This is a genomic window from Cytobacillus sp. NJ13 (genome assembly GCA_030348385.1).
In the GTDB taxonomy this organism is placed as follows: domain Bacteria; phylum Bacillota; class Bacilli; order Bacillales; family Cytobacillaceae; genus Cytobacillus.
In genome coordinates this window covers 3841200-3956542 of record JAUCFP010000006.1, presented here as the reverse complement: position 1 = coordinate 3956542, position 115343 = coordinate 3841200, and the positions used below count along the sequence as shown (strand labels likewise).

The following is a 115343-nucleotide window of genomic DNA, read 5'->3' as shown; positions in this document are numbered from 1 at the left end:
CTAAACCTGGAACACAGCAATAAACCAAGTCATATTCATCTTTTCTATTCCTCAAAAATTTCCTTAGACTATTTTTGAAGGTCCACATACTATAAATTCGCTTAAAACTAATATTTTTGTAATAACCTACTTCATCTAAAATTTCTATCTTATATGGGGCTTGTTTAAATTCATCCGTCTCTTCTTTTCTAAAGGTGCGATCTAATTCTCTAAATCTACTAGTTACAACAGTTACATCATGTCCCTTTTCCGCAAGCATCTCACTAATTAATTTGAACCTGCCTCTATTGTTCCCATTTTCTCCTGGCAATTGTGTGAATTGCGCTACAATTAAAATTTTCTTCATAATCACATCATCACTTTTTATTTTATTATTTTCATTTATAAATTCCATAGATGATAAACCTGATGGCACCCAATTTGTTTACAACCAACTTTTTGATAAAAGTTAATTGCTCCCATATTTCGCATTTGGGTTCCAACCTTAATTTCGTTATAACCATGTTGATGCGTAGCATATTCTACTGCTTTAAACAAGCTAGTTCCAATACCACCTTTAGTTACTAACGGCGACACGGCAATCAACTCGATTACATTCACATTATCAGAAAAAGAGTAAAGAACAAATCCATTTATACCTTCATTTTCATCTCTGGATAATGCAAAAAATTTATCCGGCTTATCAAAGGCATTGAAAAGCCACTGGCGATAAACTTGATCTCCTTTACGTTTAGCTAATTCCGGATCCTCAGTAAACTTTGAGAACTTAAAATCAGCTATTTCAATAATTTGGTTATCTCTTCCTAATGATTGATGCATTGTAACATTTGCCGGAATCTCTTGTGGGCCCCCTAATTTCTTCACAAATTGAATATTTACATCCGTCAAAAAGGCGGAAGTATTCTTCCCAATCAACTGCGAATTAATAGGTTCAGAGTTTTTATTAATGATTGAAACAAACTGATAATCTTTAAATCTTGTTTTTAATTCTTCCCATTCATCCAATGTAAGAGGACAATGCAGAGTAGCTTTTGCACTAGTGACACCAAAAAAGTCTGTATCCCATTTTAATTCATTAAAAGTCACAGCATTTTCGAGACTTTCCATAAAGAATTCACCCCTTACATTCCTACACCTGTATTTTTATTTGAACTTGTACTCTTTTCGGTTACAAATACATCTTCACGCTTTAAAACAGATACAGCAGTCTTAATAAATATCTTAATATCAAGCCACCAAGAAAGGTGGTCGATATAGTAAATGTCATTTTTGATTCTTTCTTTCCATGGGACAGTGTTTCTAAAGTATGCTTGATTATATCCTGTAACACCTGGTCTTATCTCAAGCTTCCTTTCTTCGTTACCTTCATATAATTCATGGTGCTCTGGTAAGTCAGGTCTAGGACCAATAATACTCATATCCCCCTTGATAATGTTTAACAGTTGAGGTGTTTCATCAAGGCTTGTTTTCCGAATAAACTTTCCGATCTTTGTTAATCTAGGATCATCTTCCGCATTAAATGTTGACCCATCTTCATTTCTAAGATCAGGAGCATTCACCCTCATAGAACGAAACTTATACATTTTAAATACTTTTCCGTCCTTACCAAGCCGGGGTGCATTATAAAAAATTGACCCTTTATCTTGAAAGTATATAATTGGTCCTATTATTACTAGAATAATAATCCAAAATGGTAGGGCTACTAAAGTTAGGATTAAATCGAATATCCTTTTAAAAAAATTCTTATACATCTTGTAACCCACCTTAAACTTCATTTAATACTTTTTTTAGATTCTCAACAACATATTCCACATCCCCATCACTCAATAAAGTATGAAGTGGAAGTGTAATTTCATTAACATACTGCTTATAAGCATTTGGATAATCCTTAATATCAAATCCTAAATTCTTATAAGCCGTAAACATAGGCAATGGCTTATAGTGAACGTTACATGCAACACCTGCTTCAGCCATTTTAATGATAATTTCATTTCTCTTCTCTTTATTAATTTCAGGTATTCTCAATAAGTACAGGTGACCTGAAGAAGAAGACTCTTCGCAGTAATGCTGCAAGCTTTTAATACCTAAAGGTAAAAGCGCTCTATCATACATTTCAATAATCTCTCTACGTCTTTCCAACAATCCTTCATATCTATCTAATTGTATTAAACCAATACTAGCCATAATATCTGTCATATTACATTTATAGGCAGGATAAACAATATCATATTCCCATGCACCTTTTTGAGCTTTTGCAAGTGCATCTTTTGATTGACCATGAAGACTATACAGCATGAACTGCTTATAAAGCCAATCATCGTCTAAACCTTGACCATTGCGCCATACGACAGCTCCACCTTCAGCAGTTGTAAAATTCTTTACAGCATGGAAAGAGAAGCAAGTAAAATCTGCAACTTGCCCACATTTCATCCCTTTTCTCCCTGCTCCAAAAGCATGTGCAGCATCCGTCATAACAACTACTCTATTAATTAACCACTGCAGTTCATTGTTTGGTCTGAATAGGGCTTTCTTATTTCCTACTATTTCAAAGATAGTATCGTAGTCACACATCTTCCCTGCTATATCTACTGGAATTATCACTTTAGTCTTCTCTGTTATTGCATCTGCTAGTTTAGAGTAATCCATTTCAAAAGAGTCTGGTGCAGTATCAACTAATACTATTTTAGCCCCAACATGCTCTATAACTGATGCAGATGCAGTATATGTGTATGCTGAAGTGATAACTTCATCACCAGGTCCGACACCTAAAATACGAAGTGTAAGTTCCATAGCAGCAGTTGCAGAATTTAGACAAACACACTTGTTTGTACCGACGAATTCAGCTATTCTTTTTTCTAGCTCTTTAGTTCTTGGTCCAGTTGTAATCCAACCTGACTTCATTGCTTTTATTACTTCTTCAATCTCCGCATCAGTAATATCTGGTGGAGAAAAGGGTATATTTCTTAATTCGGTATCAATCATTTTAATTAGCCTCGCTTTATTCAAATTTTTATCAAAGTTTATTATTTAGTTTGCTAGGACTTAATTGGAATCAATAAATCTCTCTGTCCAACCAACTACTAGCCTACTAAATATCAATTTACTTCTCATAGCTACCTCGCATTTTATATTCAATATACGAAATAGATAAAAATCAATATGCTGTATGTCAAATTGTTAAAAATAACATTTTCAATACTATATATTGTGATTTATTTTGCTATTTTGATAGTCACCTCGTAATATCTATTCAATCTCCGCGCAAATACGAAACAGGTATTCACCATAACATCACTCTAAACCGAGTTTCTTCATAATATAAAACATTCAATCAATCTATAATTCTCACTAAAAATGCCTCAAACCCTTATCCTGCAAGGTTTCTGGCACTTAATCTAACTACTATTACTTTGTTCCCTCCAACCATTCAATAAAAATTAGCCCAACCCCACGCTCCTGGTCACCCAGCTGAAATTGATCATATTTCCTCACAAACAACCCGCCTAGAATTTTCAATAATTCTTCCAATTGATAAGACAGCAATAGTCGCAAGAATACCTAAAAAAGCAGCAACCACCAGTAGCTCTATTAAAGTAACCCTTTCGAAGTAATCAATATCCCTCCTGAAAAATATAGTAAGACCAAAACGAATGCATGTTTATACCCCTAAATCACTCTCTAACTATCTTCTTCACCCAACCGAACAAAGAGCTCGAAGAACATTCCAAAGTTTATAGATAGAATCCAATAAAATCATACTCAGGACATCCAACCCAACCCCACCTCACGCCACACTCCCGACAACCCATCGTGTCTAAGGTATTCCACCCACAGCATAACCGAGTGCCTTCTTTGATAAAGGCAAGAAGACATCACCTCTATGCAAAAATATAAAAACTCTAGATACACCGATGAAAAAGGCATATCTAGAATTTCGCATAATCATCTTGAATTTATTTCTGCTTAACTCTCAATGATTTTTAACTCACTAAGCCTTTCATCCATAAAACGTACCAATTCGTCCCTTAAAGTCTCATCTTTCAAAGCCATCTCAATCGTCGTCTTTATAAACCCAAACTTCTCTCCAACATCATAACGAACACCTTCAAAGTCATAAGCAAACACACGCTGGATCTGGTTTAGCTTCTGAATTGCATCCGTCAACTGCACTTCCCCTCCAGCACCTAACTCTTGCTGTTCAAGAAACATGAATATTTCCGGAGTCAAAATATAACGCCCCATGATTGCGAGGTTGGAAGGAGCAGTACCCTGCTTTGGCTTCTCAACAAAGTGATTCACCTGGTACCTCCGTCCACTTTGATCGGAAGGATCAATAATCCCATATCTATGAGTCTCCTCAGGTGATACAGTCTGTACCCCAATAACAGAGGAGAGCGTCCTATCATACTCATCCATCAGTTGCCGCAAACAAGGAGTATCACTCTGAACAATATCATCCCCAAGCAACACTGCAAACGGCTCGTCCCCAATAAACTTCCTTGCACACCACACCGCATGCCCAAGTCCCTTAGGCTCTTTTTGCCTGATATAATGAATATCAACTTTAGAAGGCTCTTTTACCTTTTCTAGTAAATCAAACTTTTGCTTTTGAATTAGGTTTTCTTCAAGCTCAAATGAGTAATCAAAATGATCCTCAATTGCTCGCTTCCCTTTACCCGTAACAATAATAATATCCTCAATCCCTGATGCCACAGCCTCTTCCACAATGTATTGAATAGTCGGCTTATCAACAATCGGCAGCATTTCCTTTGGCATCGCCTTTGTGGCCGGCAGGAATCTTGTTCCTAACCCGGCAGCAGGAATAATCGCTTTACGTACTTTTTTCACTTTAATTTCCTCCTCTATTTAGCCAATGAAAGTATTTTATTCTCTTTCCTATTAGCCAAATTCAACACAAACTCACTAACCTCATTGGTAGACATACTACCAAACCGCTCGATCAAATATTGTACTTCTTCTTCCTGCTCCAACACAGCCTTCCCAATAAAGATCTTTGGAAACACCGCTTCCTTATGAACTTCATTTTCTCCAAGCAGTTCCTCATACATTTTTTCTCCCGGACGTATTCCTGAGTAATTAATACCAACTTCATCTACATTATATCCAGACAACTGGATCAAATTTTTGGCAAGGTCTACAATCTTAACCGGCTCACCCATATCTAGAACAAAAATTTCTCCACCGCGTGCCAACGCACCCGCTTGCATAACTAGTCGTGATGCCTCTGGAATCGTCATAAAATAACGAGTCATATCCGGATGTGTAACAGTGACTGGTCCACCAGCCTGAATCTGCTTTTTAAAAAGAGGAATCACACTCCCTCGGCTTCCAAGAACATTCCCAAACCTTACTGCAACAAACTTCGTAGTACTATGCTTGTCCAACTCCTGAATAACCATCTCCGCAATACGCTTTGTTGAGCCCATCACATTTGTTGGGTTTACTGCTTTATCAGAAGAAACAAGAACGAAAGTTCCAACTCCAAATGTGTCTGATGCCTCCGCTACATTCTTTGTCCCCAGCACATTATTTTTCACGGCCTCTTTCGGGTTATATTCCATTAAGGGCACATGTTTATGAGCAGCTGCATGGTATACAACATCCGGCTTATGAGTTTCCAATACATCAAAGATCCGGTGCCTGTCCTGTATATCTGCGATAACCGGCACAATTTTAATATCTTCTTTATACTTATTCTTTAATTCCATATCAATCTGGTAAATAGAGTTCTCACCATGCCCCAACAGCAAAAGTTTTTTCGGTTGGAACTTGCATACCTGACGGCAGATTTCCGATCCAATCGATCCTCCTGCTCCCGTAACCAGAATTGTTTTCCCTGTAAGTTTTTTCGAGATGCTCTCAATATCCAACTCAACAGGCTCACGTCCTAAAAGATCCTCTACCTGCACATCACGGAACTGATTAACCGAAACGTTGCCGAGCATAACATCCTCGATTTTAGGCATAATCACTGTCTTGGCTTTTGTTCCAGAACATTCTTCAAAAATGCGTTTCATATCTTCCTTATTTAAAGAAGGGATGGCAATGACGATTCTATCTATATTTAATGTCTCAACTGTCTTTGCGATACTTTTAGATTCTCCCGCTACGGGTAGACCAAGTATATGTAATTTATACTTTTTCGGGTCATCATCGACAAACGCAACCGGTATAATTTCAGTGTCTCTGTTTTTCAGAAGCTGTCTCGCAAGCATTGTTCCTGCCGCACCTGCTCCTACAATTAAAGCACGTTTGTGGCTTGTATTCGATTTAATATACCGATCCCGGTAAACTCGCCAGGAAAAACGGGAACCACCGATTAACAAAATATGCATCATCCATGCAAGCATTAAAGCCCTAAAATATATATCTCCAACTAAAAGCTGCTGCATAATCCCTGTTGTCATAATCGACAAGCTAACTGCCTTGGCAATCGCCACGAGCTCTCCAACACTTGCATACTCCCATGCTTTATTATACAGCTTGTAGACAGATGCAAAAAAATGATGGCTTAGTAGCAGTGCAACCGAGCAAACCAGCAACGTTTCAGACTTTAGTATCTGAAGCGTTGGGTGAAGAGTAAGTACACTTACATAAATGGCCGACAAAACAATTAATGAATCCAATAAAACCAAAAATGTCAATCGCTTTTTATATGTCAATCCCAATTCCTCCAATACTTGGATTTAAATAAAAGCATAATCTAAAAAAAACGTCCAAACATGAATAAATATCTAATGGTAAAGCAGGAATATTCCTGTTCTAGCATTAGATATCTAGTATTTTTTTTAAAGTACCCTTTTAATTTTAATAATGAAAGCGAATACTTTAGTGTTTTATTAATTTAACTTGAATTTCGGGCATCTAACCCGACCTCACACCATGCTATCGACGACTATTGCGTCTAAGGTATAACCTCTACCCACAGCACGGCCGAGTGTCTCCAATGGTATCGGATTAGGAGACATTACCGGTCATTAATTTGACATTGCTTATTTCTTAGTTTAAATAATTAAAAGATTCCAAAAAATTTCTTGCGTTTGATTTTCTCAGGTATTTCTTTATAAATATTTTGATTTTGAACTAGAAGCTCCGCATTCTCCGTAAACATGTAAACCATGTCTACTCCATACTGAGTTTCTATTTCATCCAAAGCTTCTGACATTTTAAATGTCCTGTTCTTTATGTTATGTGCATCAGAAGCAATAAAGTGAGTTAAGTTCGCTTCTATTAATTGATGTGAGAATTTCTTTATGTTTTTCCCAAAATAGCCACATAAGCTGGATGCTGTTACTTGAGTCAGTGCCCCTTTTTCCACGAATTGATATAGGAGGTCTGACTGCTCCAGTAATTGTTTGTTTCGTTCCGGGTGTACAATAACCGGAATTAAACCTTGCAGCTGAATATCAAATAGAAGTCTTTCAGCATATCTTGGTACGTGGTTGGATGGAAATTCAATAAATAGATATTGAGATTCACATAATGGAAGAATCGTTCCCTTTTCCAAATCTTCTAAAAGCTCACCATAAATTCTTACTTCTTGTCCTGAAAGTATTGTTAAAGGGATTGCTTCCTCTTTAAGTCTTATGTTTAATTCGTTTACTTTCGAAAGAATCTCTAGTTTTTCGTTCTGATAAGAAGAGTTATGGTGAGGGGTAGCGATGATAGAGGTAATGCCCTCTTTGACTGCTTCCTTTGCCATTTCCAGGCTTTCTTCCATGGTTTGTGCCCCGTCATCCACACCAGGCAAAATATGACAATGGATATCTATCATACCTCTATCCCTCCCGTTTTTTTGTCAGTTTTTTAGTTCTTTTGTAATGGTAACATGTTGCTTTAATACCGTAAAGAGTAAAAAAAGTCGAAATTTGTCAGTTAGCTCCGTAATAATAATAATGCTGATTTTCTTTCATTTTCTTATTATTTAAAACGACACCTAACAGTTTTCCTTGAGCACCCGTTAACAACTCTTTCGTTTTGATTAACTGATCTTTTTCTGCTTTTCCGCTGCCTGCAACAATAATTGTTCCCTGGCATTTGTTTGATAGTATTTGTGCATCAGTTACTGCCAAAACAGGCGGTGTATCGAATAGGATAATATCAAATTCTTCCAAAGCAGCCTTCATAAAATAATCCATCGCTCTTGATCCCAACAATTCTGATGGGTTAGGCGGAATTGGACCGCTTGGAAGTATGAATAAATTCTTCACATCAATCGCTTTAACAGATTCCATAAGCGGAAGCTGGCTTGTTAGTACACTGGTTAATCCTGATGTATTCAATACATTAAAGGTATAGTGAACTGTTGGCTTTCTTAAATCCGCATCAACCAGCAGTACCTTTTTACCTTGCTGTGCAAATACAACTGCCAGGTTTGCCGTTGTTGTTGATTTTCCTTCACCAGGACCTGAAGAAGTCACCATAATAGTTCTAATTTCTTCATCTATAGAAGAAAATTGTATATTTGTTCTGATTGTGCGGTATTGCTCAGACACAGGTGATTTTGGATCGTTCTTTGTGATGAGCTTACGCTTATGCTCCATCGCCATCTTTTTCACTGCTTTTTTAAGAGCCAATCGTCTCACCCCTTAATCTTGAGCTTCTTTCTGAACGGCTTGGGCTTTCATTTGTTTCTTCAATCGTTGCAATGACCCCAAGAACCGGAAGACCTACTGCTTTTTCGATATCCTGCTCATCTTTGATAGTGTTATCTAAGTATTCTAATAGAAAGGCAATTCCGACACCTGCCATCAAACCTACAACCATTGCGATTGCAATATTAAGAAGCGGCTGAGGCTTAACAGGTGAAGGGTTTTCCCCTAATTCAGCTTTAGCAAGGATCGTTACATTGTTTACGTTCATAATATTTACAATTTCTTTTTGGAAAACTTCTGCTGTTTTATTGGCAATATCCGCGGCCATTTGTGGGTCTTCATCCTGCACTGAGATTGTAACAACCTGTGAATTTTGCTCACTTTGAACGGTTATTTTTTCATTCAATGCACCTGTAGTGATATCAAGGTCTAATTCCTTTTTGACTAATTCAAGAATGGCTGCACTTTTAATAATGACGTTATATGTGTTAATTAACTGCAGGTTGGTTTGGACTTCACCGGCAGTATATACTCCTTGTTCATCTTTCGACTGGTTAACAAGAATCTGTGTTGAAGATTGATATATCGGTGTTAATAAGAAATAACTGACTATCCCGCTGATCATGACTGCGACAATGGTTATGGCTATAATAAGAGAAAATCTCTTTTTCAATGTCTGGAATAGTTCTTTAAGACTAATTGTTTCCTCCATGATATCCTCCTAGTAAAATGTTTAAAACAAAAGGTATTATATCATAAAATATTGCTAAATTTGTGTTTTTTTGTCATAATTTTAATTAAAATGTAATAAATCCGTAATCCTCTTCCTATTTAACTATAAAATGTAAGATTTTGATAGATATTATTCTTATTTGGTAATTATTACATACTTTATTTTTTGGAGGCTATTATGAAGCATTTATTGATTATTATCCTTGCGATAAGCTGTGGATTGGTTCTTTTTTTAGGTAATACCCATTGGAATGAAAGAACCGGGCTTTCCAAACAGGAGCCCGTACAGGAAAGTAAAGATTCAGACCCTGATACAAAGACATCTAAAGCTGAAGCTCCGTCGAGTACTTCAAAGATCACTTTAGAAGAGTTCGAAATTCTATCCAAAAAGTGGCCTGAGTCTGCCAAAAAGCAATTTGGGTTATCCCTGCAAGAAGAAGAGCCTTTCAAAATTGTCCTTGCTGGTTCTGAAGCACTTGGCAATGGAACCAATGGCTGGGCCCAATTAACAAAGACAGAGCTTGAGAAAGCATATGGTACTGATTCATTAGAAGTAGTCATCCAAACTTTTAATGGAACCTCTATAGATTTCTCTGCTGAAAATAAAGCCAAGGAATTGGCAGCTCTAAAGCCTGATCTTATTCTATTAGAGCCCTTAACTCTAAATGATAACGGCGAGGTCCGTATTGAGGATTCTCATACCCATATATCTAATTGGATCGAAACAGTAAAAAACGAAAATCCGGAAGCCGTATTTATCATTCAGCCTCCACATCCCATCTATCAGGCAAGTTATTATCCCGTTCAGGTGGAAGAGTTAAAGAAATATGCAGAAACGAACGATATTCCTTATCTTGATCACTGGACAGCATGGCCAGATCCGCAAGGTGAAGAAATCCTTGATTACTTATCCGAAGAAGGGGATGTGCCTAACGAACAGGGACACCTACTTTGGAGCAAATTTGTAAACGAATATTTTATCAGTAAGTAAATTTAAACCACCATTGTAATCTTCAATGGTGGTTTATCATTTTAAGGAAAACAGGAAGCAGGCGTTGATGAATTCGGCAGCAGTTTAATCGGATCAACCGCATTTGACTTCGATCCATTCCATAATCCCAAATGTGTTTCAAAATGAAGATGCTGGCCGGTTACCTGGCCGGTACTGCCCATCCAGCCAATCTGCTGGCCGGTTTTGACAATCTGGCCCTTCTTGACTGATATGCTTCTTAGGTGGGCATATAACGTCTCCTGTGTGTCTCCTCTATGTCTGATCATGATTGTATTTCCGTATCCATTCATTGTGCCGGCATAGCTCACGGTACCATCGTAGGCTGCCTTGACAGGCACATCTCCTTTTTTGGCAATATCAATTCCATAATGGAAGCTTCCCCATCGGGATCCGAAACCTGATGTTAGAGTCCCATCTGCGGGCCAATTAAAAGGAGGGCAGGAATTCCCGGCTAAAAGACCATAGCCCGTTAACACCTTATCCGTTACAGCACCTGTTCCTCCTAGAACGTATACCTTTGGGTCGATTTGATTTACATAATCATAGACCGGGTCCTGGACACTCGTTGGATGGACGAGTACAATGTTTGTATTTAACTTCTTTGCTAATCCCGAGGAAGCAACCGCATCTGGATATTCAGGGTATGTTTGATTGGTGGACGTACCTCTGACAAAGATGACGTTGTCAGTATTATTATTTAAGTTTGCTGCCTCTACGCTTGTGCTGTAGCGGTTTTCGCCTGACACTCTTTGTACCTTAATGCCCTTTGCAGCAAGTGATTTTTTTAAATTCTCGCTGACTACTCCTGTTCCGCCAAAAATAATTACCTCTTTGACCGCAGGAGGAAGGGCTTTTGGCAGCGAATCCCTTTTCGCTAGATAGATAGGGATTTTATTAATAGCTGAATAGCTGGACGCAGGCAATGCATCGACAATGGTATCTCCGTTTACAAGAATGGCTTTAGTTGATGATGCCCCTGTTATGGAATTGATGGCAGCAGCCGTATCATAGCGGGTGCTTCCTTTAACCCTTTGTGTGGCAATTCCTTTGTTTCTGATTGCATTTTCCACCCCTGCGCTAATCGCACCTGTTCCGCCCAGTATGTATACTTTTGCTGCTTTCAAGCGTGACAGTTCATTTAAAGTAGCCGCGTCTATTCTATTGGGGTAGGCTAATAGAATTGGAGCATCCTTTACTCCAACCAGGCTTGCGGCCGCCAGGGCATCAGCCGGATTATCAGCCCTTGCCAGGATAACGGCTCTTTCCTGAGAAACCAGTCCCTTTGGCCAGCCCCTTTGTGATATTTTAATAGCTGTATGTATCCGGTTATCTCCCGAAATTCTTTCAAGGTTTGAATTTGCCTTTGCCTCTGGCATATCTATATTCCATAAAATTGCAAACACCGACAACAACAGGATTAAACATTGACTGATCCTTTTCATTCTTTCCCCCTATATGACATTTATCTGTATTTTTAGACTTATTCATCATAGCATTTCTTCTTATATCTAAAAATAGTAAATTATTGAAAAAGGGAAACAAAGGATCCAATCCATTAATTTTTGCTGTCGGATTTCTCCTTTATGATGGTTTTTAGTTTCTTCTCCATTTTCGTATTTTCCATTTTCAGTTTTGTATTTTCAATTCTTAGATCACTCACTTCTTTTTGCAGTTTGGCTAGTTCCTTTTCATTCATTTCAGCCTCATCCCGGCTGCTGCATCCGCTTGCAATTAGGATCAATAATATGAATGATAGTTTCATAACTTTTTTCATGATAAGTTATTTCCTTTCTATTATATTGACATAACAAAATCCCCCCAAATAAGGAGGGATCCTGCTTACTTTTATACAAGCTTCTTTCTTCTGCTGCGCCATAGCATGAGCATGGACCCTGCTAATAACAGAGTCAACCCCAGCGCCAGCATGTTATACATATTCGTCGCTGTGTTTGGAAGCTTCTTGCCTGATTTAGTGTTTTTTACAGTCTGTTTGGCTGGTTTGTTATCTTTCACGTTCTGATTTTTTGTCGGTGAGCCTGTTTTACCTTTATCTTTTTCCGGTGTTCCGCCTTTGCCGGGATCTTTACCAGGAACAGTGCCTCCATCCTCTTCCTCAGCTTCTTCCGTGCTAATCAGCAGCGAATCAAACGCAACAACTTCTCCATCCAGAATAGCCTCAATGCTAATTTCGTATTCAGTACCTTCTATTAAGCCGGTGAATTCATAGAATGATTCTTCAGGATCCAGAGTTGCCGCTAATTCTCCATCCAGATACAGGGAATACTCATCAATCCCTGAGCCTGCATATTCCCAATAAGCCTCAATCGTGTTTTCAGTTGCTGTAACATCCACGAACTTTATAGCACTGTCACTGTCTGTCTGAACGTCAGTGGAAGTATAAGAAACAACTGATTCTTCTGTATTGACCGCTTCAAGGGCTAATGTATAGGATGTTCTCGGCATTAATTCTTCAAAGGTATAACTGTTTGTTTCGACATCAACAAACTCCAGGAACTCGCCATCCAAATAGACATTATAGCCGCTCAGTTCTTCATTCCCTGTATATTCCCATGAGGCTTCAATTGCGCTATCTGATGTACTGACATCCGTGAAATTCAAATCTTCGCTCAAGGTCCACACAAAAGCAAAGCCGTAATCTATAATTTCTTCTCCAGACAATGCTTCTACCATGATTTCATATTCTTTTCCGGACTCCAATCCTTCAAACGTATAGAAAGGTTCAGAAGGATCTGTACTTCCTATTTGCTCGCCATTCAGATACAGCTTATACTCCTCAATCCCCTCTTCCCCTTCATATGTCCAGGAGACATCAATGGTATTGCTTGTTGAAGCTATGGAGTCAATATAAAGCATTCCTTCAGTAATGCTTTCGTATTCGACAAAAACCCCCTTTGCCAGCAGCTGTTCAATGATTTTCATTGCTTCGGAGCCTTCCGATAGATCGAGTCCCTCATTGTTGAATAAAGTTACATATTCTAATCTTTCAAGCTCAAGAAGTACACGAATATCACTAATCTGATTATCGTTTGCCATAAGCATGGATAAGTTTTTCAAATTCTTCAGTGGTGAGATATCGTTGAGATTGTTTCCAGCAACTGCAAGGCCCTCTAATTGGGTTAAATCTGCAGCCCACTTAAGGTTTTGCATATCTGTATAAGAAGCATCCAAATAAAGCAGCTTCATTTTAGACAGTGCTGAAAAGTCGGAAACCGGATTGCTTTCAATGGTCAGCATCATCAGGTTTGAAAGTCCTTCAAGCCCCTTAAGAGAGGTTATGTTATTGCTGCTAAGCTCCAATATTTCGAGGCTTTTCAGCCCGGATAAATCCGGAATACTTTCAATGCCGTTATTTGAGAGTGTCAAATACATTAAGCCGGATAGGTTATTTAAGCTGGAAAAATCTTTAATTCCTGTATTGGAAAGAAACAGTGCATGCAGATTAGATAATCCTGTTAACGGTTTAAGGTCTGTAATCGGATTTCCATCTAAATCCAGACTCATTAAGTGTGTTAGGCCGCCTAATGGGGATAAGTCTTTGATGTTATTATCCCAAAGAGACAGTTCCTCCAGATTGACCGCTTTCTCCAGGCCGGATAGGTCCTTAATTCCAGCGGATGATAAGTCTATCGAAATCAGCGAGAGCATGTCACTTTCCTGGATATCACGATCCAGCCCAAGCCGCTCCTTCAATGCCTTTTCCAGCTTCTTATCCGTGAAATGAATAACCTCTCCACTTGGCAGCTGTGCTGTTTTTACAGTCAACGCTGCCTTTCCGATTAATTTCCCTTCCTGATAAGCTTTTACTTTAAAGCTATACTCTGTCTCCGGCTTCAGGCCAGTCAAAATTTCTGAGTTTGTTTCGCCTGATATTTCTTTTTCCACACCGTCCACAGAAAGCACATATTGATCAGGATAGGAGTAATCATCCTCTTCCTCTGTCCAATAGTCCCAGGAGATTCCGATTTTCGATTCATTCACAAAATCAGTATAGATTTCCATATTCACATTCTCGTCAAAATCGTAATTCACTTCCACACCTTTTGAACGCAGATACTCAAGTGCCTCTATTGATGGAGCATGGTCCTCAATCTGAAGGTTTCCATAAAGATAAACCGTTTGAAGACTTGGAAGTTCTTTTAAGAAAGTAAAGTCTTCAAATCCTGTGTAAGATACATCCAGGTTGGCTAACTTCATCAGATTCTTAATAATGGAAGAATCTGAAACAGGGTTATCGCCAATATCCAGGATGACAAGCTTTGTTAGATTCTTAAGAGGAGTTAAATCCTCTACTCTGTTATCAAAAATAACCAGATGGTCCAAATTCACGGCATGCTCCAAACCATCAAGTGTTTCAATTTCCATTCCCGGAGCAAAGAGAGCCGTTAATCTTTCCATGTCACTCGTGTAAAGTTCTCGATCAAGGCCAAGCTCTTCCTTGATGGCTGCTTCAAGATTAGAGTCCGGTATTTTCACCTTTTCTCCCAGCGGAGAAGGCAGCGTTTTAAAGGAATATTCATTTTCTGCCACAACACTTCCGGCACTTAAAGCGCTTACTTTAATATTGTAGGAGGTTGATGGCTTCAGCCCCGTTAATTGGTGTTCATATACATCACCATCTACTGTGGCAATGATTTCCCCGTTAACAGTTAAAGTGTATTTGTCTACTTTTCCTGACCCGTACATCCCCCATGAAACTTGGGCAGAGGATTCGGTAATCCGATAGACATTTAAAAGAAACGATTTACTGTCATCCAAAACCTCAATCTGAGTACCTCTAAGGGATAAATCCCTTAGAACTTCTGATAGACCTAGGTCCATCTTCAGATTCCCTATTTGAACTCTTTCCAGAAGCGGAAGCATTAGCAGACTATCAATATTCTCCAAAGGCAATGAATTTAGTTTTAATTCAGTGAGGTTTGTTAAGTTCTCAAGGACGCTTATAACTGATATAGATACATCTTCAATTATTAAATGCTGCAGATTAACTGCAAGCTCTAATCCTTTTAAACTATCAACATCTCCAAATCGGTCATTTACATTCAGAAAAGTTAACTTTTCCAGATCTTCTTTTAAAAGGGCGCCTTCTGGTTTAGGAAGCTGCTCGCGGATGATTTTCTCAAGATTAGGGTTATCCAGGATAACCTCTTCAGCATTAATAGCAGCTGGTTCTTCGGCTGGAACGGAACCCTGTTCAGACGCCGGCTGCTCCTGGCTGCCTTCTGAAGGCTTGGCAGCTTCAGCTCTTTCTTCTGTTGCCTGTTCCGCAGGCTCTTTACTTTCTTCTTGTGAGGATTGGTTGTCCTCTATGTATACCGATACTGTTTTTGCAGCACTTGTTAACTCCACATCACCCTGTTGGCACTTAATAGAGTAAACATATACCTGCTCTTCTGCTGCAGCCTGGTCCATATACTCATATGTTTTAATGACATTTTCCCCCAGGGTTTCATTGGATATCAAAGTTGGCTCGACATCCAGGATTTCATCGTTTTTAATAATCTTATAGGTTTCCGGGCTTTGATCCTGGACAGATAATATTGTTTTCCAGGTTAACGATACCTTTCCATCCTCCACCACAGGGTCCGCCAAATCAATCATGGCAGCTGCAGTTGTCAGTCCATGTGTCTGTGAAATTGGACTAAAAAGGGAGAAAATAATCCCCATAACCACTGCAATGTTAAACCAGCTTTTTCTTTTCTTCATTCGCTTGCTCCTTCTTGGAAATTAATAGTTAATATTTACTAGAATTTGCTAGAATTATACAATTAAGATAATTATAATGGTAACTAAATAAAAGTAAATCTTTATTTTTAGCCGTTTTTCGACAATAAGGGGGAAGGCATGAAAACGCTTATTTATTTGCTTCTATTGCTTGGAGCAGCCATTACGGTTTATTCATTGTTTGAGATAAGAGATTCCAAAATTCAGGTTGAGGAAAGAAAAGAGGCAGCGGTTAAAATGCTGAATGAAGATACAGAAAAGAAGCTAATATTTGAACAAAACGAAACGATCGGACTTCTTTCGGTTCCTAAAATTAATAAGGATATCCCCATCATCGAAGGTACAGATAATGATCAGCTTGAGGCTGGGGTAGGGCATTATACCGGGACGGCATTTCCTGGCCAAAAAGACCAAATTGTGCTTTCAGGTCACAGGGACACGGTCTTTCGGAAATTTGACCAGCTTAAGGTCGGGGACATCTTTACAGTGAAATTGTCGTATGGGGACTTTTCTTATGAAATATATGATACGAAGATCCTTGATGCGGACGATCTTAGTATTATTAAAAGCACGTCTCCCGAAGAGGTACTGACTGTCACTACCTGCTACCCTTTTAACTTTATCGGGGACGCTCCAGAGCGGTTTATCTTTTATGCCCGGCCAATAAATTAGAAACGGAAATTTTATTACTAACATATATAAGAAAGGCTGAAACTGGATTTGCTAAGTGCTAATAATATAATTCCAAGCCTCACTGTAATCTTTGTCTTATTCATCATATATGTTTCTATTATTCCTGGAATAATAAAATTGATACTCGCCATATTTTCAATATCTTTTCTAATCCCAGCAGCCAGAGAGATCATGTTTGAAAACAAACTCAGAAAAATTAGAGTAGCTTTGTACACTTCACTTGTTTTTTCATTTGGACTTAGTGTTGAACCCATTTTTGAAACATTCTCACTTGAGTTTACAATGTTCTTTGACTTTCTATTTATTTTTTTCATGTGCTCACTAGGCATTTTTTGTTATGGAATACCCGCCTCCATTATTGCAGAACTTATTTCTGGAAGTTTCAGTGTATACCGAGCATGGATATCTGCTTTCATTCATATTGGCTTGGGATTTTTCACCTGCTTTATTGAACCTTTCTTTTGCATTTTTGCTGTAATATGTTCAATCATCTTCTTTTTAATAGATGAAGTGACAAGGAGAAAATGGAGGGAAACATAATGGAGTATCATCCATTACCATTTACATGACAAAATGAAGAGCTGAGGCTGCGGAAGAGAAATAATCAGCTGCTTGTAATGTTCATTTAAGGGGATTAGGAGTGACAGATATACTGCTAAACTTATTCATTATTTTTGGTTCTATAACCTTAATAGAGGTATTGAAACACACTTTAAGAATCAAAAATACTAAAACTGTAAACTTTTTATCCTATTTATTAATGGGAGTTTTATCATTCGCGGCAGGAAAGGCTTTATTACCTGATTCCTCTGCCTTTTCTTCCTCATTGGCTATTGCATTTTTTATAGTTGCTTTAATATCTCTGTTTTTAAAGGACAGCAGTTCCGAAAATCAAGATTTTCAGTGAACAGGTGTAAGAGTCTAATTCAAATAAACAAGACATTTATATAAAAATACTTCTACGCAAAAAGAGACAGGAGCTTCCCTGTCTCTTTTCAAAGTTATTGTTGAATGAGTGACCAAATTTCATCTTCAACATCAAGGCTCACTGCACCTTTGCCGCCAATAATGGTGTACCACAGGACTTGTTCATCAACAAAGTGTTCTTTTGCAGCTGGGTGAAGTGTATTTGGTGTTGTTAACACTATAGGCTCAACATAATATCCTGCCAATACAGAGCCCGTTAGTGCGTCTGCAAAATTACTTCCTGTTGTCACAAATGCAGAGTCAATTCCAGCTGAGTAGAAATATTTTGATACATTCACTGATGTCTCATAGCGGTTTTTTCCGCTGACTCGAACAGGGCTAGGTAACTGTTTACGAACATTTTCTGAAACGGCACCTGTTCCGCCTATAACAAATGTATTGTTATATTTTTTTACTTGAGCTGCAGTTGCAGACGGAAGTGTATTAGACTGAGATAATAAGATTGGCATGCCAGTAATAGCAGCATATGGCCCAATCGATAATGCATCCGGATAATTTTGTCCGGAAACCACAATAGCTGACTCTTGTATAGGTAATTTATTTGCAATTTTAACTGCCGTATCATATCTTGTGCTTCCAGAAATGCGTTCAACCGTTAATCCAAGCGTATTCTTGAGATAGGTCTCAATCCCCTGGGATACGACGCCGGTACCTCCAATAATCGTTACTTTCGATACACCCAGTTCACGAATGGCCTGAATAACCGATTCTGGCAGCGAATTATTTTTAGTCAGTAAAATAGGGGCATCTAAATAGTGGCCAAGTGGCGCAGCTGCTAATGCATCCGGAAAGTCTGTACCAGTTGCCAGTAATATTTCATTAGCACCAGTATACTGCCACCCTTCGTATGCCACATTTACAGCTGTTTCATAGCGATCTTTACCGGAAATCCTGTATACTTCCGGTTCGAATAGCATGGTGGTGAACGTATATTTTTCGCCTCTAGTAATTTCATAGTTGTCGGTTAACTGTAAATAATATGTGCCGGGTTCTAGAATAGCCTCAGCATAAAAACCGCCTTCTTCATCAAAGGAGCTTCTCACTTCCGTTATATCCTCCCTGGTTCCATCAGCATTTTCCTTATAGATGACAACACTAATTTGACCAGTCATACTTGTGAAAGCTTCTAACACTTCCCCAGCAAGGAGAAACCCGCCTTTTTTAGGGATGGTAATCTTGTACATGTCCCAATCTTCCGGACTCATCGTACCCGTAACGTTATCTTCCAAAGCGATTGAATTTGCTTCGGTAAAATAATCATTGGGTTCTTGCTCCGTAATATCTGGATACTCATCTTCAACTTGAAGCTTGGATTTCATCTCTTCAAAACCATTGTTTGCTGATGCTGGAATTGAGAAGAGAGTAGAGGATAGCAGAACGAGAGCAGCTAAAAACACAATACCTTTTTTCACAAGTTTGCCTCCATTTTGCTGAAACTGCTATATAACTTATTCTTTAAAAACACTAGTTTCAGCAGTTCATTTAAAATTTTCAAAACAGATTCTTCTCACAAAGTTTTGAAGTGTCGTCAGCAAACGAAAAAGAAGCATACCTGCACGTTTGTACCGGTATGCTTTTTCGTTACACATGCTGGAAGAACATTTAATAAAAACTGGAGTTCCTTACTTCTGCAACAAAGTATTTACCGCTTGGTCAGTCACAACTTTATTACCGCCCAGTACATAATAAAGCTCGGCATAATCAGAATATGCCTGGACCGTATCAATTGTTGTTTGGTGCGGTTTAGTTGGGTGGGTTAAGATTACTGGATTCCAGGTAGCGGCAGCAAAGGCTGATCCAGCCAGTGCATCCGGATAATTTTCACCTGTTGCAATCACTGGTAAATCCATATCAATCGCATCTTCAAAATACTGAATGACTTTGCTGTTTGTTGCATAACGGTTTACCCCGCTGATACGTTCCGGCATTGGAAATGCACTAGCCACTTGTGCACTAATGACTCCCGTACCGCCTATAACAAAAGACTCCACCGGCTGTTCTGAATTAACAAACTGACTTACTGAAGACGGAACCGAATTTTTTTTGGTTAAGAGAATTGGCATTTCTAATTGTGCCGCTATTGGAGCAATTGATAGTGCATCCGGAAAACCTTCCCCGGTCGCGACCACAACACTTTCTGGGTTCCCTAGCTGTTTGGCAACTTTTACAGATGTTTCATAGCGATCTGCACCACTTAGTCTAGTTATTGATGAGATCCCTAAGCTGTTAAGCTCTTTCTCTATATTTTCAGAAATAACGGACTTCCCTCCAATTAAATATACCGTTGTAACCTTAAGGCGCTTTAATTCATTCTTTACACTATCCGGCAATGAGCTGGCTGGTGTTAAAAGGAGTGGTGCACCATATTTATAAGCAAGAGGTGTCGCACTTAATGCATCTGGAAAATCTTTTCCTGTAGCCAACACAGCAACTGCGGACGTGTCCCAGCCTTCAGCAGAGATATTTACTGCCGTTTCGTAACGGTCTTTGCCTGAGATGCGATGGGTTGGTGCATCTTCTGCCTTCGCTTGTCCAAAAGGTAATGCCAGTGTTAATAACGCAGATAGAATGATAGCCTTTTTCATGATTTCCTCCTAATGGTTCAATATCAAGAGTTATTATAGAGCGGAATAATGTAAATTGATAGATAGATTTCTAGTGATGACAGAATATATTTTTCGACAAAATTCTTCCTTGACAATTAAAATATACCAACTTGAATCAAGATGACACTTTAGCGTTAAATCACCTCACAAAATGCAATAAAGACAGACTCAACTATTGAGCCTGCCTTTACTTTAATTACTTATTAACTTTTATAATACGCCCTTCTGTAACAGGGTTCACTTCGCCTTGGTCTTTAATGTAGGTAACTAATGCCTCTAAATCTACTACATCGACTACGCGGTTTTTGCCTTCTTTCAGAACGTGCAATTCATCTCCACCATCAGCCATGAAGTTGTTAACCGTTACTGAATATGTTTCAGTATCTGCGATTGGAGTTCCATCCGCTTTTGTAACAGATACGATGCGCTTGCCAGCTTCTTTCGATGTATCATAAGAGAATTTCAAACCGGAAACCTTAAGAATTCTTTGCTTAGAACCCCATTGCTGTTCTAATAAAGTTTTAATTTGTGCACCAGTCAGATCCATTGTTACAAGGTCGTTACCGAATGGCTGTACAGTGAATGCTTCCTTCCAAGTGATTTCCCCTGCATCAATTTCTGCACGGATACCGCCTGGGTTCATGAATGCAAAGTCAGATCCTGTTGCAGCAATCATAGAGTCAGCAATCAGGTTACCCATCGGAGACTCGCCGTCAGCATTTTCATCTCTGCTGATACCGGTTGTTGTTGTACCAATTTTTTCGTTTAAGATCGGAGCAACGTCTTCAATGTATACATCAAGCATCGCTTTAATTTCTGTATCTGGCTCAATGCCATCGCGATAAGTCGTTACGATTTCAGCTTCCTTCTTAATGATGTCCTTTGTTACAGGGTCAATCGTAAGATCTACATCAGAGAATGCAGTTCCATAGGAGAAGGATTGTACAAGCAGCTTGCCGTCAACAACAGTGTTTGCATACTGATGGTTATGGCCGCCGAACATGACATCAACTTCATCGTCTACAGCTTTTGCGATATCTACAAGCTCTTCCGTTGGGTTAGATCCATCATTATCAGATTTAATTGGGTTGTGAGATACCACGACGATAGATTCTACGCCTTGGTCTTTCAATTCTTTAGCATACTTGTTGATGGCTTCGACTTCGTCGGTAAACTTCACGCCAGCAACACCGCTTGGAGTTACAATAGTAGGCGTATCAGAGTAAGCCACACCAATAAACCCTATCTTAACTCCATTTACTTCATTAATGACATACGGATCTAGAATTGGCTCACCAGTCTTTTCATCAACAACGTTAGAAACTACGTAAGGAAAGCTTGCCCCTTCGAATTCACCGTACTCATCAACTGTCTTGGGATGGCTTCCGCCGTTGATCAGGCGAAGCATCTCATCAACGCCCTCGTCAAATTCATGGTTTCCGAGTGTTCCTAGATCAAAGCCAATTTCATTTAATAGCTTAATCGTTGGCTCATCCTGCAGCAATGCAGATACTGGTGAGCTTGCTCCTGCCACATCCCCTGCATGAAGCATGAATGTGTTAGGATTTGCTGCTTCACGCTCTTTTAAGTAGGCTGCTAAATATTCAATTCCGCCGGCACCTTCAGCACCAAGCTTTGCATTAAAGGTATCAAGCTGTCCGTGAAGGTCATTGATTCCCAATAATTGAACTTCAAACGGTTTTGACATGTTAACTGCATACTTGTGGAAGCCGTTTGTTCCTTCACCAACATATTCAATATTCTCAGTACTTGCTGCTATTTCTTTTGCTGCTGGGGACGATTCGAATGTAACATTCACATCACCATAGATAGGAGAAAGCTTCCAGTTCTGGTCAGCAGATGGATTGATTGTCTTGTTCTTGATAATGTAATTCATGACAACCTGGCGATTTTCGTCAGCAGATTGATAAATGATACGATTGCCATCAGGATTTACAACTGACATAGCTGCGCGGTAGTTATTTGTTGCAATGACAAATTCCTGGTCTTCATTGACAGGCTTGCCATTGAATTCCAAATTCTTGATACGGCTGACGCCTTCGTTCACAACTTTTCCAGCTGAATCATATTTAGCCGGCTGAGTTACATCAATTTCATATGTTACTCCATCTAAAGTATCAAAGTTGTAAGCTGCGAAATCACTGTTAATCAGATTTTGTTCTTCTGTTTTTGAAGGGTCAATCTTATTAAAGTTTCCAGCGGTCCACTCCAAATACTCCTTGACTTCTGCACCGTTTAATTTAACTGCTTGTACAGTATTAGGGTATTTGTAAAGGTCAGCCACGTTTTTAATGGTGATTGTACCTTTAGGGATATTTGTATATTCGCTTGCACCGTTTCTGCCTGCTTTAAATGGAGCAGCAGATGATAGCACAGGAAGGTTCTCATATTCTGTTCCTTTAAGCACATTTTCTACAAACTCTTTTTGTGCATTGCTTACAATTTGTACAGATGGGTCATCCTGTACACGTGCAAAATAGCTGTGGATAGGTGCAGTTGTTTCGCCAACAGGGCTGTTAATGTATTTAACCGTTTCTTCATGCGAAGATTTTAATACATTTACAAGCGCCTGATCGTTAGCCACGTCTTTAGAAGTAACACGAACCTCTGATTGGGAATCCTTTACAGTCCATTTTCCATCCACTTTTGCTAAAGTCAGGTCAATGACACCAAGATTGCTTCCATCAACATTCGCTTGTACAGCCGCAACTCCGTTAATGGTTCCTTTAGCTGCATCTACTCCATCCACTTTAAAAGACGCATCATTGCTTGGGAATGATTTATGGGTATGGCCCATTAAGATCGCATCAATACCCTCTACTTCGCTTAGTGCAAATGCCGTATTTTCTTTGTTTGTTTTATCTCCGTCAAACCCGCTGTGAGATAATGCAACAACCACCTCAGCACCATCTTTTTTCATTTCAGGTATCCACTTCTTGGCAGAAGCTACAACATCCTCCGTCACCACTTTGCCTTGAAGGTTGGCCTTGTCCCACTGCATGATTTGAGGGGCAACAAAGCCAATGACTCCCACTTTAACTGTCTGCTCTTTACCGCTTTCATCCTTTACTTTCTTTTCGATGATTTGGTATGGTTTGATGTAGTTTACATCATTAGTTGGGTCATTATCATGATCATCTTTATAAACATTGGCATTTACATAAGGGAATTCAGCACCTTTTAAGCTTCCTTCCAAGAAATCAAGTCCATAGTTGAATTCATGATTTCCTAAAGTTGCACCATCATAATCCAATTGATTCATTGCTTCATAGATTGGATGCGTTTCGTTTTCGATTAAACCTTCAGAAACAACACCTTTTCCACCAAGAAGAACGACAGATTTCCCGTCTACAAGTGCATCAGTCCCCGCCGGCAATGAGCCTTGCTTAACCAGCAGCAATGGAGCATCTTCTTTAGCAGCCAATACAGAGCCTGTTAAAGCATCCGCAAACCCATAGCCGTTTGAAACAAATACTTTGCTCTTGATTTCGTCAAGCTCAGTCGCTACTTTTACAGCTGTTTGGAAACGGTCTTTGCCAGAATAGCGTGTTGGATTCTTTACAGCCTTTTCAACAGCTGTACTAATTACGCCGGTACCACCTACAAGAATCGTATTTTCCTTGTTTGCAAGCGCATCAGCCGTTGCTTTTGGAAGAGAGTTCTTGCCTGTTAGCAGGATTGGAATGCCATTTTTAGCTGCATATGGGGCAATGGAAAGGGCATCCGGATAGTCACCGCCGTAAGCCAGTATTGCCGTATCTGCACTTCCGCCTAATTCACCTGCGATCTCAGCAGCTGTTTCGAAGCGATCAGCGCCTGAAATCCTTTTAACCCAAACTTTCAAATCTTTAGAAATTTCTTGCTGTATTGATGTAGAGACAGCTCCTGTACCGCCCACAATCAGGACTTTCTTAGCTCCTAATCGCTTAATTTCATTTTTTGTATCAGCATTTAGTTCTTTCGTCTTTGTTAATAGTATCGGGGCATCATATTTATACGCCAAAGGTGTAGCAGCAAGCGCATCTGCAAAGTCATCTGCTCTGGCAATTACCACAACGTCGGATGAGTCCCAGCCCTTTTTCGAAACTTCCACAGCCGTTTTAAAACGGTCTTTGCCTGATAAACGGTCCGCAAACGTCAGCGGATCTTCTTTCGCTATGTAATCTGTGTAAGGATTTCCCTGTAAGAGGTCGCCATTATCGAACAGCAAGTTATTTTCATTCTCAGCCCGTTCTTCTTTTATCAAAGTCGACACTTTTACAAGACCCTTATCGACAGGTGTATCTGAATAATAGTCATGGTTCATAATGCTTCCATGGACATCAGTCGTTTCCATGATCTTAAGTTTTACATATGCCTCATTGGATAAGACATTTTTCGGTAAAGATTCCGCTGATGCGCCGGATCCTAATGGAGAAAGCATACCTACAGCAAGTGTAGAGACTAGCAATCCGCTAAACTTCTTTTTAATACCCTTTTTCACCTTTTTTCCACCTCTCGTCTAATGTCTGACATGTCGATTATATACTAAAAATAGTAAAATACTATCATTTTTTGTTAAAAAAGTATTAAAATTCCGGCGAATTTTGTAACTTTATTGTAAACGCTACCAACATGGTTAAATCAATATATAACAAAAAAGACTGTTTCAAGCACTTGGTGTACTGGAAACAGTCTTTCGTTTTATTTCTTAACAGAGAATGAGTACTCCTGGAAGGAAGAATTATAATAGTTATCTATCTTTATATAATATCTTCCGGCCGGTAAAGATACCGTTTCTGTTACTTCTTCTGCTGTAACATTATCATAAGGTGTATACATATACTGCAGCGTTCTGCCTGATCCATCCACGATTTCATAATACCAGCTGCTGTCTTCTTTCGTTTTTGCTGTTAAAGAAATCGTCCCTGATTTATCCAATTGGAAAGAGTAGAAGTCATCGTCATTTCCGCCTTGTATGGAGCCTGATATTTGTGCACCAATGCTGATTGGATTGGCGGATTGAACACTATTATTGAACTCTTTCTCATAATTGCTTACTTCGCTGAAGTTAACTTTAAATTCATAATCAGCATCTTTACTATCTGAGTAATTTTCAACGACAAGGTAATAATCCCCGGCCGGCAAACCGATTGGAACATTAGAGTAGCCACTTGCATAATCATCGTATTTTGTGGTGAAGTATGCATATTGCTCACCATTACGGTTCATAACCTGCACTTCCCAGCTTTTACCCGGGGTATTTTTCACGTTTACATTAATTTTGCCTGCAGAATCTAAAGTGAATTTATAAAAATCTACTGTTTCGGATTTACTTAATAAGCCTTTATAGCTTTTATTTAGTTCTAGAATATTTGCAGTTTCGATGGTGTTATTGAATTCCTTTTCAAAGTAATTGCCCTGAATATACTGTACTTTAAACTTGTACTCTTCGTCCTGTGCATCACTATAATTATCAATCAGGAAGTAATAGGTTCCGGCTGGCAAACCAGTCCGATAGCTGGTAGCTCCATTTGCATACGTTCCATACTCAGTAGAGAAGTATGTAAATGTTTCACCTTTCTCATTCAGTAATGTGCCTTCCCACGCGACTCCAGGCTTCTGGTCCATTTTCAATTCCACTTGCCCTGGTGCTGCCAAAGTGAATTTGTAATAATCTAGGTCCCCGCTGTCTTGTAAAGCCCCTTTGTAGTCTGCATTCACATTTATTTGATTTGCTGCTGCAATAGTGTTGTTCATCTCTTTTTCATAATTGTTGCTCTTTGTATATTTAACTGTAAATGAATATGGAACTTTATATCCATCTGAATAATCTTCAATTTTAATATAGTACGTACCCTTTGGCAGTCCTACTGAATTATTCGTTACCCCGGAAGCACCAGAGTTATAATTAGTGGAAAACTCCTCAAGAGAATCTCCATTTGCAGTCATTAAAGTAGCATACCAGCCTGAACCACTGGTTTGCTTAAGCTGCAAACTAATATTTCCAGGTTCAGTAATGGTAAATTGATAATAATCTTCATCCCCGTAATCTGCCAGCTTGGCACTATAAGTTTTGTTTACATCAATTTTTGCTGACTTCTCAAAGGTATTATTCGCCTGTAAACCATTCATTTGAGTTAATACATTATTAGAAACAGCTCCATTGCCGCCTAATGCAGTCAAACTTGAGTAAACATTCGAGTTTAGATGGCTCTTTATAGCGTCTGGAAGCTTTGTTGTCTGAACCAAAAGCATAGCTCCATTATTCTTTGCTGCTAAAACAGATCCTGTTAATGCATCCGCAAAGCTGGTACCAGTGGCAACATACGCTGCTGGAGCCTTGGACTGGAATTGGTTAATAATTGCAACTGCTGTCTGATAGCGGTCTTTCCCTGAAACGCGTTTCGCATTGGGCGCTTGAGTCAGCAGGCTATCAGCTAAGATTCCCTTTCCTCCAACAAAGATTGTTTCAGACTTCCCTTTAAGTTTTTCCTTTGTTATCTCCGGCAATGATTTCGTTTCACTTAACAGAATTGGGTATCCCATTCTGGCTGCATATGGTGCAATGGATAGAGCATCGGGGAAATTTCTTCCATATGCAATAATGGCCTTATTGCTGGTTCCAAGCTTGTCCGCAATTAATGCGGCTGTTATGTATCTGTCTTTTCCGCCTATACGTTCAATGGAAAGTCCCAAAGAGCGCAATTCCGCTTCGACATTTTCCGTAATAATTCCTTTGCCACCCAGGATTACTGCTTTTTTTGCCTTTAGACTTGAAATCTGTTTTCTGGTTACTTCCCCAAGAGTATTTTTTTTAGTCAGCAGGATTGGTGCATTTAATTTGTAAGCTAACGGACCACCGGCTAAAGCGTCAGGAAAATTATCCCCAATTGCCAGCACAACCGTATCTGCTGTTGTCCAGCCTTTTTTGGAAATGTTAACTGCTGTCTCATAACGGTCCTTTCCGGATAATCTGGTACTTTCTGCGTGGGTTACTTCCTGAGTAAAGAAAAAGAACACTGCCAGACTCAGGAAAACAATTAAAGATTTTTTCATTTCTTCCTCCTATTGTAAAATTTTCCTATTCATTATATTACTATCAAGGACTATTAGTCTAGGTTTAAATAACTGTTTTTTATCTTATATTTTTAAACTAAGATTAAAATTAAAGAGAGCCCCCTTAAGAGACTCTCTAGTATTAATATTCAACTTTTGTTTGAAAGAGGAAACTCTCATTATTACAGCTTGAAGTTTTAAGGAATAGACAGAATAGTATTTTCTTCAAGTCTTTCCTCCTTTAGATATCAAACCAAAAGGGACAGGAAGATTTCAAGAAAATACTATTTTTATTTTCACCCAGGATCAATTTAGTTATTTTTCTGTAAGAACACGATCGCAGACTTCAAATAAATTTTCCAGGCATTCATTCCTGACTCTTTCATGGCAAATGAATTCATACCTGATTTCATACTCCAGCTGGGCAGCAATTATTGACAGTTTATTTTCGTCTCCATCTTTTGAAAGGTAATTTGAAACCTTTTGCTCAAAATACTCTTCTGTTCCATAGAATCCTTCCATTTTGAACTCCTCCTTTATTTATCCCCCTACATAATCAATTTCCCCAAAACTTAATTAACAAACCAATATGATATACCTATCCTGCTCCTTTGATAACCCATCTTATCCAATTTCAGGATGCATTATTAACGGTACGCTAAGTTTATATTAAAGTTATTTTACAATAAGGATTCGGAAGCATCTTTCATATACTATATAGAAGGTATTTAATCCTTCTCAAGGATGTGAAATTAATGAGTAATACTCGCGGACATATTTCTGAAATTCATATATTGAGGGCAATAGGCTGCCTATTTGTCGTTGCAGTTCATGTTTCTGGTTCTTTCTATTATGAGCACGGTGAAACATATAACGAGTTTACATTATTTATCAATCAAATCAGCCGCTTCGGAACACCAATGTTTGCACTTATTAGCGGTTTTCTCCTATTTTATCAGGCAAGATTTAAGGGCTTTGATCTTTATAGATTTGCTACTAGCCGATTTACAAAGATTGGCTTGCCATTTCTCTTTTGGAGTGTTTTCTATTTACTGTTTACGTATTTAGTACTTGGCGTAAACCCATTAGAATCCGGAGAAAAGCAATTCCTGGTGAACTTCATATTTGGCAATGCATATTATCATTTATATTTTATGTCCATTGTCTTTCAGTTTTACTTGCTATTTCCGCTGCTGCAGGCAGTTAAGTCAAAAATGATTTGGCCAGTGCTGCTGATCGGAGCAGTATGTATAAACTATTACTTTGTAAAGTCATTCAATCCTGGAGAATTCGAAGGAATCCTTGGAAGTATCCTAAGTCAGCGGGCATTTTTGCCAAGCTGGATTTTCTATTTTATTTTTGGCGGGTTCCTCGCTTATTTCTGGGAACCATTACGTGCATTTTCAAAGAAATATAAAGTTTTATTGGGGATTGCGGTTCTAATTGTCACAGCTGCCGCTGTATGGGAATACAAAACAATGGGATCCACACCGTCTAATAGAGTGACGAATATGGTCAACATTCCAATCATTACTCTTTTTGTGATTGGGATCGGAGAACAAATCCAAAAAATCAGGTGGCTGAACAGCATTATTACCAAGATTGGAACATTATCTATGGCCATCTACCTGGTACATCCTTTTGTTCTATACAGCTTTATCCAAGTTGCACCGGATTTTGTCTGGAAAACAGCATTCTTTCCTTTTGTTTATGCCTTAATTTTATTAGGTTCAATTGCAATGGTAAAAGCGATACAATTAATACCGCTTAATCAATATATATTAACAGTGCCGGGCACTAAGAAGCAGAAGAGAAATACCAGTGTTAAAACATCCGCTCTGCGGGTGAAATCAAATTTCCAATAATAGTGAAAACCCGAGTTTCTCTTCTATAGAGCTCGGGTTTTTTGTGATTATTCTCCATTATTATTTACATTCACTTTTAATTCTAAGCCCTCAACCTTTTTAATATTCCTCTTCCATGTACTGACAACCAGCTCTTCTAATGGCTGGGAAGTCTTAAATTTCGCTATATAGCCATCCGGAGTGATTTGATATCTGTCATATCGCATTAATTCCGTATCTGTTCCTTTTTCCTTTAATTCTAAAACTCGCCTTCTGTTTTCCGTAACACCTTCTGCTTGATAATGTATCCATAACTCCCCTTTCTTTTGTTCAATTTCAGTAATAGCAATACCGCCATATGAATCTTGTTCAAGATATAGAGGCAAATTCTGATTTAGCGGGGTATCAAAAAATTCCAAATCTCCGTTTGATTCTATATACGGAATAATGGTGATTGACTTTGGCAGCTTAGTGACGGGTTCAAAATATTCATTGAACTCGTCAACAAACTTCCCTTCTCTTTCACCGCCTCCCGTAGCACCCGAAGTCATATGAGCTATAGGCTGACCCTTATCATCCAATACTTCAAAGAGGTAAGATGTACTGCCGTTTCCTTTTTTATAACTTTCAAGCGGCTGGCTCATGCTGATTTCTAAATTGGTAGAGCTCGCGGCGAAAGACATCTTATCAAGAGTTATACTAAGTTCACCGTTCGTTGCCGTTTTGTTTGGCTTTGCAAAGTAAGTATTTTCACCTATTTTATTTACAGGTAATTGGAATACCCATGGACCTTCATATTTTCCAACATTGTTTACTATAATCTCAAGCTGAAATTGATCAGGCAATTCTTCATATAGATGAAGTTCATGCAGTATTTTCCCGTCCTCACTTGCAATGGATTCAACCATCGAGTAATCTGCGAAAAGCTCACCATCTACGTTCATTTTAAAGTCAGGTATATTAGGATTACTCCTGTCTTCCGGGATATCTTTTTTATCCATCGAGTAAATAAAAGACAAACGGGTTCCATCATACATCATTTCATGAAGAGTAATAGCAATACCATTCTTTTCAACAGTTTGTTCAATGCTGGTAAACATACCTTCTCTTTTCACTTTTTGAATCCCTATATCTCCGAATGGGATTACTTCTAATTCATTCGGTGTCTCTGATATTTCTGTTTCCTTGGATGCATCCTGTTTAATATTGCTAATCAGCTGGGTCGAGCTTAAAATAAGTACAATGGCAACTATAGGAGTGAAAACCAGCATAAAGACAGGAACAAGCCTAAAATTTCTATTAGAAACAGTTTTTTGGTTACGTATCTTATGCATAACTTCTTGTATTTCCTTGTCTGTAAAGATTAAATCCTCCCCATACTTTTTTATAAAAGCTTTTTTTAAGGAACGTCTTTTAGTCATACAGAAATTCCCCTTTCAGCATAGGCATTAGCTTGTTCTTCCCTCGGCGGATCCGTGTTTTTACAGTTTCATTAGACATAGATAATATTTCAGCAATTTCTCTTACTTCCAGCTCTTGAATATATCTAAGAATAAGGACCTCCCGATACTTTTTGCCTAAATTCATTATTTGAGCTACAACCTGTTCTTCATCCCACTTTTGCAGCGTAATCGATTCTGGTGAATGCACTGTTATTTCTTCTTTTACTTGGCCAATTAGAAAAACTTTTTTTATGTAATAAGACCTTAGATAATCTTTACATTGGTTTATCGTAATTCTGTAAAGCCATGTTCTAATCGATGATCGCCCTTCAAACTCATCCAAATGCGTAAAACATTTTATAAAAACATTTTGGACAATGTCTTTAGACGCTTCTATATCTTTAACATAGGAGAAAGCGAGAGTGGATAGTTCTGTCCCATAGGCATTCATAATTTCAGTAACCAATACTTCTAAGCTTTCGCTTCCTTTTTCTTGAAAATTATTCAAATTAATCCTCCTTTCTTATAATTAGACGTTTGAGTAGTTATAGGAGGTTCAATTATATAAAACCCAATCATTGACTTTTGAAATTAATGCTTAAGCAAAGTCAACTCTTTTCAAATTGAAAAAATTTGAATACCTAGCCGTTATTTCTTAATTCATACTAACTATTAATATCAATATATATTTTAAAACAAAAAAAAGCGGTAAGCACCGCTTTTAATAAATGAGTGTATATTAATGTTCTGACGGAATTCCTAAGCTGTGTTCTGATGGAATACCAGCTAACTCTATTGGCTTGCCAATACTGTGTTCTGATGGAATGCCAGCTAACTCTGCAGGTTTGCCAATACTATGCTCTGATGGAATGCCAGCCTCCAGGTTCCCCGTGAAAGATGCTCCAGCGCCAATTAATCCTAAAGCCAACGCCCCAGCTAAGATTAACTTTTTCATGACATTAACTCCTCTCATTCATAATTTATTGAATTATTTATATATTAACATTTATTGAGCAATTTTTCCATTTCGGTTTCAATAATTTGGATGAATTTATCATTTCTTTGCAGCTGCAAGATATAAATGGCTTTCTGAAGGAACTCTATACCCTTTTCTTTATTGCCAAGTTTTATATAATTTTCTCCACTTTGATAGTGCAAATTAGCAAACAAATATTGTATTTCTTCATGTATACAAATCTCAATTCCCTTTTGGCAATATACCAGGGATTCCTGGAATTCCCCGATCTCTGTTAAGGCTTGGGATAAACCAAACAAAATCCTGACTTTCCCTCTGCTCTCAAGGATATGCGGAAGTTTTTCCAAATCATTAAGCCCTTTTTTGAACATGGAAATAGCTTCGGTATAATGGTTCATATCTTTATATAAAATAGCGATGCTTGTTAATATTTCGACTTCTCTTTCCGATAAGTTTACCCTTTTTTCATTTGTAAGGTCTAAGGCGCCGTGCAGCAGCTGGATCGCTTTATCAAAATCATTCTCAAGATAAAACACACAGATTCCCTGATGCCAGACTAAAAATTGCTTCAGCATGACAGGCTGGAAAATCGGATTCTCCAATTCCTTTTGGACAATTTCGTAAATCGCCTTATAATTCCAATTCCGCTTGTGCTTATTAATAATCTGCATAACAGCTGTAGAATAATTTATGGTAGACTTCGAAGCAATATTAAAGAAGTACGTAAGATCAATATTCATTTTATTTGCTAATTGATTCAGCGTTTCAAGACTTGGATACGCTTTCTCTCTTTCAAATGAAATAAGTTCTTCCTCAGAACATACACCCTCTGCCAGCTCCTTAACACTTAACCCTTTATACTGACGAAAAGATTGTAAGCTGTCGCCAATTAAATACTCACTTAAATTCATCAGCTTTCCCTCACTTAGTAAAATTAATAGTATTATCCTACCACAAAAATTATAGTATCATTGAAGATTCAGGAGTGTACAGGAACTGCATCAGTCTATATGCGGTACGTTTGAAGTTCTAAGATTGAAGAGTCTACTGTAAACGAAAATTAACGGGGAAAAACATCTTCGCAGTTAAATTAAATTTAACCCCACTATATATTATTCGATAGTACCAGCAAATATCCTTTCATTTATTAGAAATTTTATAAATCTCTTTTGCTTTGAATGCAGGCAACTTTATTAATTACTTCAATCCGGGGGTGTTTCAAAGCAAAATAAAAACCCTTCTATATAGAGGGTTAATGTTACATTCATATTTTATATACTATTTGGTTTCGTTAATTTCCAACTATTTTTCTCAAGTCATTTTCAATCTCTGATAGAAGCTGGTTAACGCTCATTTCTTTTTCCCCAACACCCTTTTCATATGCTTTGGTAAGCATGTCCAAAAAAAGCTGATTTAATGTATCGAGACCTTCTTTACCCAGCAATTTTTTAACTCCTCCTATTTTCCTATCATCCTTAGACAATATTCTATTTTATTTTCTATCATTTGACAATACTTTTCCAGTTATCAATCAAAAAAGAACCGCTTCCGATAGGGAAGCGGCTGAAACTGGAGATTTAAAAGTAAACATCAGTTGCAGTTAGGTTTCTTTCCTAAATGCATTTCACATTATTCATTAAAACATTAATATCCAATTCATGTATCATTGATTATTACTCATTATTAATGGTTTTCAGTTCTAAATCTCTTGTTAATGCAGATTTTTAATAGTAAATATAACTATAAGAATATTTTTCAGGGGGTAATCGTTTGGATTTTTCTGTAATCGGAAAAAAAATCAAAGAGTTAAGAAAATCAGCAGGATTTTCCCAAAAAGACCTGGCAAAAGATATATGTACTCAAGCGCAAATCAGCAAAATTGAAAATGGGGATGTCCTTCCTTTGGCTTCCACTTTATATTTCATTTCACAGAGGCTGGGGGTTGATATCAATTACTTCTTTGAACACGGAACAACCCCAAGGCTTGATTATGTTCAGGAAGTTAAACACCAGCTGAAAATGGCCAGGCGCAAGCTTGATTATCCCCTTATAAAAGAGATTGTGGAGATTGAAGAAAAAAATCCGCTTTTTTCAGCAAATATGAAGAATTATCAAACACTGCTCTGGCATAAAGCCATATATGAATACCATGTCAATCATCAGGCAGAAAAAGCACTATCACTAGTCGATAAAGCGATTTCTTTAACATTTGAGAAAGTATGGACAGAGCGCGAAATTGAAATTTTGATGAGCAAAGGGATATTTCTGTATGAAGAAGGCAAGTATTGGGATTCTCTTGAAATCTACCTGCCCGCAAGGATACAGTTAGATAAAATCATTTACTTAAACGATGAAACTATTCGGAGCAGGCTCCTTTATAATATGGCAAAAGCCTATACTAGACTAGAAAACTATGAACGGTCTATAGAACACTGCAAGGTGGCCATCCAAACCTGCATTGAGAAAGACCTTTTGTTTTTATTAGGCGAGCTTCACTACCATATAGGATATAATTATGAACTCAGAAAACAGTTTGTTTTGGCGAAAAAGTATATGGAACAAGCTCTTGATATTTTCCGTCTTCAAAGAGATGAAAGGTATAATGACTTTATAAGTGGAAAAGTGGCAATTTTCGACAAAAACATCCAATAGTCACCACGACATAAGTCGACAGTCCTTTATTATTGTAAAATAATAGTTACTTTTTTGTATAATCATGTAAAAATATGATCTTTTTGGACGATATATGTGATAAAATGGTACCAAAAATACGTCCAAGGAGTGATTTGGAAAAGTGAAAAAACAGATGGTTTCAATTGCTGCTGCAGCAATGCTTTCTTCTGCCTTTGCCTCTCAGGCTTCCGCTGATACATACATAGTTAAAAAAGGGGATACCCTATATCATTTGGCTATTAAATACCAAACTACTGTAACAGATATTAAAAAAGCCAATAAGTTAAATTCCGATTTTCTATCAATCAATCAACAACTTCAAATACCAGGTGCAGCAGAAAAACCTGAATCCAATCAGCCATCAGGCGGCTCTGCAGCGCAAGCACCAAGTAATACTGCCAAAACTTATACAGTTAAAAGCGGGGATACTCTTTCTAAAATTGCATTAAATCATAATATTAGTTTAAAAGACTTAATGAGCTGGAATGGACTTAGCACACATTTAATTTACCCTGGACAAGTCTTTAAGGTTTCAAAATCTGCCGGAAACACTTCGGGAGATACTCAAGGGCAGACAGGCTCCACCCCATCACCGTCAGCACCTTCAAATGGCGGCAGTTCAGAGGTATATGTTGTTAAAAAAGGGGATACTCTAGGCGGCATTGCTGCTAAGTATAAGACTACTGTTCAACAGATTAAAACATGGAATAAACTGAGTTCTGATTTAATCCTGATTGGTCAAAAGCTAAATTTAAGTGCAAGCCAGGATTCAGGTGAATCTGTCTCTAATGGGAAGCCCAACAATAATGAGCCCACAGACAATGGGACAGCGTCATCGGTTCTTGCTGAAGCACAAAAACATATTGGTGTTCCATATCAATGGGGTGGCCAAACTCCTTCAGGCTTTGACTGCAGCGGGTTTATCTATTATGTCTTAAAGCAGACAGGCTCCAAAATGGGACGCTACTCCTCAGAAGGGTACTTTAGCCGTTCTTTTTATGTGAACACACCACAGCCTGGCGATTTAGTATTTTTTGAGAATACATATAAAAAAGGCATTTCTCACTTAGGTTTCTATGTAGGAAATAATAAATTTATCCACGCCGGCTCCTCAGGCGTTGAAGTTTCCAGTCTGGATAATTCATATTGGAAGAGCCATTTTGATGGATTTAAACGATTTTACTAGGACACCTTTTACAGGTGTCTTTTTTCATATTTTGGAAGGAAAATACATATATTTTGAAGAATGATATAGGTAGCGGGGTCTAAAGGAGGAGATCAAATGAACATCGTAGGCATCATTACATTTTTGTCCTTATCTTTATTATTAATGAGTCTTCTTTTAATTTACTCCAAGCTCCAGCATCAGACGCCGGGCAAGCTTGCTGCGATTATTGTTTTTTTCCTTTTGAATGCAGTACCCCTAGTGTATATAGTGTATACCGAGCTAAGCAGGGACTACGCAAGCAACTCCATTACACTTGGCTCAGCCTTTATGATTGTATGGCTGATAACTGCCGTGATCCTGTTTTTCGGCATCCTGTTAAGGGTCCGATCCGGTAAAGAAGGTCCTTTTTATTAGCCATAAAGAAACCAGCAGCTCAGGAGCTGCTGGTTTTACTATCTTGAAAGGAATCCTCTAGCTGTATACTTAAGCATTTCTTTCTTCCTCAATTCTTTTAAATCTTTCTTTTTCAATTTGTTCGGTTCGATTGAAGTGATAAAAGGAAAACCTGATTTTAAAAATGGCGATCTTTCCAGAAGAACAACCTCTCCATTCGCAATCCCTTCTTTCACTTCCTGGGTCTGATTAATCTTGATGCCTGTCTTGATTTTTTTTCTTTCCACCCGGCCATTTGACTGAATTACATATGTATATTTGCCTTTTTTGGTGTTCTTAACCGCCTGGTATGGTAATGTCAGCGTATCTATCACTTCATTCGTCACAATTTGAACAGCTACATGCTCTCCATGTAAGCTTTCAAGCTCGTTTGATTCATCTATTGCTATAGAAAATTCATAACGGCTCTCTGTTTCTGCGTGTGGTTCTGAAGTAGGATGGTTTAGTATCTTTTCAATTGTTCCATTAATCTTTTTGTTGCTGCCTGCCGGTGTGATGAATACCTTCATCCCTTCCGCAGCTTTTTTTACTTCCTGCTCTGAAAGAGTCCCTTCGACCTTCTGCTCATTGGAAATGACAGTTACCACAGGATTAGTGAGATCCTGCTTAATGCTTTTTACTGTCCCATCAATTTCGCTTTCTACTGTAAGATTTAAAAGACTTTCATCCGCAGATTCGATCAGGTCCTCGTACTTTTCGATTTCACTATCAATTCTGCTAATCTGCAGCTCTTTTTCATAAATATCCCGTTCAAGTGTTTGTATCATATATACATTCGGATTAGGCTGGTCCTCTTCAACGGGTGCACTGGAAAGGGTTCTTTGCATGCTTTCCAGATCGCTTATATGGCTTTCAAGATTTTCTTGTTCGTTTTCCAGCTTATCCTTTTCAATTTGGAATTCTTCCTTTGTGAGTGTAATGTCATCCGGAGAATACTCAAATAACCCTGTCCCCTGCTGAACTTCATCACCTTTTTCGACGAGAAATCCTTTGAATGTGCCAGTTGAATTTTCATAGTAAAAATGCTGTTCTTCTTTTGGGGCCAATACACCTCTTGCCGGCATGGTTTCAAGAAGATCCTGTTTTTTTACAGATGTCCATTCATCAACATGGTAAGTCCTGTTTATTTTATCATTTTTAAGAAATAGCAGGGTGATGTTACAAGCCAAAAAGAGAACCACAGCACATGCTAACAATCTTGCCTTCCAAGTCATTAAAGAATCCCCTCACTTATATAAGCTTTTCCAGGTGGATGGATGAGAGTAAAGCTGAAACAATCACAAAAAACAGATGCGTTCCGAGTAACACCAAAATAAGAAAGCGGGGGCTTCTTTCGGAAACGACTTTTAAGTATTTATATTGCAGGACAAGTGTCCAGATTTTAAATAATGTTATTGCAGAAAGCGTATAGATTATTAACTCAGGGAATGCTGAGGCTTGAGCAATAATGCCAAATGAGAATATAGAGGAATTGGTATTTATCCCCAAAAACAAAAAGATTGGAATATTGATTATCTTTTCAGTTAGAAGAATCAGCAAAACCATTAATTGAATGCTTATCAGTTTTTTGTACTCGACCTCGACGAGGGTCCAAAAGAACAGAGAAGGCACAAAAATGACCAAAATGGCATAGACGATCCCCCAGATAACTTGCCCTGCTCCAAAGAAAAGCTTATACAATTCATACTCGCTTCTCGGAAGGTCTAAAAAGCTTCTCGATGCTTGCTCACTTCCAATGCCAAAGAAGGCACTAACCCCAAAAACAAACGCACTTAAAAGGATTAATAACAACACCTGTTTCCATAAACCAGACAGACTTTCCTCTTTCCTCAACTGATGCGAAATTGTATATGGCTCCTTCAATCCTCTCAGAAGCGGTACCCGATAGCCCATAAAGAATCCTCCAACACTGTAATCTACTATTCTTTTATCTTACCTCAAAATCAAAATTTTGGGAAATAGGTAGAAATGTGCAGAACTGAGGCCTGGTTATCCTAAACTATTGTCGAAAGGGCTTAGAGAGACGTATTTTCTTTATTTTTCTCCTTTTTTCATAATAATCGTGTCAGAATTTGCAAAAACTTTTGTTGTTTCAAGCTACTAAAAAGGCGGTATAGATAAGTAAGAATTTTACAACTATGTCCTTGTCACGAGAGTATTAAAAATCGAGGAGGGCTTACTAATGAAAATAAAAGCTGGAAACTGGAGAATGCTGAGTGAGCAGGAGAAGCTGTTTATTTTGGAGGCTGTTAGCTTTTTTCAGTCGAGAACGAAGAAGCGGCAATAATGCCAAATGATGGTCTATATGTACTTCCATTTATCAGTTCAACATAGAAGGCACCTTGCCTAGTTACATAAGGTGACGGTGCCTTAATAATTCTTAAAATATCATTTTTTGAAAGCTAGGGGATTTTAGAAAACTCTCTTAAAAAAGTGTCTGCACCTTATAGATGCAAACACTTGATTAGTTACGGCATTAAAACCGCCCTTTATGCTCCTCAAATACTTTCTTCACTTTCTCCACTACCACTTTCGACCCTCCACTTTTTTCAACGCCCTCTATCATCATCGCGATAAGCAGCTTCGGAGACTGCGGATTGTATGCAACAAACAGCCCATTTTCCTGGCCCTTTTCATTTGCACTTTTCTTCAGCTCGGCTGTTCCTGTTTTCCCAGCCAGCGTATAATCTTTCATGTAAGCAGCACGGCCGGTTCCGCTTGGGTCCTGGATTACTTTAGCCATTGCGGCTGCCACTGTGTTCGCTGTTTCTTCGCTCATGACAGCTTCTTTCAGCACCTGGCCCTTTTCTTCTTCTTCCAGGAGAACAGGCTTGATCATGGAACCCTTATTGATGAAAGGTGTATAAGACGCTGCAAGATGGACAATGCTCATTTCCACCTGACCCTGGCCGTAGCCAGAATCAGCCAGAAGAATTTCAGTATCCAGACCGCCAATTTTGGATTGCTCCAGCGGGAATGCGTATGGAATTTCCTCTTCAAACGCGAACTTCTTAAGTCCAGCTGAAAACTTTTCATTTCCCAGTTCAAGGGCCTGCTGGGCAAAATAGATATTATCCGAATACATCATGGCTTTTTCAAAGTTGACCGGTCCCCCGGGGTCTTTAACACGAGTGACTTTATAGCCGCCCCATGAACTGTCCTTCTGCCATTGAAGGCCCTTAACATTAATCGTTTCATCAAGCGTTAATGTTCCTTCTGTCAGTCCGACTGCGCCTGTCAGCGGCTTCATCACTGAACCTGGCGCATAGGTTTGCTTAAATCGTGTCAGAAGCGGCATGTCCTTATTGCCTTCCATTGCCTTCCACTCATCCGCGGTAAACCCGAGTGAAGCCTGGTTCGGATCAAAGCTCGGGCTGCTGACGAGCGCCAGCGTATTTCCGGTAACCGGATCGATCGCTGCTGCGGTTCCCGGCTTTCCACCCAGCTCTGTGTAAAGAGACTTCTGCAGGTTCATATCAATGGTAAGCTGAACATTTTCACCGTTCTCTACCGGTTTTTCAGAGAGGACCACTTCAGAACCGTCTTTCTTCTTGATTCCAATTTTAATTCCATTTGAACCTTTCAAACGTTCCTCAAGGACCTGTTCAAGTCCTCTTTTTCCGATTATATCAGTGCTTGAATAGCCTTCACGCTCTTTCATTTCATCTGCTGTAATCTGTCCAACATAGCCAATTAGGTGAGCAGCCGACTCACCCATCGGGTAGACTCTGCCTTTGACATCCTGCTTCAGGACACCTTTTAGTGCGAACACTTTATCTAATGTTGTCCTATCATCTGGGGAAACCTTCTTAATTGGCACGAAGTAACCTGGCTGTACCCAGCTTGCATTCAAGCTTTTATTAATCTGCTCTTCTGACATTCCCAATGCTGAAGACAAACCTTTGATCGTCTGCTCCTTCTGATCACCCATCTGTTCAGGAACAACACCAATTTCATAAAGGGTGCCATTTAAGGCAAGCGGGTCACCTGTGCGGTCTACAATATCTCCGCGCTGTGCAGGAACAGTTGAATAACTGATTTTATCCTCTGGCCCCAGCTCCGGAAAAATATAAGTCGTATCCCAGGCAACAAACCAATTGTCTTCCTCTTCCTTTTCCTCCTTCACAAGCTTGGCATCATAGGTAAACTCAATCTTGCCGGCTGCACTATCCATGCTTGCTGAAAAAGGAAAGCTCGCATTTTCTTCTTTTTTGTATTCTTTTTCCATATCCGGCTTGTATGTTACCTTCAGATTATCTATCTCTAAATCCTTGTAAACCTTTTCATAACGGGCTGCAAAATCCTTTTTGCTGATCGACTGCTTCGCATCCTTCGACAGGAATTCATACATCTTCTCAAACTCCTGCTTATTCCAATGCTCCACATACTGTGAAAAGCGATCCTGCGGCTTAATTTCCTTATTGCACCCGCTCAAAGCGGCCAAAATCAGGACAGCAAAAACAAAATATAGAACCTTTCTCATAAATCACCCTCCCAATCCTATATTACCATTTAATTGAAGAATTTACCTAGTGACAGGCACCACCCGAATTTTGCCGAATGTGAACTTTGCAAATTTGCATTGTACACTTTAGAATTATAAATCGCCTATCAAAATAAAAATGGATGCAAACGATATAGGTTCGCATCCTTCTAACAATTTAATTTAACCGAATTTTTTCTAAACTTAAAGCCATCGGCAATACTTTTTTATAAATTTGACGAATATCTTCTTTATCTGCTTTCCGGGGATTATTAGGAATCGTGCCTAAATCATTCATGGCATCTATAGTTAAGCGATCCACCATTTCATCCGTAAAATCTAGCTTTAGATAACTAAAATTATCTGGAATATCCAGAGCTTTATTAAACTCTTTAAGCAATGGAGCTAGTTTCCCTGCAGCATTTCTATCATTTTCGAATGTCAGCGACGGTTCAAAAACCCTTGCAATATTGGCATACTTTTCATAGTTAGCTATTAAGTTATGTTCTATAATGTGCGGCAGCAATATGGCATTCGCAAGTCCATGAGGCACCTGATATAAAGCCGACATCGGATGCGAGCAAGAATGGACTAGTGCTACGCCCGCCATTCCAAAGGATATACCTGCCATTGTGCTGGCCAGGTGTATTTGTGCCCTGGCTTCAAGGTTATCCGGGTGCGCATAGCTTGCCGGCAAATTTTCCTTAATCATTTTGATTGCTTTAAAGGCTAATCCATCTGTTATTGGGTTTGATTTAAGTGATGTATAAGACTCAATGGCATGTACTAAAGCATCCACTCCAGTAGCTGAAACGACATGCCGCGGAAGTGAAGTGGTTAAACTTGGATCGATAAAGGCCGCCTTTGGTGCAAGCATTGGGGAAGCGATTACATATTTTCTGCCCGCCTCATGATCGGTAATCACCGAGACGGGAGTCACCTCCGAACCGGTTCCAGCCGTCGTAGGAATAGCAATGAGTAAAGGAATATCTTCATGGAGGGGCTTTTGACCGCGACGATAATCCAGGATGTGTCCTTCATGGGCAACAATCGCACTTACCGCTTTTCCGAAGTCCATGGGGCTTCCTCCCCCTATGGCAAGGATCATTTCGCAGGATTCCTGTTTATACATCTGTGCACCCTTCATAACAGTCTGTGCATGGGGATTCGGCTCAACATCAGCAAACACGACTGTATCAATGCCGTTCTTATTTAATAATGAGGTAACCGCATCTATTATTCCTGTATTAAGAAGTCCTGGGTCAGTGGCAACAAAGACCTTTGCTTTTTGAAGGCTTCTTATTGTTGCTGGAAGCTTATGTTTAACACTATTCATGCCATAGATAATTTCTGTTGGCATGGAAAATTTAAAATGTTGCTGACTCAAATACATCTTATTCTCCTCTCTTTCTCCAAATCCAGTTTAGTCCGAAAAAGAAAAGCTGCTTCATTACATAATCTCATTGGTGAGTTTACCCAAACCGGTAATTTCAAGTTCCACTACGTCCCCCGGCTGAAGCCAACTGTGAATATCCGTTCCTAATTCCAGGATACAGCCCGTACTAACTGTACCTGACCCAATGATATCTCCAGGATATAGGGTCGCATCCGAGGATGCCCGCTCAATCATTTGTTCAAATGAATGATGAATATGTTTGAAGTTTCCCTTAGATAGCTGCTTTCCATTAACTTTAGCTGTCATTTCCAGGTTTAATCTGTCTCCATCTCGGAATTCTTCCAGTTCATCCTTTGTCACAATATACGGTCCAATCGATGTAGCAAAGTCCTTGCCTTTGGCTGGTCCTAATCCCGCCTTCATTTCCTTCATTTGCAGATCCCGTGCAGACCAGTCATTCAAAATGGTGTACCCTGCTATATAATCTTCAGCTTGTTCAGCACTTATATTTCTGCCTTCTCTGCCTATGATACAAGCAATTTCCAATTCATAATCCAGTTCACTGCATTGGGCTGGGCGCTTGATTTTCTGATTCGGCCCTGTAATGGCATGGTGATTCGTAAAGTAAAACACCGGAATCTCATACCACTCTGGCACAACATTTTGCTTATTTTTGGCTGCTATAGTCGCGACATGACCTTCAAATGCCATAAAATCCCGCACACTTCTAGGGTTCGGCAAAGGCGCTAAAAGTTCAATTTCGTTTAGCTTGTACGTGCCCAATTGATCATGGCCAGCAATTTGGCTGGCGAGATTATAGTTTTCTTCAAACTGTTCCAGAAAACCAAGTATTGAGCCAGGCAGTTTACCCCCGCTTGCCTTTTCCATATCAAAAACTTGTTCTTTCTCTATCCACCCTGCTTTAATAGTCCCGTCCTTGTCTTTAAAGGTTATTAGTTTCAAGATAATCATCCTTTCATTTAATAATATGATTCATATAATATTGGGAGGCATTTAGCTGATGAAGGAGCTTTCTATTAAACTGTTTCTTAATTTCCTCTGCTTCATCTTTTCGATATTTAAAAAAACCTTCGCCGGATTTTAACCCCAGCTTTCCTTCAGATGTTTTCTCTCTTAGCAGAGGGCTGGAGAATTGCCTATTTTCCATATCTTTCAGCAGGTTATCACCTACCGTGCACCATATATCCAATCCGCCCATATCAGCAATCATTAATTGCCCTGTTGTGGCGTATCGGAATGCAGGGCCAAACATTAACGCTTTTTCAATATCCTCGGGAGATGCAGCTTGCTGCTCCATCAGGGAGAATACCTCTCTTGCCACACTCTGCTGAATTCGATTTGCCACCAGACCAGGAATATTTTTTAGTACTTCTATACATTGTTTGCCAATGAGCATATGCAAGCTTTTCACATCTTCATACACATCTTGATGGTTGTTTCCAAAATTCGAAATTTCCACAAGCGGCATGATATGCGCAGGGTTATACCAATGAGTTATCAGGATTCTTTTTTTTCTCATTTCGCTTACCTTTGCCATCATGCTCTCCAAATCCAAACTTGAAGTATTACTTGCTAAAATAGTCTTTGGAGGACAATAATCATCTAATTTCTTAAAAAGATCTTGTTTTAATTCCAGATTCTCAGGGACGGCTTCCACCACAAATTCTCTATCTGCTACTGTTTCTTTTAAGCTGGTATAGAAATGGATACTTTTGAGCGTATTGATTTTATTTTGGATATCTATATTTCCTACTTCCTGTAATAAGTCCAGCTGCCTAAGAATCTCATCTTTAGCCTTTTCAACACTTTTCCAATCTGGGTCATATACATTTACATTAAGGCCATATAGGGCAAAATTAAGGGCAATACTATGTCCCATTGTTCCAGCCCCAATAACTGCTATTTTTTGAATCATCGGCAAGTCTCCTTTGCTCAGCTATAATAACCGACTTCAATCCGCACCTTTTTGCCGGCGTATGTTCAATAGGAAAAACAGCGCTATCCGAAATAGCGCTGCCTTCTCTATTGTTCCACAGTGAATGTTATACCGAAGATTGTGCTATTGCCATTTCAGTTAAAATTTCACTAACACGCGCACCAACTTCTGAAGTGGAAGCGGATCCGCCGAGATCTAGAGTAAGAACCCTTTTCTCTTCCAGTGTTTTTTCGATGCAGCTGAGCAGATTCTCTCCTATATCGTTAAAGCCGAGAAAATCAAAAAGCTGGCTGGCTGACCAAATTGCAGCCAGCGGGTTGGCTATCCCTTTCCCTGCGATATCCGGTGCTGAACCATGAATTGGCTCAAACATTGACGGGAATATTCTTTCAGGATTAATATTGGCTCCGGCCGCCAGCCCCATGCCGCCTCCTAGCGCTGCACCCAAATCTGTTAAAATATCTCCAAATAAATTGGAGGTTACAACAACCTCGAACCTTGCAGGATCTTTAATCATGTACATAGCTGCTGCATCAACAAGATAGGAATAGGTCTGAACTTGGGGGTATTCCTTGCTCACCTGTTCAAACACTTGATCCCAAAATACCATGGAATAATTAAGTGCATTTCCTTTACTTATGCTGGTCAGTGTTTTCCCTGCTTTGGACGCTGTTTCAAAAGCATACCGGATGATGCGCTCCGTACCTTTCCGGGAAAAGACCCCTGTCTGTAAAACGACTTCTTCGGGATTGCCTTTAAAAAGCCAATCCCCGGCCCCTGCATACTCACCTTCACTATTCTCACGAATGAATAGCATATCGATGTTTTCTTTATTTCCGCCAGTAAGCGGACAGGGTGCACCATTTAATAGTGTAATAGGACGAATATTTACATACTGGTCAAATTCCTTCCTGATTTTCAGGAGCAGATCCCAAAGAGAGATATGATCTGGCACCCCCGGATAGCCGACGGCTCCCAAGTAGATTGCATCAAAAGACTTTAACTGTTCAATCCCGTCTTCATCCATCATCTTTCCATTCTTTAAATAAAATTCACAGCCCCAAGGAAAATACGTAAATTCGAACTGCAAACGACCATCCAGCTCTGCTGCCTTTTTCATAATCTTGACGCCTTCATCAATTACTTCCGGTCCAATGCCGTCACCTGGAATAACGGCTATCTTAAATGTGTCCAATCTTATCAGCTCTTTCTCTTTTTATATGAACCTATTTATCATTCTTCTAGATTTACAACGACCGTCACAGTTTCCACGAGCTCTTGTATCGCATAAGCCGGACCTTCCTTGCCATTTCCGCTTTCTTTCACGCCTCCATAAGGCATTTGATCAGTCCTGAAGCAGCAAGTATCATTAATAACAACACCGCCTACTTCAAGCATGTAAGGAATTTTATAAGATAAACTCAGATCGGAAGTATATATTCCAGCCTGCAGACCATACTTCGAGTCATTCACAAGCTCAATTGCTTCTTCAATTGTTTCGTAATCTGCGACGGTAACGACAGGAGCGAACACCTCTTCATCGGAAACTTTCATCCCTTTTCTCACATTTGTAACTACGGTTGGGTAAAAAATACTGCCTTCTCGTTTTCCCCCGGTTAAAATGACTGCTCCATCCTCTTCAGCTTCCTTTACCCATTGCTCAATGCGTTCAGCTTCCTTCACATTGATCATAGGGCCGACATTCGTATTCGGATCCAAAGGATCCCCCACCTTAAGATAGGAAACTTCCTGCAAAAACTTTTCAAGGAACTTCTCTTTAACAGATTTCTGAACAAAAATCCTCTGAACTGAAATGCATATTTGCCCGGCATGTGCAAATGACATTTTTGCAAGCTTGGCAGCAGCCTTATTAATATCCGAATCACTATGAACGATAGTGGCAGAGTTGGAGCCCAGCTCTAAGGTTGCTTTTCTTAACCCGATTGTCTTTTGAATATGTTTGCCTACTCCAGGTGAACCTGTAAATGTATAATGCGCAATCCTTTCATCATTCAGGAGCTGTTCACCGACTGTGCCCCCGCTTCCTACTACACATTGCAGGTATCCTCTCGGAACTCCTGCTTTCTCGAGCAGTTCACATAGTTTTATAGCAATTGTCGCTGTATCAGATGCCGGCTTAAGAATAACTGGATTACCCGCTGCCAAGGCCGGAGCAACTTTATGTGCAACAAGATTTAGCGGGAAGTTGAACGGGGTAATTGCTGCAACAACTCCCACAGGCTTTTTTATTGTATAAAGGAATCTTCCCTGCACGTTATAATTTGGGATAATTTCCCCTACGAGCTTTTTTGTTTCATCAGCAGCAATTTGGAATGTCGATGCTGAACGATTCACTTCTGCTCTTGCATCAGTGATAGGCTTCCCGCCTTCCTTGGCAATAATTTGAGCAAATTCTTCGGCATGACTTAGCAGCAGCTCTGCTGCACGCATTAAAACCTTATAGCGGTAATCCGGGGTAAATGCGGTGTTTTTATGTGCGTATACAGCAGCTGCAATCGCTTGATCCACCAGCTTTTCATCAGCTATGCCAATCTCTGAAAAGAGCTCCCCGGTATATTTGTTATATACTTTGTGTGTATTTTCCGAGTGAATCCATTGTCCATCAATGAATAGCTTTTCATTTAAAATACTTGTCTGCATATTTTCCCTCTCCCATCCTATGGTTAAATTAAAGAATTTTTCTTCGTCAATGCCTCTTTGACTCTTTTGACAATATGGCCGGATGAAATTTCGTACTTCTCCAGCAGATCATCATTTTTAGCTGACTCTGAATTTAGATCTTTCACACCTACACGAAGCATAGGAACTGGTTTCTCTTCTACTAAAACCTCTGCCACTGCACTTCCAAGACCGCCATAAATGCTATGCTCCTCTGCTGTAACAATAACTCCTGTATTTTCTGCAGCTTTAACAATTGCTTCTTTATCAAGCGGCTTAATGGTCGGCAGATGAATCACTGCCGCAGAGATTCCATCAGCTTCTAATTGTTCTGCCGCAGCTAAAGACCTGCTGGTTTGTGTTCCTGTAGATATGATGGTAATATCCGTTCCTTCTTTTAAATGCACCGCTTTACCGAATTCAAAGTGGTAATCTTCATTAAAAATGATTGGATACGGGTCACGGGCAAGTCGCATATATAACGGCCCTTCGTATTTATGTGCAAACTCCATCATTTTTTCCACTTCTATACTGTCTGCAGGTGCGAGAACAACCATATTGGCAAGCGATCTGAAAATTGCGATATCTTCAAGCGATTGATGCGTTTTTCCCGTTACCCCTGTCAGCAAACCGCTATAGGCTCCAATCATTTTCACATCTAATTTTGGCTGAGCAATTTGCACTTGAATTTGATCAATGGCACGTTTAGACAGAAATGCAGCAAAGGTAGCAGCCCAGGGCTGCAAGCCAGTTGCAGCCAGTCCAGCAGCTACACTCATCATATTTTGTTCAGCGATGCCCATTTGCAGAAATCTAGAAGGATTCCCTTTTGCAACAGCATCTATTTTGGTTGAGTTAGCCAGATCTCCATCAATCGCATAAACCTTATCGGACTCCAGAGATAATTTAAGCAGTGTTTCTCCAAAAACGTCCCTCATTGAAACTTGATCTTTAGAAAGTAAGCTTTTCATTTTTGAACCCCCATTTCCAGTTCTTTTGATGCGCTGCTTAACTCTTCATCTGTCGGAATTCTTGAATGCCATAAATAATCTCCTTCCATAAACGAAACACCCTTGCCTTTCACCGTGTTGGCGATAATCATAACAGGCTGGCCTGTTACCTCTCTGGCTAGGCGAAAAGCTTCACTAATTTCCTGGTGGTTATGGCCATCTATCTCAATGACATGCCAGCCGAATGCTTCCCAGCGCTTTTTGGGCTCATTGATTGGGGTTTCTCTCGATTCTCCATCACCTTGCCAGCCAAACTGCTGAAGCTTATTAAAGTCGAGAATAACGACCAGATTATCCAATTTATATTTAGAGGCAATATCTGCAGCTTCCCAAACCTGGCCTTCCTGTGATTCACCATCACCAATCATGCAGTATGTGCGGAATTCTTTATTCTGAAGTTTTGCACCCAGGGCCATTCCGACGGCTGCAGAAATCCCCTGGCCAAGCGAGCCTGTTGACATGTCCAGACCTGGAAGGGTATTCATATCCGGATGAGCCTGCAAGCGTGAATTTAATGAATCAAAGGTTTGCAATTCCTCTGTCGGAAAATATCCTCTAAGTGCTAAAACTGTATAGAGCCCAATCGCAGAATGCCCCTTTGATAGTACAAATCGATCTCTCTGTTCATCTGTAGGGTTATCTGGATTTACATTCATTTCATTAAAATACAAATTTACAAGGACATCTGAAGCAGACATTGGCCCTCCTATATGCCCTGCTCCTGCATGATGCACTGTCTGAATAATTAATTGTCTTGCTTTAGATGACTTCTCAATTAAATACCTTAATTTTTCTTCGTTTAATGGGGTACTCATTTATATCCTCCTTCAGGTTTTGTTCTATCAATTTAGTTAAGCGCTTTACCAAATGGTGAAAAATGAACAAGATAAGATGACTTATCTTGCTATTAAAACCTAACGTCCGAGCTTTATGTCAGGACTATTAAGCGGACTCCTTACAGCCTATTTTCTATTTCAAAAGTGAAGGAAGCCAGGTAGATAGCGGCGGGAAAAATGAAATTACCAGCACATCAATGATTAATATAATAATTAATGGTATTACCGCTTTTGCGATTCTCACAATTGAGAGTTTTGTAAGCTGGGACACAACAAACAGATCAATTCCAACAGGCGGCGTTACTAATCCAATTGCTAAATTACAAACCATGATCACACCAAAGTGAACAGGATCTATCCCCAAATTAACTGCAGTTCCCAATAATAGAGGGACAAAAATAAGGATTGCAGCTCCTCCTTCTAAGAACATGCCTGCTATAAACAAAATGATGTTAACAATAATAAGGAAAATATATTTATTTGTAACAACACCTGATATTGAGCTGTATATCATTCCTGGAACACCATTCATCTCGATAAAAAACCCAAAAAGGCCTGCTGTTCCAATTACAATCATGATGATCGAGCTGCTGATTGCTGATTTTTTCAAAGTATCGGCCAGCTGCAGCAAAGTAATGTCCCGATAAATTAGGAATCCTACTATAAAGGAATAAACAACTGCAACCACTGATGCTTCCGTTGGAGTAAATACTCCTGAATAAATTCCGCCCAGGACGATAATAGGCATTAAGAGTGCAAGGAAAGATTTTTTAAACGCCACAATTACATCGGGAAAACTTTTTTTCTCTTCGCCAACATATCCATGGCGGTTAGCAATTATATAGGCACTGATCAGAAGCGAAAAAGTGATTAATAAACCCGGCAGTATTCCTGCAATAAAAAGATCTCCTATAGAAACTTCTGCCGCAACTCCGTATAAAATCATGGCAATACTTGGCGGAATGATAATTCCCAGGGCTCCTGCTACTGCCTGGTTAGCAGCTGCATATTCAATTTTGTAGCCTTTTGCGACCATAGCCGGGATGAGAATAGAACCAATGGCTGCTGTTGTTGCGGCACCTGATCCTGAAATAGCTGCAAAAAACATGGATGTAACAATTGCCACCATGGCTAATCCGCCAGTAAAATGGCCAACCAGTGAGCTTGCAAAATTAACCAGTCTCTTGGACATGCTTCCAGCACCCATCAAATTCCCAGCAAGAATAAAAAAAGGAATGGCCATTAACGGGAACGAGTTCATAGAGACAAATATTCTCTGCGGAACAATCTCCAATGGCAGGGTATCATGCATCCAAACCCCTAATACGGTAGATAGTCCCAATGAAAAAGCAATCGGTACACTCAGAAAGATAAATATGAATAGAGAAATAAAAAAAACAGGCAGCATCGTTTCACTCCTTTCTTTCTATGAACTGTTCCAAAATACACGTTATAGAGTTCAATAGAAGCAGTACGCCTCCCAGGGGTAAAGAAAGGTAGATAAAGAACATAGATATCCCTGTTCCAGGAGCAATCTGATTGCCAAAGCTTTGTGCTACCTTCCATCCAAACGCGATGATTACTATATAAAAAACAATTGAAATGAGATGGACTAAGACTGTTAGCCATTTCTTGGCTCTTCCCCGCATGACTTCCGGCACAATTTCAACCGAAATTAATTGGTTTTCCCGAAGGGCAAGGGAGGAACCAATCATGATCATTAGTATCATTAAGAATCGAGATAGCTCCTCTGACCAGGCTAAAGAAGAGCCCACTACATAACGCGCGACAACTTGCCAAAAGATAATGATGGTCATAAACGCCATAATAAAAGCCAATGCATATCCAAAAAACTTGTTCATTCTATCTATGGTTCGAATATAGATTCCGGTTATGCTCTTCATCTAATCAACTCCTTAAATGAAGAGGGCAACAAATAATTCAATTCATCATTGCCCTCTCAGCAGCCTAATAATCCAGATTTTTTACTTTTTCAATGATCTCTTCCCCGATTTTTGGTGCCCACTTTTCATAGACTGCATCGGTTTTCGCTTTAAAGGATTCTTTATCCGGCTCTGTCAGTTCCAATCCCTGATCTTTAAGGAATTTGGCTGCTTCGTTTATTTTATCTTCATTTGCCTGTCTTCCAATTGGCTCTGCATGTTCAGCAGCTTTTAAAACTGCATCCTGCTGATCCGGAGTAAGACTTTCAAAAGTCACTTTGCTTATAGAAATTGGGCCAGGTGCATATCTGTCTTCCAAAAGCGCAACATGACTTTGCACCTCAAAAATCTTGGATGTTTGGATGGTTGCCAATGAGTTGGAATGACCATCAATAACTCCTTGCTGTAATCCAGTAAACACTTCCGTCCATGCCATTGGTGTTGCATCTGCACCATAAGCCTTCCATGCATCAATTTGCAGCTCATTTTCCTGAACACGCACCTTCAGCCCTTTTACATCTTCCACACTGTTAATGGCTTTATTTGAAGATGTTGCCACAAAACCATTTTCCACCCAGCCAAGAACCTTAACATTTGTCTGCTCTTCAAATTTTTGACCCAGCTCATCTCCAATTTCCCCATCTAATACTGCATGTGCATGCTCTCGATTATCAAATAGAAATGGAAGATCGAACATATTAAATTCCGGAACCCAATTTCCCATGGGACCTGCAGATTGAATAGCCATATCAAGAGAACCCATTCCCATTAATTCAAATACTTCTCTTTCTCCGCCAAGTGAATTATTATAATGAATTTTTACTGTCATTTGATCATCCGTTAAATTTTCCAGCTCCTCTTTAAAGGCTTTTGCTGCTACATCAAATTTTGCTCCCTCAGGCTCAGGAATACTTAATTCCAGTACAGTTTGCTTTCCTTCTGCTGCATCTGCACTAGCAGTTTTCTTTTCTGATGATCCCCCTCCGCACCCTGCTAAAGCCAAAGATAAGATCGTTGCCAGTGAAGCCGCTTTCAATGCTTTTTTCATTTTAAATCCCCCTTTTTATTTTTAGAGCCTTTTGAAGATAAACTCCTCAAAAATAACTCCAAATTCTAAAATCCTATTTTTCTATTAATCTTGTAAATGATTGGGATATACCATGACTTTTAAACTGCCGCTTCGATTTATATGAGCTTGGTTCATTGCTTCCTGGATATCTTCCAGCGGATATCTATCTGTGATGATGGGTTCTATCTTGCTGCCGATTGTATCTAGCAGGCTGATGGCTAAAGGGTAGGTATTCGTATAACGATAGACAGAAAAAAGATCTATTTCTTTTTGAAGCATTAATGTGATGTTGAGAGGCACTTCTTCAATTGCCGGAAATCCGATAACAACAACGGAGCCGCCTCTTTTCACGGATTCAATTGATGATTGCAATACTTTAGCGTTTCCAGAGGTTTCTATTATCATATCAACGCCTAAGCCTGAGGTTATCTCTTCAATGGCAGCATTCAGATCTTCATTTGCTGCGTTAACTATCTTTGTAGCGCCAAATTTTCTGGCTGTTTCCAGTCTTAATGGCTCGATATCACTGACAATGATCTCCTTTGCACCAAATGCTTTTGCCGCTATCACGGTCATCAAACCAACAGGTCCCATGCCTGTAATGGCTACGGTGGAACCCGGAGTTAAGCCTCCGCGTTTTACGGCATGGATCGATACAGATAATGGCTCTGCAAGAGTTGCATTTTCGTAAGATAAAGAATCGGGAATTGGAAATAGAAAATCCTCCCGGTGTCTTAAATATTGAACGAAAGCTCCTTTTACCGGCGGTGTAGATAAAAATTGCACGTCGGGACATAGGTTATACCTTCCCTCTTTACACCATTCACAGTTCATGCAAGCAACACCCGGTTCCACAGCTACACGATCTCCAACCTTAAATTTTGTTACTTTTTCACCTATAGACACAACGATTCCTGCACACTCGTGTCCCTGTACATGCGGATACTGAACATATCTTTTGCCAATGCGCCCATGAGCAAAATAATGAATATCTGAACCGCATACCCCAACGGCCATTACCTTGACCAGTACTTCTTTACCAGTAACATTAGGGACTCTTTCTTCTTCAACCCTAACTTCCAAAGGTCTTTGCAAATAGGCAGACTTCATTGTCTCCGGAATAAGAACACTTTCTTTCTTACTAGCTGCCAATTTTGTCTTTGACATCTGGCTTCCTCCTTTCGGAATATATAAGTTGCATTTAAATGAAGTTTATGAGGAATGGCTTAAAAGCACCTTTCCGCATTGCTTTTGTTCACATAGATCAAACGCTTCCTTCCATTGTGTCAGCGGAAGCTTATGGGTAATGATTGGCTGAAGGTTTACTTTCTTTTGTTCTAATATCTGCATGACTCGATTCCACGTTTTCATGGAATGTGCAAGAGAACCAAATAGCTGTATTTGTTTGTACAAAATGATATCAAAATCCATTGTGATTTCTTTGCCTGCTATGCCAACTTGAATATGCTTGCCCCGTTTTTTTAAAGCTTGAAGGCAGCTATTGATTGATGGGGCAGCACCTGCACATTCTACCGTTACATCCGCACCCATACCATTCGTTTCACTCATCACAATGGTTTGCAAGTTATCAACTGTTACATCAACGACAACATCTGCTCCGAGTTTTTTGGCGATTTCCAGCCTCATTTTATCTGCAGATGTTCCTGCCACAATGACTTTACAGCCTTTTACAGCCAGCAAGGACAAACAGATGAGACCAATAGGACCTGGCCCGGATAATAAAACGGTATCGCCAACTTGAATATTTGTCAGCTCTTCAATGGCCTGAACCGCACAAGCGAGAGGTTCGGATAAGGCAGCCTCTTCAAGGCTGACACTTTCAGGAATCTTATAAACCATATCTTCACGAACCACAGCATATTGTGTAAAACTGCCATTTACTCCATGCCCCATTCCCCTGCGTTCTGAACAAAACATGTAATATCCTGTTTCGCAGTAATGACACGTGCCGCATGTAATGGCAGTTGACCCAAGCACTGCTACCCGATCTCCCGCTTTCACCTTTGAAATATTTTCTCCTGTATCAGCTACCATCCCGGAGAACTCATGGCCTATAATGACAGGCGGATAACTTTTAAATGTCTCATGGTAAATATGTAAATCCGTGCCGCAAATTCCTGTATACTTCACTTCGATTTTCACTTCATTTGGACCCACAGCAGGTTCATCAATGTCTAAAAGGTCAATATTCCCAACCCCAGGCTCTGTTTTTAGAAGTGCTTTCATTGCATTATCCTCCTTCAGTACAGTAAGCGCTTACCTTTTTCTATAAAAATAAAATCAAGTGGAAAAGCTTCCATTTATTCATTAGTTAGAAGCCATTTGTTAAAGCGCTTACTTTTTTGTAATAAGTTTTACAAAATGGAAGGCCTTTTAAAATTCAATACTTGTTTTAAAGGCCTTTTAAATCCCTCTGGAAATCTGGACCAATTGCTTTTAATTCCCCCTCCCTAAACATAAGAGGGTTTTCACACATTTAGTTAAGCGCTTTATCAAATCGGTGTTGATATTATTTTATTCATAATATTATAAAAAATCAATAACTTTTATAAATTTTCTAATTCTTCTTTCAAATCTTTATTCCTATTTTTTGCTGTGGAATTTCGGGTCACCAGAGAAGGCAGTAATGTCAAACGCATTTTTTCTTTTTTTTCTCCTTTAATCATCGAAATGATCAAATCCAGCACTTCTCTTCCCATATGCTGAATTGGCTGGGCAACCGTAGTTAATGGAGGCTCTACAATTGTAGCAATAAGAGTATTATCGAAACCCACAACTGAAATATCCTCGGGCACACCCATCCCCTCTTCTTTAACAGCCTGGATTGCTCCGATTGCCAATAAATCGTTGCATGCAAAAATAGCTGTTGGCGGGTTCTTGCCTTTAAGATATTTAGTTGTCATGATTTTTCCAGGTTCAACATGACTAATCCCATTGATATATTCAAATTCCCGGGTAAACTCTAAGCTGCTCTCTTCTAATGCCTGCTTGAATCCCCGCAGCCTCTCCCTGTTGCTCCAGACATCCCTGGCAATAACACCTATGTTTTGATGGCCAAGTTCTATTAAATGGGAAGCAGCCAAGTAACCGCCCATGAAATCATCTAATGCAACGGTATTTATTGAGAACATTGGAAGATCACGTGCTACTATCGCTACAGGAACATCTTCTTTTACCAATTCTTCCACTTTATTTAAATCTTCAAATCCAGATGCTAAAATGAAGCCATCCACACTTTTTCTTTTTAAAAGAGCAAGATATTTGTTTTCCTTTTCTGTTTGGTAATCAGTACTGCAAATAACAAGGTTGTAGCCAAATTCGTGTGCACGATCCTCTATGCTGCGTGCAAGTTCTGAGAAAAATGGATTAGCAAGATCCGGAATCAGGAGGCCGATTGTCTTTGTCTGCTTTCCCATTAATGCAGAAGCCATCATATTGGGCTGATAATCTAGCTGTTTCATGACCTCCAGTACTTTTCTTTTTGTTTTTTCTCCAATTCTTCCGGTATTATTAATTACTTTAGAAACGGTAGCAATTGAGACATTCGCTTCTTTTGCAACATCATATATGGTTACTTTCATATTCTCTCTCCTTGTTCAATCTTAGCTGATATCATCTGTGTCTCAGATAATAGTTTTTAGCCCACTTATAATAATCAAAATACAGTTTAGTTAAGCGCTTTCTTTGTCTTTTATTATTATTAATCAATTTTCCAAATATATCAATAGGTTATGGAATTATTTTTGAATTTTCGCAAAATAATGCATCTTGCCAAATGATTTCGACCGGCAAATTAAAAAAGGATTCCACCCGAAAGTGAAATCCCTTTTGATAAAGCATATTAAGAAAACAGTTTAATCAAAAAGCTCAATAAAATCCCCACTACCCCAAAGTCCGAGTCTCCAAAAGTAGTTCCTTCAAATCCAAGTGACCCCAGAACCGGCAGCAATAAGGCCGGAAGGAATGAGATTAATAGACCATTGGCAAATGCTCCGATCATCGCTCCGCGTCTGCCGCCAGTCGCATTTCCAAACACCCCTGCCGCCGCACCTGTGAAGAAGTGCGGAATCAGGCCTGGCACAATTATTTTCAGGCCGAATAATGGAAGAAGGAACATTGAAAGCAAACCAGCTACGAAGCTGAATAGGAATCCAATAATAACTGCATTTGGAGCAAACGGGAACACTGCCGGACAATCAAGGGCAGGCTTCGCATCTTTTACCACTTTATCAGCGATTCCTTTAAAAGCTGGCACGATTTCCGCAATCAGCATCCGCACACCGGCAAGGACGACATATACACCAGCTGCAAACGTAATGGCCTGCATGAGCGAGAATACAAGGAAGTTAACTCCGCCGCTCAACTCAGATTCTACATAGCCTTTTCCGGCGATCGGCGCCACAACCAGGAAGAGAATCGTCATTGTCAGAGACATTGCAACAGATGTATCGCGCAGGAATCCAAGTGATTTTGGAACTTTGATATCTTCAGTTGATTTAGATTTATCGCCAACACGCTTTCCAATAAAGCCGGAAACAAAGTAGCCGAAAGATCCAAAGTGGCCGACAGCGATGCTGTCATTGCCAGTGATTTCGCGTACATACGGCTGGACAAGCGCAGGCATGAATACCATTAATAATCCTAGAATAATAGACCCGATAATGATCAGCGGAAGCCCTGTCACTCCCCCAGTTGCAAATACAGCTGAGATCAGGCAAGCCATGAATAAAGTATGATGGCCGGTAAGGAAAATATATTTAAACGGTGTAAAACGGGCAATTAAAATGTTCATGACCATCCCGAAAAGCATGATCATCGCTGTTTCTTTCCCAAATGTCTGCTGCGCAATCGCTACGATGGCTTCGTTGTTCGGAATAACACCCTGAATATGAAATGCCTTTTCAAACATTTTTCCGAAAATATCAAGTGAGCCTATTAAGATGCTTGCTCCTCCATTAAGGATGAGAAAGCCCATGATCGTTTTAAGCGTGCCAGATATGACATCGGCAATTCCTTTCTTCTGCAGAAGCAAGCCAAACAAGGCGAATAAACCAACCAGGATGGCAGGCGTGCCCAATATATCATTCATGATGAAATCAAACATGTTTACCCCTCCTTTTTAAATCCTCTGTATCTATCTTTCAATCTAACTGGTTTTCAGGTTATACTGTATTTGTTCTTTTTATTTTTCAGCGGGCGAGTCTATCGCCTGCTCTTTTTTTCTCTCTATTATGATAAATGTGATTCCAAAGCAGCTTTTAGCTCGTTCTGATCAAGGATGTTTGTCAGACCAATGATGGTTCTTGTTCCGTCATCCAAAGTGGAAATCAGGTCTTTAGATCCCAGGTAGATATCCGCTTTTTCGGATTTAGCCGTTGTTAAATCTGTATGTGAGACATCTGCTTCCACTCCCAGCTGGCTTAACACTGTTTTCACATTCATTTCTACGATAAAGCTGCTTCCAAGTCCGTTTCCGCATACAACTAGAATTTTTTTCATTTTTATTTCCTCCTTAGTCTTGTGAATATTGATTAATAATTTCTAATACGTCAGCTTGAGTATCAGCATTCTGCAGCTTTTCAAGGTTATCGCTGTCAGACAGCATTTTGGACAGCTGGGATAATGCTTTTAAATGGGTTTCATTATCGATGGCTGCCAGCACAAAGAATAATCTTACCTGATGCTCCGGCTTTTCCGAAAAAGCACAGCTTTCCTTTAATTGCAGAAAGCTCATTCCCAGCTTGTTCACGCCAGCTTCAGGGCGGGCATGAGGAAGGGCAATTCCAGGTGCGATGACGATATATGGCCCCATTTCATTCACGTTTTCAATCATGGCATCAATGTAATTTTGGCTGATGGATTGATCCGCCAATAGCGGCTGTGACGCCATTTGCAGTGCTTCCTGCCAGCTTGCAGCCGAATCTGCAAATTGAATTTTATCGGCGGTGAGAACTTCATTTAACATTGGCTTTTGGTCCACCTCACTTTTTGCTTCTTTATTTGATTGATAGTAGACTTTCAATTCCTGGATCAGCATGCTTTCGTCTTTTATATCTGCATGCTTCCGGATAATGTCCATCAATGCGTCTATGTTTTCTGATTTAGGCTTTTTTTCTGATGCCTGAACCTGCTTAAGCAGAGATTCCTTCTCTGACGGGTTTAGAATCGGATTTACAATAAACACCGGTACCTTTTTCCGGGATACTGGCGTGGTCGAAATGACAAAATCCAAATCAGCCAGGGACGCTTTCTCATATTCACGGACGGTGTATACATTTGCCACATCTACAAACGGCATGAGATCTTCAATTTGTTTCTGAAGGATTCTGGACGTACCGATTCCGCTGGCACACACCACAGCTGCTTTTTTGCGGGCTTCCACCCTGACGCCTTCTTTATCAATCCAGCCGCCAAAGTGCATCGCAATATAGGCCACTTCATCATCAGATACTTTTTTGCCAAGTACGTACTCAAAATGATGAACCACTTTTTTGGTTAGAATAAACAGATCCTGATAAGAATCCTGTACAGATTTGGATAATGGATTCTCCAGTTCAATCCCATATTTGATTCGGAAATAAGCCGGTTTTAAATGAATCAATAAATTCCGCTCAAGTTCCTTCCGGTTTTGAAAAAATACGCAGGCATACTTTTGAAAATCATCGACCATTCTTACTGCCATTGATTTGAGGATATCAAGGTCCTGGTTTTCCAGCTCATGTGTATCATAGTCGCTTATTTTCGCCCCTAACAGGTAAGTTGCAAGATAGCAGGCTTCATCGTCAGGAACCTCAAGATGGAAACCGCTTTCAATTTTCCGGCAAATAAACCGAGCAGCGCTGTACTCTTTTGTTTCTTTAATGACCTGCTTTTCAACAGAATCCATCTTGATGTATTTTCCCTGGTTAAATCTTTTGATTAGCATAAATAAATGGGCGCTTAGCGTCTCCATCACTTCATCTGTGTAATGAACGCCGGAATAGGATTCACTTTCATCCAAAATCTCATAGATCGTTTCTAGATCAGCACGCTGAAACATTTCAGGTGACAGTCCAGGCATGTCCTGGATGGTTAACTGAACTTCGGATAATAGATCATTCCAGCCGCGATTGGTTAAAACCTGTGTTAGGCAGTAAATCAGCATTTTCCGCTTATCCTGCTCTTCGCCGGCAATATAGTAGCCCGAAGGTTTATGAAAATTCAACTGAACCTGGAACTGGTTAAGCTGCTTTTTTAATTCCTTGATATCTGCCAGAAGCGTACTCCTGCTGACACCCAGCTTATCCATCAGATCCTGCAGATAAATGGTTTTCTCGCGGGTCAGGATGAGGATGGCAGTCCAGGCCATTCTTTCTTTTCGTGAAAACTCATAACTGGCAGCTTTATCAAACGAATGCAGCCGCTGTTTAATCTGCTTCTTTTCTTCTTCATCGAGAAAAAATCCAGCAGCACGGACATACTTCAGCTCATCTAAACCCTGGTCTTTCAGCCAGCTATTAATTTTTTCAACATCATAATAAACGGTCCGCTTGGAAACCTGTAATTCCTCCATAAGCTCCTGCGGAGAAACATGTGTAGGCGCATGGACCATTTTCGTCAAAATCGTCATGCAGCGCTGGTCAAGAATCATCGGGAGCGCTCCCTCCTTTACCTGATTCTAAAATAGTAAGTTTGCAAAAGTCAGACTCTAAATTCATCGAATTGTCTGCTTACTACGTATTATACTCCTGTATTACACAAATTGAAGTCCGAATTCTGTAAGGGGGTTTTTGCAAGAGTCGGACTCATATTAGTAGAGAAATAAAAAAAGCGAACTCGCAATTGGCGAATTTCGCTTTTTAAATACAACAATAGTCAGAACCTAAAGTTAATCAAATTCTCCCGCTTCTCCTTAAGGCCTCTCACAGTCCCTTCATAGCTGAGCAGATCCCCTGTGAGGATTTCATTCCGATCCTTGATCATTCTCGAGACCTCATCCGGATTCGGTCCTCCCTGAAGGCTGCGGATCTGTACAAAGTATTCAGGAGAAATGATTTTCTTCCACTCTTCCTCTGTCAGGGAAACGGGAACATATCCCCGAATGACTTCATTCACGTCCGCCACTTTCCAGTCGCACAATTCTTTCTGATCTTTCACGGTTTGCTTCGAAATATAGCTGGCAATGGAGTGAGCCTTCCGGAAAGGAATGCTGTAGTCTCTCGCCAGGGTGTCAGCCAGTTCGGTGATCGTGATGCACGATTTCTTTGCCATTTCTTTTGCATGGTCTTTATTGACTTTTAATGTGGCAATCACGGCGTACATCAGTTTTAATACCCGATTGGCATTCGTAAAAGCGCGGTACAGATGTGGCTGCAGATCATCTTCTGTATCGACGATATCGCCAAATGGCGTGTTATGAACCATGTTCATGGCTGCATACGCTTCACCGTAAGCACTGCTCGCAATGGATCTGGAATGCTCAATGGAAACCGGGTTCCGTTTTTGCGGCATAATGCTGCTCACCTGTACGTAAGGATCCGCTACCTGGAAGGTGCCGAACTCTCTTGTTACATGCTGAAGGAAATCCTGAATCCACCGGCCAGTATTCACCATGCAGGTCATCAGGGCGGATGAGGTCTCCAGCAGGTAATCTGCTCCTGCAATCGAGTCGTATGAGTTTTCAATAATTCCTTCAAACCCCAATAAGTCGCGGGTGCGGTCCCGGCAAATCGGAAAGCCGGTCGTCGTAAGGGCCGCTGCGCCGAGCGAGGATTTGTTAACCGTTTTATAGGCAGCCCACAGCCGCTTAATATCCCTCTGGAGGACATCATAAACAGCCAGGAGATAATGCCCCAAAGTGGTCGGCTGGGCAGGCTGTGTATGGGTATACCCGGTCATATAAGTCTCTTTATGCTCTTCCGCCTGCTCCAGCAACGCCTCACTAAGCTGATAGGCACTACCCAGAAGCTGCAGCAGATGTTCTCTTAGGACCAGCCTGTACATCGCAATCCCCATATCATTCCGGCTTCGGGCAATATGGATTTTCCCGGCCAGCTCATCGCCGATCTCTTCTCCTATTTTCGCTTCCATCATAAAGAAGAGATCTTCAAATTGAGGCTGATAGAATATGGAACCGGTGTCTGACATGGCCACTTTATTAATGCCATCGAGCATGGTTTTTGCTTCCGCTTCAGGAATGATCTCCTGCTCTGCCAGCATGATCACATGTGCCCGATGAATATCGAACATGACATGGAACAGATAGTCCCGCTGGTCATTAAAAACGGGCATCAGCAGTTCTTCTGCATATGTTTTGCCAGGAAAGGCATGGCCTTCATTTTTAATAAACTCTTCTAATTTGCTCATTTTTTCAACTCCGTTTTAAGACAATGATTTTTCAGCCTTTACTCCAAAAAACTTGTTTGATATGAACAGAACCAGTGCAATTAAAGTAATCTGGATCATTCCGTAAGCTGCCGCCTGGCCCATATTGAACATTCTCAGCTGATTCATAATCTCGATGGAAATAGGGCGGTTCGAAAGGGTATACAGCAATACAGAAGTCGGAAATTCACCGACCGACTCCACAAAAGCCAGTAATGTTCCTGATAAAACCCCTGGCATAATAATCGGAAGGATTACTTTTCTGAACGTATAGAACCACTTTGCGCCAAGGCTTCTTGAGGCCTCTTCTATTGAATCATCCAATTGCTCCAATACAGCATTGGTGGACCTGACGACTAATGGAATATGGCGGATAAAATAGGCCAGAGGCAAAATCCAGAATGTGCCGACGAGAATATTGCCAAACGAGAAGATGTTTGGCTCATTAAAAGCAAAAATCAAATTCATCCCGATAACGGTAGCCGGCAATGCCCATGGAATCATAACTAAAATATCCACAAAGCTTTTTCCGACAAATTTCCGTTTAACGAGCACATAGGATGCCAATACCCCAAAGACCAGATTCCCTGCTGTAGCAATAACCGACAGGAGCAAGCTATTTTTCAATGGCTTGAATATGTTCGGATCCTGGAACAATAAACGATAATTTTCAAAATTAAATACCGATGGATAGGTCTGCCACGTCCATGTTCCGTCCGGTACGAGCGATAGAAGGAGAATCGTGAAATGCGGAAGCAGCAGAATGATGACTCCCACAATCCCTGTAAAGACCAGTATCCACTTCAAAACAGGATTATTCACTTCACTGCGATGGGCGCCAATTCCTTTAGATGCCATCCGGTAATCCTTGCGGTTTTGGTACCAGCGCATAAACAGCAGGAAGCTGATCGATACAACCGATAAAATAACCGATTGCGTGGCGGCTACTTCCATATCGCCGTTAATTTTCGAAAAATAAATCTGCAGGCTCAGCACCCTGAATCCGCCTGCCAGAAGAAACGGCGCACTGAAGGAAGCCATCGAAATCATAAACACCAATAAGGATGCTGCGACAATAGCCGGTGTCAATAATGGAAAGGTTACTTTCCAGAACACTTTAATACGGTTGGCCCCCAGGTTGTATGCAGCTTCTTCAAGGGATGGATCAATTTTATTAATGGCTGATGAAACAGTCATATAGAAATACACATACATAGTATATGCATGGACAATCAAAATGCCTGAGATACCGCCTATTTTGAACGGGACTTCATCCAGTCCGAACAAGTCTTTAATGGCATTCGGTATCAATCCGGTTTCCCCATACAGGAACATGAACGCCATTACCCCTACCAGTGACGGGAGGACAATCGGCATGATGGCAGCCGATGCAAAGAAGCCTCGACCCGGAAAATCATACCGGTTGAAAATGAATGCCAGCGGAATGCCGATCAGCGCACTGACCAGGACACTCAATACCGAAATATATACAGAATTCCACAGGGCTTCCAGATTGGTCTTGGATTCCTGGGTAAAAAAATCACTGTAATTCCCGAAGGTCATGCTTCCGTCTTTTTGAAGACTCTCTATTATGGTCCGTAAAGAGGGATAAAGAACATAAGCTATGAGAATCAGCAGGACCGGAATAAGGAGGAGCAGGGTCAGCCTTGTATCCCGATTTTTAATCATGATGCATCACCAGTCACCACAGGAATGATCCGCATCTGCTCTTCAGGCAGTTCCACCCAAATCTCTGCACCCGCCTGCAGGTTTCTGGATAATCCGCTATTCAGGGCATTCACCTGAAGCTTAAGGCCAGCAGCCCTGACCACAACATTGATGAGGGAGCCGAAGAAATGGACTTCTTCCACCATTCCTTTGAAGATATTTTTCCCTTCCGTCTCTTTTTCCAGTATTTTAATAGATTCAGGACGAATGGATAATGCCAGGTTCCCCTTGTTTTCCTGATTATAATTAAATGGGGCATTTCGGACGGAAAGCTCACAGGCACTTTCACCGTTCTGCACTTGTACAAGAATGTTTTCATCTTCTATCCTGCTGATTTTCACAGGCAGCAGGTTGATTTCTCCGATAAACCCCGCTACGAAATCATTGGCTGGTTCATTATAGATTTCCGAGGGTGTTCCCACCTGGTGGCAGACCCCAAAGTTAAATACCGCAATCCGATCGCTCATGGATAGAGCTTCTGCCTGGTCATGGGTAACATAGATGGTCGTGATATTATAATCTTTCTGCAATCTCAGTATTTCGCTTCTCATTTCATCGCGCAGCTTGGCATCCAGGTTGCTGAGTGGTTCATCCAGAAGCAAAATCTCCGGTTCAATCACCAATGCCCTTGCCAGCGCGACACGCTGCTGCTGACCTCCGCTTAACTGACTCACCTGACGATCGGCGTATTGCTCAAGCCTCACCTTTTGCAATACATCCTTGACTTTTATATTGAGCTCCTTGGAGCCAAGTTTTCTAACCCTTAATCCAAAAGCGACATTCTCAAACACCGTCATGTGAGGAAAAAGGGCATAGTTTTGGAAAACCATGCCCGTATTTCTCTTTTCAGGAGGTACACGCGTCATATCCTTATCGCCAAAACGGACAACGCCTTTAGTAGGATAATAGAATCCAGCAATCATCCGCAGTGTGGTCGTCTTGCCGCACCCGCTTGGTCCAAGGAAGGTGAAGAATTCCCCATCCTTTATATCCAGATTTAAATGATCGACTGCAATAACCTTTCCAAAGGCTTTTTGGACATTATCTATGTTTATGGACGCCATACCTATTACACTTCCTATTCTTTAATTTCTTTTTCTCCGCTCTTAATGTTTTCATCCCAATACTTCATCCAGCTGTCGCTGTTTTCCTGGAATACCTTCCAGTCGATATCCATGCTCTTAATCTCTGTTTCTGTAATCCATTCAGGCAGTCCTTCCACATCATCCCTTGTTGGAATGCGGTAAAATTCATCTGCAAGGATTTTGGCAGCTTCAGGCGTGTTGACAAACTCATAGAATGCTTCTGCTGCCTTTGGATGCGGAGCATCATTCACAACAGCAATGCCTTCTGTCAGGACTGGTGTTCCGCTTTCCGGAATGATGAATTCAAATGGATAATTTTTATTTTCTTTTAACATGACAACATCAGGCATTGCCCAGACAGATAGCTTTCCTTCCCCTTTGGCCACCTTGTTGTACATCATTTCAGGATTTGCTGCGTATTCTTTCGTGTTGGCATCCAATTTTTCAAGCCATTCGTAGCCGGCAGCTGTATCGCTGGAATCCTTAAAGTCGCGATAAATCATGGCTGAAAAAATCGTTCTCATCGTTCCGGATGCCAGCGGATAGCGGATGATGATTTCATCCTTCCACTTCGGATCCAGAAGCTCATCCCAGTCTTTAGGCGCTTCATCTTCTGATAATTCTTTGCTGTTATACATAATGACTTCCGGTGTTTGGCTTGTTCCGGACCAGTGCCACTCAGGATCATGGAAGCCTTCTGCCAGACTTCCGGAATAGGAAGGCTCATATGGCTTTAACAGTCCTTCATCCTTTGCCTGATCGAAGTTTACAGATGGCGCTCCCCACCAGACATCAGCCTGGGGATTGTTTTTCTCGGAGCGGATCCGGTCCAGAATTTCCTGTGATCCCATATCAAGCCATTCCACATCAATCTGATATTTTTCCTCGAATTGCTGTTCAAACTTTGATAGAATATCCTTTCCATGCGGTGAATAGATAACTACCTTTTCTTCCAGCTTATTCTCTTTCTCTCCCTGCTCTTTCTCAGAGCTTGAGCTGGATCCCTGTTCTGAACTGCACGCTGAAAGCATTAATGCAGCCGAAATAGATAAAGTGGTTAATATCAATGCCCTTTTCTTATTTTTCATTGAAAAAAATCCCCCTCATTAAGAAAATTTGATAATACTTTCATGCTCCCGCAAAAAGAGTGAAACAGCACCCAGGACTCCCGCATTATCACCTAATCGTGAAGTCTTCAATTCTACTGAACTTGGAAGATAGTGATTCACGATCCTGTCCAATTTAGGCAAAATGTAATCAGATGATTTTAGAACACCACCTCCTAAAATAATGACTTCAGGATTCAATAAGCTCGCGGCATTAATGATTCCATAAGCCAGATGTTCAATGGCTTCGTCAATGACCTTAATGGCTAATGTGTCGCCTTTTTTCGCAAGCGCAAAGGCCATTTCCCCCGGCAATTCTCCCTTTATTGCCTGAGAGCAGGCAGGGTGGTCCGGATCCTGCTGAATGACTTCCGTCAGTTTTTTTCCGATTGATTTTCCGCCGGCGACGCTTTCCAAATAACCGTAGCGGTGAAAGATTGGCTTAAAGTCTTTTTTCAAATCTGTTTTATCCGTTACCATATAGCCCATCTCGCCAGCAGCATTTGAATACCCCCGGTACAGCTGATTATTGATAATAATTCCGCTTCCAACACCAGTTCCGACCGCCATAAACAGAACATTCTGTTTATTTTTTGCGTTTCCCAGCCATTGCTCCCCAAGTGCTGCAACATTCACATCATTGTCCACATGAATCGGGAAAGAAAAGTATTTCTTCGCTTCCGCTATGAACGGGTATCGAATCCAATTCAAACTTGGTGCTTCTAAGACGACCCCATTGGATGTCTGTGTGATTCCAGGAACCCCCGCTCCCATTCCAAACACCTGATCCAGGGGAATATGGCAATCATCAAGCATGGAATGAACTTCTTTGGCGATTTGTTTTAAAAGTCCAGATTCTAAAAATTGACCCGTTGAAAAACTGCTGGAATGGACAATATTTCCTCCGAGATCGCTAATGACTGTTTTTACTTTCGTGCCGCCGATATCTGTTCCGATTACATAAGCCGCTTTTTCATTGAAATAAAGATGTATCGGCCTCCTTCCGCCTTGTGAAGACGATTCGCCTATCCCCTTTTCATACACCCACTTTTCCCCTATCAATTCATCTACCAGCAAAGAAACAGTCGGCTTGCTTATGGAAATCTTCGCAGCAATCTCGGCCCTTGAAGTCGGTGAATTTTCCTGAATCCATTGAAGTACTCTCTTTTTATTGATTGATTTCATTTGCATAGGTGTCCCATTAAAATTCATCACATCACGGCCTTAATTGATTTGGTTAGTAAATATTACTAATTAACTTCAATATAACCTACCTGGTAACCGTTTACAACCCATTATTTTTAATTTTATGATAATTGAGACCATTTCTATGACTAAAGGATGATTTTAATAAAATTAATTTTTCGAATATTGAAATATTAGTAATTTTCCCCTATTATGAAATTTATTAGGCGGGTAGTTGACTGAAGTTAGTTAGGCTATTTAACTAACCTGCTTTAGACCTATGATGAAAGGAGTGTAAGAAGAGCGCTGTCAAACCATTTTGAAAGGGGTTACACAAATTGAAAAAAATCTTTGTTTATTTTTTGTCCTTAGCGTTAATTCTCTCCCTGCTGCCTCTCAGCGGAAGTGCCCAGTCAGAAGAGCATGACCCCGACCTATGGAGTGCAGTGAAGCCGCTGGACACAACGGTCAGCTTTTTGAATACAGGAGCACATCCTGACGATGAGCGCAGTGACTTTCTTGCTTACTTATCAAGAGGACTTGGTGTTAAAACCTCAAGCCTGATCGCCAACCGCGGCGAGGGCGGCCAGAATGAAATCGGGCAGGAGCTTGGGAACGGCCTTGGAATTATCCGCTCCCGCGAAATGATTGAAGCAGCGAAAATCACCGGAGTTAAAGCCTACCATTTAAGTGAAACAACCTCTGATACCATCTATGATTTCGGCTTTTCCAAGACAAAGGATGAAACCCTGAGCCACTGGGGCAAGGACCTTACTTATGAAAGATTAATCCGTTTTATTCGTACTTACCAGCCAGATATTGTGATGCCATCCTTCAGAGACTCGGATACCCAGCACGGACACCACCGCACAATGACCATTCTCAGCCAGGAAGCCTTCAAAGATGCCGCAGATCCTAACGTTTTTCCTGAACAATTAAAGGAAGGATTATCCGTCTGGCAGACTAAAAAGTTTTATTTGCCTGCTGAAAGTAAAGATACAGCAGATACATCGATTGAAATAGGCATGTATGATCCTATCTACGGCATGTCCTATCCGCAAATCGGCGAGCAATCGCGCTATATGCACAAAAGCCAGGGAATGGGCAATGACATCCCTGTCGCTCCAAGACAGACACATCTGGAGTTAGTGGATATCGCAGTAGAAACAAACGGCAGCAAGGAGCTTTTTGCCGGTATCCCATATGATTTTAACGAATGGGCAAAAACACTCCCTAAGAAAGAAAAAGCATTGCAGGTGCACTTTACAAAATTCCAAAAAAGCCTGGATGGAATTATCTCCAGCTATCCTAGCCAGAGCCAGGTATTCAGCAAGACGCAGCAAGCATTAAAAGAAGCAGACCGTTTAGTAAAGAAGACGGAGAAATCCAAGCTTGACTCCCAGCTGAAGTCTGATCTTCTTCATAAACTTGAAGTGAAAAAAGAACAGCTGCTGAATGTGAGCCTGGTATCCTCCGGCCTTGAGATTAATGCGCAGGCGGTGTCCAATATTCTGACAAAAGGACAGGAAACGGCTGTTACTGTCACGTTAACGAATAATGGCAGCCAGAAGCTGAAGAAAGCTGATGTTGAACTGATCACTCCTAATGGCTGGAAGGTTTCTAATAAGTCCAAGACAGCTGACCTTGCACCCGGTAAAACGGCTGAAGTTACTTTTAAGGTTCAAGTTCCAGCTGATGCAGCGTATTATCACGCATACGAAACCCCTGCCATACAGGCAAAAGTCAGCTATGAATCTGCCGGTGCAAAAACAGTGACTGTCTCTGAGCTGGATGGCACCATTGCCGTTCTGCCAGACGTGGGCCTTACCCTTTCTCCTGAAGATCTGGTTATAAATACCGCTGACGTTCAGGAAGAAGTGCCTGTCAATGTAAAAGTGAAAAATTACCGTGAAGGAGCTGCACAAGCTTCCGTATCCTTAAATGTTCCCGAAGGATGGTCAGTCAGTCCGGAAAATGCTGCAGTTAACTTCGGATCTTCATTGGAGGAAAAAGAGGTTACCTTTACACTCAGCCCGCCTGCGGATATTCAGGAAGGTGACTTTAAACTATCCGCCAAGGCATCCGTAAATGGAAAGACCTTTGATTCAACAGTTCAAGAAATTCAATATGACCATATCGGAACATTTTATTACCTGTATCCAGCCCAGGTAAATGGAGTCGCCTTTGAATTGCTGGCACCAGAAGGCTTAAAGGTCGGCTACATCGAAAGCGGCTTTGACAAAGTGGCAGATTACTTGTCCAATGCAGGACTCGATGTGACGAAGCTTACTGAGACCGATCTTGCTTCAGGGGACTTAAGCCAATACGATACAATCGTTGTCGGTATCCGTGCCTACCTGTCACGTGAAGACTTAACAGCAAATAATGAACGTTTAAAAGAATACGTCGCAAATGGCGGGCATATGGTGGTCCAATACCATAAGCCGGACGATGGCTGGGTTACGGAAGACACTGCGCCATACCCGCTGACTATTGGAAACCCATCCATCAGGTGGAGGGTAACCGATGAAAATGCACCTGTTACCGTTCTGCAGCCTGAATCGCCGCTCTTCAACTATCCAAATAACATTACTGAGGACGACTGGGCCAACTGGATTCAGGAAAGAGGATTATACTATCCAATGCAATGGGATGACCGCTTTGAAACCTTCGTGCGCATGGGTGATCCAAACGAGGAGCCATTTGATGGCGGCATTCTCATGGCCGATTACGGAGAAGGTACCTACCTTTATACTAACCTGGTATTCTATCGCCAGATTCAAGGCCAGGTTCCGGGGGGCTACCGCATTTTCACGAACTTGATCAGCTACGGCCATAATGAATAACTTATTAGGGGCAGCTGCGTATGCAGCTGTTCTTTTTGATCGGGACATGGGCGGGACATGGGGACAGGTTAACTGTCCCCAAAGTACATTTGGGACATGGAACCTGTTCCCTCGTCCCTTCCATGAATGTGGACTTTGCAAATTGAGTGGGGAGGCTGCAAAAAGCAAGGGTGGTTTTGCAAATAGCAACCTACTTTCTGCAAATAGAAATAGGAATTTGCATATAGCAGCCTACTTTCTGCAAATAGAAATGGGAATTTGCATATAGCAGCCTACTTTCTGCTAATAAAATATTAAGGAAACAGCCATTGTCTAACACTCGCATATAGAGTTGGAGAATCTGCAAATAGTCTCCCATGTAAAAGAGGTATATAGACATTTATATCGAAAATAACTAAGTAAACATAGAAAGGAGAGCTATACTTGATTAGTAAAAGTCTGAAAGTCCCCGAATTGAATCTCCAGCTTGAAGCTTTGTTAAGAAGAATCCCCGAACATCATCCCGCACGTGAGAAAGTAATCTCAGAATATAAAAAGAGAAGCGCGGGATTTAAGGGAGAAGAAAGATTATTTTATTACTTAAGCTTTCTTGAACCTAAAAAGTATTGGATTTTTCATGATTTGAGATTATCAAACGGATCGCATTTTTTTCAAATCGATGCATTGCTGCTCACTGCAAATTTTGCACTCATATTGGAAGTTAAAAATTGGACAGGAACCTTGATTTTCAGCCCTCATTTCCAGCAGGTCATCCGCATCCAAAATGATAAAGAGGAAGGATTTCCAGACCCCCTTTCACAAGCGCGGCATCAGACGAATCAGTTTAGAAACTGGCTTGTACTTAATGGATTTCCTAATATTCCACTGGAATTTTTAGTTGTAATCAGCCATCCTTCTACCATTATTAAGGCAGAGACAGACCCGCTGCAAATATCTAAGAGAGTCTTACACTCTCATCACCTTTTATCCAAAATGAATGGCATTGAAAATAAGTTCCCTCAAGAAAAAACTGACTCTAAGGAGATACGGAAGCTATGCCGGACTTTGTTAAAAAAACATAACCCTGCACAATCCGAGATTCTCGGGCACTTCAATGTTTCAGCTGAAGAAATTCTCACTGGTGTCAGCTGTCCTAAATGCACTTCCCTTCCGATGATTTTCCATTGGGGGAAATGGCACTGCCCAATGTGTTTGTTTTCCTCTTCGTTAGCACATGAAGCTGCAGTCCAAGACTACTTCCGGCTTATTAAGCCGTCAATTACCAACTCGCAATTCCGCTCATTCACCCATATACCATCCCCCTATGCGGCTTCAAGATTGCTCTCCAGGATGAACCTTTCATTTAAAAGAAATAAAAGACACCGAATTTACGAAAAATCCCCTGAACAGTGATTAATCTCACAAATTTTTCCAATAATTTAATTTATAATCAGGTTGAATTGAGGTGCTAATATGGAAAAGAACTGGTCTATTTCACTGGAGCATAGTGATTACACTAGTGATTTGGAGCTTCTGATCAACGATGCGATGGCGGCAGTCAGCCAGACAGCTAAAGGATATTATGTCAATATAGTCACACCAGCTGTGTTAGGAAATCCCGATAACTATCTAACTGAAGCACTGCTCTTATACTTCGGAAATAAAGCGGACCCTCAATTTATCGATCAATGCGGATGCGGGGGGTATGTTTTGAGGGTATGGAAAAACAAGTGAGGGACCTGACGATTTTGTGTGATTATAAGCACAGGCATGTCATTTTGAATTATTATTATGAAGAGGAGCTTATTGATCGGGATGGAATCAGCTTTAATGAGATTTACGTTCACCAGGGGACAATTTACTTTATCAAAAACAGAAAACGGATCGTAACCATCTATTCGAAGAAATATCGTAATATATTGATAGGCGAGGATTTTCAAAATTACTATATTATGCGGAGAGATAAGAATCGTCTTGATATCTATTTTCCTTAAACGGAGCTGCGAAAGCGCTGGATACGCTTTTGCAGCTTTTTTTATTTGGGATTAATATATCTATTTGCAGGAAGCCTGAATCTATTTGCGAGTTCCCAGTTCTTTTTGCAAAATCTAAGATTCTATTTGCAATTTGATAATCCTAGACTGATCCCCGATCTATTGCTGCTCGTCTATTTGCAGGTAGCAGCCTGGTATTTGTACTTTTCCAGTTCTATTTGCAGAATTCATCCTGCTATTTGCAGCATACACCGTTTTATTTGCAGAATCCCCGGTTCTATTTGCAAATCAACTAAGCGAGCCGTTTCCCGTTCTTATGCAGTTCAACTATTTGCAGAATCCAGCTAACTATTTGTAAACTACCTATTCTATTTGCAGAATTTCCAGCCCTATTTGCAGGGTTAAGCATCTATTTGTATGTTTCCGTGCTCTTTTGCAGGGTTCACATTCTGAACCCGCGTCCACATAAAAACAGACCCGCCAAACCTAGCGGGCCTCTCACATTTAACTCACTTTAAACTTCTTAATAGAATCCAGCAGCTCCTCCGCCATTCCCGAAAGCGAAGCTGCAGATGCCGCAATTTCTTCCATGGACGCCAGCTGCTCTTCTGTAGCAGCGGATACATCCTGGCTTTCGGCTGTGGTGACAGCGGCAATTTCTTCGATTGCGCTTACGAGTTCTACCACCTGGTCGGCCCCTTCGGCCATTTCCTTGATGGATGAGGAAACTTCCGCAATCTGGCCAGAAACGGTGTCGGCAAATTGCTGGATGTGGCTGAAGGCATCTCCTGCATTGTTAACCAGGTCAATTCCTTTTTCCACTTCAGCTGTTCCTTTTTCCATGGAAGAGATGGCCTTGCTTGTGTCCGTTTGGATCGTTGAGATCAGTTCGCGGATGCTTTCCGTCGATTTGGATGATTGTTCTGCCAGCTTGCGGACTTCATCGGCTACAACGGCGAAGCCTCTTCCGTGCTCGCCTGCTCTTGCTGCTTCAATGGCTGCATTAAGCGCGAGCAAATTCGTCTGAGCGGCAATTTCGGAAATAACATTGACAATCTGGCCAATTTCCTCCGAACGCTTCCCTAATGTATGAACAATGGAACCTAATTCAGAAACTGTTAAATTAATATTTTTCATCTGATTCGTGGAAAGATCGATTGCTTCATTTCCTTTTACTACCACTTCATTTGTCTCATTAGCGGTTTGGGCCACAACGTTTGTATTCAGCATGATTCTCTGAATGCGGCCGGACATTTCTTTTACAACAGAGGTGCTTTCTTTCACTTTTTCCGTCTGCTGCTCAGTAGCTGTTGCTACTTCCTGGATGGAGTTGGCCACCTGCTCTGTTGCCATGTTATTCTGTTCGGAGCTTGCCGTCAGCTGCTCCGAAGATGAAGCAAGGTGAACCGCTTTTTCACCTACCTGGTTGATTAATTGCTGAAGCGAGGCGACCATCTTATTGAAGCTGATGCCCAGTTTGCTGATTTCATCGTTATTTTTCACATCAAACTTCTGGGTCAGATCTCCCTCGCTGACTTTATCTGTTGCTGCAATCAGCTGATTGAGCGGGCGTGTAATCGAACGAACAATAAAATATGAAATAAGTGCACCTATAAGTACAAAAATGGCTATGAATATAATCGTAGACATTAAGATAGGCTGTACGGCTGATGTTACTTCTTCCAGATTCATTGTGCCAAGCACCTTCATGCCTGTAAGCCCATTGGTGGTAAAGTGCATTTCTTTCTTTTCGCCATCAAGAGTGTATTCTACCTGCCCTTTTTCCTTTTCCAGGACTTCCGGCAGCCAGCTTCCCTCTGCCTGTGTGCCCGGTTTCTCCTGCGGGTGCACTAAAAAGCTTCCCTCCGCACTTAAGATAGCGGGATATCCTTCTTTCCCAATCTTAATGTTATTGGATAGCTCGCTTAGAGCAGACAGACTTAAGTCAATCCCGATAACTCCAGAGCTGTCGCCAAGCTTTTGGGCTACTGTGATTAGGATATTTCCGCTTACAGCATCAACATAAGGCTCTGTGATGAAGGCTTTTCCCTTTGCCTCCATAGCTCCCTGATACCAGGGGCGTGTAGTGGCATCAAAATCAGCTGGCAAATCTGCACGAGGATAGATGACTAAATCGCCATTTTCAGAGCCTGCATAAATGGCGACTGCCTCCGGATTCAGCTCTTTATATTGACTAAAGGCTTTATTCGTCTCCTCTAATTCTTCTGCAGCATAAAAATCCTTCTTTATCCGCTTTGAAAAATAATTCGTATCTTCCATTTTTGTTTTAATAAAGTCCATGATAAATTGGTCAAGGATTTTTACATTGTCATCCGCACTCATTTCAATCTGGCTTGTTATTTCATCTTGCGCCTTCTGATAGGAAATGTATCCAATTGAAACGGAAGGGATTAATAGAATAATAATAAATGAGAGCAATAATTTTTTTCTAATCGTAAATGAAAACAGCGACCCTTTTTCTTTCTCTTTTTTCTTTTTCATAATTGACCCCTCTTGAAAACTTAGTAATTTACCGCCTTAACCTGCGAGATGGCACCTTCCAGCTTCTCGTCAACGATCCTTGCATCGTCAATATGCCTCTGGATTAGTTCTTTTACTTGATCAAAAACATACTTCGTTTCTGAAATCTCATCGGCCACCTCCTGGGAATACCCCTTCTGAATATTTATCATTTCAATCACTTCACTGACTTCTGATTCCACCGTATGGATGATGTTGGTGATTGAGTCAATTTTGCTGGTAGTTTGCCCGCTGAGGGACATGCCATCTTTAATTAATTCAGTGCTTGCGACTGTTGAGTTCAGTGTTGCTTCAATATCGTCCTGAATATTTTTTGTCAGGGAACTGATATTAGCCGTGCTCGTCGCTGTACTTTCGGCCAGCTTCCGGACCTCATCCGCTACCACTGCAAATCCTTTTCCCTGCTCGCCTGCGCGCGCCGCTTCAATGGATGCATTTAGTGCCAGGAGATTTGTTTGTTCCGCGATATCTTTAATGACCTGAACAATCATCTCAATTTCTTTTGACCTTTTGCTCAGCGCCTCCATCTTCTGTGAATTCACTTCTAATTGCTCTCCCAGCTGCTTAATCAGCTGTTCAGACTTGCTGACTGATCCGCGGCCTTCCTCCGAGCTTTTCACCATCTCTTTTGCAGATTGGATCAGGTTTTCCCCTTTATCCGATAAAGTGAGGCTGTTTGTAAAAGTGGCTTCACTATGTCTTTTTACGTTTTCAAAACCGTCTTTAATTTTCAGAACCAGGTCTCCCAGCATGTAATGCTGCCCATTGACAATCTCATGCTGGCTCACCGTATTCGTCAAATCTTCATTAAAAGAATGGATCAGTGTCTGATAATATTTTTCCCTGCGCTGAAACTCTTCTTCTGCAGCCTGAATTTTTGATTCCAGTTCCCGCTTTTCTTCCTCCAGCTGCTTCAACTTTCCTATTCCGAACATCATTGATCTCCCCATCTCATATATACTCCTTTATTATATCGACAGAAAACGTGAAATTTTGTGACCTTTTGCACTCTTTTTTCATTACTAATAGTTCTTTTTATTTATACTTTAGATTATCTGCATAAAACTACGGCAAAAATAACTTTTAACAACTGGAGCTGCGTGCCTATGCCAGTTTTAGTTAACCATTAAGACACAAAAAAAGGAACATGTTAAAAACACGTTCCTTTCCAGATATCAGTATTTACCTTTAACTATTCTGCAAGCTTTTGGTCCCTTAATAGAGCCGTTAAATTTTTTATTGCGTCTTCCTGATCTTCACCTTCTGCTGTAATTGTTATCACTGCACCTTTGGGAATTCCAAGTGACATCACACCCATAATCGATTTCAAATTAACAGCTTTTTCTTTATAGCCCAACTTTATCTCAGAATCATGCTTACTTGCTGCCTGTACCAGGACCGTTGCCGGCCTTGCATGAATTCCGGTTTCATCGATAACCGTAAAAGTTTTTTCTATCATTTTCCGTATTTCACCCTTTTAGAATATTTTATTATTTATTTAGGTAAGCACCTTTTGAGGATTGTTTAATTTGTTTTTTGCTTTGACAGCTGCTTCAAAAAAGGCTTCGGACAAAGATGGATGGGGATGAATCATTTTCGCAGCTTCGTCAATGGTTCCTTCGAGGTACATAAAAGCAGAGGCCTCAGCAATTAATTCTGTAACGTGTGAGCCAGCCATAACTGCTCCGATAATTTCTCCGTATTTTGCTTCGTATATAATTTTTGTAAATCCCTCTGGCTCACCGGCACTTAAGGCTTTACCCACTCCTGAAAAATCAAACCTTTCAACTCTTACATCCAGCCCTTGCTTTCGTGCTTCGTCCTCTGTTAATCCTACAGATGCAATTTCAGGAAGTGTATAGATACATCGCGGCATCACTTTAAAGTCAACTTTTTCGTTTCCTCCTGCAGCATTGGCAGCAGCCGTCACCCCTTCAGCACTTGCAGCATGAGCTAATTGCCAGCCGCCAATAATGTCACCGACAGCATAGACATTCGGTAAGCTTGTTTCCAATCGATCATTAACCTTTATAAATGGCCCATTCTGTTCAATGTTTACTTCTTTAGATGCTGAAAGATTTGGACGGCGGCCAGTGCATACCAGTAGAGCCGCTGCTTCAAATGAAACTGTATTTCCTTTTGAATCACTGCATTTTACCTGTTTTAAACCGCCGGCCTCATTTACATCCTGGACATTGACGCAAGTATGAATTTTGACGCCTTTCTTTTTTAATGATTTCGTCAGGAATTTAGAAGCCTCACTATCTTCAGAAGGCACAATCTGGCTGCCTGCTTCTATAATTGTTACATCTGATTTTAGAGATGCGAAAATTGTTGCAAATTCAACTCCAATTACTCCGCCGCCAATAATAATCACCGATTCGGGTATCTCTTCCAAATCAAAAATCGTGTCACTCGTTTCGTATTGAACTGCTTCCAGCCCTGGAATTCTTGGAATAGCTGGAGATGACCCTGTAGCAAGAATCACCTTTTCGGACATAAGCACTTTTTCTCCGGAACCCATTGTTACTTTTATATTTCCATCTTTTTGGATTGATCCAAACCCATTATAAACATCTATTTTCCCTTGTTTGAGCAGATAGGAAATTCCGTTGCGCAAACGATTAATGACTTCATCTTTTCTTTGTTTCATTTTACTGATAGATAAAGTTAACGAACCTGACTCGATTCCCCAATCCCTGGCTTTTTCAATCTGTTCAATTATTTCCGAGTGTTTTAGATAGGTCTTAGAGGGGATACATCCTCTATTTAAACAGGTTCCTCCAAGAGAATCAGCTTCAATGACCGCTGTCTTCTTACCCAGTTCCGCAGCATGGAGGGCAGCAACGTAACCTCCAGGCCCTCCTCCTATTACAATCACATCATATGTTTTATCCACATCCTCCACCTCCCTACACCAATAACTCGAATGGATTTTCAAGAATATACTTTAATTCTGTGAGGAAAGCTGCCGCCGGGGCACCATCCATTGCACGATGATCGAAGGAAAGACTCAATGTCATCATTGGACGTACGGCCAAACTGCCCTCAACTGCTACAGGCTTATCCAAAATTCGCCCAACTCCCAGGATGGCACTCTCTGGCTGATTAATGATCGGTGTAAATGCATCAATTGAATACATACCCAAGTTGCTGATTGTAAAGGTTGAGCCCTTCAGCTGATTCGGATGCAATTTATTTTCACGGGCAAGTTTGCCTGCCTCTTTGGCATCTTCAGTAATTTGTGCCAGCCCTTTTTCATTAATATCCTTGATAACAGGAACCATAAGTCCATCTTCAACAGCCACTGCAAGGCCAATGTGAACTTGTTCATGCTGGATGATTTCCTCTCCCTCAATGGAAACATTGACTCCCAGGTGTCTTGAAAGTGCCGTTCCCGCTGCTTTAATTAAAATATCTGTAAAAGACAAACGCAGCCCAGTCTGTTTTTCAATGACAGGCAATAACGAGGTCCTGAGTTCCTTGACTTTTGACATATCTGCATCAGTAGTCAGTGTCACATGCGGAGCTGTATTTACACTTTCAGACATTCTTTTAGCTATAATCTTTCTCATTCCAGACATCTGTCTGCGATTCGGCTCTACAGCTGCTGTACTGGAGGTTCTCTTAATTACGGCTGTGGAAACGTCACTTTTTATAATCTTGCCATTCACACCGCTGCCTTGAAGGTTATTTAAAGGAACTTGTTCCGAAGCAGCCATTTTACGTGCAAGCGGTGTTGCCTTTGGTAAAGAGTATGCTGTATGAGCCAATACGTCCCTTTTTTGGATCCGTCCCTTTGGACCGCTTCCCTGGATAAATACTAACTCTACATCGTTCATCCGTGCTTGCTTACGTGCTGCAGGTGTTGCCCGTATCTTTTCATGATTATTAGCTGCTGCAGCTTCTAAAGATACTTCCTCTTTTTCCGGAACAAAATCTTCAGCAGGACCTTGGCTACCCGCTTCTGTATCTCCTGAAATTCCTGGAGAAGTCTGAGGTACTTCTTCGTCTTTTTCTCCAATGTACCCAATTATCTGGTTAACAGGGACCTGATCATCTTCATGAAAATATTTTTTCAGCAAAACCCCCTGATCGTATGCCTCTACTTCAATATTAATTTTATCGGTCATGATTTCAAAAAGCGGTTCGCCAATCTCTATAGAGTCCCCTTCTTCTTTAAACCATTGAAGGAGAGTCCCGACTTCCATGGTACTGCTGAGTTTAGGCATAAATATTTCTTTAGCCACCGTATCCCCCTCCTTCTTATTTGTACTTTACTGTTTCTTTTACAGCATCGATGATGTCTGGCACCTGAGGTATTGCAGCTTTTTCCAGTTTAGGATTGTACGGTATAGGAACCTCCTTGCCCCCAAGGCGTTTTATTGGGGAATCCAGATAGTCAAAGGCCTCACTCTCGGCTATTACACTGACTATCTCCCCGCCAATTCCTCCGCGCTGAACTGCTTCGTGCACAACTATTAATCTGCCGGTCTTTTTCACTGAATTAATAATGGTTTCTTTATCCAGCGGCACGATGGTTCTTGGATCAATAACTTCTGCACTGATGCCCTCTTTTTCGAGTTCAGCTGCTGCTTCAAGCGCCTTATGGACCATAATGGCAGTAGCAACGATGGTGACATCGGTGCCTTCATGCTTAATATCTGCCTTGCCCAGTTCAATTGAATATGATTCTTCCGGAACGTGAGAAGATGTTTTATAAAGGAGTTTATGTTCATAAAAAATAACAGGGTTATCATCATCAATCGCGGCTTTTAACAATCCTTTTACATCGTAGGCTGTGGAAGGCTGAACTACTTTTAATCCGGGAATATGGGCCATCCAAGCTTCAAGACTTTGTGAATGCTGGGCAGCCGCTCCTGTTCCGGAGCCTGCAGGGGTTCTTAAAACCATTGGCACCTTTCCCTTGCCGCCAAACATATAACGGGTTTTTGCAGCTTGATTAACCATTTGATCCATGGCAATGGTAATAAAATCGGAGAACTGAAGTTCTAAAATAGGGCGCATTCCTGTTAAAGCAGAACCAACTGCTGCACCTGCTATAGCTGCCTCAGATATTGGCGTATTGCGAACACGCTCCGGTCCGAACTCTTCTATCATCCCGCGGGTAACTCCAAAAGCTCCTCCATAAACACCAATATCTTCGCCAAGGATAAATACATCTTCGTTTTGCCGCATCTCCTGGCTCATTGCCTCACGAACCGCTTCCAAATAAGTAATCTCTCTAACTGCCACTTTATTCATCCCCCTCTTTAGGCATATACATCTTCAAGTAAGCTATCCATTGATGGTTCTGGACTATTTTCTGCAAACTTTACTGCCTCTTCTATGGCCTGGTATGCTTCATCCTGCAGCTGCTTTGCCTCTTCTTCAGTAAAGACTTCTGCATTGATCAGTGTTTCTTTAAAGCGCTTAATGCCATCCTTTGCTCTCCACTCCTGCTCTTCTTCACGGGTGCGGTATTTTTTGGCATCACTCTTGGAATGTCCCTTCCAGCGGTACGTTTTCATCTCAATTAAAGTAGGTCCTGAACCAGCGCGTGCATTTTCCACCGCTTCATTTACTGTATTGATAATTTCAATCATGTCATTCCCGTCAACGACTTTTCCTGGTATGCCATATGCCCCAGCGCGATCTGCTATATTTTCAATTCTGGTCATCTCTTTTACCGGTCCTGACATACCATACTGGTTATTCTCGCATATAAACACAACGGGAAGATCCCAGATAGCCGCAAGATTAACAGATTCATGGAAACTTCCTTCATTTGAAGCTCCATCTCCAAAGAAACAAAGCACAACATAATTTTCCTTTTTCATTTTTGAAGTTAAAGCTGCTCCAACAGCCAGAGGCAGGCCGCCTCCAACGATGCCGTTTGCCCCAAGGTTGCCTTTTTCCAGATCCGCAATATGCATTGAGCCGCCCTTTCCTTTACAATAGCCTGTTTCACGGCCAAAGAGCTCCGCCATCATTTTATTGACGTCCCCTTCTTTGGAAATACAGTGCCCATGTCCCCGATGTGTACTTACAATTTTGTCCTTTCTACCGATAACAGCAATTGAACCTGCAGCAGAGGCTTCCTGACCAACACATAAATGTGTGGTTCCATGAATCATCCCTTTAGCAAAGAACTGATCCACTTTTTCATCAAAGTATCGAATCATCCACATTTCTTTATACAAATCTTTTAACTTTTCTTCCGTAATCATTTTAGGCAGCTCTAAGTTTTTCACTTTCATTTTTCATCCTCCTTTTACATTTGTTCATATATGTTACATTTGTAAAAATCATATAATCTAAACAACAATTAGTCAAGTGTGAATAAAAAAGGGAGAAAGGGAAAATGTTAAATCTTTTCCTCCTTCACCCTTTAAATAAGTTCATTAACTATTGAGATTAATTGAAAGTAATTACCGTTCCATCCTGAATAGCAGGAAATTTATGAGGTGAAGCGAACACTGCCCCTGGCAGTACATCCTCTAATGGCTCCTGAAAATAAATTGAAATATGCCCCAGTTCTTTAAAGTTTTTATTGGCTTGAGATCCGAGCGCTGTGATTGTAAAGGATTCATTATCAAACGAAATAGTTCCGCCGGCTTTTAATGGCTCATCTGTTACACTTTCAATCTCATGAATTACTGCCAATTCCCTTAGTTCTTTTGGTGCCTGAGGGCCGAATAAAATTACAATCCTGTCTTCTTTGAAGGTTGGCACTAGCACTCCAATTTCTTTTACAACTGTTTTTGTCACCTTATTAACCTCCATTAACCTTACTTTTGTTTATTTTTATAGTGTGTAACAGGGCTTTTCTCTGGATTTAATGTAAAAAGCTGATCCTGGAGAGATCTTAGTTTCCAGACAGTTGTTTCCTTGTCTAACTCAACATCTTCCTGAGTTAAGAATTGACCCGTTTTAATGTCTTTTTTCGCAACGACTTTTCCGCTGATAAGTCCAATAGGAATATGGCCATTGGTTTTCATATCAGAATGTGTCTCCAGAACTCCTCGAACAGAGTATCCGCCAATTCCATCAACGGACTCTCCAGCTTTGATATCCCGTTTTGCTACGGCCACTGTTTCGGATACAGGCGCTCCAAGCGGATGAATAGAAGAGTCATGCTGAAGAACAGCCTTTGCGATTGTGACCGGTGTTTCTAAACTTGCAAGATGATATGGACGGTACAGTGTGTAATGCGGCCCGTTTCCTACTTTTAAATAGCGTAATTCTTCATCAACTGGCTCCAGCTCACTTTTTACAATGACGAATACACCTGGTGCAAGACCATCTACATATTCAACAACTCCAAAGTTATTTAATACACCGCCATTTTCTTTAAGATTCAGCTTATCAGCTACATCTTCAAGTGTTGCAGAAACCCCATGCATTCCAGTCAGATCAGGAATTAATCCAGTGGCATTACTAAGCAAATTCATTTCTGCCATCGTTTTTGTTCCATCCTGGAATGCTGCGAGCATATGAGCACTCATATGTTTTCTTTGAGCCTCTTCTTTGCAAACGTCTGGATTGGAAAGAGGGTTTAATTTGTTATTTTTTCCTTTTCCAGCAACTAATACTTCTAGGCCCATTGTTTTTGCAAATTCATAAAGTTCAAGGGTCGCAGCTGGTTCATCACCTGCTGAACCAGTGTAAATCAGTCCTGCATTATTAAAGAGCTGATACATAACCGATCCTATAGTTATATCCACTTCAACATTTAGAAGAACGAGGTGTTTTTTAGACCTTAATGCTTCCAGGGAGATATTTGCACCAACTTCAGGAACCCCGGTCGCATCAACAATTACTTCCACATCTCTTGATTGAATGACTTCACGGTAGTCGCTTGTTACTAAAACCGGATTTCTTTTTTTAGATTGGGAGTTATAGCAGTCTGCTGCCTTGCGTGCAGCCTCAGTATTTACGTCACATACTCCTGTTACGATCATTCCAGGAATCCTTGAGATTTGTGCAATCATACCGAATCCCATTTGCCCTGCACCTATAACCCCCACTCGGATAGGAGCGTTTTCTCGTTCACGTGTCAATAGTTGCTGATAAATAGACATTTTCTAGACCTCCAGTTTTTTGTATTATAGCGCTTACATTTTCACCGTGCAGACAAATCATATCATTTGTTACCATCAGTAACATTTAAATAAAATAATTAACATTTGTGAATTTAATTATCATTTGTTCCTACAATGCAAGTTTAAGCCTCGATACAACGGATGTCAAGTAAGAACTTTCGAAAAATTTATTAAATTAATAATTCTATATAAAAGATGAGCTACGCTGAATGAACAGCATAGCTCTCAATTATGTAAGAAGCCCTTTTGCCGTAGCTTCATCTGTTATTAGAACGTCAATCAATTTACCTTCGAGTGAAGCCTTAATAGCTCCAACCTTTTCCAGCCCAGAAGCTACTCCTATCACGAGCGGTATTTGACTTAATTTTTCAAGTTCCAGGGATATTACTCTATCATTCCACGGGTTTTGCACAGGTTTACCGAATTTGTTAATAAAGTTATAGCAAATATCTCCCACTATTTCTGAATTACATGTAATAGACTCATGATCTGGTCCCAGATAGGATTTCACCATAGTTGAATGCTCAGGCTTTCCTCCTATCCCTACCACAGCGATATCAGATTGGGCCGCTAAATCAAATGTGCTTTTTATTGACGGCTGTCTCATCAGAATTTCCTTAGCTTCCTTTGTATCCACCATTACAGGAATGTGCAGCAGTTTATAGTTAGCCTGAAGTATTGAGCCCACTTTGGCCACAATGGAGTTAGAATGAATATCCACATTCTCGTTTCCAACCCCCCCTACTAAAGGCACTACCGTTAATTCAGGGTATACTTGTGGCGAATGAAGCACTTTAGCTACTTCATTTAATGTAGTTCCTGATGAAAAACTAATAATCTGTCCGTCCCGGATGACTCTCTGCAGAAAATCACTTACTGCTTCACCTAACTGCCTTTTTGACGATTCTTGCCCGACACTTTCAATACAAACTACTTCACGGATATTGTATAAAAGCTCAACTCTTCTTTCTAACTGACTAAACTGCTGCAGGCCTTCCTCATGAATGGTTATTTCAACAATCCCCAAATCTCTTGCTTTGGTTAAATATTTTGAAATCAGGGATCTGCTGACACCGATTTTCTGTGCAATTTCTGATTGAGTAGCGCCTTCGTTATAATACATTTGTGCTACCTTTACTAAAATTCTCCGATTATCCAGCGTAATCATATTTCCTCCTCTATTGGAAATTCCTATTCTGATTAGATTTTACTTAAAAACACTTCAAATTAGAATAAACAAGAGAAAACTATGCATCAAAGGCACAATTACTTGGCTCATTTTTGCATAGTTTCTGAGTCCTTTTAAAAATTTTAATACATACCGAAGCTCGCAAAGTAGGCAATTACAACTGATAATACCCCTGTTATCAATCTGCTGTAAAGTACCGCAGGAACCCCGTATCTTACCGTTTCCGGCTTAGCTTCTCCAAGTGACAGACCAACAGGAATGAAGTCGCAGCCTACTTGCCCATTAATGGCGAATAGTGCTGGCAGAGCATAGGCCGGCGGAATGTTCCCCATTGCAATCTGACTCCCAATTAGAACACCCACTACCTGTGCAATAACTGCTCCGGGTCCCAGGACAGGAGATAAAAATGGGATTGTACATACAATAACAATCACTAACAGTCCCCAGATTGAGCTGGCTAATGGGGATAGAGAGTTCGCAATCACATCGCCAATTCCTGTATAGTTTATGATACCAATAAGCATACTTACAAAAGCCATAAAAGGGATGATGTTCTTTATTAGCATATCAACCGTATCACGGCCAGCCTGATAGAATGTCCCAGTGACATTCCCAATCCCTTTAGAAAACTTAAGAAGAAAGTTATCTCCATTGTTTGCGTTCTCTTTCTTCAGCTGGTCATAATCTTCTTTAAATTTTTCTTTATCTTTCGTATTAAATTTAGGCTCATCTGCAGCTTCCTGCGCCCCGGCAACTTCATCGTAGTCTTCTGCTAATGTAATATCTTTTACAGTTACACCAGAAACAAAGATATCTTCCGTAATATATTTTGAAAGCGGGCCCGATGGAGAAGATGGCAATACATCAACTGTAGGAATCCGCTTCATAGGATAAACGCCAATACGAGCAGTTCCACCGCAGTCAATGACCACACACATCATTTCTTCTTCAGGATATGACCCATTAAAACCATCAACAGCCTGAGTGCCAGTCAGTTCGGCAATTCTTTTTGCAACAGGGTGGATGCCGCCGCCAGTAATAGAAACAACTTTATTCTTCTTTCCCTTAGGCTGAATATGAAGACCGATGCCCCATCCGCCTGATCCTTTTGCAACAAATACTGTACGCTCACTCATTTGGATCCCCCCTTATTGTACTCCTGCTTCTTTTTTAGCTAAGTAATTCGTAATTAACTCTGTTACTATGCCGCGTATCAAAATGATAACAATCCCTACTAAAAAGTAACGCACAGCCAAATCCGCTACTGGAAGACCCAGCTCCTTTATTCCATTTGCAATTCCCAGATAAACAAAAAGCTCACCAGCGTTAGCATAAGGAAATAAACCAGTTACAGGATGAACAAATGATACGGCTGAATCATAGAATGCAGGCTTTTGCTTTTCAGGCAGGAACCGGCCAAAAGTGTATGCCATCGGATTGGTTAATAATAATACGGATAAAACCGGCATTAATGTATATCGCAGCAATCGGTATTTTGCCGCAAATTGAATGATTCGAGTTACTCTATCTTCACCTACGAATTTCATGATTGCATAGGTAAAGGTCAATAGTACAACCAGGGTTGGGACTATTCCAGTAAATAATCCCATAAATGTTTCTCCACCAGCATTAAACATTCCAATGAAATGTTCTCCAAACCATTTTACCCATTCCATAATTCTTTCCCCCTTTAATGTTCACTCGAAATTTTACTTTTTGAAATAGATAACAGGGCTGATTCCCCAGCTTTCGCCAATGCCTTCCAATAGGACGGTATGCCCCTATCCTTTTTATTTATTGATTTCTCCTTTACCGTTTTCAAGATTTCTCCTACATGACTGCCTTTATATGAATCTAATGGTTTAAACTTCGTAAAAATCGTCATTCCTTTTAACATGCAGCACTCATGGATCATGTAATCCCGGTCTACTACCATAATGACGATCGCACCTGGACCGAATTTTGATCTTTCCATACCGGAAAATACAAAATAACCGTCTGCCCCTTTATAATTACTGATGATTTTGTCGAGACTCTTCTTATAATATTTAATCTGAACAAGCGAAAGGGCATGTTGAATAATTAGAATTGCACATAAAATCACAACGAGTTTCACAGAATTCCTCCTTACTAAAAATTTGCAATAATTTTAACTTTAATAGTAACCGCTTACATTTTAAAGACAAATAAACCGTCGGAACAAATGTTCAATCCCTAGACAATGATACCGGTTGTTTCACAAATGACACACATCGTTGCATTTGTTATGTAATAAGAATAATTTAAATGGTCAGTACTGTCAATGAATTTTTATACTTATCTGAAATTTTAAGGAACCATCTAATCAGTGCTTGATCAATAAATTAGCTGCCTAAACATCCTATAACAATAAAACAGGCTGATACAGAGCTGCATTAAGACAGCCTGTTATCAGCCTTTGCCGGAAAGAATGAAATATTATTCTCCCTTTATTTTTTTATAGGATTCTTTTGTTTCACTCAAATACTTCATTAGACGGTATGGTTTGCTTAGTACTCTTTTTGGCAAGTCCTCTGCTAATTTGTTGGGATTGTTTTTTAATTCCTGGGATAATCTAAATGGTTTTGAAGTAATTCTTTTATAAACTTCCTTATATAATTCTCTTTTGAAGTCCATATTCATTTCATTCGTACGTTTACAATTGTCACATTGAATCTTATTGATTTTCCCATTTAAATATCTAACATGATGCAGGGTTTCATCTAAACATTTTGAACAAAATAGGTAGGTATCAGTTTCTGAAATTTTCATCTATACTCTTCTCCTTATTAAGGATTCTAAAATTCCTGAATACCATTTATCTTTAATATATGAATAATTTTCATATTAAAATCAATAATCTAATTATATTATATACAGAAAACTTCAGGTCAGACACTGTTCTGTTCAGAACTTTTCTCTGCGCTTTCATATTTATTTATTACAGCGCTTGCCGTCTTTTCATCAATTATCAATACATTAATAAATTGGCCATGCAATGCTCCCAGAACACTTTCTGCTTTTTGCTGCCCCTCCACAAGAGCAATAACTGTGTCTATATTCTTTAATTCCTCCAGTGATATTCCAATAACCCTTTTATTTATAGTATCATCCACCTGTATGCCCTGGCTGTTGTAAAATCTGAAGCCAATATCGCCTACTACCCCCAGCCTCTGCAGCTGTGACAAGTCCTCCTCTTTTAAATATCCTATCTTCATTAAAGTAGATTCTTTGTGTGGATTTCCAATCCCAATAATTGCCATGTCTACGTTTCGGCCGCTCTGTAATACAAGTTCAATATCCGGCATGGCCATGAGCCTTTCTCTAAGTTCTTCTGTTGCCACAATGGCCGGTGCATATAAATAAGTGCATTGCCCTTTAATTTTCTTCGCCAGTTCATTTGCTAAATGATTAGCATGTATTTCGACTTCCTTAACACCCATTCCTCCTTCTAAAGGAACTACTTGAATATCATTTCTGCGTTCATAGGGATATTCCTGAATTAGGCTGGAGAGTGTGGTGCCCCAGGATATCCCTATACTCTGCACATTTTTAATATTCCGGGATATATACGTGGCTCCAGCCTGACCAATTGCCTGCTTGGCCATCTCTCCCGGCAAATCATTATTGGGTACAACAATAGCACTTTCAAGATTGAAATATTGTTCCAATTTATGTTCCAGTTCCACTGTCATAACACTCTCATCTTTAATGTAGATATTTACAATACCTTCATCTTTTGCTTTTTGAAGCAGCTTTGAAATGACAGGCCTCGAAACTTTTAATTTTTTTGCAACATCCGCCTGTGTCAGACCTTCTTTATAATATAGGTTTGCAACCTTCACCAATTGCCTCTTTTCATGCCAATCCACAAATCATTACCCCTTTAACGCCAAGTATTAAATCATTTTTTGATAGTTTAGGCTATTTTATCATAATCCCTTTTTTAAATAAAAAGGATCGGAAACATCATTTGCCTCTCTTGGTGTAAAAAATAGTCATTGACTATTTGTTTCCAGTCAGGTAAGTTATACAAAAGTTCCACTGCTGAACAATTGTTCAGTGCAGTCTTGAACAAAAGTTTTCGTTTTATAGGATAAAAGTTGTTATGAAAACGATTACAATTAACAAAAGATTTAAAATATAATAAGTCCCAAGGAGGTTATAGAGATGTTCCTTGATGATCGAAGTGTTAATTTACTAAATGTATTAATCCGGACACCTCAAATAAAAAGTAAGGAACTAGAAGAAAAATTAAACCTTAGCAGACGACAAATAGCCTATTCTATCGAGAAGATCAATCAGTGGCTGGGTCTGAAAAATTTATTGCCTATCACCAAAAGCCGCAATGGGAATTTTATTATCGATAAAAAGGTTTTTGACTATTTTTCCATCCATCATTCACATTCTGGACTCCTTGAGGAGTATATTCCTACGGAGAAAGAACGGGCATTATTAATTATTTTATATTTACTTGGCAAAAAGGAAGAAGTATCACTATTCCATATAATTGATCTTTTAAATGTCAGTAAAAATACAGCCATCAAAGATATTAAAGAAGCCTCGGAGTTCCTTGGGAACTATTCTCTGACTATTCATTATTCGAGAACTGAAGGCTATGAGATTAGCGGAGAGGAATTCCAAATCCGTAAATTGTTAATCGTGGTTGTTAAATCTGTATTAAATCTCTTTAATGGGCATAGGTACTTTGAAAAATTTCTGCAATTAGACATTCGCCATATGCGAGAAAAAATAAGATCCATAGAAGAGCTGTTAGAGATCCACTTAACGGATGAAAGCTATGAGAGGTTACCTTATGTCATAGAATTAATTTTTATCAGGATAAATCAAGGGCATTTACTGAGTGAAGACTTTCATGTTGGTATAGAGGAATTAGCTGATACTAAAGAATATATAGCATCCGAAAAGCTATTAAAGGATGAAATGGATATTCCAGTCAGTGAGAGAATATGGCTCACACTTCAGTTATTAACTTCAAATGTTCACTCAGCAGAGATCCTTACAGACCAGCACATACAAGATCTTAAGGCTGCAATAAATGAGGTACTCCTTTTGTTTGAAAAAAAGTCTTGTATTTTCATTGCAGATAAGGATGAGATTCTTGATAAGCTTCTGCTCCATATGAGGCCAGCATATTACCGCATCAAATATCACCTTACTCTTATAGATCATTATTCTTTTGAAATGATCGAGGAATATATGGAATTGCATGAAATGGTTGCCTCTTCAATTGCTCCTCTGGAGGATTTAATCCTAGAACAGTTTCCTCCTGGTGAAATTGCCTTTATTACCATGTTTCTAGCCGGACAGCTTATTAAACAGGGAGAAGAACTCAAAAAAAGGAAGAAAGCCCTGGTAGTTTGCACAAATGGGCTGACCGTTTCCAAAATCATGAGACAAACATTGCGGGAGGTTTTTCCGGAGTTCCACTTTGTTGAGAGTCTATCATTAAGACAATTTCAAGTTTACCAGCTTGAATACGATATTGTGTTTAGCACCATGCCTGTTCAATCAACAAAGCCAGCTTTTTTAATTAATCCTCTTATGACTTTAACCGAAAAAGAAACACTGCGAAATCAAGTAATCAATACCATTGATGAGGCAAGTTATACAACCGTAAATATCAGCAAATTAATGGACACAATTAAAGAGAATGCTATCGTAACAGATGAAATGGCCCTATTAACCTCGTTGTCCAATTTGTTTCAACATAAACAAAGCATAGAGGCTGCAGGAAATAGAAACATTGCCTATGGCTTGAGACAGTTCTTGCCCAGTGAGTTTATCCAAATAAAAGATCGGGCAGAAACCTGGCAGGATGCTATAGTCATTGCATGTGACCCCTTGATAAAAAATAACATTATCAGGCAATCATATGTAAAATCCTTAATTGAAGAAAATGATCATCCGCAGATTTATAGCTTTTTAGGAAACAACATGGCTATCCCTCATGCAGCTCCTGAAAAAGGAGTATCCGCAGATGCCTTCGCCATGCTGATTTTAAAAAATCCAGTTACCTTTGCGAATGGGCACAAGGTATCCATTGTTACACCACTCGCCATTTATAACCAGAACAAGCATCTAAAAGCATTATCCCAATTAGCTGAGCTAACTGAGGATACGGTTAAGATGGAAAGGTTATTAGAAGCGAAAGACGCTGCTGATGCCTGGTTTGCTATAAATGGAAGTTGAATGGGCAGGAGGAAGTAAAATGTTTTTTGATAAGAAAATTACTTTATTTGACTTAGAAGCATGCGACCGTCAGGATGCATTGCGGCAAATGGTAAATTCCCTGCGGTCTGCAAACTTAGTGGCTGCTTCTTTTGAACAAGGAATTATAGAACGTGAGGAGTCCTTTCCAACTGGTTTAGCGGTCGAACCATTCGGGGTGGCAATTCCTCATACAGATGCTGATAAAGTCATAAGTCCGCAAATTGCTTTTGCGTCTCTTAAGAATCCAGTGAAGTTCCTTGTCATGGGTAATAGCGAACAAAAAGAGATAGATGTCTCTCTGATCTTTATGCTGGCTTTAAAGAATCCAGCGGATCAGCTGACAATGCTGCAGCACCTGATGGAGATTATCCAAGACCACACTTTATTATCTAAATTTTCTAACTGCAAAACCCAAAATGAATTTGGAGATTTATTAAAGAAAATTGGCCTGGAATAATCATTTTAAATAATAGAAGAAAAAGGGGGATTTAAAATGTCGGTTCTACAATGGTTTGTTGATCTTGGTGCCAGTGTAATGCTTCCAATTCTTTTGTTTATCTTTGGGATTGTTTTAGGAACAAAGCCTTCAAAAGCTTTTAAAGCTGGTCTAACGGTTGGTATTGGCTTTATTGGGTTAAATCTTGTAATTGGGCTGTTAACAAGCAGCTTAGGACCTGCGGCAAAAGCCATGGTGGATAATTTTGGTTTCCAGCTTGACACAATTGATGTAGGATGGCCTGCTGCCGCTGCTATTTCTTATGGGACCGCTTTAGGAAGTTTGGCAATCCCTTTGGGAATTGGCCTCAATGTGGTCTTGCTGATTACCGGCCTGACAAAAACATTGGACGTTGATATCTGGGATTACTGGCACTGTGCTTTCACAGGCTCTCTTGTATATGCTTTGACGGGAAATTTCGCTCTTGGATTATATACAATTGCCATTCATTTAGTTGTGATCTTCTTCTTAGGGGATTTGATTGCAAAAGATATTGAAAAGTTCTATGGTTTCCCAAAAATCACTTTCCCGCACGGAGCATCGGCACCATCTTACCTTGTCGCAAAGCCATTAAACTGGGTGTTTGACCGAATTCCCGGCTTTAATAAATTAGAAGCTAATCCTGAAACCATTCAAAAAAGATTAGGGATCTTTGGTGATTCGACTGTAATGGGTGTGTTAATCGGTATCGTGATTGGATTCTTGGCAGGGTATAGTGTTAAAGAGGTTATGCAGCTTGCGGTACAAACCGGTGCAGTAATGATGTTAATGCCCCGCATGGTTTCACTGCTTATGGAGGGTCTTGCACCGATCTCTGAAGCAGCAAGCGACTTTGTCAGAAAGCGCATGCCGGGACGTGACCTTTATATCGGTATGGATAGTGCATTATCGGTAGGTCATCCCGCCGTTTTATCTGCATCATTAATTATTGTGCCAATAACACTGTTTTTAGCGGTAATTCTGCCTGGAAATACAGTCTTGCCGTTTGGTGATTTAGCAACCATTCCATTCTTAGTTTGTTTAATGACGCCAGTATTCAGAGGAAATATTATCAGAACTGTTGTCGCTGGAACACTTTATATGGCAGTAGGTCTGCTTATCGCCTCTTGGGCTGCTCCTTTAATCACCGATGCCGCCATAGCGGCGAATTTTGATATGGCTGGGAATTCCAGTATTTCAGCACTCGTTGATGGAGCTGTATGGACGACTTTTATCTTTGTTGGCCTAGCTAAGGTGCTCAGCTGGACAGGAATTACGCTTATTGGTTTAGTCGCCTTTGGAGGTTTAATTTATCTAAATAAAATCAAGCCCAAACGTGAGGCTAAACTTAATAATGATACAGGAGTCAGTTTATAAAAATATCCCTCATTGAAGAAGGTGATCAATATGTACCAGGTTTGGAAACAATTAGTCTGTGATGCCAATAAGGCATTAAAAGACTTGCAACTTGTCAAATGGACCAGCGGAAATGTCAGTTATCGAGACAAAGAGAGTAATAAAGTAATTATTAAGCCGAGTGGGGTTCACTTTGATGTTCTAAAGCCAGAGGATATGGTTGTGCTTGATCTGGATGGGAATGTTGTGGAAGGGAGACTAAAGCCATCAGTAGATACTGCCAGTCACTTGTTTGTTTATCGGAACCGTGATGATATTCATAGCATTGTCCATACGCATTCACCGTTTGCAACCAGCTTTGCCATTCGTGGTTTAGGGATACCATCGTATACTACAACAGCTGCCAATATGTTCAAAGAATGTGTCCCCTGTTCTGATTTTGCAGCGATTGGCGAAGATGAAATCGGCAAACAAATTATTGACCACATTGGTGATTTGCCTGCTGTGCTGCTTCGCAATCATGGAGTCTTTACGGTAGGAAAAGAAATTGAAGACGCATTAAAGGCAGCTGTACTGCTGGAAGAAACGGCAGAATATGCACATTATGCCACATTGCATGAGCCTGATCTCGCGCCACTAAGCAGAGATATTGTTCTTCAATGTAATGATTTCTATAAAACATCGTATGGCCAAAACGAAAAAACCAACAATACTATCTAAAAGGGTGAGGAAAAATGAAAAAATTATTGATTATGTGTGGAACAGGAATTGCTACTTCAACAATTGTAACTGGTAAAGTAAAGTCCTGGCTGGAAGAAAACAACCTGCAAACGAAAGTAAAGTTATATCAATCTAAGATCAGTGAGGAACTCGGCCGGATTGATGAGTATGATATCATCGTTTCCACTACACTTGTTCCGGATAACATTAAAAGCAAAGTCATTGATGGTGTCCCATTATTGACAGGCATTGGGAAAGAAGCCATGTTTGACAAAATTAAAGAGCAAATTCTGGCTTGACATAAATGAAAGCAGCCTGCGAATAGCAGGCTGTTTCTTTTTAATAGAAAACTATGTATCTAACTAAAGAGGCACTTGCATTGCAGGTGCCTCTTCTCTCTTATTTTTACCAGCGTGCCGTCAGCATCTTTCTCCTCGTATAGAATTCCACTCCATCTGTTCCGTTTGCGTGAAGGTCTCCGTAGAACGAATTTTTCCATCCGGAGAATGGGAAGAAGGCCATTGGCGCCGGTACACCGATGTTAACGCCGAGCATGCCGACCTCGATGTTTTCTCTGAAGTAGCGGACGCTGCTTCCGCTGTCAGTGAATAGGCATGCGCCATTTCCGAAGTCTGATTTGTTCGTAAGCTCGATCGCTTCTTCAAGATTTTTTACACGCACAACAGAAAGTACCGGTGCGAAGATTTCTTCTTTCCAGATTTTCATTGATGGGTCAACATGATCAAAAATCGTTGGTCCGATGAAGTATCCATTTTCGTAGAAGGCTTCATCTTTGCGGCCATCACGGACAAGGGTTGCTCCTTCTTTTTCGCCAATTTCAATATAGCCGCTTGTGCGCTCCTTGTTTTCCTGGCGGATGACTGGTCCAAGGAATACATCTTCATCCATTCCGTTCCCAATTGTCAGCTGGCCCGCCTGCTCATTCAATTTCGCTACCAGCTCGTCGGCAACGGAATCCACAGCTACTACTACAGAGCAGGCCATGCATCTTTCGCCTGCTGATCCGTATGCAGCAGCAATAATTTCTTTAACCGCGCCATCAAGGTCTGCATCAGGCATCACGATCGAGTGGTTCTTAGCACCGGCTAGTGCCTGAACACGTTTGCCGTTTGCAGTCGCAGATTTGTAGATATACTCAGCAACAGGCTGGGAGCCAACGAATGAAATCGCCGGAACATCTTTATGATCGATTAAGCTGTTTACCACGTCATGAGCACCATGAACAATATTGAATACACCAGCCGGAAGGCCGGCTTCGGTGAATAGTTCAGCCAGGCGATTTGCCAGGATTGGCGTTCTTTCAGATGGCTTTAACACAAATGTGTTACCGCACGCAATCGCAAGCGGGAACATCCAGCAGGGAACCATCATCGGGAAGTTGAAAGGCGTGATGCCGCCGATGACGCCAACCGGGTAGCGGTACATGCCCGATTCTATATTCGTCGCAATGTCAGGAAGCTGCTTACCCATCATAAGAGATGGCGCTCCTGCAGCAAATTCCACACACTCAATTCCGCGCTGAACCTCACCGTATGCTTCTTTATAGTTCTTGCCGTTTTCCTGTGTAATCAGCTTTGCCAGCTCATCCCAGTTTTCTACTAAAAGCTGCTGATATTTAAACAGAGTTCTGGCTCTCTTTGGAACAGGAGTTTTGCTCCAGGTTTTAAACGCTTCTTTCGCAGCCTGAACAGCTTTATCGACATCTTCTCGTGTGGAAATCGGTGTGCGCGCAAGCTCCTCGCCCGTTGCAGGGTTTGGCACCACTTCGAATTTATCTGTGTTTGCATCTACCCATTCTCCGTTGATAAAGTTCTTTAATACCTTTGTTGTTGTCGCTGTCATAAGTAAAAACTCCTTTCAAAATTAGAAATCTATCAGTCACCCAAACTTTTAAAAAATCGAATATAAGATCACTGCCAGGAATAATACAGCCGTTGGCATCGCTGCACTCAAGATGAAAATTGGCCAATAGGCGCGTTTATGGGTTTCCCCGCATATCGCCCGGATCGTCGTAACGACATAGCCATTATGCGGAAGTGAATCCAGGCCGCCCGAAGCCAGTGCTGAAATCCTGTGCATCGCGCCAGGATCCAGGCCTTGGGCCATATACATAGGCGCCAGAATCGGAAGGGCAATCCCCAAACCGCCTGAAGCCGAACCTGTAATCCCGCAAATCAGTGTAACGGCTATCGCCAGTCCCATTAAGGGAGGTCCCGGAATATTGACCAGAGCATCGACGAATGTATCAAAGGCAGCAACCTGGGCGGCAACACTTCCGAAGCCCACAACCGCACACGTATTAGCCGCGGCGACTAAAGCATCCTGGGCACCTTTTGCCAAAGCCTCCCAAAATCCAACCAGATATTTAATCATCAGTACACATGCCAAAATGATTCCGCTCGTCAGGGAAATTAAAGCGGCAGCCGTCGACGAAGTAAAGTTGGCTGCTGTGTTTAAAATGGCAATAACGGAAGCCAGCGGCAATATCGCCATCAAAACATGCGGGAAGTCCTTCCCTGGAGGAGCAGCATCAGGCCTTTGCATGGACAGCTCCGCTTCCAGAGCAGCCGCCGACTCATTTGCAGCATTGGACGGCTGATTCGGCAAAGAAAATACCTCTCCATTTTGAACCGCCTTTTTCACCATTCGGCTTAGTAAAATACCGCCTGTTATCATTATGATTAATGCCATTAACACTCCAATGATTCCACCCGCAGTCGGCTTTGTTCCGAAAAACTCAGTTGGAATCAAGTTTTGGATTTCCGGCGATCCCGGTGCTGTCATCGTAAACGAAATCGAACCGAACACCAAAGCGGCCGGGATAAAACGATGCGGCAGATTGGCCACTTTAAATAGTGAAACCGCAATTGGGTACACTGCGAAGCCTACGACAAACAAGCTGACGCCGCCATAGGTCATAATCGCTGCTGCGGCCACGACAGCAAATACAGCTCTGGATGGGCCCAGTGTATCCTTAACCCAATTCGCAATACTGTCAGCCGCCTTGGTTACCTGCATAATTTTCCCGAAAACTGCCCCAAGCAGGAAGATTAGGAACCAGGAGTAAAAATAATTTGTAAAGCCTGTCATATAATGCTCTGTCAGGGCAGTCTCAAGGTTAAGTCCTCCTGTAAGAGCAACCACAACTGCGCTGATGATGGCGGCAATAATTATATTTACGCCTTTCATTGTTAAATACATTAATAGAATCAGTGAAGCGATTAACCCCAGAATTCCAATCATCTGAATGTCCCCCCTGTTATACTTTCTCTGTTTCAGAGGAAAACTGATATTCATAGCAAACATGGTATAACTCTTCCAGCTCGCTCTGAGTCGGGACTCTTGGATTGTTGCCAGGGCTGCCGCTGTCTATCGCATCTGTTGCCATTTTTCCTACCGCAGCCTTAAAAGCTTCTTCGTCAATTCCCCATCCTCTTAAATTAGGAATATTTAATTTCAAACACAAATTCTTAACAGATTGAACAGCGATTTCAGCTGCTTTTTCTCTGGTAAGGCTTTCATTTTCAGGCTGAAAAATTCTTCCGATATCTGCCAGGCGATCCACACATGCTTCCTGGCTGAATTCCAATACGGCCGGCAAAAGCATGGCATTCGAGATTCCATGCGGCACATGGAATAAAGCTCCAATCGGACGGCTCATTCCGTGCACTAGACATACGGATGCATTAGAAAACGCCATACCCGCCTGGAGAGATCCAAGGCTCATTGCCTCACGGGCATCGATATTTTGCCCCTCGTTGTAAGCGGTTAAAATATTTTCCACAATTAATCTCATAGCCGATATAGCCATCGTATCGGTCATCGGATGTGCTTTTTTGGACAGATAGGCTTCAATGGCATGGCTTAATGCATCCACCCCTGTTGCAGATGTAACATTCTTCGGTGAAGATATCGTGAGCAAAGGATCTACAATCGCCACACTCGGCATGAAGGCAGGCTGCTTGATCATCATTTTTACATCATTGGATGAGTTCGTGATGACTGTTACATCTGTTGCCTCAGAGCCTGTCCCAGCTGTTGTCGGAATGGCAATGTGAGGTACAGGCGCATTCTGGGCCAGTTTCTTTCCCCCCATATAATCGCCGATATAGCCGCCATTCGCTGCGAGAACGGCGATGGCTTTCGCCGTATCAATACAGCTGCCGCCCCCTACTGAGATGACGAGGTCACATTGTTCTTCCTGAAAAAGCGCCAATGCTTCTGCCACATACTCATCAGTTGGTTCAGATGCTACCCCAAGGTATACCTCGCTTTTTACTCCGGCTTCCTGAAGAAAGGTTCTGCATTCGCTTACATAACCAAGCTGATCCATTATTTTGTCACTGATTATTAATGCTTTTTTCCCTCTAAGCGCCGCTTCAGCCCCAACTTTTTCGGAAGATCCCCTTCCATAAAAGATCGCTTCCGGCACCCGGAAAACTGCTGGTTTCTCCATTGAACATTCCACCCCTTTTGTTCTGTTACTTCTATACTTGCAAGGAGCGTGCCAACTATGAAACCCGGTAAAAATCAGTGTCTCATGTCCGCAAAAGCGTAGCCACTACACTACAGCTGTAGATTTTTTGTAGCGAAATCACTACACTGCATTCATGTTATTCCATGTTTTTTAAGCTTTTGGTAGAGGGTTGTCCGATGAATCCCAAGTAAATCAGCTGCCTTCGATTTATTCCCGCCCGCCTTTCTTAAGGCATCAAGAATCAATTCCGCTTCTCTTTGGTTTCCCAGAAACCTGGCTTCTTCTATAGATCCGGCAGCTAATGAGGGTTCTTTCCCTTCTTTCATAAAAGGTTCAGTCCTTTTTAACATCTCCGGCAAATGATGATTGTCAATGACCTTCCCATCCACCAGCGTTACCAGCTGCTCCACCGTATTGACCATCTCGCGAATATTCCCCCTCCATGGATGCTGTACAAATGCATTCACCGCTTCAGAAGTGAATATTTTTCCGGGTACCTGATACCTCTCACAAATCTCTTTCAGATAATGGACCAGCAGGATGGGGATATCCTTTTTCCGTTCGCGCAGCGGCGGGATGTGAAGCTGGATAATGTTCAGCCGGTAGTATAGATCCTCCCGGAATTCCCCGTTTTCGATCATTTGCATAAGGTCACGGTTCGTCGCAGCGATCACTCTGACATTGATCTGATACTTCTTCACACTGCCGACTCGTTCGGCTTCTTTTTCCTGCAGAACCCGCAGCAGCTTGGTCTGCATGACAAGAGGCATCTCCCCGATTTCATCGAGAAAAATAGTACCGTTGTCTGCAAGCTCAAATTTCCCAGGCTTGCCGCCTTTTTTCGCACCAGTAAATGCTCCTTCTTCATAGCCAAACAGCTCGGATTCGAATAAATGCTCCGGAATCGCCCCGCAGTTAACGCTAATGAAAGGGCCAGTCGAAAAAGGGCTGAGGTGGTGGATGCTCTTTGCGAACATCTCTTTTCCCGTCCCGCTTTCACCCGTAATCAGAACAGTAGCCGCTGTCCTTGCCGCCTTCCGTGCCAGCCGCTTTACATCCGTGATCCCCTCACTTGTCCCAATGATCTGATCAAGCGTAATCCGGCTATCGCTTTCCTTTTTCTTCGTGAAAAGATCCGGCTTAGCATTTTGATTTTCCTGCAGCTTTTCATAGATTTTATATACTTCGGTTACTCCCTCAAAAATCAGCATTCCAATGGCCCCGGCAATCCTGCCTTCCTTCCAGAGCGGAATCCGGTGCACTACCATGTCATGTCCCTGGATGTTCTGAAGAACTCCGCGTTCGGCAATTCCGGTCTTTACCGTCTCATGAAGATGGGTGTTATCAATTACCTCTGTCACATGCCTGCCAATCGCATCCTCCCGTTTAATCCCGGTAAAACGGCTGTACGCTTCATTGAATTCCTGCAGGATGCCGTTTTCATCAACAACCGCTATCCCCTCATAGGCACTTTCCAAAATGGCGCCCAGGGCACCATTAGCATTATGCTGCTGTCTCAGCTTATGCATGTATTTGGAGAGCCCGTCAAGGATATCCCGGGTTGTTAGGATGCCAAGCAATGTGCCATCTTCACCTATGACAGGAAGCTGATCATATGGAAGCGACAAAATATCAAGGATGGAATCGTCTGGCCGGACAACAGCCAGATTTGATTTGGGAATACTGCCAATTAAGTCGTCGCCTGAGTTGCCCTGGGCAAAATAGTTAAGCAGCTTTCTTGATGTAATCATACCGACTAACCCATTCGTCTCATCCAGTACAGGCAGGCTTTCCAGGTGAAGATTCACCATCTTTTTTGAAGCTTCTGCCAATGTTTGCCCGGGCTGAATACAAAAAGGGCTGGGTGTCATCCAGTTTTTTACGTGAAATTGTTCGTCATTCTGTAAAGACATAGATTCAGGCATTTCAAAGCCTCCGTCAGTCGTAATTTTCTAAATTATAACACTATTTCATTGCAGTAAGTTGGATTGCCACTTGAGAATGTAATATGCGAGATTTATCAGTCATTCGGGTATTTAGATTGGGCTTAAATTTTGATTCTATCAGCCAAAATGAATATTTAACGTCATTCAGATACTTATCTCTCAACTAGAATCATAGGCGATCATCCAATGGGGAGAACTTAAGCAGGGTGAAAACGAAAAAGTTTATTCTAATCAGGAGGTACAGACAGATCCTACTACCTATGACTTCTATATCATTTTTGAATATTTTAAATATTTTATATTTTTATACCCGAAATTTAATTGTATAATTTACCAGAATACTAGATTTAGGGAGGCGAAAGAGTTGAGGCAATTAAAGAAATCTTTTGTTTTGCTAGTAACTTTATTTATGATAACCGTTTCTTCTGCTGCATACGCAGAAAAGCCAGGTCTTGAAGACTTCCCAGAACCTGAAGATAGGGAATCATGGGTTCTGCCCGAGGATATGACTTGGGAAGATTACCGTCCCATTCCCGGCATCAATTGGAACAGCACCGATATTGAGCCGGAAAGAGTGCTGAAGGGAGCACTTGTCATTGTCGACTTTCCGGACCGGGAATTTATTTTAAGCCAGCCAGAGGGATCTGAAATAGCAGGGAACCCAATTGGTACCGGCAGCATTCCCCGTGATGAAATCGGCCAATTTTGGGTGGACTTTCTGAATAAGCCGCAGCCTCTGAATAACTATCGGACGATTAATGAATATTGGAGAGAAAATTCATACGGAAAATGGGCAGTGGAGCTGGATTCCTTTGGCACCTACCGTATGGATTTCAATGAATTTCAGTATGGTTTAAATGAATTCGGACAGCAGGGAAATATGCCGGGTGAATACGCTGGAAAAAATTTAAGAGCAGAAGCCACTGCTAAAGCACAAGCTGACATCGATGCTTCCGGCAAAGAGTACGACTTTACCTTTATCCTCCATGCCGGCTATGACGAATCAGGTGTCTGGCAGGAATTTGGAGAAATGATGTTCCAGACGGCAGAGGATGTATCAAAAGAATTCGGCCCTCCATTCGAAGGGTTCCCTAATTCCGCTAATACACGCTATGTACCATGGACTTCCTGGCTTGCAGCAAAAAGCATCTGGTCCAGCGCAAGCCGTGGTGTCTCAATCCAAGGTGAAAATGATGGAATGGGCACGTTCGCTCATGAGTTTGGACATATTATGAACCTCGGAGATAATTACAATAACCCTTACGGAAAGCCTGTTTCCCGCTCCTATTCCGGACCATGGGAATTAATGAGCCGCGGGAGCTTCAATGGGCCTGCGGGACCGCATACAAGATGGATGGTACTTCCTACCCTGGGTGGATCTGCACCATCACACCATATGCTCCGCAACAAAATCAAACAAGGGTTTTTATCTGAAGACCAGTACCTGAACATCAGCCGCGAAGACTTGGCTGAATCTGGACCTGTGTTTGCTGATATCCTGGCACGGGCCGTTCCGGCTGGAGAAGAATTTGGCCGCAGCGGGCTTCACGGCATAAACATCAGCATGGAGGACTTAACGCCAAAGAACTCTCTGGAAGATGATTGGCGTGCAGATATGCAGCGCGGGGAAAAGTGGTACAACAACTATACGGTAGAAGTTGTAGATCGTGTAGGGTTCGACTCCTTTACTCCTGATTCCGGTGTCCTTCTTGCCAAAACAAAAAATACAGAAGCAGCACCAAACATTTGGGTCATCGACTCTCATTCAGAAGATATTAACCAGGTCGATTTTAAGCGTCCAGATGGCACAGAAGCCATGTACTCAAAAGGGGATTACCGGCAGCTTTCCGATTCCCTTTTCAAAGCAGGTACAGCAGAGGGCGTTGTGAGCGAATATAAGGACGAGCACAACCGGCTTCATTTCTATATTTTAAAAAAGAAACTGGATGACGAAGGTGCACTCTCTTACCGGGTAGCTGTCAGAAATATGGATGGTTCCAGTTCCTTCACCCGAGGAGTTGCAGCCCAGAAAGGCAAGACCGAGTTTGCCGCTCCCGGCAAGGTCGCAGCCTATTACTTCAAGGTAACCAATACAGGTGAATCTGCAGATCTCTTCCGCCTTAATGCTAAAACAGATGCTGGATGGGAGCTAATGCTTGAGAATAACGTGATTGAGGTACAAGCTGGGGAAACGGTGGAAGTTCCGGTCTACGTAAAAATTCCAAATACCAAGCCGGTACCGACCAACCTTACATTTACCACTGCATCTGAAACAGATTCGGCCAAATCAGCAACTGCCATTCGAAGAATTGGGCCTGGGGCTGGAAAATAAAGATGAAGGGAGACCCGGATATTATGGTGTCTCCCTTTTATTACGCGCTTACTGAACCCCTATCAGCACAGCCGCAACTAATGCTAGTGCACCAATCATCAGCCACCCTATGATAAGCTTCCAAATAAATTTTACCCATCGCTCATATGGCATATCCACAACAGCTAAGTAACTCATCGGTGCTGCAGCAAAGACTATGGCAGTTCCAAATATTTCTTTTTAAAAAAGACAGAGAGCCTAAACCCCTCTGTCTTTCTGCTAAAGCCATTTAGAAAATCGAGAATAAAATGACCGCTAATATAACACCCAGTATTGGCACAATGACTGTTAATGCACCAAATGCCGGATAGGCATCCTTATGGGATTCACCGCAGATTGCACGGATGGTTGTCACAACGTAACCGCCATGCGGCAAGGAATCAATCGATCCGGATGATATCGCCACAACACGATGAAGTTCACTTGCATTGACACCCATATCCAGATAGTGCGGGGCAAGCAGCGGCAGTGCGATGGATTGACCACCTGAAGCAGATCCAGTCAGACCTGCAATGACAGCAACAGCCAGAGCCCCGCCGATTAAAGGGCTTCCCGGAATGCTGGTCATAGCATCTACCGCGCTGGCGAAGGCAGGTGTTGCTTTAGCCACTCCGCCAAAGCCGACAACTGCGGATGTATTGGCAATGGCAATCAAGGCGCCGATCGTTCCTTCCGATACCGCCCCCCATACATTTGTAAAATACTTGCGGTTAAGAAAATAGGTGGCAAAACAGCCGCTCAATAAGGCAATGATTAAGGCTGATTGTGCCAATGAATCATGGAAAATAAACGAAATCACAAGGACGACCAAGAGCGGCACCATACTTAACATGGGGCTTGGCAAGTTTTCACGGATCAAAGCAGAATCCGTTTCTCTTGCCTCAAATTTTTCTCCATTGCGGATCGCCTTGTTAATCATTTTCTTCAGCCACCAGTATCCAAATGCCATCATAAAGACAGCAACAATGAAGCTGACTTCCCAGGCAGCGTACGGGGAAGTTCCCAGAAATTCAATCGGAATCCAGTTTTGGATTTCCGGTGAACCTGCCGACGTCATGGTAAATGTAGTCGAACCGAAGGCGAGAGCTGCCGGTATGAACCTTCTTGGCAGATTGGCTTCCTTAAATAGGCTCAATGCCATTGGATAGACGGAGAAGGCAACAACAAACAGACTTACACCGCCATAGGTTAAGACCGCACAGGCAATGACAACAGCTAACGCTGCCCGTTTCATGCCAATCTTTCCGATAATCCATTTGGAAACACTGTCTGCAGCTCCGCTGTCCTCCATTAGTTTTCCAAAAATGGCACCGAATAAGAACATCAAATACCAGGATGTAATAAACCCGGCAAATCCGTTCATATAGTTGGTTAGAAAATTGACCTCACCCTCCCCAGCGAGCTGAGGAAAAATCGGCAATCCGCTGAATATTGCAACAATAAATGCTGCAAGAGGGGCAGCAAGCAGCAGGTTCATCCCTCTCATCGTCAAATAGATGAGAAGCCCAATCCCCCCAAACAATCCAATCATACTTAGCATAAGATCCTCCTATCCCGAAAACCCCTGCCTTCTCTCCATCACCTTCTGTCCGCTACTGAACCTCTTTCCACCAAATGCCCTTCTATTCTTTGGATTTCGGGGGCGTCCGTGTCCCCATTAATGTGCTCCAAAATAAGGTTAATCGAATAATCGACCATTTCATCAACCGGCTGATGCCAGGTGGTTAATTCATAGGATGACCAATCTGACATAGCCACATTGTCAAAGCCTATGACAGAAATATCCTCAGGGATTCTGAAACCCTGTTTTTTCAGATAATCCATTGCGCCAAAAGCGGATATATCATTTGCACAGAAGATGGCATCTATCTTTTTATCCTGTTCCAGCAGCTTTTCTGCTGCTGCAAATCCTCCTTCATACGAATAAAGGCCGTTTTCGGTTAAAAAGGAAGAGATGCCGTGTTCAGCCAAAGCTTCCTGGAACCCATTCTTCCGATCAACTGTTGTTGATGTATTCATCGGTCCGGAGATAAAGGCGGGATTTTCATGTCCTTTTTCTATCAAGTAGTGCCCTATCCTTTTGCCGGCAGCAAAGTTATCGCACACAACAGCACTGCTTAAGGAATCGTTCACATATCGGTTAAACAGGACGACCGAGATGCCATTGCGGGTAAACTTCTGTACAGTTGAAGAGGTCAAAAGCGCATCTGTGATGATGGCTCCCTCCACGCTGTACTCAATTAAATGGCTCACTTCATCCTCTTGGATTTCGTTATTCTGGGAGTTGATAAACATTACCTTGTACCCTTTTTCAGCCAGCCTGCTGTAAAACTTATCGAGAATTTCGGGATAAAAAGGGTTCTGGATATTCCGCATGACAATGCCAATGATGCGGGACTGATTTGTGATTAGACCCCGTGCTATTGCATTCGGCTGATATCCCAGCTGTTCAGCAGCCTCCAGAATAAGCTTTTTCTTTTTTGAAGAGATACTTGAATTTTCACTAAAAGCCCTGGACACGCTCGATTGCGAAACGCCTGCCAGCCGAGCGACATCCATGGCTGTCACTTTTTTATTTTTCAACGCATGTTCCTCCTGCCTGAATCTAGACAGAGAAATTATAACAGATTTTGCTTACTTCACGAGGCTGCTGTAGCGCTTCACACGAAGGTCAGCTTGTGCCTGGTGTCCTTTAAAGCCTTCAAGGTCACATAGACGGGATGCATATTCACCGATTTTTGCACTTGCTTCAGGGGTTGTTCTCTGGTATGTGCACGTTTTCAGGAACTTGCCAACCCATAGTCCGCCAGTGTAGCGAGCTGCCTTTTTGGTTGGAAGCGTATGGTTTGTGCCAATGACTTTATCCCCGTAAGCAACGTTCGTTTCCGGCCCAAGGAAAAGCGCACCATAGTTTGTCATGTTTTCAAGGAAGTAGTTTGGATCCTCAGTTAAAACCTCCACGTGCTCATAAGCCAATTTATCCGCTTCCACTACGGCTTCTTCCAGGCTGTCTACAAGAATGATAGAACCGTAATCTTTCCATGCCGCGCCTGCAACATCTGCTGTCGGAAGAGTCTCAAGCTGGCGTTCAATTTCTGCCACTGTTTCGTTCGCCAGTTTCTCTGAAGTTGTAATGAGGCATGCCGGAGAGTTAGGTCCATGCTCAGCCTGGCCTAAAAGGTCTGTTGCGACCATCTCTGCATCAGCTGTTTCGTCCGCAATGACAAGAACCTCAGTTGGGCCGGCAAACAGGTCGATTCCGACTCTTCCGTATAATTGGCGCTTCGCTTCCGCCACAAACGCATTTCCTGGTCCAACGAGCATATCAACCGGCTCGATGGTTTCTGTTCCGATTGCCATTGCACCCATAGCCTGGATTCCGCCAAGAAGGTAAATCTCGTCAGCGCCTGCAAGATGCATTGCGGCTACGGTTGCGGAAGGAATTTCCCCTTTAATCGGAGGTGTGCATGCAATCACACGCTTAACGCCTGCCACTTTCGCCGTCAAAACACTCATGTGGGAGGAAGCAACCATCGGGTAGCGTCCGCCGGGAATATAGCATCCTACGCTGTTTACCGGAATGTTTTTATGGCCAAGGAAAACGCCAGGCAATGTTTCCACTTCAATATCCTGTAATGCTGCTTTCTGATGCTCTGCGAAATTGCGGATTTGCTCCTGAGCAAATTTGATGTCATTAATCGTTTGTTCAGGTACAGATGCCACAATCTCCTGAATTTGCTCATCACTTAATCTGAATTGTTCCGGTGACCACTTATCAAACTGCTCAGAAAGCTTCCGGACCTCCGCATCTCCGTTTTCTTCGATATTTTTAAGAACTGCACTTACCGCTTCCCTTACTTTTACATCTGCTTCCTGTACCTCTTGATCATTTTTGCCCTGTTTTAAGAAAGTTGCCATTTAATATCACTCCATGTTTTTATTTTTGAATACGTATGCAAAATTCGGTAAAAATTAAATGGCTGTCCATCCGCCATCTACTTTTATCGTATCGCCTGTAATAAACTTTGATAGATTGGAAGAAAGGAATAGGGTGGCAGCGGAAACATCCTCGGCATCCGCAAGCTTTCCAAGCGGAATCCTGCTGTAGACTTCCTTTTCAAATTCCTTGTCTTCGAACATTTTTGAAGTCAGCTCCGTTTCAATAAAGGTCGGAGCGACTGCGTTCACATTAATCCCATGGGAGGCCCACTCCACCGCAAGCGCTTTCGTCAGCTGCACCATGCCGCCCTTGCTGGCACAATATGCCGCCCGTTTGAAATAGCCGACAAAGGCCATTTGGGAAGCAATATTGACAATCTTGCCGGATTGATTCGGGATCATATATTCGGCTGCTTTCTGGCTGCAGAAGAAGGCTGCCTTCAAATTGGTGTCAAGCGTCAGGTCCCAATCCTCTTCTGTCACTTCCATAGCAGGCTTGGCCCGGTTAATTCCCGCGTTATTGATCAGTACATCAAAAGAGCCCATATAATCAACGGCCGCTTCTGTCATTCTATGAATCTCTGAAACTTTATTTAAATCAGCGGAAACATAAAAACTGTTAGGATTCATTTTTCTCAGTTCTTCGGTTGTTTGCTGCAGAGCCTCTTCATTTCTCCCCACGATCACAACCTTCGCTCCGTTCTCTGCAAAGGAAAGGGCGATATCCCTTCCGATCCCTTTGCTTCCGCCCGTCACGATCACCGATTTATTCTCCAGGTCAGGAAAGTTCTTCATGCCATTCCTCCATCAGCTTTATTGGATTGCTAAATCCTTCTTTAAAAAGCGAATCAGCTCAGCTTCCCTCTTCTGGTTGTACTGTTTGGAAAAAGCTTCATCCCACTTGTAGTAGCCTTCACCCGATTTATCGCCGAGCTTCTGTTCCTCTACAAGCTTCTTTAAAATCGGCAGGGAGCCCTCAGCACTGGATAAATGCTGGAACAGATAGTCAGAGATGGCCGAGAAGACATCCAGTCCGCCCATATCGGCTGTCATCAATGGGCCTGAAACCGGCAGCCTGCGCCCAATGCCGTAAGTAACTGCATCATCAATATCTTCTTTGCTCGCGATGCCTTCCTCCAGAAGATACTGGGCTTCGCGGAAGAGGGCATATTGAAGGCGATTTCCGACAAAACCGGGAATCTCTTTTTTCACTTCAATCGGCTTTTTCTTCATTTGCCTTAAAAGCTGAAACGACCTTTCTACTGCCTCATCGCCAGTTCTCTCACCCCGTACGACCTCTACGAGAGGAATCAGATGAGCCGGATTCCAGAAGTGTGTCACCACTGTCCGTTCCGGATATGCTGTCTCAGAAGCAATCTCCGTTGGACTGAGGCCGGAAGTATTGCTGGCCAGAATGACATCGGGAGCACAAAGAGCGTCAAGACGCTTAAATAAGTCAATCTTTAATTGAATGTTTTCCGGTACAGCTTCAATTACAAAAGTAGCATCCGTGACCGCTTCTTCAACAGATACGGTCATTTTAATATTTTCCTGAATTTGGGCAGCCTCCGAATCGGATAAAATACCGTTATCGAGCATAACCTCAAGCTTTTTCAGCATATTGGTCCAGCCCTGTTCCAGGTCGGCTTCACTGATGCCCTGCATCTTTACATTTAATCCGGCCCAGGCCGCATTAAGCGCAATAGAATGGCCCATCGTGCCGCACCCAAGTACAGCTATTCTCTCCAATTGCTCACCAACTTTCTGAAATTTCTACTTTTTGAATACGTATTCAAATATACTATGTAAGCGCTATAATTTCAAGTTAAAATACTAAATTATGAAATTATTTAGTATTTTCCTCATCCGAGAATGCAGTGTTTGCGAGGGTTTTCCCTGGTTCAATCAAATGTTTGATTGATTTTACTTTGCCAAAGCAAAAAAACCCGGCAGTAATGTTCACTGCCAGGCCGCTAATGCCGGTTTTTTCTTCTGAAAGAACCTGCCTTAAACGATTAAGTATCTAAAAACGTCTTTCCCTTCAGCTGATCCAATGTCACAGCAAAGTCGTGCAGCAGTTTGTAGGAGTTCTCCATATCATCCAGGTCGACTACTTCAATAGGTGTATGAGTATAGCGGGACGGGATCGAGATAACACCTGTTGTGACGCCTTTATTTGTCATATGTATGGCTCCAGCATCTGTTCCGATTCCCATGAAGACTTCATACTGATATGGAATATTCCCTTCTGCGGCCACTTTTTCGAGGTGCTGAGTGACAAGCGGATGGGCAATCAGTGATTTATCAGCGATTTTGATGCACGGGCCGCTGCCAAGGATTCTCGTGCCTGTCATCAGGACATCAAATGTGTCGCTGGCTGGCGTTGTATCAAGGGCCAGCGCAAAGTCAGGATCTACGGCAGCAGATACAACGGAAGCACCTCTCAAGCCAACTTCCTCTTGAACAGTAAAAGACCCGTAGATGTCGCCATGCTGTGCCCCATTTCCTCCGATGTTTTGAAGTAAGCGGATCAATAATGCACAGCCTGCCCGGTCGTCCAAAGCTTTGCCAATAACGCGGTTATTTCCTATTTTTTTGAACTCTGTGCCATAGCTGATGGGCTGTCCAACTTTGATTCCCATTTCCATAGCTTCTTCTGCTGTACGGGCTCCGATATCAATATAAAGATCACGGTGGCTGGATATGCGCTTTGGATCATCCCATTTCACATAGTGGGCTGAAATGGTTCCAATCACTCCGTCCACAGTGCCTTTTTCAGAACGGACCTTAACTGGCAATGATAAAAGAATACGGTCATCGAATCCGCCTAATTTTTCAAATCGAATTAACCCATTGTCTTCAATCTTTTTTACAATAAACCCAATTTCATCGGTGTGAGCTGCAATGACTAAAGAAGGAAAATCCGGATTATTCCCTTTCTTTTTCACAATCAGGTTCCCTACTGAATCAACGTGATATTCATCTACATAATCCTTCACTTCATTTAAGATAAATCTTTGAACATCCTGTTCAAAACCGCTGGGCCCCACAATATCACACAGGCCTTTTAATAATTCATACAAAATGTAACCCTCCTTTAAAATAAAAAGAATCCCCCCGCATCTGCAGGGGCATCCGGAAATGAAATTGTCCTTAATTCGTCAGGTAAACCTTAGTAAAATCATCATCTTCCATTGGGTGTGCAGTGAATCCCTGGACATAGCCCGCCATTGCAATTGGCGGTGTTGTATGAGCAAGAGTCACCCACGGGGCATCCTTGTGGAAAATTTCCTGAGCCTGCTCGTAAAGCTTTGCACGTTCGTCCTGATCAAATGTTACACGAGCATCCTGCAATAGCTTCGTAAATTCTTCGTTTTCATAGAACGCACGGTTGCTGGCAGGTTTATCAGTATTGGTTGCACTCAGGTTCGGAAATAGGAAGTTATCCGGATCGGCCATAACGCCTGTCCAGCCATATAATCCCATTGGATGTTCCCCGTTTCCTGACTTTTGAAGATACGTCGCCCATTCATAGGTAACGATTTCCGCTTCAATGCCGATTTTCTTCAGGTCAGCCTGAATGGCTTCCGCCACTTTCATCGGCTGCGGCATATATGGTCTCGGGTTGCTCATTGCCCAAATCTGGGTTTTGAATCCATCTGGATAACCTGCTTCTGCCAATAGCTTTTTCGCTTCTTCCACATTGAACTTGTAGTCTTCAATGCTGTCATTATAGCCCCAAAGCACTGATGGGAATGGATTTTTCGCTACCTCTGCATAGCCATTATAGAAAGCATCTACAATGGCTTGTTTATCAATAGCCATATTTACTGCCTGACGTACTTTTACATCATCGAAAGGTGCCATTTGTGTATTGAGAACCATGTAGCCAATGTTAAAGCTTGGGCGCTTTACAAGACTAAGCTGTGAATCGGCTTCAATGGTTGTCGCATCGTCAGGGTTTAAGCCATCGATGATATCCACTTCACCAGCTTGAAGTGCAGTCAGGCGTGAAGAGTTGTCAGGGATAACTCTGAATATCAGCTCATCAAGATATGGCCCATCTCCTGCATACTTTTCATTTTTTTTCAGTACAATTTTGTCATTATGCTTCCAGCTTTCAAATACGAAAGGACCTGTTCCTACTGGATTTTCATAGAACTTGTCGCCATGCTTTTCAATCGCTGCCGGACTGGCAATTCCAAACATAGGAATAGCTAAGTAGCTGATAAACGGAGCTGTCTTTTCAGTTAATTTAAACTCAACTGTTGATTCATCCACTGCTTTTACATACTCGATTTTATGGTTTGGATCGCCTTTAAAGCCCCCATATAAGAACGGATAGTATGGAAAATCCCCTTTATGGTAGGGGTTTTCGGGATCCATCCATCGGTCGAAGTTAAACACGACTGCATCTGCATTAAAATCCGTTCCATCCTGGAACTTAATGCCCTTTTTAAGGGTAATGGTCCAGGTCAGTCCATCATCAGATACTTTGTGAGATTCCGCTAAGCCTGGCTGGACTTCAAGATTTTCATCATAAACAAACAAGGTTTCAAAGATATTGCTTGTAACACGAATAGATTCTCCATCCGTAACATTGATTGGGTCCAGCCCAATAGCGTCAGCACCCCGAGCATAAATTAATGAACCTCCCTCTTTTGGTTCACTGCTGTTGCCTGATGCTTCTTCACTGCTGCCGGAACATGCTGAAAGCAGCAATGAAAGAATCAGTAAAATGCTTAAAACTAATGAAGACTTGCCTTTCATCGGTATTTTCCCCCTTGTGTTTTTTATGTAAGCGGAGATGCAAGAGTGCAGTCCGCTATTTCCCTTAGTAAAAAAATTACTGACTAGATTTTATTTTTAGATTTTTCATATTTTTTAATAAAAATTAGTATATCTTAGATTAGCGAAATATTCTACTATATTTTTAGAGTCGAAATTTTTATTATTGGCATTTATTCTATTCAGGTTCTTCAACATATATTTTGTAAACGTTTACATAACTTTTCGATTTTTTATAATAGTTTTATTTATCGTTTATTAGTTAAATAAAACTATCATTTGGAAACTAATAAATATATGGTTAGTGTCCTTGCAGCATAAAAAAAGACTGCCTCAGTCAGCCTGAGCCAGTCTTTTATCTATCATTTATGAAAGTTCACATTCTCTTTTGCCTCACCAAACATCACAGATGTCTGGCTGGGTTTCGTTTCAGCAATTACTTTTCCATTTCTTATGGAATACCTGACAGCCGCCTGACGCCTGATCGCTTCATACTCATTTTCCGCATCAAGAATGATCAGGTTGGCCGGTTTCCCAGCTTCAATTCCGTATTTCTCTTCAATATTTAATGTCTTAGCACTATTATTTGTAATCAGGTCAAAAGAGTTAACAATTTGCTCATAGCCCATCAGCTGTGACACATGGATGCCCATGTGGAGCACCTGCAGCATATTGCCGGTGCCAAGCGGATACCATGGATCAAAGATGTCGTCATGGCCGAAGCTTACATTTAGCCCTGCTTCGAGCAATTCTTTTACTCTTGTAATCCCTCTGCGCTTCGGGTACGTATCAAAGCGCCCCTGCAGATGGATATTTACGAGCGGGTTGGCGACAAAATTAATGTTTGATAGCTTTAGCAGTCTGAACAGCTTGTAGGTATAAGCATCATTATACGAGCCCATTGCCGTTGTATGGCTGGCTGTTACCCGGCTGCCCAATCCGCGTTCATAGGCTTCCGCAGCCACAACTTCCACAAAGCGCGACTGTTCATCATCGATTTCATCGCAATGGATATCAACAAGGCGGTCATATTTTTCTGCAAGATCAAAGGCCGTTTTCATTGAAGCAACGCCATACTCCCTTGTGAACTCGAAATGAGGAATGCCTCCTACCACATCAGCCCCCATTTTCAGCGCTTCCTCCATGAGCTCGGCGCCGCTTGGATAAGAATTGATTCCCTCCTGCGGGAAGGCTACAAGCTGGATGTCCACATAGTCAGCCATTTCTTCTTTTACTTCTAAAAGTGCTTTTAATGCAGTCAGACTTGGATCTGTTACATCCACATGGGTGCGGACATGCTGGATTCCCTGCGCAATCTGCCATTTTAGTGCCGTTTTGGCCCTTGTTTTTACATCTTCATGTGTCAGGGTTTCTTTTCTTTGTGCCCATCTTTGGATGCCTTCAAATAATGTTCCGCTCTGATTCCATTCCGGCTCTCCGGCTGTTAGGGTAGTATCCAGGTGAATATGAGGCTCGATAAATGGTGCCGAAACCAGGGATCCTGCAGCATCAAGAATTTTCTGGCCCGCTTCCGCTTCCCCTTGTGATAAGCTATGAATCTTTCCGTCTTTTATCGCTATATTCCAAAAGCCTTCCCGACCTCTTAGTTTTGCATTTTTAATAATCACTTCCTAATTCCCCTTCCCTGACTGTTTCCTTACTTTGTAAAGCAGCAGCCAATTTTGATACCAGGACAAATGTTACGGCTGATCCTAACAGCGAGTTGATTGGCGGGATTCCCGGCACAAAATTTGCCGCAGCCACGCCGGCTGCCCAGGCTAGGATTGCGATCCAGTTAACAGCCTTAAAATTCATATCTGCAAACTTCTTATACTCTCCGCGATTCACGATAAAGTAATCTGCTAAGATGATAGCCCCGATGGATGGCAGTGTCGATCCCAGAATCGTCAGGAATCCGACAAAGTTGTTGTACAGCCACATGGCCGCAATCGTTCCGATAATCCCGTTGAAGATGACAACCTTTCCTTTTCGGATCTTTAAAATGCTCGCAAACCCTAAGCCTGATGCATATAAAGCGTTATCGTTTGTTGTCCAGATATTTAAACCAAGAACCAGAATTGCCGGGAAAATCAGCTTTTGGATGAACATGACTTCTGAAATATCCGATTGCCCTGTTGCGATTGCACCGATTGCACCAAAGAGGAACATGATAGAGTTTCCGATGAAGAAGGCGATGACTGTTGATACTACTGCAGAACGCTTTGTATTTGAGAATCGCGTGAAGTCCGGAGTCAGCGTACCTGCACTGATAAACGAGCCTACGCAAATCGTTAAAGCCGCTGCCAGACTAATGGCCTCTGTTGGCTGATATTGCATAAGCCCTTCCAGGCCGCCTGCTGTTTCTGTCGCTTTAAAAACGGAGAAGCTTCCCAGAATAGTGATTAAAGGTACAGCTATGAAACTCAAGATGGCCAGAGCCTTCATGCCGAAGAAGGCTGTGCCTGTCATCAGCAGACCTGCTGCTGCAATCAGGAGATACGCATCAATTCCTGTTACTTTCTGAACCGGCAGCGCAAACATCGCTACCCCAACGCCAAACCACCCAACCTGAGTCGCAGCCAGCAAGAAGGAAGAGAGGTAAGATCCTTTTTCACCGAATGCATAGCGGGTAAGCAGGTGTGTTGATAAGCCAGTTTTTGCGGCGATATAAGCAAGGGCTCCTGTATAAGCCCCTAAAATCAAGTTGCCTGCCAGAACGATTCCTATAAATTGAATGAACGTTAATCCTGTTCCAAGCGTTCCGCCTGACCACATGCTGGCTGAGAAGAAGGTTAGGCCGAGCATCACCACAAGCATTTTCCAGAAACCATTGCGATGCCCTTGAGGTACCGCTTCTAACGAAAAATCCAAATCTACTTTTTTCATACCAATTCCTCCAATCGAGTTTTGAAACTGGTACCGAAGGATCTTCGATAGTAAGTGCATGGAAAAAGAAAAAGGCTTCTCGCCGTTTTCCGACAAGAAGCCTTTTTCCTGCATGAAGAACCCCAGGGCAGGCTGCACCTCACCCCTTGGTATCATACTTCCGCTGTCCTTGTCAGCCTCACGGGACTGAATTAAAGGTACCAGTATTTAATTGGTTATTATTATTTCAGAAATATAGGGACCTGTCAACCCTGTGATTCAGGGTTTTTCGTCTTCAGAGGGCTCTTATCGACAATTTCACAGCTAATTTCCCAGGAAAAGATTTATTTCTACACTGGCAAATGGCAGGTTTCGACCGCTGGAAATAAACAGAGCAGCTCCCCATGAGGAAGCAGCTCCGACTCTTTATATCGTCTGTTCAATAGCAATCTTCGGTCGCCTTTTTCCGTACCCTGTAGCCCGTTCAAAGGCCCGCCCGATTCTTAGGACCTCAAAGTCAGCTCTGTGCGGTCCGACAATTTGCAGGCCAATCGGGATGCCTTCTGCAGTAAATCCGCTCGGGATGGAGACAGATGGGTTACCTGCTGCGGAAATGTAATAGCAGGACCTCATCCAGTCAATATAATTCTCCATTTTTACGCCATCGATTTCTGTTGGATATTCAATATTCACATCAAATGCTGTAACCTGGCTCACTGGGAGCATCAGCGAATCATATTGCTTAAAAAATTCACTCATACGGTTATATAAAAGCGCCCGGAGCCGCTCGGCACGTCCTAAATCCGGACCGCTCAGGCTTCTGCCCTTTTCAATGTTCCAGATGACACTCGGTTTAATCATTTCACTGTATCGCTCAAAGATTTCAGAATAAGATAGCTCGAACTCCCATGCTCGAAGCACTTGGAAAACTTCATCTGCTTCCGTTAAATCCGGGCATGCTTCTTCCACTATGCACCCAAGATCCTCAAAGACTTTTACCTGTTCTTCAAGGTTGCTTCTCACCTCCGGCTCGACTGGAAGAAGACCTCCAAAATCAGCAGAATACGCGATGCGCAAACCCTTAATATCAAGCTGAACCGGCTCCAGGAACCTGGATCCTGGCTCTTCAATGGAAAGCGGGGACTGGCCATCAGGTCCGGCAATCACAGACAGCATAAAAAAGGCGTCATCTACATTCCGTGTTATTGGCCCCTGCACAGCCAGAGGCGAATAGAGCGCTGTTCTTGAAAGTGGGATACGCCCAGGGGAAGTTCTCAGCCCAACCACATTGTTAAAGCTGGCAGGGTTCCGCAGCGATCCGCCCATATCGCTTCCATCCGCAAAAGGGATCATTCCGCTTGCCACTGCAGCAGCTGCTCCCCCGCTGCTTCCGCCCGCTGATTTGCTTAGATCATATGGGTTTCTGGTAGCGCCAAACAGCTTATTGAAGGTATGAGACCCTGCAGCAAATTCAGGAACGTTTGTTTTTCCAATCACTATCGCGCCTGCCTTCCTCAGTCTTTCAACAATCAGATCATCCGCACTTGGATAATTGTCCCGGTAGATTAGGGATCCGCTTGTTGCCGGAAAGCCAACAGCATTGTGAGTATCCTTAATCGCGATGGGCAGTCCATGGAAAGGGCCGGCCGGCTTTCCTGCATCCAGCATTTTATCCGCCTTGTCTGCTTCCTTTAGCGCCAATTCCTCATTAAGAGACACGATTGCATTTACCTTTGGATTTACTCGCTGAATTTGTGACAGGTGTGCTTCCATCACTTCCCGGACGGATAATTCCCGGTCCTGTATCGCCTTGGCAAGATTGCGTGCAGAATCAAAACAAATATCTTTTCCCATTTCATACCGCTCCTCACTTTTATATTTTGACTCAAAAAAATCCCCTTCAATTTTTCATCTAAGCTGAAGGGGAATAAAGTCTGCTAAAGATGCTATGAAGACTTACTCGGATGCGCCGCCTTTTGATTTTTCAATAAATAAAACGACCGCAATTGTAATGGCTACACAAAGAACGATTTTGATCAAGCTGAAAATCGGCGCAAACAGCACAGCCATACCGATTACGAAAGCAACCAATCCATACAGAGGCTTTTTAAGGGCAAATTGCCCTAGAACCCCTCCGTAAATTGCAGGCAGAATAAATTGAAGGGCATTTTGGATGGATTGCGGGATGATAGTCAGGATAAACGAACCGCTTAACACAACCGCGATGATAATGACAATGTTTGTTAAGGAAGCGACAGCAATTCCCAGCGTGCCTGCAACCTCTGCTTTTTTTGTACCGGGCTCTGCTCCAATTGACTCCTGAGCGGCAGCTGAACACGGAAGGCACATATTGGCGATATTACCGGTCAAAAACGCAATATAGGTTCCGGATTTTCCAAGCACCGGATAATAAGTAATGGGCTCAAGAAACCACATGATCCCGATAAAGGCTGCATATCCGACCAATCCCCCTGCAATGGCTCCCCAGCCTGGATGGTAGCCCAGTATGAATGAAAAATAGATCGGCGGCACAAATGACATTACAATCAGCATCCAAAGAGTGGTTTGCCCCCAAAAATCTGACTTGCCATGGAATCCCTGCATGCTCATGGTTGTTTGTCTTACTTCAATTTTTGCTTCCGTCACTCCAGCTTTCGTCGGTACTGACATAATACATCCCCTTTCTTAAATAAGTGTTGTCAGATAGCTGATAGTCAATGCGATGACAAGTGAAATGCCCAGCGCCCATTCCTGCAGCCAGCGGATTTCCCGTTTTTTGGCAAATGTAAGAATAACCATCATCGATACGCCTGCAGCTATGGCAGCAACCGTCTCACTATAACCCTTCACCATTTGCTGACTGGCAAGGTAAGCAAATGCTCCGAGCATTGCAGCTGTCGACACAATGGTCATCATTTTGGCATTTTTGCTGACAATTTTCTTTTCCACTTTCCCCAGTGATTTTGTCGCAAGAGCAGTAAAAAACAGCCAGCCTGTCCCCCCAAGGCACATGGTCCAAACAACAGTCGTAAATGCCTTCAAACCAAAATCAGGGGAATTCAGCTCTACACCATATGCATTAGCCCCAATACCAGCTGCGGTCAATTCAGTTGCAGCTGAGCCTATGATTCCTATCCTCATCAATGTGAACGGACCGCCAAGGACGGCAATAAGGGAGATAATGACCACTGCAATTCCGAAAGAAGGTCCTAAACTGCTGATAAAGCCTGTTCTCAAAGCCCTTTTTGTTTCATCCTTTGTCATACCAATGTTTGGGGCTGTCTGGGAAGCGATCCGGATGAAAATCAGAGCCTGAAAAATAACGATAGCTACAACTATGCTGGCAAAAATCCATACCGGAGTGCTATTGGCAAACCTTAAAACCTCATCCATATCTATGACCTCCTATTTTTTTAATTAGACTGAACTTTAGCAGGCTTGCGTTCAGCAGCGCCTTCATCAGACAGATAATCGAACACTGCGGAAATAAACACTTTCCCAATATCAATCATGGAACGTTCATCCACATCAAAGCGCGGATGGTGATGCGGAAATTCCTCAATTCCTTCTGAATTTCCCCCAACAAAGAAGAAGGTTCCGGGAACCTTTTGCAGAT

The 115343-nt window shown here is 41.3% G+C and carries 97 protein-coding genes (2 of these 97 cut by a window edge); 17 read left to right on the top strand and 80 right to left on the bottom strand.

The annotated features are described in order from the left end of the window. The 9 genes from QUF73_19670 to QUF73_19630 form a co-directional block, all read right to left on the bottom strand. Positions 1-394, bottom strand: partial view of a glycosyltransferase family 4 protein gene (locus QUF73_19670; protein ID MDM5228349.1) — the 5' end (the start) only. The gene continues 884 nt to the left of window position 1, outside the view; only the first 394 of its 1278 coding nucleotides appear in the window; its start codon is at positions 392-394; its stop codon lies off the left edge, out of view. Then, on the bottom strand, positions 382-1107 hold the full coding sequence (locus tag QUF73_19665) for a GNAT family N-acetyltransferase (GenBank protein ID MDM5228348.1): 726 nt from the start codon (positions 1105-1107) through the stop codon (positions 382-384). Before QUF73_19665 ends, QUF73_19670 begins: the two co-directional genes overlap by 13 nt. 14 nt (positions 1108-1121) lie before the next feature. Beyond that, positions 1122-1751 carry a sugar transferase gene (locus tag QUF73_19660; protein MDM5228347.1) on the bottom strand — a complete coding sequence of 210 codons (630 nt, stop codon included), beginning with the start codon at positions 1749-1751 and terminating at the stop codon, positions 1122-1124. A 13-nt stretch (positions 1752-1764) separates the two neighbouring features. Beyond that, positions 1765-2982: a DegT/DnrJ/EryC1/StrS family aminotransferase gene (locus QUF73_19655; GenBank protein ID MDM5228346.1), complete on the bottom strand. Its 1218-nt coding sequence runs from the start codon at positions 2980-2982 to the stop codon at positions 1765-1767. Positions 2983-3963: 981 nt separating this feature from the next. Next, entirely contained in the window at positions 3964-4848 is an 885-nt protein-coding gene (gene galU / locus QUF73_19650; GenBank protein ID MDM5228345.1) for a UTP--glucose-1-phosphate uridylyltransferase GalU, read from the bottom strand. 14 nt (positions 4849-4862) lie between these two features. Beyond that, positions 4863-6683: a nucleoside-diphosphate sugar epimerase/dehydratase gene (locus tag QUF73_19645; GenBank protein ID MDM5228344.1), complete on the bottom strand. Its 1821-nt coding sequence runs from the start codon at positions 6681-6683 to the stop codon at positions 4863-4865. Between the two features lie 350 nt (positions 6684-7033). Further along, positions 7034-7795 carry a tyrosine protein phosphatase gene (locus QUF73_19640; protein ID MDM5228343.1) on the bottom strand — a complete coding sequence of 254 codons (762 nt, stop codon included), beginning with the start codon at positions 7793-7795 and terminating at the stop codon, positions 7034-7036. A gap of 97 nt (positions 7796-7892) precedes the next feature. Next, a complete protein-coding gene (locus QUF73_19635; protein ID MDM5228342.1) occupies positions 7893-8564 on the bottom strand; it encodes a CpsD/CapB family tyrosine-protein kinase in 672 nt (223 codons plus the stop codon). Between the two features lie 22 nt (positions 8565-8586). Beyond that, entirely contained in the window at positions 8587-9327 is a 741-nt protein-coding gene (locus QUF73_19630; GenBank protein MDM5228341.1) for a Wzz/FepE/Etk N-terminal domain-containing protein, read from the bottom strand. A gap of 198 nt (positions 9328-9525) precedes the next feature. On the opposite strand from QUF73_19630, the gene QUF73_19625 reads away from it, so the two are divergent. Beyond that, positions 9526-10338, top strand: coding sequence for an SGNH/GDSL hydrolase family protein (locus tag QUF73_19625; GenBank protein MDM5228340.1), 813 nt, complete (start codon positions 9526-9528; stop codon positions 10336-10338). 41 nt (positions 10339-10379) lie between these two features. Here the strand turns inward: QUF73_19625 and QUF73_19620 are convergent, their stop codons facing one another. The 3 genes from QUF73_19620 to QUF73_19610 all read right to left on the bottom strand — a co-directional run bounded on the left by QUF73_19620 (position 10380) and on the right by QUF73_19610 (position 16083). Continuing rightward, entirely contained in the window at positions 10380-11801 is a 1422-nt protein-coding gene (locus QUF73_19620) for a cell wall-binding repeat-containing protein (GenBank protein MDM5228339.1), read from the bottom strand. Positions 11802-11914: 113 nt separating this feature from the next. Continuing rightward, a complete protein-coding gene (locus QUF73_19615; GenBank protein ID MDM5228338.1) occupies positions 11915-12133 on the bottom strand; it encodes a hypothetical protein in 219 nt (72 codons plus the stop codon). A 71-nt stretch (positions 12134-12204) separates the two neighbouring features. After that, complete coding sequence (locus QUF73_19610) at positions 12205-16083, bottom strand: leucine-rich repeat domain-containing protein (GenBank protein ID MDM5228337.1); 3879 nt, start codon at positions 16081-16083, stop codon at positions 12205-12207. A gap of 138 nt (positions 16084-16221) precedes the next feature. Here QUF73_19610 and QUF73_19605 point away from each other — a divergent pair, with 138 nt between their 5' ends. Further along, on the top strand, positions 16222-16773 hold the full coding sequence (locus QUF73_19605) for a class D sortase (protein MDM5228336.1): 552 nt from the start codon (positions 16222-16224) through the stop codon (positions 16771-16773). Between the two features lie 17 nt (positions 16774-16790). On the opposite strand, the gene QUF73_19600 is transcribed toward QUF73_19605, so the two are convergent. Continuing rightward, positions 16791-17108 (bottom strand): hypothetical protein, encoded by a 318-nt coding sequence (locus QUF73_19600; protein MDM5228335.1) that lies wholly within the window; start codon positions 17106-17108, stop codon positions 16791-16793. 326 nt (positions 17109-17434) lie between these two features. On the opposite strand from QUF73_19600, the gene QUF73_19595 reads away from it, so the two are divergent. Continuing rightward, positions 17435-17701: a hypothetical protein gene (locus QUF73_19595; protein MDM5228334.1), complete on the top strand. Its 267-nt coding sequence runs from the start codon at positions 17435-17437 to the stop codon at positions 17699-17701. A gap of 94 nt (positions 17702-17795) precedes the next feature. Here QUF73_19595 and QUF73_19590 read toward each other — a convergent pair whose 3' ends face one another. The 5 genes from QUF73_19590 to QUF73_19570 all read right to left on the bottom strand — a co-directional run bounded on the left by QUF73_19590 (position 17796) and on the right by QUF73_19570 (position 27968). Beyond that, positions 17796-19193 (bottom strand): cell wall-binding repeat-containing protein, encoded by a 1398-nt coding sequence (locus tag QUF73_19590; GenBank protein ID MDM5228333.1) that lies wholly within the window; start codon positions 19191-19193, stop codon positions 17796-17798. 210 nt (positions 19194-19403) lie between these two features. Further along, a complete protein-coding gene (locus QUF73_19585) occupies positions 19404-20366 on the bottom strand; it encodes a cell wall-binding repeat-containing protein (GenBank protein ID MDM5228332.1) in 963 nt (320 codons plus the stop codon). 217 nt (positions 20367-20583) lie between these two features. Further along, a complete protein-coding gene (locus QUF73_19580; GenBank protein ID MDM5228331.1) occupies positions 20584-24831 on the bottom strand; it encodes a bifunctional 2',3'-cyclic-nucleotide 2'-phosphodiesterase/3'-nucleotidase in 4248 nt (1415 codons plus the stop codon). A gap of 260 nt (positions 24832-25091) precedes the next feature. Further along, complete coding sequence (locus QUF73_19575; protein ID MDM5228330.1) at positions 25092-27446, bottom strand: cell wall-binding repeat-containing protein; 2355 nt, start codon at positions 27444-27446, stop codon at positions 25092-25094. 315 nt (positions 27447-27761) lie between these two features. After that, complete coding sequence (locus QUF73_19570) at positions 27762-27968, bottom strand: hypothetical protein (GenBank protein MDM5228329.1); 207 nt, start codon at positions 27966-27968, stop codon at positions 27762-27764. A 233-nt stretch (positions 27969-28201) separates the two neighbouring features. On the opposite strand from QUF73_19570, the gene QUF73_19565 reads away from it, so the two are divergent. Continuing rightward, a complete protein-coding gene (locus QUF73_19565) occupies positions 28202-29311 on the top strand; it encodes an acyltransferase (GenBank protein MDM5228328.1) in 1110 nt (369 codons plus the stop codon). A 47-nt stretch (positions 29312-29358) separates the two neighbouring features. On the opposite strand, the gene QUF73_19560 is transcribed toward QUF73_19565, so the two are convergent. The 5 genes from QUF73_19560 to QUF73_19540 form a co-directional block, all read right to left on the bottom strand. Continuing rightward, on the bottom strand, positions 29359-30711 hold the full coding sequence (locus tag QUF73_19560; GenBank protein ID MDM5228327.1) for a DUF4179 domain-containing protein: 1353 nt from the start codon (positions 30709-30711) through the stop codon (positions 29359-29361). Beyond that, the gene (locus QUF73_19555) at positions 30704-31240 is read right to left on the bottom strand and encodes a sigma-70 family RNA polymerase sigma factor (GenBank protein MDM5228326.1); all 537 of its coding nucleotides are present in this window, start codon (positions 31238-31240) and stop codon (positions 30704-30706) included. The genes QUF73_19560 and QUF73_19555 overlap by 8 nt, the downstream gene beginning before the upstream one ends. A 231-nt stretch (positions 31241-31471) precedes the next feature. Next, positions 31472-31687 carry a hypothetical protein gene (locus QUF73_19550; GenBank protein ID MDM5228325.1) on the bottom strand — a complete coding sequence of 72 codons (216 nt, stop codon included), beginning with the start codon at positions 31685-31687 and terminating at the stop codon, positions 31472-31474. 44 nt (positions 31688-31731) lie between these two features. Beyond that, entirely contained in the window at positions 31732-32619 is an 888-nt protein-coding gene (locus QUF73_19545; protein MDM5228324.1) for a helix-turn-helix domain-containing protein, read from the bottom strand. Positions 32620-32999: 380 nt separating this feature from the next. Further along, positions 33000-33152, bottom strand: coding sequence for a hypothetical protein (locus tag QUF73_19540; GenBank protein MDM5228323.1), 153 nt, complete (start codon positions 33150-33152; stop codon positions 33000-33002). 326 nt (positions 33153-33478) lie between these two features. Between QUF73_19540 and QUF73_19535 the strand changes: the two genes are divergently transcribed. The 3 genes from QUF73_19535 to QUF73_19525 all read left to right on the top strand — a co-directional run bounded on the left by QUF73_19535 (position 33479) and on the right by QUF73_19525 (position 35963). Beyond that, on the top strand, positions 33479-34360 hold the full coding sequence (locus QUF73_19535) for a helix-turn-helix transcriptional regulator (GenBank protein ID MDM5228322.1): 882 nt from the start codon (positions 33479-33481) through the stop codon (positions 34358-34360). A 142-nt stretch (positions 34361-34502) separates the two neighbouring features. Next, positions 34503-35567 carry a LysM peptidoglycan-binding domain-containing protein gene (locus QUF73_19530; GenBank protein MDM5228321.1) on the top strand — a complete coding sequence of 355 codons (1065 nt, stop codon included), beginning with the start codon at positions 34503-34505 and terminating at the stop codon, positions 35565-35567. 96 nt (positions 35568-35663) lie between these two features. Then, positions 35664-35963: a hypothetical protein gene (locus QUF73_19525; GenBank protein MDM5228320.1), complete on the top strand. Its 300-nt coding sequence runs from the start codon at positions 35664-35666 to the stop codon at positions 35961-35963. Positions 35964-36001: 38 nt separating this feature from the next. On the opposite strand, the gene QUF73_19520 is transcribed toward QUF73_19525, so the two are convergent. The 24 genes from QUF73_19520 to QUF73_19405 form a co-directional block, all read right to left on the bottom strand. Continuing rightward, on the bottom strand, positions 36002-37216 hold the full coding sequence (locus QUF73_19520; GenBank protein ID MDM5228319.1) for an efflux RND transporter periplasmic adaptor subunit: 1215 nt from the start codon (positions 37214-37216) through the stop codon (positions 36002-36004). Between the two features lie 16 nt (positions 37217-37232). Continuing rightward, entirely contained in the window at positions 37233-37895 is a 663-nt protein-coding gene (locus QUF73_19515; GenBank protein MDM5228318.1) for a hypothetical protein, read from the bottom strand. Between the two features lie 583 nt (positions 37896-38478). Further along, positions 38479-40485 carry a penicillin-binding transpeptidase domain-containing protein gene (locus QUF73_19510; protein MDM5228317.1) on the bottom strand — a complete coding sequence of 669 codons (2007 nt, stop codon included), beginning with the start codon at positions 40483-40485 and terminating at the stop codon, positions 38479-38481. 178 nt (positions 40486-40663) lie between these two features. Further along, complete coding sequence (locus tag QUF73_19505) at positions 40664-41872, bottom strand: iron-containing alcohol dehydrogenase family protein (GenBank protein ID MDM5228316.1); 1209 nt, start codon at positions 41870-41872, stop codon at positions 40664-40666. A gap of 63 nt (positions 41873-41935) precedes the next feature. Continuing rightward, positions 41936-42853, bottom strand: a complete 918-nt coding sequence (locus QUF73_19500) for a fumarylacetoacetate hydrolase family protein (GenBank protein ID MDM5228315.1) — start codon at positions 42851-42853, stop codon at positions 41936-41938. 4 nt (positions 42854-42857) lie between these two features. Next, positions 42858-43817 carry a 3-hydroxyacyl-CoA dehydrogenase NAD-binding domain-containing protein gene (locus QUF73_19495; GenBank protein ID MDM5228314.1) on the bottom strand — a complete coding sequence of 320 codons (960 nt, stop codon included), beginning with the start codon at positions 43815-43817 and terminating at the stop codon, positions 42858-42860. Positions 43818-43944: 127 nt separating this feature from the next. Continuing rightward, positions 43945-45033, bottom strand: coding sequence for a tartrate dehydrogenase (locus QUF73_19490; protein MDM5228313.1), 1089 nt, complete (start codon positions 45031-45033; stop codon positions 43945-43947). Between the two features lie 38 nt (positions 45034-45071). After that, a complete protein-coding gene (locus tag QUF73_19485; protein ID MDM5228312.1) occupies positions 45072-46499 on the bottom strand; it encodes an aldehyde dehydrogenase family protein in 1428 nt (475 codons plus the stop codon). Between the two features lie 23 nt (positions 46500-46522). Beyond that, entirely contained in the window at positions 46523-47488 is a 966-nt protein-coding gene (locus QUF73_19480; protein ID MDM5228311.1) for a transketolase family protein, read from the bottom strand. After that, complete coding sequence (locus QUF73_19475; protein MDM5228310.1) at positions 47485-48342, bottom strand: transketolase; 858 nt, start codon at positions 48340-48342, stop codon at positions 47485-47487. Before QUF73_19475 ends, QUF73_19480 begins: the two co-directional genes overlap by 4 nt. A 154-nt stretch (positions 48343-48496) precedes the next feature. Then, positions 48497-49771 carry a TRAP transporter large permease gene (locus tag QUF73_19470; protein MDM5228309.1) on the bottom strand — a complete coding sequence of 425 codons (1275 nt, stop codon included), beginning with the start codon at positions 49769-49771 and terminating at the stop codon, positions 48497-48499. Positions 49772-49775: 4 nt separating this feature from the next. Then, positions 49776-50267 carry a TRAP transporter small permease gene (locus QUF73_19465; protein MDM5228308.1) on the bottom strand — a complete coding sequence of 164 codons (492 nt, stop codon included), beginning with the start codon at positions 50265-50267 and terminating at the stop codon, positions 49776-49778. A gap of 64 nt (positions 50268-50331) precedes the next feature. Continuing rightward, positions 50332-51354 carry a TRAP transporter substrate-binding protein gene (locus QUF73_19460; protein ID MDM5228307.1) on the bottom strand — a complete coding sequence of 341 codons (1023 nt, stop codon included), beginning with the start codon at positions 51352-51354 and terminating at the stop codon, positions 50332-50334. 84 nt (positions 51355-51438) lie between these two features. After that, positions 51439-52542 (bottom strand): NAD(P)-dependent alcohol dehydrogenase, encoded by a 1104-nt coding sequence (locus QUF73_19455; protein ID MDM5228306.1) that lies wholly within the window; start codon positions 52540-52542, stop codon positions 51439-51441. Positions 52543-52587: 45 nt separating this feature from the next. Continuing rightward, complete coding sequence (locus QUF73_19450; protein MDM5228305.1) at positions 52588-53622, bottom strand: alcohol dehydrogenase catalytic domain-containing protein; 1035 nt, start codon at positions 53620-53622, stop codon at positions 52588-52590. A 320-nt stretch (positions 53623-53942) separates the two neighbouring features. Continuing rightward, positions 53943-54977, bottom strand: coding sequence for a LacI family DNA-binding transcriptional regulator (locus QUF73_19445; GenBank protein MDM5228304.1), 1035 nt, complete (start codon positions 54975-54977; stop codon positions 53943-53945). A 260-nt stretch (positions 54978-55237) separates the two neighbouring features. Next, the gene (locus QUF73_19440; protein ID MDM5228303.1) at positions 55238-56500 is read right to left on the bottom strand and encodes a PTS ascorbate transporter subunit IIC; all 1263 of its coding nucleotides are present in this window, start codon (positions 56498-56500) and stop codon (positions 55238-55240) included. Positions 56501-56625: 125 nt separating this feature from the next. Next, a complete protein-coding gene (locus QUF73_19435; GenBank protein MDM5228302.1) occupies positions 56626-56895 on the bottom strand; it encodes a PTS sugar transporter subunit IIB in 270 nt (89 codons plus the stop codon). A gap of 13 nt (positions 56896-56908) precedes the next feature. After that, a complete protein-coding gene (locus tag QUF73_19430) occupies positions 56909-59026 on the bottom strand; it encodes a BglG family transcription antiterminator (protein ID MDM5228301.1) in 2118 nt (705 codons plus the stop codon). Between the two features lie 224 nt (positions 59027-59250). Continuing rightward, positions 59251-60741, bottom strand: a complete 1491-nt coding sequence (gene argH / locus QUF73_19425; protein MDM5228300.1) for an argininosuccinate lyase — start codon at positions 60739-60741, stop codon at positions 59251-59253. Positions 60742-60756: 15 nt separating this feature from the next. Then, positions 60757-62448, bottom strand: coding sequence for an iron ABC transporter permease (locus QUF73_19420; protein ID MDM5228299.1), 1692 nt, complete (start codon positions 62446-62448; stop codon positions 60757-60759). Next, positions 62445-63551 carry an ABC transporter ATP-binding protein gene (locus QUF73_19415; GenBank protein MDM5228298.1) on the bottom strand — a complete coding sequence of 369 codons (1107 nt, stop codon included), beginning with the start codon at positions 63549-63551 and terminating at the stop codon, positions 62445-62447. Before QUF73_19415 ends, QUF73_19420 begins: the two co-directional genes overlap by 4 nt. 14 nt (positions 63552-63565) lie before the next feature. Then, complete coding sequence (locus QUF73_19410) at positions 63566-64660, bottom strand: extracellular solute-binding protein (GenBank protein MDM5228297.1); 1095 nt, start codon at positions 64658-64660, stop codon at positions 63566-63568. Between the two features lie 18 nt (positions 64661-64678). Beyond that, positions 64679-65890, bottom strand: a complete 1212-nt coding sequence (locus QUF73_19405; GenBank protein ID MDM5228296.1) for an ROK family transcriptional regulator — start codon at positions 65888-65890, stop codon at positions 64679-64681. A 311-nt stretch (positions 65891-66201) separates the two neighbouring features. On the opposite strand from QUF73_19405, the gene QUF73_19400 reads away from it, so the two are divergent. From QUF73_19400 to QUF73_19385, 4 genes are all read left to right on the top strand, one after another. After that, positions 66202-68709 (top strand): NEW3 domain-containing protein, encoded by a 2508-nt coding sequence (locus QUF73_19400; GenBank protein MDM5228295.1) that lies wholly within the window; start codon positions 66202-66204, stop codon positions 68707-68709. Positions 68710-69132: 423 nt separating this feature from the next. Further along, positions 69133-70101, top strand: coding sequence for a nuclease-related domain-containing protein (locus QUF73_19395; protein ID MDM5228294.1), 969 nt, complete (start codon positions 69133-69135; stop codon positions 70099-70101). Between the two features lie 60 nt (positions 70102-70161). Then, the gene (locus QUF73_19390) at positions 70162-70422 is read left to right on the top strand and encodes a CGCGG family rSAM-modified RiPP protein (protein MDM5228293.1); all 261 of its coding nucleotides are present in this window, start codon (positions 70162-70164) and stop codon (positions 70420-70422) included. Continuing rightward, positions 70407-70682: a hypothetical protein gene (locus tag QUF73_19385; protein ID MDM5228292.1), complete on the top strand. Its 276-nt coding sequence runs from the start codon at positions 70407-70409 to the stop codon at positions 70680-70682. The genes QUF73_19390 and QUF73_19385 overlap by 16 nt, the downstream gene beginning before the upstream one ends. Before the next feature lie 504 nt (positions 70683-71186). Here QUF73_19385 and QUF73_19380 read toward each other — a convergent pair. The 15 genes from QUF73_19380 to QUF73_19310 form a co-directional block, all read right to left on the bottom strand. Further along, complete coding sequence (locus QUF73_19380) at positions 71187-73184, bottom strand: methyl-accepting chemotaxis protein (GenBank protein ID MDM5228291.1); 1998 nt, start codon at positions 73182-73184, stop codon at positions 71187-71189. A gap of 20 nt (positions 73185-73204) precedes the next feature. Further along, positions 73205-74173, bottom strand: coding sequence for a methyl-accepting chemotaxis protein (locus QUF73_19375; GenBank protein ID MDM5228290.1), 969 nt, complete (start codon positions 74171-74173; stop codon positions 73205-73207). Positions 74174-74415: 242 nt separating this feature from the next. Continuing rightward, entirely contained in the window at positions 74416-74682 is a 267-nt protein-coding gene (locus tag QUF73_19370; GenBank protein ID MDM5228289.1) for a phosphocarrier protein HPr, read from the bottom strand. A gap of 39 nt (positions 74683-74721) precedes the next feature. Then, on the bottom strand, positions 74722-76122 hold the full coding sequence (gene lpdA / locus QUF73_19365) for a dihydrolipoyl dehydrogenase (GenBank protein ID MDM5228288.1): 1401 nt from the start codon (positions 76120-76122) through the stop codon (positions 74722-74724). A gap of 13 nt (positions 76123-76135) precedes the next feature. Further along, on the bottom strand, positions 76136-77473 hold the full coding sequence (locus QUF73_19360) for a dihydrolipoamide acetyltransferase family protein (protein ID MDM5228287.1): 1338 nt from the start codon (positions 77471-77473) through the stop codon (positions 76136-76138). Positions 77474-77489: 16 nt separating this feature from the next. Beyond that, positions 77490-78488 carry an alpha-ketoacid dehydrogenase subunit beta gene (locus QUF73_19355; GenBank protein MDM5228286.1) on the bottom strand — a complete coding sequence of 333 codons (999 nt, stop codon included), beginning with the start codon at positions 78486-78488 and terminating at the stop codon, positions 77490-77492. An 8-nt stretch (positions 78489-78496) separates the two neighbouring features. After that, on the bottom strand, positions 78497-79483 hold the full coding sequence (locus tag QUF73_19350; protein ID MDM5228285.1) for a thiamine pyrophosphate-dependent dehydrogenase E1 component subunit alpha: 987 nt from the start codon (positions 79481-79483) through the stop codon (positions 78497-78499). 157 nt (positions 79484-79640) lie between these two features. After that, a complete protein-coding gene (locus QUF73_19345; GenBank protein MDM5228284.1) occupies positions 79641-79994 on the bottom strand; it encodes a PTS glucitol/sorbitol transporter subunit IIA in 354 nt (117 codons plus the stop codon). A gap of 20 nt (positions 79995-80014) precedes the next feature. Further along, complete coding sequence (locus QUF73_19340; GenBank protein MDM5228283.1) at positions 80015-81307, bottom strand: SAF domain-containing protein; 1293 nt, start codon at positions 81305-81307, stop codon at positions 80015-80017. A gap of 250 nt (positions 81308-81557) precedes the next feature. Further along, positions 81558-82496 carry a sugar-binding transcriptional regulator gene (locus tag QUF73_19335; protein MDM5228282.1) on the bottom strand — a complete coding sequence of 313 codons (939 nt, stop codon included), beginning with the start codon at positions 82494-82496 and terminating at the stop codon, positions 81558-81560. A 143-nt stretch (positions 82497-82639) separates the two neighbouring features. Continuing rightward, entirely contained in the window at positions 82640-83653 is a 1014-nt protein-coding gene (locus QUF73_19330; GenBank protein MDM5228281.1) for a PTS glucitol/sorbitol transporter subunit IIB, read from the bottom strand. Positions 83654-83665: 12 nt separating this feature from the next. Beyond that, positions 83666-84193, bottom strand: a complete 528-nt coding sequence (locus QUF73_19325; protein MDM5228280.1) for a PTS glucitol/sorbitol transporter subunit IIC — start codon at positions 84191-84193, stop codon at positions 83666-83668. Between the two features lie 14 nt (positions 84194-84207). Next, positions 84208-84633, bottom strand: coding sequence for a transcriptional regulator GutM (locus QUF73_19320; protein ID MDM5228279.1), 426 nt, complete (start codon positions 84631-84633; stop codon positions 84208-84210). A 341-nt stretch (positions 84634-84974) separates the two neighbouring features. Next, on the bottom strand, positions 84975-85307 hold the full coding sequence (locus QUF73_19315) for a bh protein (GenBank protein ID MDM5228278.1): 333 nt from the start codon (positions 85305-85307) through the stop codon (positions 84975-84977). Between the two features lie 119 nt (positions 85308-85426). Next, positions 85427-86407, bottom strand: coding sequence for a sugar-binding transcriptional regulator (locus QUF73_19310; protein MDM5228277.1), 981 nt, complete (start codon positions 86405-86407; stop codon positions 85427-85429). A 298-nt stretch (positions 86408-86705) separates the two neighbouring features. Here QUF73_19310 and QUF73_19305 point away from each other — a divergent pair, with 298 nt between their 5' ends. From QUF73_19305 to QUF73_19285, 5 genes are read left to right on the top strand one after another with little or no spacing between them, the layout of a single operon-like run. Next, on the top strand, positions 86706-88748 hold the full coding sequence (locus QUF73_19305; protein ID MDM5228276.1) for a BglG family transcription antiterminator: 2043 nt from the start codon (positions 86706-86708) through the stop codon (positions 88746-88748). Positions 88749-88767: 19 nt separating this feature from the next. Next, complete coding sequence (locus QUF73_19300; GenBank protein MDM5228275.1) at positions 88768-89226, top strand: PTS sugar transporter subunit IIA; 459 nt, start codon at positions 88768-88770, stop codon at positions 89224-89226. A 36-nt stretch (positions 89227-89262) separates the two neighbouring features. Beyond that, entirely contained in the window at positions 89263-90621 is a 1359-nt protein-coding gene (locus tag QUF73_19295) for a PTS transporter subunit IIC (GenBank protein ID MDM5228274.1), read from the top strand. A gap of 30 nt (positions 90622-90651) precedes the next feature. Beyond that, complete coding sequence (locus QUF73_19290) at positions 90652-91320, top strand: L-ribulose-5-phosphate 4-epimerase (GenBank protein ID MDM5228273.1); 669 nt, start codon at positions 90652-90654, stop codon at positions 91318-91320. A gap of 14 nt (positions 91321-91334) precedes the next feature. Next, positions 91335-91619, top strand: a complete 285-nt coding sequence (locus QUF73_19285; GenBank protein ID MDM5228272.1) for a PTS sugar transporter subunit IIB — start codon at positions 91335-91337, stop codon at positions 91617-91619. Positions 91620-91725: 106 nt separating this feature from the next. Here the strand turns inward: QUF73_19285 and QUF73_19280 are convergent, their stop codons facing one another. From QUF73_19280 to QUF73_19265, 4 genes are all read right to left on the bottom strand, one after another. Continuing rightward, positions 91726-93183 (bottom strand): CoA-acylating methylmalonate-semialdehyde dehydrogenase, encoded by a 1458-nt coding sequence (locus tag QUF73_19280; GenBank protein MDM5228271.1) that lies wholly within the window; start codon positions 93181-93183, stop codon positions 91726-91728. 48 nt (positions 93184-93231) lie between these two features. After that, on the bottom strand, positions 93232-94584 hold the full coding sequence (locus QUF73_19275) for a GntP family permease (protein ID MDM5228270.1): 1353 nt from the start codon (positions 94582-94584) through the stop codon (positions 93232-93234). A 16-nt stretch (positions 94585-94600) separates the two neighbouring features. Beyond that, positions 94601-95797: an iron-containing alcohol dehydrogenase gene (locus tag QUF73_19270; GenBank protein MDM5228269.1), complete on the bottom strand. Its 1197-nt coding sequence runs from the start codon at positions 95795-95797 to the stop codon at positions 94601-94603. A 152-nt stretch (positions 95798-95949) separates the two neighbouring features. After that, positions 95950-97743 (bottom strand): sigma 54-interacting transcriptional regulator, encoded by a 1794-nt coding sequence (locus QUF73_19265; GenBank protein MDM5228268.1) that lies wholly within the window; start codon positions 97741-97743, stop codon positions 95950-95952. A gap of 385 nt (positions 97744-98128) precedes the next feature. On the opposite strand from QUF73_19265, the gene QUF73_19260 reads away from it, so the two are divergent. Next, positions 98129-100096: a M6 family metalloprotease domain-containing protein gene (locus QUF73_19260; protein MDM5228267.1), complete on the top strand. Its 1968-nt coding sequence runs from the start codon at positions 98129-98131 to the stop codon at positions 100094-100096. A 48-nt stretch (positions 100097-100144) separates the two neighbouring features. Here QUF73_19260 and QUF73_19255 read toward each other — a convergent pair whose 3' ends face one another. From QUF73_19255 to QUF73_19190, 14 genes are all read right to left on the bottom strand, one after another. Continuing rightward, complete coding sequence (locus tag QUF73_19255) at positions 100145-100273, bottom strand: hypothetical protein (protein MDM5228266.1); 129 nt, start codon at positions 100271-100273, stop codon at positions 100145-100147. Positions 100274-100364: 91 nt separating this feature from the next. Beyond that, positions 100365-101675: a GntP family permease gene (locus QUF73_19250; protein MDM5228265.1), complete on the bottom strand. Its 1311-nt coding sequence runs from the start codon at positions 101673-101675 to the stop codon at positions 100365-100367. Between the two features lie 38 nt (positions 101676-101713). Beyond that, complete coding sequence (locus QUF73_19245) at positions 101714-102718, bottom strand: LacI family DNA-binding transcriptional regulator (GenBank protein ID MDM5228264.1); 1005 nt, start codon at positions 102716-102718, stop codon at positions 101714-101716. A gap of 51 nt (positions 102719-102769) precedes the next feature. After that, complete coding sequence (gene hisD, locus QUF73_19240) at positions 102770-104053, bottom strand: histidinol dehydrogenase (protein MDM5228263.1); 1284 nt, start codon at positions 104051-104053, stop codon at positions 102770-102772. A gap of 54 nt (positions 104054-104107) precedes the next feature. Next, the gene (locus QUF73_19235; GenBank protein MDM5228262.1) at positions 104108-104869 is read right to left on the bottom strand and encodes an SDR family NAD(P)-dependent oxidoreductase; all 762 of its coding nucleotides are present in this window, start codon (positions 104867-104869) and stop codon (positions 104108-104110) included. Positions 104870-104887: 18 nt separating this feature from the next. Further along, on the bottom strand, positions 104888-105823 hold the full coding sequence (locus QUF73_19230) for a 3-hydroxyacyl-CoA dehydrogenase family protein (protein ID MDM5228261.1): 936 nt from the start codon (positions 105821-105823) through the stop codon (positions 104888-104890). A gap of 266 nt (positions 105824-106089) precedes the next feature. Beyond that, positions 106090-107157: a M42 family metallopeptidase gene (locus QUF73_19225; GenBank protein ID MDM5228260.1), complete on the bottom strand. Its 1068-nt coding sequence runs from the start codon at positions 107155-107157 to the stop codon at positions 106090-106092. A 70-nt stretch (positions 107158-107227) separates the two neighbouring features. Further along, on the bottom strand, positions 107228-108844 hold the full coding sequence (locus tag QUF73_19220) for an ABC transporter substrate-binding protein (GenBank protein MDM5228259.1): 1617 nt from the start codon (positions 108842-108844) through the stop codon (positions 107228-107230). 380 nt (positions 108845-109224) lie between these two features. Next, positions 109225-110490: a cytosine deaminase gene (locus tag QUF73_19215; GenBank protein ID MDM5228258.1), complete on the bottom strand. Its 1266-nt coding sequence runs from the start codon at positions 110488-110490 to the stop codon at positions 109225-109227. Beyond that, positions 110480-111748 carry a cytosine permease gene (gene codB, locus QUF73_19210; protein MDM5228257.1) on the bottom strand — a complete coding sequence of 423 codons (1269 nt, stop codon included), beginning with the start codon at positions 111746-111748 and terminating at the stop codon, positions 110480-110482. The genes QUF73_19215 and codB overlap by 11 nt, the downstream gene beginning before the upstream one ends. 405 nt (positions 111749-112153) lie before the next feature. Then, positions 112154-113581 carry an amidase gene (locus tag QUF73_19205; GenBank protein MDM5228256.1) on the bottom strand — a complete coding sequence of 476 codons (1428 nt, stop codon included), beginning with the start codon at positions 113579-113581 and terminating at the stop codon, positions 112154-112156. Positions 113582-113683: 102 nt separating this feature from the next. Beyond that, on the bottom strand, positions 113684-114397 hold the full coding sequence (locus QUF73_19200) for a small-conductance mechanosensitive channel (GenBank protein ID MDM5228255.1): 714 nt from the start codon (positions 114395-114397) through the stop codon (positions 113684-113686). A gap of 15 nt (positions 114398-114412) precedes the next feature. Continuing rightward, the gene (locus QUF73_19195; GenBank protein MDM5228254.1) at positions 114413-115120 is read right to left on the bottom strand and encodes a DUF5058 family protein; all 708 of its coding nucleotides are present in this window, start codon (positions 115118-115120) and stop codon (positions 114413-114415) included. Positions 115121-115140: 20 nt separating this feature from the next. Beyond that, a protein-coding gene (locus QUF73_19190) for a M20 family metallopeptidase (protein MDM5228253.1) crosses the window boundary here: on the bottom strand, positions 115141-115343 show its end. The gene runs 1012 nt beyond the window's last position; the window shows 203 of its 1215 coding nt (coding positions 1013-1215); its start codon lies beyond the right edge, outside the window — the gene reads right to left on this strand; it ends in the stop codon at positions 115141-115143.

Coding starts and splice junctions, on each gene's coding strand:
- QUF73_19665 (MDM5228348.1), bottom strand. CDS start 1,107: ATGGAAAGTCTCGAAAATGCTGTGACTTTTAATGAATTAAAATGGGAT.
- QUF73_19660 (MDM5228347.1), bottom strand. CDS start 1,751: ATGTATAAGAATTTTTTTAAAAGGATATTCGATTTAATCCTAACTTTA.
- QUF73_19655 (MDM5228346.1), bottom strand. CDS start 2,982: ATGATTGATACCGAATTAAGAAATATACCCTTTTCTCCACCAGATATT.
- QUF73_19640 (MDM5228343.1), bottom strand. CDS start 7,795: ATGATAGATATCCATTGTCATATTTTGCCTGGTGTGGATGACGGGGCA.
- QUF73_19635 (MDM5228342.1), bottom strand. CDS start 8,564: ATGGAGCATAAGCGTAAGCTCATCACAAAGAACGATCCAAAATCACCT.
- QUF73_19630 (MDM5228341.1), bottom strand. CDS start 9,327: ATGGAGGAAACAATTAGTCTTAAAGAACTATTCCAGACATTGAAAAAG.
- QUF73_19625 (MDM5228340.1), top strand. CDS start 9,526: ATGAAGCATTTATTGATTATTATCCTTGCGATAAGCTGTGGATTGGTT.
- QUF73_19620 (MDM5228339.1), bottom strand. CDS start 11,801: ATGAAAAGGATCAGTCAATGTTTAATCCTGTTGTTGTCGGTGTTTGCA.
- QUF73_19615 (MDM5228338.1), bottom strand. CDS start 12,133: ATGAAAAAAGTTATGAAACTATCATTCATATTATTGATCCTAATTGCA.
- QUF73_19610 (MDM5228337.1), bottom strand. CDS start 16,083: ATGAAGAAAAGAAAAAGCTGGTTTAACATTGCAGTGGTTATGGGGATT.
- QUF73_19605 (MDM5228336.1), top strand. CDS start 16,222: ATGAAAACGCTTATTTATTTGCTTCTATTGCTTGGAGCAGCCATTACG.
- QUF73_19600 (MDM5228335.1), bottom strand. CDS start 17,108: ATGAAAAAAATAAATAGAAAGTCAAAGAACATTGTAAACTCAAGTGAG.
- QUF73_19585 (MDM5228332.1), bottom strand. CDS start 20,366: ATGAAAAAGGCTATCATTCTATCTGCGTTATTAACACTGGCATTACCT.
- QUF73_19580 (MDM5228331.1), bottom strand. CDS start 24,831: ATGCTTTCTCCATTAGGATCCGGCGCATCAGCGGAATCTTTACCGAAA.
- QUF73_19575 (MDM5228330.1), bottom strand. CDS start 27,446: ATGAAAAAATCTTTAATTGTTTTCCTGAGTCTGGCAGTGTTCTTTTTC.
- QUF73_19570 (MDM5228329.1), bottom strand. CDS start 27,968: ATGGAAGGATTCTATGGAACAGAAGAGTATTTTGAGCAAAAGGTTTCA.
- QUF73_19565 (MDM5228328.1), top strand. CDS start 28,202: ATGAGTAATACTCGCGGACATATTTCTGAAATTCATATATTGAGGGCA.
- QUF73_19560 (MDM5228327.1), bottom strand. CDS start 30,711: ATGACTAAAAGACGTTCCTTAAAAAAAGCTTTTATAAAAAAGTATGGG.
- QUF73_19550 (MDM5228325.1), bottom strand. CDS start 31,687: ATGAAAAAGTTAATCTTAGCTGGGGCGTTGGCTTTAGGATTAATTGGC.
- QUF73_19545 (MDM5228324.1), bottom strand. CDS start 32,619: ATGAATTTAAGTGAGTATTTAATTGGCGACAGCTTACAATCTTTTCGT.
- QUF73_19525 (MDM5228320.1), top strand. CDS start 35,664: ATGAACATCGTAGGCATCATTACATTTTTGTCCTTATCTTTATTATTA.
- QUF73_19520 (MDM5228319.1), bottom strand. CDS start 37,216: ATGACTTGGAAGGCAAGATTGTTAGCATGTGCTGTGGTTCTCTTTTTG.
- QUF73_19515 (MDM5228318.1), bottom strand. CDS start 37,895: ATGGGCTATCGGGTACCGCTTCTGAGAGGATTGAAGGAGCCATATACA.
- QUF73_19510 (MDM5228317.1), bottom strand. CDS start 40,485: ATGAGAAAGGTTCTATATTTTGTTTTTGCTGTCCTGATTTTGGCCGCT.
- QUF73_19500 (MDM5228315.1), bottom strand. CDS start 42,853: ATGATTATCTTGAAACTAATAACCTTTAAAGACAAGGACGGGACTATT.
- QUF73_19495 (MDM5228314.1), bottom strand. CDS start 43,817: ATGATTCAAAAAATAGCAGTTATTGGGGCTGGAACAATGGGACATAGT.
- QUF73_19485 (MDM5228312.1), bottom strand. CDS start 46,499: ATGCAGACAAGTATTTTAAATGAAAAGCTATTCATTGATGGACAATGG.
- QUF73_19480 (MDM5228311.1), bottom strand. CDS start 47,488: ATGAAAAGCTTACTTTCTAAAGATCAAGTTTCAATGAGGGACGTTTTT.
- QUF73_19475 (MDM5228310.1), bottom strand. CDS start 48,342: ATGAGTACCCCATTAAACGAAGAAAAATTAAGGTATTTAATTGAGAAG.
- QUF73_19470 (MDM5228309.1), bottom strand. CDS start 49,771: ATGCTGCCTGTTTTTTTTATTTCTCTATTCATATTTATCTTTCTGAGT.
- QUF73_19465 (MDM5228308.1), bottom strand. CDS start 50,267: ATGAAGAGCATAACCGGAATCTATATTCGAACCATAGATAGAATGAAC.
- QUF73_19460 (MDM5228307.1), bottom strand. CDS start 51,354: ATGAAAAAAGCATTGAAAGCGGCTTCACTGGCAACGATCTTATCTTTG.
- QUF73_19455 (MDM5228306.1), bottom strand. CDS start 52,542: ATGTCAAAGACAAAATTGGCAGCTAGTAAGAAAGAAAGTGTTCTTATT.
- QUF73_19450 (MDM5228305.1), bottom strand. CDS start 53,622: ATGAAAGCACTTCTAAAAACAGAGCCTGGGGTTGGGAATATTGACCTT.
- QUF73_19445 (MDM5228304.1), bottom strand. CDS start 54,977: ATGAAAGTAACCATATATGATGTTGCAAAAGAAGCGAATGTCTCAATT.
- QUF73_19440 (MDM5228303.1), bottom strand. CDS start 56,500: ATGTTTGATTTCATCATGAATGATATATTGGGCACGCCTGCCATCCTG.
- QUF73_19435 (MDM5228302.1), bottom strand. CDS start 56,895: ATGAAAAAAATTCTAGTTGTATGCGGAAACGGACTTGGAAGCAGCTTT.
- QUF73_19430 (MDM5228301.1), bottom strand. CDS start 59,026: ATGATTCTTGACCAGCGCTGCATGACGATTTTGACGAAAATGGTCCAT.
- argH (MDM5228300.1), bottom strand. CDS start 60,741: ATGAGCAAATTAGAAGAGTTTATTAAAAATGAAGGCCATGCCTTTCCT.
- QUF73_19420 (MDM5228299.1), bottom strand. CDS start 62,448: ATGATTAAAAATCGGGATACAAGGCTGACCCTGCTCCTCCTTATTCCG.
- QUF73_19415 (MDM5228298.1), bottom strand. CDS start 63,551: ATGGCGTCCATAAACATAGATAATGTCCAAAAAGCCTTTGGAAAGGTT.
- QUF73_19410 (MDM5228297.1), bottom strand. CDS start 64,660: ATGAAAAATAAGAAAAGGGCATTGATATTAACCACTTTATCTATTTCG.
- QUF73_19405 (MDM5228296.1), bottom strand. CDS start 65,890: ATGAATTTTAATGGGACACCTATGCAAATGAAATCAATCAATAAAAAG.
- QUF73_19390 (MDM5228293.1), top strand. CDS start 70,162: ATGGAAAAGAACTGGTCTATTTCACTGGAGCATAGTGATTACACTAGT.
- QUF73_19385 (MDM5228292.1), top strand. CDS start 70,407: ATGGAAAAACAAGTGAGGGACCTGACGATTTTGTGTGATTATAAGCAC.
- QUF73_19380 (MDM5228291.1), bottom strand. CDS start 73,184: ATGAAAAAGAAAAAAGAGAAAGAAAAAGGGTCGCTGTTTTCATTTACG.
- QUF73_19375 (MDM5228290.1), bottom strand. CDS start 74,173: ATGGGGAGATCAATGATGTTCGGAATAGGAAAGTTGAAGCAGCTGGAG.
- QUF73_19370 (MDM5228289.1), bottom strand. CDS start 74,682: ATGATAGAAAAAACTTTTACGGTTATCGATGAAACCGGAATTCATGCA.
- QUF73_19355 (MDM5228286.1), bottom strand. CDS start 78,488: ATGAATAAAGTGGCAGTTAGAGAGATTACTTATTTGGAAGCGGTTCGT.
- QUF73_19350 (MDM5228285.1), bottom strand. CDS start 79,483: ATGAAAGTGAAAAACTTAGAGCTGCCTAAAATGATTACGGAAGAAAAG.
- QUF73_19340 (MDM5228283.1), bottom strand. CDS start 81,307: ATGTCTATTTATCAGCAACTATTGACACGTGAACGAGAAAACGCTCCT.
- QUF73_19335 (MDM5228282.1), bottom strand. CDS start 82,496: ATGATTACGCTGGATAATCGGAGAATTTTAGTAAAGGTAGCACAAATG.
- QUF73_19330 (MDM5228281.1), bottom strand. CDS start 83,653: ATGAGTGAGCGTACAGTATTTGTTGCAAAAGGATCAGGCGGATGGGGC.
- QUF73_19325 (MDM5228280.1), bottom strand. CDS start 84,193: ATGGAATGGGTAAAATGGTTTGGAGAACATTTCATTGGAATGTTTAAT.
- QUF73_19315 (MDM5228278.1), bottom strand. CDS start 85,307: ATGAAAATTTCAGAAACTGATACCTACCTATTTTGTTCAAAATGTTTA.
- QUF73_19305 (MDM5228276.1), top strand. CDS start 86,706: ATGTTCCTTGATGATCGAAGTGTTAATTTACTAAATGTATTAATCCGG.
- QUF73_19300 (MDM5228275.1), top strand. CDS start 88,768: ATGTTTTTTGATAAGAAAATTACTTTATTTGACTTAGAAGCATGCGAC.
- QUF73_19295 (MDM5228274.1), top strand. CDS start 89,263: ATGTCGGTTCTACAATGGTTTGTTGATCTTGGTGCCAGTGTAATGCTT.
- QUF73_19290 (MDM5228273.1), top strand. CDS start 90,652: ATGTACCAGGTTTGGAAACAATTAGTCTGTGATGCCAATAAGGCATTA.
- QUF73_19285 (MDM5228272.1), top strand. CDS start 91,335: ATGAAAAAATTATTGATTATGTGTGGAACAGGAATTGCTACTTCAACA.
- QUF73_19280 (MDM5228271.1), bottom strand. CDS start 93,183: ATGACAGCGACAACAACAAAGGTATTAAAGAACTTTATCAACGGAGAA.
- QUF73_19275 (MDM5228270.1), bottom strand. CDS start 94,584: ATGATTGGAATTCTGGGGTTAATCGCTTCACTGATTCTATTAATGTAT.
- QUF73_19270 (MDM5228269.1), bottom strand. CDS start 95,797: ATGGAGAAACCAGCAGTTTTCCGGGTGCCGGAAGCGATCTTTTATGGA.
- QUF73_19265 (MDM5228268.1), bottom strand. CDS start 97,743: ATGCCTGAATCTATGTCTTTACAGAATGACGAACAATTTCACGTAAAA.
- QUF73_19255 (MDM5228266.1), bottom strand. CDS start 100,273: ATGAGTTACTTAGCTGTTGTGGATATGCCATATGAGCGATGGGTAAAA.
- QUF73_19250 (MDM5228265.1), bottom strand. CDS start 101,675: ATGCTAAGTATGATTGGATTGTTTGGGGGGATTGGGCTTCTCATCTAT.
- hisD (MDM5228263.1), bottom strand. CDS start 104,053: ATGGCAACTTTCTTAAAACAGGGCAAAAATGATCAAGAGGTACAGGAA.
- QUF73_19235 (MDM5228262.1), bottom strand. CDS start 104,869: ATGAAGAACTTTCCTGACCTGGAGAATAAATCGGTGATCGTGACGGGC.
- QUF73_19220 (MDM5228259.1), bottom strand. CDS start 108,844: ATGAAAGGCAAGTCTTCATTAGTTTTAAGCATTTTACTGATTCTTTCA.
- codB (MDM5228257.1), bottom strand. CDS start 111,748: ATGAAAAAAGTAGATTTGGATTTTTCGTTAGAAGCGGTACCTCAAGGG.
- QUF73_19205 (MDM5228256.1), bottom strand. CDS start 113,581: ATGGGAAAAGATATTTGTTTTGATTCTGCACGCAATCTTGCCAAGGCG.
- QUF73_19200 (MDM5228255.1), bottom strand. CDS start 114,397: ATGTCAGTACCGACGAAAGCTGGAGTGACGGAAGCAAAAATTGAAGTA.
- QUF73_19195 (MDM5228254.1), bottom strand. CDS start 115,120: ATGGATGAGGTTTTAAGGTTTGCCAATAGCACTCCGGTATGGATTTTT.